The sequence below is a fragment of the Mesorhizobium loti genome, from assembly GCF_013170705.1.
Classification (GTDB): Bacteria; Pseudomonadota; Alphaproteobacteria; order Rhizobiales; family Rhizobiaceae; genus Mesorhizobium; species Mesorhizobium loti_D.
Genome location: NZ_CP033334.1, coordinates 3587625 through 3700131, shown reverse-complemented (window position 1 = coordinate 3700131; position 112507 = coordinate 3587625). Strand labels below are relative to the sequence as shown.

The 112507-nt window shown below is 63.9% G+C and carries 112 protein-coding genes and 1 riboswitch (1 of these 113 running past the window's edge); of the genes, 34 read left to right on the top strand and 78 right to left on the bottom strand.

From position 1 onward, the window contains the following. The first annotated feature begins 24 nt into the window (after window positions 1-24). From EB815_RS18040 to EB815_RS18010, 7 genes are all read left to right on the top strand, one after another. Entirely contained in the window at window positions 25-5523 is a 5499-nt protein-coding gene (locus tag EB815_RS18040) for an alpha-2-macroglobulin family protein (RefSeq protein ID WP_065005356.1), read from the top strand. 213 nt (window positions 5524-5736) lie between these two features. Then, complete coding sequence (pbpC, locus tag EB815_RS18035; protein WP_171883300.1) at window positions 5737-7827, top strand: penicillin-binding protein 1C; 2091 nt, start codon at window positions 5737-5739, stop codon at window positions 7825-7827. A gap of 18 nt (window positions 7828-7845) precedes the next feature. Continuing rightward, window positions 7846-8568, top strand: coding sequence for a M15 family metallopeptidase (locus EB815_RS18030; RefSeq protein ID WP_056571866.1), 723 nt, complete (start codon window positions 7846-7848; stop codon window positions 8566-8568). 211 nt (window positions 8569-8779) lie between these two features. After that, window positions 8780-9808 carry a sulfate ABC transporter substrate-binding protein gene (locus EB815_RS18025; protein ID WP_056571863.1) on the top strand — a complete coding sequence of 343 codons (1029 nt, stop codon included), beginning with the start codon at window positions 8780-8782 and terminating at the stop codon, window positions 9806-9808. Window positions 9809-9891: 83 nt separating this feature from the next. Beyond that, window positions 9892-10743 carry a sulfate ABC transporter permease subunit CysT gene (cysT, locus tag EB815_RS18020; RefSeq protein ID WP_056571860.1) on the top strand — a complete coding sequence of 284 codons (852 nt, stop codon included), beginning with the start codon at window positions 9892-9894 and terminating at the stop codon, window positions 10741-10743. Continuing rightward, window positions 10736-11620: a sulfate ABC transporter permease subunit CysW gene (gene cysW, locus EB815_RS18015; RefSeq protein WP_056571857.1), complete on the top strand. Its 885-nt coding sequence runs from the start codon at window positions 10736-10738 to the stop codon at window positions 11618-11620. Before cysT ends, cysW begins: the two co-directional genes overlap by 8 nt. Before the next feature lie 13 nt (window positions 11621-11633). Continuing rightward, window positions 11634-12674 carry a sulfate/molybdate ABC transporter ATP-binding protein gene (locus tag EB815_RS18010; protein ID WP_056571856.1) on the top strand — a complete coding sequence of 347 codons (1041 nt, stop codon included), beginning with the start codon at window positions 11634-11636 and terminating at the stop codon, window positions 12672-12674. 16 nt (window positions 12675-12690) lie between these two features. On the opposite strand, the gene EB815_RS18005 is transcribed toward EB815_RS18010, so the two are convergent. Both EB815_RS18005 and EB815_RS18000 read right to left on the bottom strand, forming a co-directional pair. Continuing rightward, window positions 12691-13089 carry a type II toxin-antitoxin system VapC family toxin gene (locus tag EB815_RS18005; RefSeq protein WP_056571852.1) on the bottom strand — a complete coding sequence of 133 codons (399 nt, stop codon included), beginning with the start codon at window positions 13087-13089 and terminating at the stop codon, window positions 12691-12693. Beyond that, complete coding sequence (locus EB815_RS18000) at window positions 13089-13364, bottom strand: antitoxin (RefSeq protein ID WP_056571849.1); 276 nt, start codon at window positions 13362-13364, stop codon at window positions 13089-13091. Before EB815_RS18000 ends, EB815_RS18005 begins: the two co-directional genes overlap by 1 nt. Window positions 13365-13588: 224 nt before the next feature. Between EB815_RS18000 and EB815_RS17995 the strand changes: the two genes are divergently transcribed. From EB815_RS17995 to EB815_RS17985, 3 genes are all read left to right on the top strand, one after another. Next, window positions 13589-14575, top strand: a complete 987-nt coding sequence (locus EB815_RS17995) for a sulfate ABC transporter substrate-binding protein (RefSeq protein ID WP_056571846.1) — start codon at window positions 13589-13591, stop codon at window positions 14573-14575. A 238-nt stretch (window positions 14576-14813) separates the two neighbouring features. Beyond that, window positions 14814-15263 carry an RrF2 family transcriptional regulator gene (locus EB815_RS17990; RefSeq protein ID WP_027029809.1) on the top strand — a complete coding sequence of 150 codons (450 nt, stop codon included), beginning with the start codon at window positions 14814-14816 and terminating at the stop codon, window positions 15261-15263. A gap of 192 nt (window positions 15264-15455) precedes the next feature. Beyond that, window positions 15456-16499 carry a hypothetical protein gene (locus tag EB815_RS17985; protein WP_320412012.1) on the top strand — a complete coding sequence of 348 codons (1044 nt, stop codon included), beginning with the start codon at window positions 15456-15458 and terminating at the stop codon, window positions 16497-16499. Here the strand turns inward: EB815_RS17985 and EB815_RS17980 are convergent. From EB815_RS17980 to EB815_RS17950, 7 genes are all read right to left on the bottom strand, one after another. After that, on the bottom strand, window positions 16494-17042 hold the full coding sequence (locus tag EB815_RS17980; protein WP_056571843.1) for a gluconokinase: 549 nt from the start codon (window positions 17040-17042) through the stop codon (window positions 16494-16496). The two genes, EB815_RS17985 and EB815_RS17980, sit on opposite strands and share 6 nt — an antisense overlap. 116 nt (window positions 17043-17158) lie before the next feature. Continuing rightward, window positions 17159-18145, bottom strand: coding sequence for an ABC transporter permease (locus tag EB815_RS17975; RefSeq protein WP_155772460.1), 987 nt, complete (start codon window positions 18143-18145; stop codon window positions 17159-17161). Window positions 18146-18159: 14 nt separating this feature from the next. Then, entirely contained in the window at window positions 18160-19140 is a 981-nt protein-coding gene (locus EB815_RS17970) for an ABC transporter permease (protein ID WP_056571838.1), read from the bottom strand. After that, on the bottom strand, window positions 19137-20684 hold the full coding sequence (locus EB815_RS17965; RefSeq protein ID WP_056571835.1) for a sugar ABC transporter ATP-binding protein: 1548 nt from the start codon (window positions 20682-20684) through the stop codon (window positions 19137-19139). Before EB815_RS17965 ends, EB815_RS17970 begins: the two co-directional genes overlap by 4 nt. A gap of 75 nt (window positions 20685-20759) precedes the next feature. Then, on the bottom strand, window positions 20760-21887 hold the full coding sequence (locus tag EB815_RS17960) for a sugar ABC transporter substrate-binding protein (RefSeq protein ID WP_056571832.1): 1128 nt from the start codon (window positions 21885-21887) through the stop codon (window positions 20760-20762). Between the two features lie 308 nt (window positions 21888-22195). Continuing rightward, window positions 22196-23224 (bottom strand): LacI family DNA-binding transcriptional regulator, encoded by a 1029-nt coding sequence (locus EB815_RS17955; protein ID WP_065005355.1) that lies wholly within the window; start codon window positions 23222-23224, stop codon window positions 22196-22198. Between the two features lie 134 nt (window positions 23225-23358). Next, window positions 23359-24588, bottom strand: a complete 1230-nt coding sequence (locus tag EB815_RS17950; protein WP_056571826.1) for an MFS transporter — start codon at window positions 24586-24588, stop codon at window positions 23359-23361. A gap of 178 nt (window positions 24589-24766) precedes the next feature. Here EB815_RS17950 and EB815_RS17945 point away from each other — a divergent pair, with 178 nt between their 5' ends. Continuing rightward, window positions 24767-25057 carry a DUF3175 domain-containing protein gene (locus EB815_RS17945; RefSeq protein ID WP_056571823.1) on the top strand — a complete coding sequence of 97 codons (291 nt, stop codon included), beginning with the start codon at window positions 24767-24769 and terminating at the stop codon, window positions 25055-25057. Window positions 25058-25166: 109 nt separating this feature from the next. On the opposite strand, the gene EB815_RS17940 is transcribed toward EB815_RS17945, so the two are convergent. Beyond that, the gene (locus tag EB815_RS17940) at window positions 25167-25943 is read right to left on the bottom strand and encodes a FadR/GntR family transcriptional regulator (protein WP_056572158.1); all 777 of its coding nucleotides are present in this window, start codon (window positions 25941-25943) and stop codon (window positions 25167-25169) included. A gap of 102 nt (window positions 25944-26045) precedes the next feature. Further along, window positions 26046-26942, bottom strand: coding sequence for an NAD-dependent epimerase/dehydratase family protein (locus EB815_RS17935; protein ID WP_056572156.1), 897 nt, complete (start codon window positions 26940-26942; stop codon window positions 26046-26048). A 119-nt stretch (window positions 26943-27061) separates the two neighbouring features. On the opposite strand from EB815_RS17935, the gene EB815_RS17930 reads away from it, so the two are divergent. Then, a complete protein-coding gene (locus EB815_RS17930) occupies window positions 27062-28000 on the top strand; it encodes an NAD(P)-dependent oxidoreductase (RefSeq protein WP_056571819.1) in 939 nt (312 codons plus the stop codon). Window positions 28001-28020: 20 nt separating this feature from the next. Here the strand turns inward: EB815_RS17930 and EB815_RS17925 are convergent, their stop codons facing one another. Beyond that, on the bottom strand, window positions 28021-28803 hold the full coding sequence (locus EB815_RS17925) for a FadR/GntR family transcriptional regulator (RefSeq protein WP_056571817.1): 783 nt from the start codon (window positions 28801-28803) through the stop codon (window positions 28021-28023). A 181-nt stretch (window positions 28804-28984) separates the two neighbouring features. After that, window positions 28985-29974 carry a sugar-binding protein gene (locus EB815_RS17920; RefSeq protein ID WP_056571814.1) on the bottom strand — a complete coding sequence of 330 codons (990 nt, stop codon included), beginning with the start codon at window positions 29972-29974 and terminating at the stop codon, window positions 28985-28987. Between the two features lie 451 nt (window positions 29975-30425). Here EB815_RS17920 and EB815_RS17915 point away from each other — a divergent pair, with 451 nt between their 5' ends. The 11 genes from EB815_RS17915 to EB815_RS17865 all read left to right on the top strand — a co-directional run bounded on the left by EB815_RS17915 (window position 30426) and on the right by EB815_RS17865 (window position 40437). Then, on the top strand, window positions 30426-31169 hold the full coding sequence (locus EB815_RS17915) for an ATP-binding cassette domain-containing protein (RefSeq protein WP_056571811.1): 744 nt from the start codon (window positions 30426-30428) through the stop codon (window positions 31167-31169). A gap of 61 nt (window positions 31170-31230) precedes the next feature. Beyond that, window positions 31231-32229 carry an ABC transporter permease gene (locus EB815_RS17910; protein WP_056571808.1) on the top strand — a complete coding sequence of 333 codons (999 nt, stop codon included), beginning with the start codon at window positions 31231-31233 and terminating at the stop codon, window positions 32227-32229. Between the two features lie 177 nt (window positions 32230-32406). Next, complete coding sequence (locus tag EB815_RS17905; RefSeq protein WP_056571805.1) at window positions 32407-33234, top strand: AraC family transcriptional regulator; 828 nt, start codon at window positions 32407-32409, stop codon at window positions 33232-33234. 114 nt (window positions 33235-33348) lie between these two features. Continuing rightward, entirely contained in the window at window positions 33349-33792 is a 444-nt protein-coding gene (locus EB815_RS17900) for an SRPBCC family protein (protein WP_056571803.1), read from the top strand. A gap of 25 nt (window positions 33793-33817) precedes the next feature. Then, window positions 33818-34612, top strand: a complete 795-nt coding sequence (locus EB815_RS17895; RefSeq protein ID WP_065005354.1) for an FAD binding domain-containing protein — start codon at window positions 33818-33820, stop codon at window positions 34610-34612. A gap of 61 nt (window positions 34613-34673) precedes the next feature. Beyond that, window positions 34674-35156 carry a (2Fe-2S)-binding protein gene (locus EB815_RS17890; protein ID WP_065005353.1) on the top strand — a complete coding sequence of 161 codons (483 nt, stop codon included), beginning with the start codon at window positions 34674-34676 and terminating at the stop codon, window positions 35154-35156. A gap of 13 nt (window positions 35157-35169) precedes the next feature. Next, a complete protein-coding gene (locus EB815_RS33985) occupies window positions 35170-36537 on the top strand; it encodes a xanthine dehydrogenase family protein molybdopterin-binding subunit (protein WP_065005352.1) in 1368 nt (455 codons plus the stop codon). Between the two features lies 1 nt (window position 36538). Then, on the top strand, window positions 36539-37543 hold the full coding sequence (locus EB815_RS33980; protein ID WP_023779827.1) for a xanthine dehydrogenase family protein molybdopterin-binding subunit: 1005 nt from the start codon (window positions 36539-36541) through the stop codon (window positions 37541-37543). A gap of 1 nt (window position 37544) precedes the next feature. Continuing rightward, window positions 37545-38426 carry an AAA family ATPase gene (locus EB815_RS17875; RefSeq protein WP_065005351.1) on the top strand — a complete coding sequence of 294 codons (882 nt, stop codon included), beginning with the start codon at window positions 37545-37547 and terminating at the stop codon, window positions 38424-38426. Next, a complete protein-coding gene (locus EB815_RS17870) occupies window positions 38423-39550 on the top strand; it encodes a vWA domain-containing protein (RefSeq protein ID WP_065005350.1) in 1128 nt (375 codons plus the stop codon). The genes EB815_RS17875 and EB815_RS17870 overlap by 4 nt, the downstream gene beginning before the upstream one ends. Beyond that, on the top strand, window positions 39550-40437 hold the full coding sequence (locus EB815_RS17865; RefSeq protein WP_065005349.1) for an amidohydrolase family protein: 888 nt from the start codon (window positions 39550-39552) through the stop codon (window positions 40435-40437). Before EB815_RS17870 ends, EB815_RS17865 begins: the two co-directional genes overlap by 1 nt. A 176-nt stretch (window positions 40438-40613) precedes the next feature. Here EB815_RS17865 and EB815_RS17860 read toward each other — a convergent pair whose 3' ends face one another. From EB815_RS17860 to EB815_RS17805, 12 genes are all read right to left on the bottom strand, one after another. After that, window positions 40614-41879 (bottom strand): ABC transporter substrate-binding protein, encoded by a 1266-nt coding sequence (locus EB815_RS17860; RefSeq protein WP_056571783.1) that lies wholly within the window; start codon window positions 41877-41879, stop codon window positions 40614-40616. A 40-nt stretch (window positions 41880-41919) separates the two neighbouring features. After that, entirely contained in the window at window positions 41920-42750 is an 831-nt protein-coding gene (locus EB815_RS17855) for a carbohydrate ABC transporter permease (RefSeq protein WP_056571780.1), read from the bottom strand. Beyond that, complete coding sequence (locus EB815_RS17850; protein ID WP_056571777.1) at window positions 42747-43670, bottom strand: carbohydrate ABC transporter permease; 924 nt, start codon at window positions 43668-43670, stop codon at window positions 42747-42749. The genes EB815_RS17855 and EB815_RS17850 overlap by 4 nt, the downstream gene beginning before the upstream one ends. Next, on the bottom strand, window positions 43663-44814 hold the full coding sequence (locus EB815_RS17845; protein WP_056571774.1) for an ABC transporter ATP-binding protein: 1152 nt from the start codon (window positions 44812-44814) through the stop codon (window positions 43663-43665). Before EB815_RS17845 ends, EB815_RS17850 begins: the two co-directional genes overlap by 8 nt. Further along, complete coding sequence (locus tag EB815_RS17840) at window positions 44811-45647, bottom strand: metallophosphoesterase family protein (RefSeq protein ID WP_056572154.1); 837 nt, start codon at window positions 45645-45647, stop codon at window positions 44811-44813. The genes EB815_RS17845 and EB815_RS17840 overlap by 4 nt, the downstream gene beginning before the upstream one ends. 247 nt (window positions 45648-45894) lie before the next feature. After that, window positions 45895-46302: a carboxymuconolactone decarboxylase family protein gene (locus EB815_RS17835; RefSeq protein WP_056571771.1), complete on the bottom strand. Its 408-nt coding sequence runs from the start codon at window positions 46300-46302 to the stop codon at window positions 45895-45897. A gap of 200 nt (window positions 46303-46502) precedes the next feature. Beyond that, entirely contained in the window at window positions 46503-47999 is a 1497-nt protein-coding gene (locus EB815_RS17830; protein WP_056571768.1) for a sugar ABC transporter ATP-binding protein, read from the bottom strand. Next, window positions 47999-49048 (bottom strand): hypothetical protein, encoded by a 1050-nt coding sequence (locus EB815_RS17825; protein ID WP_056571764.1) that lies wholly within the window; start codon window positions 49046-49048, stop codon window positions 47999-48001. Before EB815_RS17825 ends, EB815_RS17830 begins: the two co-directional genes overlap by 1 nt. Next, window positions 49045-51168: an ABC transporter permease gene (locus EB815_RS17820; protein ID WP_056571761.1), complete on the bottom strand. Its 2124-nt coding sequence runs from the start codon at window positions 51166-51168 to the stop codon at window positions 49045-49047. The genes EB815_RS17825 and EB815_RS17820 overlap by 4 nt, the downstream gene beginning before the upstream one ends. A 75-nt stretch (window positions 51169-51243) precedes the next feature. Beyond that, a complete protein-coding gene (locus EB815_RS17815) occupies window positions 51244-52269 on the bottom strand; it encodes a sugar ABC transporter substrate-binding protein (protein ID WP_056571758.1) in 1026 nt (341 codons plus the stop codon). A 60-nt stretch (window positions 52270-52329) separates the two neighbouring features. Continuing rightward, complete coding sequence (locus EB815_RS17810) at window positions 52330-53316, bottom strand: ABC transporter permease (RefSeq protein ID WP_065005348.1); 987 nt, start codon at window positions 53314-53316, stop codon at window positions 52330-52332. A gap of 269 nt (window positions 53317-53585) precedes the next feature. After that, on the bottom strand, window positions 53586-55019 hold the full coding sequence (locus EB815_RS17805; RefSeq protein WP_056571752.1) for a DHA2 family efflux MFS transporter permease subunit: 1434 nt from the start codon (window positions 55017-55019) through the stop codon (window positions 53586-53588). A 120-nt stretch (window positions 55020-55139) separates the two neighbouring features. Between EB815_RS17805 and EB815_RS17800 the strand changes: the two genes are divergently transcribed. Together EB815_RS17800 and EB815_RS17795 are read left to right on the top strand one after the other, a co-directional pair. Further along, on the top strand, window positions 55140-56141 hold the full coding sequence (locus EB815_RS17800; RefSeq protein ID WP_065005347.1) for an ornithine cyclodeaminase family protein: 1002 nt from the start codon (window positions 55140-55142) through the stop codon (window positions 56139-56141). After that, window positions 56138-57646, top strand: a complete 1509-nt coding sequence (locus EB815_RS17795; protein WP_056571745.1) for an HAL/PAL/TAL family ammonia-lyase — start codon at window positions 56138-56140, stop codon at window positions 57644-57646. Before EB815_RS17800 ends, EB815_RS17795 begins: the two co-directional genes overlap by 4 nt. On the opposite strand, the gene EB815_RS17790 is transcribed toward EB815_RS17795, so the two are convergent. The 14 genes from EB815_RS17790 to EB815_RS17725 all read right to left on the bottom strand — a co-directional run bounded on the left by EB815_RS17790 (window position 57647) and on the right by EB815_RS17725 (window position 71880). Beyond that, entirely contained in the window at window positions 57647-58450 is an 804-nt protein-coding gene (locus tag EB815_RS17790; RefSeq protein WP_056571743.1) for a 3-methyl-2-oxobutanoate hydroxymethyltransferase, read from the bottom strand. A 49-nt stretch (window positions 58451-58499) separates the two neighbouring features. Then, the gene (locus EB815_RS17785; RefSeq protein WP_056571740.1) at window positions 58500-58811 is read right to left on the bottom strand and encodes a MocE family 2Fe-2S type ferredoxin; all 312 of its coding nucleotides are present in this window, start codon (window positions 58809-58811) and stop codon (window positions 58500-58502) included. Between the two features lie 30 nt (window positions 58812-58841). Then, window positions 58842-59924, bottom strand: coding sequence for a fatty acid desaturase family protein (locus EB815_RS17780; protein WP_056572152.1), 1083 nt, complete (start codon window positions 59922-59924; stop codon window positions 58842-58844). Window positions 59925-60009: 85 nt separating this feature from the next. Beyond that, the gene (locus EB815_RS17775; RefSeq protein ID WP_056571737.1) at window positions 60010-61191 is read right to left on the bottom strand and encodes an aldose 1-epimerase family protein; all 1182 of its coding nucleotides are present in this window, start codon (window positions 61189-61191) and stop codon (window positions 60010-60012) included. Between the two features lie 10 nt (window positions 61192-61201). Beyond that, complete coding sequence (locus EB815_RS17770; protein WP_162258925.1) at window positions 61202-61984, bottom strand: ATP-binding cassette domain-containing protein; 783 nt, start codon at window positions 61982-61984, stop codon at window positions 61202-61204. Then, complete coding sequence (locus tag EB815_RS17765) at window positions 61981-62985, bottom strand: ABC transporter permease (RefSeq protein WP_244494088.1); 1005 nt, start codon at window positions 62983-62985, stop codon at window positions 61981-61983. The genes EB815_RS17770 and EB815_RS17765 overlap by 4 nt, the downstream gene beginning before the upstream one ends. Window positions 62986-63043: 58 nt before the next feature. Then, window positions 63044-63988, bottom strand: a complete 945-nt coding sequence (locus EB815_RS17760; RefSeq protein WP_056572147.1) for a sugar ABC transporter substrate-binding protein — start codon at window positions 63986-63988, stop codon at window positions 63044-63046. A gap of 56 nt (window positions 63989-64044) precedes the next feature. Next, window positions 64045-64959: a sugar phosphate isomerase/epimerase family protein gene (locus tag EB815_RS17755; RefSeq protein ID WP_056571731.1), complete on the bottom strand. Its 915-nt coding sequence runs from the start codon at window positions 64957-64959 to the stop codon at window positions 64045-64047. A 56-nt stretch (window positions 64960-65015) separates the two neighbouring features. Beyond that, the gene (locus tag EB815_RS17750) at window positions 65016-66101 is read right to left on the bottom strand and encodes a Gfo/Idh/MocA family protein (protein WP_056571727.1); all 1086 of its coding nucleotides are present in this window, start codon (window positions 66099-66101) and stop codon (window positions 65016-65018) included. Between the two features lie 35 nt (window positions 66102-66136). Next, window positions 66137-67198 (bottom strand): ABC transporter ATP-binding protein, encoded by a 1062-nt coding sequence (locus tag EB815_RS17745; protein ID WP_056571724.1) that lies wholly within the window; start codon window positions 67196-67198, stop codon window positions 66137-66139. 3 nt (window positions 67199-67201) lie between these two features. Further along, a complete protein-coding gene (locus EB815_RS17740; protein ID WP_056571721.1) occupies window positions 67202-68293 on the bottom strand; it encodes an ABC transporter ATP-binding protein in 1092 nt (363 codons plus the stop codon). Then, window positions 68290-69249 (bottom strand): carbohydrate ABC transporter permease, encoded by a 960-nt coding sequence (locus EB815_RS17735; RefSeq protein WP_056571718.1) that lies wholly within the window; start codon window positions 69247-69249, stop codon window positions 68290-68292. Before EB815_RS17735 ends, EB815_RS17740 begins: the two co-directional genes overlap by 4 nt. Continuing rightward, on the bottom strand, window positions 69246-70106 hold the full coding sequence (locus EB815_RS17730) for a carbohydrate ABC transporter permease (RefSeq protein ID WP_056571715.1): 861 nt from the start codon (window positions 70104-70106) through the stop codon (window positions 69246-69248). Before EB815_RS17730 ends, EB815_RS17735 begins: the two co-directional genes overlap by 4 nt. 160 nt (window positions 70107-70266) lie before the next feature. Further along, the gene (locus EB815_RS17725) at window positions 70267-71880 is read right to left on the bottom strand and encodes an extracellular solute-binding protein (protein ID WP_056571712.1); all 1614 of its coding nucleotides are present in this window, start codon (window positions 71878-71880) and stop codon (window positions 70267-70269) included. A 357-nt stretch (window positions 71881-72237) separates the two neighbouring features. On the opposite strand from EB815_RS17725, the gene EB815_RS17720 reads away from it, so the two are divergent. Further along, window positions 72238-73266: a LacI family DNA-binding transcriptional regulator gene (locus EB815_RS17720; RefSeq protein WP_056571709.1), complete on the top strand. Its 1029-nt coding sequence runs from the start codon at window positions 72238-72240 to the stop codon at window positions 73264-73266. Window positions 73267-73308: 42 nt separating this feature from the next. Here the strand turns inward: EB815_RS17720 and EB815_RS17715 are convergent, their stop codons facing one another. From EB815_RS17715 to EB815_RS17685, 7 genes are all read right to left on the bottom strand, one after another. Next, window positions 73309-74328 carry an aliphatic sulfonate ABC transporter substrate-binding protein gene (locus EB815_RS17715; RefSeq protein ID WP_056571706.1) on the bottom strand — a complete coding sequence of 340 codons (1020 nt, stop codon included), beginning with the start codon at window positions 74326-74328 and terminating at the stop codon, window positions 73309-73311. A gap of 31 nt (window positions 74329-74359) precedes the next feature. After that, a complete protein-coding gene (locus EB815_RS17710) occupies window positions 74360-75232 on the bottom strand; it encodes an ABC transporter permease (protein ID WP_081294887.1) in 873 nt (290 codons plus the stop codon). Window positions 75233-75242: 10 nt separating this feature from the next. Beyond that, complete coding sequence (locus EB815_RS17705) at window positions 75243-76079, bottom strand: ABC transporter ATP-binding protein (RefSeq protein WP_056571703.1); 837 nt, start codon at window positions 76077-76079, stop codon at window positions 75243-75245. A 14-nt stretch (window positions 76080-76093) separates the two neighbouring features. Next, entirely contained in the window at window positions 76094-76420 is a 327-nt protein-coding gene (locus EB815_RS17700) for a 4Fe-4S dicluster domain-containing protein (RefSeq protein WP_056571701.1), read from the bottom strand. Continuing rightward, window positions 76417-78042 (bottom strand): FAD-dependent oxidoreductase, encoded by a 1626-nt coding sequence (locus EB815_RS17695; RefSeq protein WP_056571698.1) that lies wholly within the window; start codon window positions 78040-78042, stop codon window positions 76417-76419. Before EB815_RS17695 ends, EB815_RS17700 begins: the two co-directional genes overlap by 4 nt. Window positions 78043-78081: 39 nt before the next feature. Further along, window positions 78082-78678, bottom strand: a complete 597-nt coding sequence (locus EB815_RS17690; RefSeq protein WP_056571695.1) for a thioredoxin family protein — start codon at window positions 78676-78678, stop codon at window positions 78082-78084. A 238-nt stretch (window positions 78679-78916) separates the two neighbouring features. Next, the gene (locus EB815_RS17685; RefSeq protein WP_056572144.1) at window positions 78917-79858 is read right to left on the bottom strand and encodes a heme/hemin ABC transporter substrate-binding protein; all 942 of its coding nucleotides are present in this window, start codon (window positions 79856-79858) and stop codon (window positions 78917-78919) included. 182 nt (window positions 79859-80040) lie between these two features. Here EB815_RS17685 and EB815_RS17680 point away from each other — a divergent pair, with 182 nt between their 5' ends. Further along, window positions 80041-82167, top strand: coding sequence for a TonB-dependent hemoglobin/transferrin/lactoferrin family receptor (locus EB815_RS17680; RefSeq protein WP_056571692.1), 2127 nt, complete (start codon window positions 80041-80043; stop codon window positions 82165-82167). Window positions 82168-82169: 2 nt separating this feature from the next. Continuing rightward, entirely contained in the window at window positions 82170-83255 is a 1086-nt protein-coding gene (locus EB815_RS17675; RefSeq protein WP_056571689.1) for a siderophore-interacting protein, read from the top strand. 92 nt (window positions 83256-83347) lie between these two features. On the opposite strand, the gene EB815_RS17670 is transcribed toward EB815_RS17675, so the two are convergent. From EB815_RS17670 to EB815_RS17630, 9 genes are all read right to left on the bottom strand, one after another. Next, the gene (locus EB815_RS17670) at window positions 83348-83788 is read right to left on the bottom strand and encodes an aconitase X swivel domain-containing protein (RefSeq protein ID WP_056571686.1); all 441 of its coding nucleotides are present in this window, start codon (window positions 83786-83788) and stop codon (window positions 83348-83350) included. Continuing rightward, entirely contained in the window at window positions 83785-85035 is a 1251-nt protein-coding gene (locus EB815_RS17665) for an aconitase X (RefSeq protein WP_056571683.1), read from the bottom strand. The genes EB815_RS17670 and EB815_RS17665 overlap by 4 nt, the downstream gene beginning before the upstream one ends. Before the next feature lie 73 nt (window positions 85036-85108). Beyond that, on the bottom strand, window positions 85109-86176 hold the full coding sequence (locus tag EB815_RS17660) for an ABC transporter ATP-binding protein (protein ID WP_056571680.1): 1068 nt from the start codon (window positions 86174-86176) through the stop codon (window positions 85109-85111). Next, a complete protein-coding gene (locus tag EB815_RS17655) occupies window positions 86176-86964 on the bottom strand; it encodes an ABC transporter permease (RefSeq protein ID WP_056571677.1) in 789 nt (262 codons plus the stop codon). The genes EB815_RS17660 and EB815_RS17655 overlap by 1 nt, the downstream gene beginning before the upstream one ends. Beyond that, window positions 86964-87827: an ABC transporter permease gene (locus tag EB815_RS17650; protein WP_056571674.1), complete on the bottom strand. Its 864-nt coding sequence runs from the start codon at window positions 87825-87827 to the stop codon at window positions 86964-86966. Before EB815_RS17650 ends, EB815_RS17655 begins: the two co-directional genes overlap by 1 nt. A 66-nt stretch (window positions 87828-87893) precedes the next feature. Continuing rightward, complete coding sequence (locus EB815_RS17645; RefSeq protein ID WP_056571672.1) at window positions 87894-88955, bottom strand: ABC transporter substrate-binding protein; 1062 nt, start codon at window positions 88953-88955, stop codon at window positions 87894-87896. Between the two features lie 39 nt (window positions 88956-88994). Then, window positions 88995-89972 carry a PfkB family carbohydrate kinase gene (locus tag EB815_RS17640; protein WP_056571669.1) on the bottom strand — a complete coding sequence of 326 codons (978 nt, stop codon included), beginning with the start codon at window positions 89970-89972 and terminating at the stop codon, window positions 88995-88997. Then, entirely contained in the window at window positions 89969-91018 is a 1050-nt protein-coding gene (locus EB815_RS17635) for an ADP-ribosylglycohydrolase family protein (RefSeq protein ID WP_056571666.1), read from the bottom strand. The genes EB815_RS17640 and EB815_RS17635 overlap by 4 nt, the downstream gene beginning before the upstream one ends. Before the next feature lie 3 nt (window positions 91019-91021). Then, entirely contained in the window at window positions 91022-91747 is a 726-nt protein-coding gene (locus tag EB815_RS17630; protein WP_056572142.1) for a GntR family transcriptional regulator, read from the bottom strand. 185 nt (window positions 91748-91932) lie between these two features. Between EB815_RS17630 and EB815_RS17625 the strand changes: the two genes are divergently transcribed. The 3 genes from EB815_RS17625 (at window position 91933) to EB815_RS17615 (ending at window position 93876) form a co-directional block, all read left to right on the top strand. Further along, on the top strand, window positions 91933-92190 hold the full coding sequence (locus EB815_RS17625) for a hypothetical protein (protein ID WP_056571663.1): 258 nt from the start codon (window positions 91933-91935) through the stop codon (window positions 92188-92190). Between the two features lie 136 nt (window positions 92191-92326). Then, a complete protein-coding gene (locus EB815_RS17620; RefSeq protein WP_056571660.1) occupies window positions 92327-92620 on the top strand; it encodes a hypothetical protein in 294 nt (97 codons plus the stop codon). 185 nt (window positions 92621-92805) lie between these two features. After that, window positions 92806-93876: a sensor histidine kinase gene (locus EB815_RS17615; RefSeq protein WP_056571657.1), complete on the top strand. Its 1071-nt coding sequence runs from the start codon at window positions 92806-92808 to the stop codon at window positions 93874-93876. 6 nt (window positions 93877-93882) lie between these two features. On the opposite strand, the gene EB815_RS17610 is transcribed toward EB815_RS17615, so the two are convergent. The 9 genes from EB815_RS17610 to EB815_RS17570 all read right to left on the bottom strand — a co-directional run bounded on the left by EB815_RS17610 (window position 93883) and on the right by EB815_RS17570 (window position 100367). Continuing rightward, window positions 93883-94368 carry a pyridoxamine 5'-phosphate oxidase family protein gene (locus EB815_RS17610; RefSeq protein ID WP_056571655.1) on the bottom strand — a complete coding sequence of 162 codons (486 nt, stop codon included), beginning with the start codon at window positions 94366-94368 and terminating at the stop codon, window positions 93883-93885. After that, window positions 94365-94556, bottom strand: coding sequence for a hypothetical protein (locus EB815_RS17605; RefSeq protein ID WP_155772452.1), 192 nt, complete (start codon window positions 94554-94556; stop codon window positions 94365-94367). Before EB815_RS17605 ends, EB815_RS17610 begins: the two co-directional genes overlap by 4 nt. A 272-nt stretch (window positions 94557-94828) precedes the next feature. Then, window positions 94829-94993, bottom strand: coding sequence for a DUF3309 family protein (locus EB815_RS17600; RefSeq protein WP_064983672.1), 165 nt, complete (start codon window positions 94991-94993; stop codon window positions 94829-94831). Between the two features lie 298 nt (window positions 94994-95291). Then, the gene (locus EB815_RS17595) at window positions 95292-95894 is read right to left on the bottom strand and encodes a hypothetical protein (protein WP_056571646.1); all 603 of its coding nucleotides are present in this window, start codon (window positions 95892-95894) and stop codon (window positions 95292-95294) included. Window positions 95895-96275: 381 nt separating this feature from the next. Further along, entirely contained in the window at window positions 96276-96902 is a 627-nt protein-coding gene (locus tag EB815_RS17590) for a methyltransferase family protein (RefSeq protein ID WP_244494092.1), read from the bottom strand. A 230-nt stretch (window positions 96903-97132) separates the two neighbouring features. Beyond that, window positions 97133-98149, bottom strand: coding sequence for an ABC transporter substrate-binding protein (locus EB815_RS17585; protein ID WP_065005383.1), 1017 nt, complete (start codon window positions 98147-98149; stop codon window positions 97133-97135). Next, complete coding sequence (locus EB815_RS17580) at window positions 98142-98909, bottom strand: ABC transporter ATP-binding protein (RefSeq protein WP_056571640.1); 768 nt, start codon at window positions 98907-98909, stop codon at window positions 98142-98144. Before EB815_RS17580 ends, EB815_RS17585 begins: the two co-directional genes overlap by 8 nt. After that, a complete protein-coding gene (locus EB815_RS17575) occupies window positions 98906-99724 on the bottom strand; it encodes an ABC transporter permease (protein WP_065005346.1) in 819 nt (272 codons plus the stop codon). The genes EB815_RS17580 and EB815_RS17575 overlap by 4 nt, the downstream gene beginning before the upstream one ends. Before the next feature lie 34 nt (window positions 99725-99758). After that, window positions 99759-100367 carry a YkoF family thiamine/hydroxymethylpyrimidine-binding protein gene (locus tag EB815_RS17570; protein WP_056571635.1) on the bottom strand — a complete coding sequence of 203 codons (609 nt, stop codon included), beginning with the start codon at window positions 100365-100367 and terminating at the stop codon, window positions 99759-99761. Continuing rightward, window positions 100358-100471, bottom strand: a riboswitch (TPP riboswitch). It overlaps the preceding gene by 10 nt. A 193-nt stretch (window positions 100472-100664) precedes the next feature. On the opposite strand from EB815_RS17570, the gene EB815_RS17565 reads away from it, so the two are divergent. After that, window positions 100665-100973, top strand: coding sequence for a hypothetical protein (locus EB815_RS17565; protein ID WP_056571631.1), 309 nt, complete (start codon window positions 100665-100667; stop codon window positions 100971-100973). A gap of 104 nt (window positions 100974-101077) precedes the next feature. Here EB815_RS17565 and EB815_RS17560 read toward each other — a convergent pair whose 3' ends face one another. The 3 genes from EB815_RS17560 to EB815_RS17550 form a co-directional block, all read right to left on the bottom strand. After that, the gene (locus EB815_RS17560; RefSeq protein WP_056571628.1) at window positions 101078-101866 is read right to left on the bottom strand and encodes a formyltransferase family protein; all 789 of its coding nucleotides are present in this window, start codon (window positions 101864-101866) and stop codon (window positions 101078-101080) included. Window positions 101867-102384: 518 nt separating this feature from the next. Then, on the bottom strand, window positions 102385-102903 hold the full coding sequence (gene msrA, locus EB815_RS17555; protein ID WP_056571625.1) for a peptide-methionine (S)-S-oxide reductase MsrA: 519 nt from the start codon (window positions 102901-102903) through the stop codon (window positions 102385-102387). Between the two features lie 209 nt (window positions 102904-103112). Next, window positions 103113-104681, bottom strand: coding sequence for a glycosyltransferase family 39 protein (locus EB815_RS17550; RefSeq protein WP_056571623.1), 1569 nt, complete (start codon window positions 104679-104681; stop codon window positions 103113-103115). Window positions 104682-104857: 176 nt separating this feature from the next. On the opposite strand from EB815_RS17550, the gene EB815_RS17545 reads away from it, so the two are divergent. Next, window positions 104858-105565: a hypothetical protein gene (locus EB815_RS17545; protein ID WP_056571620.1), complete on the top strand. Its 708-nt coding sequence runs from the start codon at window positions 104858-104860 to the stop codon at window positions 105563-105565. Window positions 105566-105769: 204 nt separating this feature from the next. Here the strand turns inward: EB815_RS17545 and EB815_RS17540 are convergent, their stop codons facing one another. The 6 genes from EB815_RS17540 to EB815_RS17515 all read right to left on the bottom strand — a co-directional run bounded on the left by EB815_RS17540 (window position 105770) and on the right by EB815_RS17515 (window position 108143). Further along, a complete protein-coding gene (locus EB815_RS17540) occupies window positions 105770-106168 on the bottom strand; it encodes a GNAT family N-acetyltransferase (RefSeq protein WP_244494086.1) in 399 nt (132 codons plus the stop codon). Window positions 106169-106384: 216 nt separating this feature from the next. Beyond that, window positions 106385-106702: a hypothetical protein gene (locus EB815_RS17535; protein WP_065005382.1), complete on the bottom strand. Its 318-nt coding sequence runs from the start codon at window positions 106700-106702 to the stop codon at window positions 106385-106387. Window positions 106703-106805: 103 nt separating this feature from the next. Then, window positions 106806-107000 (bottom strand): hypothetical protein, encoded by a 195-nt coding sequence (locus tag EB815_RS17530; RefSeq protein ID WP_065005345.1) that lies wholly within the window; start codon window positions 106998-107000, stop codon window positions 106806-106808. Then, window positions 106985-107224 (bottom strand): ABC transporter permease, encoded by a 240-nt coding sequence (locus EB815_RS17525; protein WP_065005344.1) that lies wholly within the window; start codon window positions 107222-107224, stop codon window positions 106985-106987. Before EB815_RS17525 ends, EB815_RS17530 begins: the two co-directional genes overlap by 16 nt. Then, window positions 107221-107421: a hypothetical protein gene (locus EB815_RS17520; protein ID WP_065005343.1), complete on the bottom strand. Its 201-nt coding sequence runs from the start codon at window positions 107419-107421 to the stop codon at window positions 107221-107223. The genes EB815_RS17525 and EB815_RS17520 overlap by 4 nt, the downstream gene beginning before the upstream one ends. Window positions 107422-107423: 2 nt before the next feature. Continuing rightward, entirely contained in the window at window positions 107424-108143 is a 720-nt protein-coding gene (locus EB815_RS17515; protein WP_081294884.1) for a glycoside hydrolase family 108 protein, read from the bottom strand. A gap of 214 nt (window positions 108144-108357) precedes the next feature. Between EB815_RS17515 and EB815_RS17510 the strand changes: the two genes are divergently transcribed. Beyond that, window positions 108358-108573 (top strand): hypothetical protein, encoded by a 216-nt coding sequence (locus EB815_RS17510; RefSeq protein ID WP_155772450.1) that lies wholly within the window; start codon window positions 108358-108360, stop codon window positions 108571-108573. A 3-nt stretch (window positions 108574-108576) separates the two neighbouring features. Here EB815_RS17510 and EB815_RS17505 read toward each other — a convergent pair whose 3' ends face one another. From EB815_RS17505 to EB815_RS17485, 5 genes are all read right to left on the bottom strand, one after another. Then, window positions 108577-109095 (bottom strand): hypothetical protein, encoded by a 519-nt coding sequence (locus tag EB815_RS17505; protein WP_155772449.1) that lies wholly within the window; start codon window positions 109093-109095, stop codon window positions 108577-108579. A 5-nt stretch (window positions 109096-109100) separates the two neighbouring features. Beyond that, window positions 109101-109880: a LamG-like jellyroll fold domain-containing protein gene (locus EB815_RS17500; protein ID WP_065005340.1), complete on the bottom strand. Its 780-nt coding sequence runs from the start codon at window positions 109878-109880 to the stop codon at window positions 109101-109103. Continuing rightward, window positions 109880-111607 carry a hypothetical protein gene (locus EB815_RS17495; RefSeq protein WP_065005339.1) on the bottom strand — a complete coding sequence of 576 codons (1728 nt, stop codon included), beginning with the start codon at window positions 111605-111607 and terminating at the stop codon, window positions 109880-109882. Before EB815_RS17495 ends, EB815_RS17500 begins: the two co-directional genes overlap by 1 nt. A 220-nt stretch (window positions 111608-111827) precedes the next feature. Beyond that, window positions 111828-112445 carry a hypothetical protein gene (locus EB815_RS17490; RefSeq protein WP_155772448.1) on the bottom strand — a complete coding sequence of 206 codons (618 nt, stop codon included), beginning with the start codon at window positions 112443-112445 and terminating at the stop codon, window positions 111828-111830. After that, window positions 112442-112507, bottom strand: the 3' portion of a protein-coding gene (locus EB815_RS17485; protein ID WP_155772447.1) for a hypothetical protein. 141 nt of this gene lie beyond the right edge of the window; the window shows 66 of its 207 coding nt (coding positions 142-207); its start codon lies off the right edge, out of view; the stop codon is at window positions 112442-112444. The genes EB815_RS17490 and EB815_RS17485 overlap by 4 nt, the downstream gene beginning before the upstream one ends.

Genomic DNA, 112507 nt, shown 5'->3' with positions numbered 1-112507 from the left:
GTCTGCACTTGTCTGGAGGGTGTTATGGCAATGCGCACGGCTCGTGGTCTGTCGATTCTGATCCTTCTTTTCTTCGCCTGGGCCAATGCCTTGGCCTGGAACGACGTCGCGCAAGCGGCCGAGGCCCGGCGAATCGCAACGACCGACAATTCCGATTATTTCGGCTTCGACCTGCGATCCGACCAGAATGTCACCCTCGACCAGTGCAAGACAACATGCCTTGGCGACCCTGCCTGCCGCGCCTTCACTTACAACACCAAGGCCAAATGGTGCTTCCTCAAATCCGACTACAACCAGCTGAAGCCGTTCAACGGAGCAGTTGCCGGCAAGATCGTCAACATTGACGGCGATCCGGATATCGGCGCGCCGCCGGAACTCGCCTTCTTCCCCAACTGGATGGCCGATCAGGCGCAGCAATACCGCAACAGGCTGCTTGGCCCGGCCTATGACAAGCCGACCGAAGGCATGGCGGCCCTGATCAGCTCCGCCGAGCAGGCCGTGCAGACCGGCGACCATCGCTCCGCCATGCAGAAATACGAGGCCGCTGTCTCGGTGATGCCCGATGATGGCCAGCTCTGGCTCAATCTGGCGCGCGAAACGCTGGCCGTGCAGCCCGCCGCCAACACCTCCGAAACGTCTACCTTGCCGATGAACGCCACTTCGGCCGCCTTCAACGCCTACAAGCTCTTGCGCACCACCAAGACCCGCGCCGACGTGCTGGCACAGCTCGGCGCCGGCCTCGACAAGCGCGATCTCTACCGGCCGGCGCTGCAGGCCTATGAGGCGAGCCTTGCGCTGGTGACGTCGCCGGCCGTCCAGGCCGACTATGCCGATCTGAAGGCCCGCAAGGGTTTCCGCGTGATCGACCACAGCGTCGATGCCGACACAAGCGCGCCGCGCATCTGCGCGCAATTCTCCGAGGAACTGGTCAAGACCGGTGTCGACTACGCGCAGTTCGTGACCGTCGACAACGCTCCGCCGAAGGGCGTCGAGGCCAAGGACAAGCAGATCTGCATCGAAGGGCTCGAACACGGCCAGCACTACGACGTTACCTTCCGCGCCGGCCTGCCGGCGGCAATTGGCGAAGTGACCGCCGCACCCGTGGTGCTGTCGATCTATGTGCAGGATCGCGCTCCGTCCGCCCGCTTCACCGGCGACAGCTTCGTGCTGCCGGCCGGCGCGCGCCGTGGCATTCCGGTCGTCACCGTCAACATGAACGCCGCCGAAATGAAGCTCTACCGCATCGGCGACCGGTCGCTCGCGCAGCTTCTGTCGGGCTACCAGTTCCTGCACCAGCTCGACGGCTATGACATCTCCAACATTTCCGAGCAGATGGGCGCGCCGGTCTGGCAAGGTCAGCTCGACATCGTCAACGACCTCAACAAGGAGGTCACCACCTCCTTTCCGGTCGACGAAGCGCTGCCGCAACGCAAGCCCGGCGTCTATGTGCTGACCGCCCAGGCCGTCAACGGCAAGAGCGACGACTACAATTCGATGGCCACGCAGTGGTTCGTCGTCTCCGACATCGGCCTGTCGACCTATACCGGCCAGGACGGGCTCAACGTCTTTGCCCGTTCGCTGGGTTCCGCCAAGCCGATCGCCGGCGCCGAACTGACGCTGGTTGCCCGCAACAACGAGGTTCTCGGCACCGCGACGTCGGATGCCGACGGTCACGCCGTCTTCAATCCCGGCCTCACCCGCGGCGACGGCGGCATGGTGCCGGCCGTGCTGATGGCCAAGCAGGGCGACAATGATTTCGTCTTCCTCGACATGTCCAAGGCCGGCTTCGACCTGTCCGACCGCGGCGTCACCGGGCGCGCGGCGCCCGGTGCGCTGGACGTCTACGCCTGGACCGAGCGCGGCATCTACCGCGCCGGCGAGGATGTCCATGTCGCGGCCCTTGCCCGCGACGGCGCCGCCAAGGCGGTCGAGAACCTGCCGCTCACCTTCATCTTCTCGCGCCCCGACGGCGTCGAGGATCGCCGCATCGTCAGCGACGGCGCCTCGGCCGGCGGCCATGCCGTCGACCTGCCGCTTGAACCCAACGCCATGCGCGGCACCTGGTCGGTATCGATCCACACCGACCCGAAGCAGACGGCGGTCGCCAGCCAGATGTTCCTGGTCGAGGATTTCGTGCCGGATCGCATCGAATTCGACATGAAGGCCGACAAGCAGGAAATCGCGCGGGGAGAAACCGCCAACATCAACATTGACGGCCGCTTCCTCTATGGCGCGCCGGCGGCGGGCCTGGCGCTGGAAGGCGAGTTGACGCTGTCGACGTCGCGCGACTGGGACCGCTTCCCCAACTTTTCCTTCGGCCTCGCCGACGAGCAGTCGGCGGAGCCGACGGTAACGCCGCTCACCAACCTGCCCGTGGTTGGCGATGACGGCAAGGCGACCTTCCCGATCTCCGTCGATCAATTGCCCTCGACCACCAAGCTGGTCGACGGCAAGGTGGCGGTGCGCATGCGCGAAACCGGTGGCCGCGCCATCGAACGCTCGCTCAACATCGGCATCCGTCCGCAAGGCCATATGATCGGCATCAGACCGGACTTCGCCGATGGTGAAGTGCCGCAGGGCGGCACGGCCAAGTTCAGCCTGATCGCCGTCGACCCTGATGGCAAGCGCGAGGCGCTGAAGGGCGCGCAGTGGACGCTGGTCAAGGTCGAACGCAATTACCAATGGTACCGCTCCAACAATTCGTGGAACTACGAGCCGGTTACCTTCACCAAGTCGATCGCCAACGGCCAGGTCGACCTCAACGCCGATGGCGACGCCACCGTCTCCGTGCCGGTCGACTGGGGCCAGTACCGGCTCGAGGTCGAGACCTCGGACCCCGAGGGGCCGGCGACCAGCTATGAATTCGACGCCGGCTGGTATGTCGCCTCGACGACCACCGAAACGCCTGACGGACTGGAGATCGCCCTCGACAAGGACAACTATGCCGCGGGCGAAGTGGCCAAGCTGAAAGTCTCGCCGCATTTTGCCGGCGAACTTCTGGTCAATATCGGTTCCGACAAGCTCTTGAAGACCATCACGGCGACCGTTCCGGCCGGCGGCGGTACCGTCGACATTCCGGTTGGCGACGATTGGGGCGCCGGCGCCTATGTCACGGCGACCCTGTTCCGGCCGGGCGATGCGCAGGAGACGCGCATGCCGGCCCGCGCCATCGGCGTGAAATGGCTGACGGTCGATCCGGGCTCGAAGAAGCTCGCCGTCACCCTGACACCGCCGGACAAGACGATGCCGCGCCAGCAACTGTCGATCCCGGTTTCCGTGGCCGGCGTGCAGCCGGGCACCAACGCCTATGTCATGGTTGCCGCCGTCGATGTCGGCATCCTCAACCTGACCAACTACAAGGCGCCGGATCCGGAGAACTGGTTCTTCGGCCAGCGCATGCTGGGCATGGAGATCCGCGACATCTATGGCCGCCTGATCGATGGGTCGCTCGGCACCACCGGCAAGCTCAGGACCGGCGGTGACGGCGCCAACATGCAGGCGCAAGGCAGCCCGCCGACCGAAAAGCTGGTCGCCTTCTTCTCCGGCCCGGTCGAGCTCGACGCCGACGGCAAGGCACGGATCGACTTCGATATCCCGCAGTTCAACGGCACCGTGCGCGTCATGGCCGTCGCCTGGACCAAGGAAGCGGTCGGCCATGCCCAGTCGGACGTGATCGTGCGGGACCCCGTGGTCATCACCGCCGGCCTGCCACGCTTCCTGGCGCCTGGCGACAACGCCGTCATGCGGCTCGACGTGGCCGACACCGACGGTCCGGCCGGCGACTATGCCTTCTCGATCGACACGACCGGCGACCTGTCGACCGGCGACAAGCCCCTGCCCCAGAAGCTGACGCTCGCCCAGGGCAAGCGCCAGACGCTGACCGTGCCGCTGATCGCGAAGACGGCGGGCAATGCCTCGCTCACCATCAGGCTTGCGCACGCCGACGGCACCAAGGTCGAGCAGACGCTTTATGTGCCGGTACGTCCGGCGCAATTGCCGGTCACCACGCGGCTTGTGGTCGACCTCAAGGGCAATGGCGGCGCGCTGCGTGTCGACAAGGAACTGCTTGCGGCAAGCCTGCTCGACGGCGCTTCCGTCAGCGTCGGCGTATCGCAGGCGGCAGCCTTCGACGTGCCCTCGCTCCTGATGACGCTCGACCGCTACCCCTATGGTTGCGCCGAGCAGACCACCAGCCGCGCCATGCCGCTTCTCTATGTCAACGAGCTGGCCTCGGGCATCGGCATGGAAAGCGACCCCGACCTTCACGGCCGCATCCAGGATGCCATCTACAAGGTGCTGAGCTATCAGTCCTCGAGCGGCAGCTTCGGCCTGTGGGGCCCGGGCTCCGGCGATCTGTGGCTGGACGCCTATGTCAGCGAGTTCCTGACCAGGGCGCGCGAGCAGAAATACGACGTGCCGGCTCTGGCCATGAACCAGGCGCTGAGCAATCTGCAGAACTCGCTCGGCTATGACCAGAGCGTACAGGACCGCGGCAGCGAGATCGCCTACGCCCTCTACGTTCTGGCCCGCAACAAGAAGGCCTCGATCGGCGACCTGCGCTACTATGCCGACACCCAGCTCGAGGCCTTCTCGAGCCCGATGGCCGTTGCCCAGCTGGCGGCGAGCCTTGCGCTCTATGGCGACACGCAGCGCTCGGAAGCGACGTTCAAGACCGCGCTGCAGCTCGCCAAGTCGAGCAGCGACTACGACTGGTACCGCTCCGACTACGGCTCGGCGCTGCGTGACGGCGCGGCGATGCTGTCGCTGGCGGCGGAATCGAAGCCCGTGTCGACGATCGTGCCGGAGCTGGTCAAGCTGGTGACCAGGGAACGCGCCGAAGCCCGCTGGACCAGCACCCAGGACGATTCCTGGATGCTGCTGGCGGCCCGCGCGCTGAAGGAAGGCAATGATTCGATCACCCTGACCGTCAACGGCGCGCCGCATTCAGGCGGCTATTCCAACCAGGTCAACGGCTCCGAGCTGGTGGACAGCCCGCTCGAAATCGCCAACACCGGCAAGACCCCGCTGCAGGCCGTCGTCACCAGCGTGGCGTCGCCGATCCAGCCCTTGCCGGCCGGCGGCGACGGCTTCACCATCAGCCGTACCTACTACAAGCTCGATGGCACGGAAGCCAATGTGACGGAGGCAACCCAGAACGAGCGCTATGTCGTCGTGCTCAAGGTCACCGAGCAGAACAGCTGGCCGTCGCGCCTGCTGGTCACCGACCTCTTGCCGGCCGGCTTCGAGATCGACAATCCCGGCCTGGTCTCCAGCGCCCAATTGATGAACTTCTCCTGGCTGGCACAGACCGACGCCGCTCACCTCGAATTCCGCGACGACCGTTTCGTCGCGGCATTCAACCCGGCCGACGGCGACCATGACCACAATCTGACGCTCGCCTATGTCGTGCGCGCCGTGACCCCGGGTACCTACGCCCATCCGGCGGCGACGGTGGAAGACATGTACCGGCCGCGATATTCGGCCCGCACCGCCACCGGCATGATGGAGATCAAGGCGCCGTAAGATGTTGCCGACGAACATGAACAGGACGATGGCGCTGCCCCTCATCCGCCTGCCGGCACCTTCTCCCCGTATAGTGACGGGGAGAAGGGAACTGTCCCGATCGTCGGCAACTGTTCTGCAACTTTGGAAATTGGCGAAAACCTCCGCGCAGGCCTCTTTCTCCCCGTCTCTATACGGGGAGAAATGCCCGGCAGGGCAATGAGGGGCAGCGCCATGCTTTCAAGAAAACTTCTCCGCCGTGCCGCCATAACCGTAGCAACCGTCACCGGCATTCTCGCCCTTTCCGTCGCCTCTCTCTGGGAACTCGACCGCGCTTTCCCGCCGCCATTGCCCGCGACGCTGACTGTCTCCACCGAAGTCCAGGATCGTGACGGCCAACTGTTGCGCGCCTTCGCCACGCCGGACGGCTACTGGCGGCTCGAAACCCGTCTCGACCAGGTCGACAAGCAGTTCGTCGACATGCTGGTCACCTATGAGGACAAGCGCTTCTGGGACCATGAGGGTGTCGACGTGCTGGCGCTTTGCAGAGCCGCCGGCCAGTTCGCAACCAGCGGCCACATCGTCTCCGGCGGCTCGACCCTGTCGATGCAGCTTGCGCGCCTGATCGAGCCGCGCGAAAGCCGCAGCCTCGGCTCCAAGGTCAAGCAGATGCTGCGCGCCATCCAGATCGAGCGGCGGCTGTCCAAGCGCGAGATCCTCGAACGCTATCTCACGCTGGCGCCCTATGGCGGCAATCTCGAAGGCGTGCGCGCCGCTTCGCTCGCCTATTTCGGCAAGGAGCCAAAGCGGCTCACCGTCTCCGAAGCCGCCTTGCTCGTCGCGCTGCCGCAATTGCCGGAAAGGCGGCGGCCCGACCGCAATCTCGAAATCGCTCACGCCGCCCGCGACCGGGTGCTGACCCGCATGGTTTCGTCAGGCCTGATCGGCGAACGCGAGGCGGCACGCGCCGCCCTCGACGACGTGTCGGGCCTGCGCCGGACTCTGCCGGCACTCGCCGCGCACGCCGCCTATGCGATGCTGCCCCGGGCCGTTCCCGGCCAGCCGCTCAAGCTGACGATCCGCAAAAGCGTCCAGCAAGGACTGGAGCAGGTGGCACGCGACGCCGCCGCCAAGCTCGGGCCGCGCCTCTCCGTCGCCATGGTGCTGGCCGATTCCCGAACCGGCGACATCCTCGGCGAAGTCGGCTCGGCCAATTTCTTCGATTCCAGCCGCTCCGGCTGGATCGACATGACCAAGATCGTGCGTTCGCCCGGCTCGACGCTGAAGCCGTTCATCTATGGCCTCGCCTTCGAGCAGGGACTGGTGGCGCAGGAAATGTTGATCGAGGACAGCCCGGTCGATTTCGGCGGCTACAGGCCCAAGAACTTCGACATGGGCTACCAAGGCGATGTCTCGATCCGCCAGGCGCTGCAACTGTCGCTCAACGTGCCGGCGATCCGCGTGCTCGACGCGGTCGGCCCGGCCCGGCTGACAGCACGCTTCCGCCAGGCCGGGGTCAACCCGATCCTGCCGATCAACGAGGCGCCCGGCCTGGCCATCGGCCTTGGCGGCGTTGGCGTGACGCTGCGCGATCTCGTCCAGCTTTATACGGGCCTCGCCAATGGCGGCAAGACGCACACGCTGCATGACGGCACCGAGCCGGCCAATGCCGAACGCACCACTGCCACCATCCTCAACGAGCAGGCGAACTGGCAGATCATCGACATATTGTCGGGCGTGAAACCGCCGGAAGGCGCCTTGCAGCGCGGTATCGCCTACAAGACCGGCACATCCTACGGCTACCGCGACGCATGGTCGGTCGGCTTCGACGGCCGCTATGTGCTGGGCGTCTGGGTCGGCCGCCCCGATGCCAGCGCCGTGCCGGGCCTCTCCGGCTATGTCTCGGCCGCCCCGATCCTGTTCGAGGGCTTTGTCCGTTCCGGCCTCGCCACCGTGCCGCTGCCGGGCAAGCCGCCCGGTGCCTTCACCCCCAAGCGCGAGGATCTGCCGGTGACGCTCGCCCGCTTTGGCGCCGGTGCCGACGGGCTGGTGCAGGCCACGCCCACCGAGCCCGCCCCAACCATCATCTTCCCGCCGGACGGCGCCCGCGTCGATCTCGCCACGAATTCGGCAGATGCCTCGCCGCTTGTGCTGAAACTGCAAGGCGGCCGTGCGCCATTCCGCTGGCTGGCCAACGGCAAGCCGCTCACTGGCATCGACCGCCGCCGCACCGCGACCTGGCTGCCCGACGGCGCGGGCTATTCGACGCTGACTGTCATCGACGCCGTGGGGCGGGCGGCCAGCGTAAAGGTGTTCGTCGAGTGAACGCACTCCTTGAATAGAATGCGCCAGGCGATTCAGCGCGTTGGCTTTTGCGCACTGGCGCTTGGGGCTTCAGTTCCCCAGGCACATGCCGATACCCTTTCCGCCGGCTTCGTTCGGCTCGCCGATATCGATCCGTCCATCCGCCAGGACATCCGTTACGCCGGACCCGACGATTTCCTTCACCGCAAGGTGAATGGCTACGAGGCGCCGGTCTGCATTCTCACCTTGCAGGCGGCGCAAGCTCTTGCCGGTATCCAGCAGGCGATGGCCGCGAAAGGCCTGACCCTGGTCGTGTTCGATTGCTACCGCCCTGCCCGCGCCGTCGCCGACATGGGCGAATGGACGCGCGCGGGCGGTCCGCCCGATCCGCAATGGTATCCGAAGGTCAAGCGCGGCGACCTCATCGCCAAGGGCTATGTCGGTGAGCTGTCGACCCATTCGCGCGGCTCAACCGTCGATGTCGCGATTGCGCGGGCCGGCGGTCCGGCGGTCTCCAAACCGGCCTGTGGCGCCACCGATGCCCATACGCTCGATTTCGGCACCGGTTTCGACTGTTTCGACCCAATGAGCGAGACCGCGCACCGTCCGCTCGGCAATGAAGCGGCGGCAAACCGCAAGATGCTCGTCGATGCCATGCGCACCGGCGGCTTCAAGAACTACGCCCGCGAATGGTGGCATTTTACGCTCGGGCACGAGCCCTTTCCAAACCAGCGTTTCGATTTTCCGGTAAGCGCCGAATAACCCGCGGGATCGAACCGAATGCGGCCTTGCCTCGGCATCGGGCATCCCTAGATAGGACGTCGAGTCCGCGCGGAGTGTCGGCGAGGAAAATATTTCCCGACATGGCGGAAGACCGTCGAATATTTTCTTCAGGAGGGCAAAAAAGGGAACATTCGGTGCATCTAATTTCTATCAATTCGCTAGATTTGGCGCGGGTTCAACGGAGGCAGAAATGACCAAACCTCATTTCAGGAAACTGCTCGGCGCACTGGTCGCCACATCTGTCCAGTTCGGCACGCTCGGTTTCGCGTTCGCCGACACCACCATCCTCAACGTGTCCTACGATCCGACACGCGAGCTCTACAAGGCCTATGACGAGGCTTTCGTCGCCCATTGGAAAGCCGAGACCGGCGAAACGGTGACGATCCAGCAGTCGCATGGCGGATCGGGCGCCCAGGCCCGCGCCGTGATCGACGGCCTCGATGCCGATGTGGTCACGCTGGCGCTCGAGGGCGACATCAACGCGATCGTCTCGAAGTCGAAGAAGATCAATCCCGACTGGCGCAAGAAATTCGAAAACAATTCAGCGCCTTACACCTCGACCATCATCTTCCTCGTTCGCAAGGGCAATCCCAAGGGGATCCACGACTGGAATGACCTCGTCAAGGACGGCACCCAGGTGATCACCCCCAACCCCAAGACCTCGGGTGGCGCACGCTGGAACTACCTGGCCGCCTGGGCCTACGCCAACGCCCATGACGGCGGCGACGAGGCCAAGACCAAGGAATTCGTCGGCAAGCTCTACGCCAATGCCCCGGTTCTCGACACCGGTGCGCGCGGCTCGACCGTCACCTTCGCGCAAAAGGGCATCGGCGACGTGCTGATCGGCTGGGAAAACGATGCCTATCTGGCGCTCGACGAATTCGGCGCCGACAATTTCGAGATCGTCTATCCGCCGACGTCGATCCTAGCCGAGCCGCCGGTGGCGATCGTCGACGCCAATGTCGATGCCAAGGGCACGCGCAAGGTGGCCGAAGCCTATCTCGGCTGGCTCTATTCCAAGGAAGGCCAGACGATCATCGCAAAGAACCATTATCGTCCGGCCAAGCCAGAACTCGTCGCACCGGCGGATCTGCCCAAGACCCCCGATATCAAGCTGATCTCGATCGACGATCCGCTTTTCGGCGGCTGGAAGAAGGCGCAGCCTTATCATTTCGGCGACGGTGGTATATTCGACCAGATCTACAAGCCGGCCCAGTAAGGTTCGGTTGTGCTGAGGAAGCTCGCCAATGGGCTTTCTTCAGGCAGAGTCCGGTTGAATAAGAAGGGACAATCCAGAGCTTCATGACGACAGCACCCGCGCAGGCGGGGTGGCGGTTCAAGCAGCCGAGTGTCATTCCGGGTTTCGGATTGACGCTCGGCTTCTCGCTTGCCTACCTCACCCTCATCATCCTCATTCCGCTGTCCGGGCTGATCTGGCGCTCGGCCTCTCTCGGCTGGGTTGAATTCTGGGCGATCGCGAGCGATCGGCGCACCATCAATGCGCTGGAAATCAGCTTCGGCACCGCCTTTCTGGCGGCCGCCGTCAATGTCGTCTTCGGCACGCTCGTCGCCTGGGTGCTGGTGCGCTACCGCTTCCCCGGCCGCCGCATCGTCGACGCCATGGTCGACCTGCCCTTCGCGCTGCCGACCGCGGTCGCCGGTATCGCGCTGACCACGCTCTACGCGCCGAACGGCTGGATCGGCAAACTGCTGATGCCGCTCGGCATCAAGGTCGCCTACACGCCGCTCGGCATCGTCATCGCATTGGTCTTCATCGGCCTGCCCTTCGTCGTGCGCACCGTGCAGCCGATCATGGAAGAAATCGACAAGGAGGTGGAGGAGGCCGCCGCGACGCTTGGCGCCAACCGCTTCCAGATCATCACCCGCGTGCTGTTCCCGGGCCTGGCGCCGGCCATCATCACCGGCTTTTCGCTGGCCTTCGCGCGCGGCGTCGGTGAATACGGCTCGGTCATCTTCATCGCCGGCAACTTGCCCTACAGATCCGAGATCGCTCCGCTTTTGATCGTCATCCGGCTGGAGGAGTACAATTATCCGGCGGCGACCGCGATCGCGGCGATCATGCTCGCTCTGTCGTTCGTCATGCTTCTGGTCGTCAATCTCGTGCAGACATGGAGCCGCAAGCGCTATGGCTGATCCCGAAATCAAATCCTACGAGCCCTACCATGAGAGCCGCTCGGCGGCGGTGACCGAAAGCCGGCCGGCACAGGCCGTGCTGATGGCGATCGTTTTTGCCTTCCTCGGCGTCTTTCTGCTCCTGCCGCTGATCATTGTCTTCCATGAGGCGCTGGCGAAAGGCATCGGTGCCTATACGCAAGCGCTGGGCGAACCGGATGCGCGTTCGGCCATTCACCTGACACTGCTCGTCGCGGCTATCTCGGTGCCGCTCAACGTCGTCTTCGGCATCTCCGCCGCCTGGGCCATCGCCAAGTTCGAGTTCAAGGGCAAGGCCTTCCTGACCACGCTGATCGACCTGCCCTTCTCGGTCTCGCCGGTCATCTCGGGTCTGGTCTACGTGCTTCTGTTCGGCGCCCAGGGGCTGCTCGGAGAGTGGCTGAAGGCACATGGCATCCAGATCCTGTTCGCCGTGCCCGGCATCGTGCTGGCCACCGTGTTCGTCACCTTCCCCTTCGTCGCCCGCGAACTGATCCCGCTGATGCAGGAGCAAGGCAATGGCGATGAGGAAGCGGCGCTCTCGCTCGGCGCCAATGGCTGGCAGACCTTCTGGTACGTCACGCTGCCCAACGTCAAATGGGGGCTGCTCTACGGCGTCTTGCTTTGCAACGCCCGTGCCATGGGCGAATTCGGCGCGGTTTCGGTGGTTTCGGGTCACATACGCGGCCTGACCAACACCATGCCGCTGCATGTCGAAATCCTCTACAACGAGTACAATGCCGTCGGCGCCTTCGCCGTCGCCTCACTGCTTGCCGGGCTGGCGCTCGTCACGCTGGTCTTGAAAACACTGCTCGAGATGCGCTACGGCGCCGAACTCGCCGCGACGCGCGGACACTGACAGAGGGATTTGTATGGAAGTTCGCGTTGCCAACGTGCGCAAGGAGTTTGAGCGGTTTCCAGCGCTCCATGACGTATCGCTCGACATCAAGTCGGGTGAACTGATCGCGCTGCTGGGCCCGTCCGGCTCCGGCAAGACGACGCTGCTCAGGCTGATCGCAGGGCTGGAACGGCCGACGCGCGGCAAGATCTTCTTCGGCGACGAGGACGCTTCGCAGAAGTCGATCCAGGAGCGCAATGTCGGCTTCGTGTTCCAGCACTATGCACTGTTCCGACACATGACGGTGGCCGACAATATCGGCTTCGGGCTCAAGGTCCGGCATGGCTCCTCGCGGCCGCCGGCGCAGGAAATCCGCCGCCGCGCCTCCGAGCTTCTCGATCTCGTTCAGCTTTCCGGCCTCGAAAAGCGTTATCCGGCCCAATTGTCCGGCGGCCAGCGCCAGCGTGTCGCGCTTGCCCGCGCCATGGCGATCGAGCCCAAGGTGCTGCTGCTCGACGAGCCGTTCGGCGCACTCGATGCGCAGGTCCGCCGGGAACTGCGCCGCTGGCTGCGCGAGATCCACGATCGCACCGGCCACACCACCGTCTTCGTCACCCACGACCAGGAAGAGGCGCTGGAGCTTGCCGACCGCGTCGTGGTGATGAGCCAGGGCCGCATCGAGCAGGTCGGCACGGCGGACGATATCTACGACACGCCGAACTCGCCCTTCGTCTACGGCTTCATTGGTGAATCGAGTTCGCTTCCCGTCAAGGTCGAGAATGGCGAGATCTGGCTCGCTGATCGCCCCATCGGGCTTGCGGCGCCGCACGCGCCCGAGGGTGATGCAACGCTCTATTTTCGCCCGCACGACGTCGAGTTGCTGGACGGCTGCAGCGGCTGCATCGCCGGCACGGTCGCCGCCAGCCGCCGCGTCGCCGGCACGCGCCGGGTGGAGCTCGAGATCGGCGGCGACCGCCAGCGGGTCGAGATCGAACTGCCCGTCGATCACCCGGCGGCACAGAAAAGCCGGGTGGCGTTCCGTCCGGGGCGCTGGAAGCTGTTTCCGGCGGCCTGATCTTTCGGGTCAGGCGCTATTCCAGCCAGTTCTCGACCTTCAGCTTCCGTATCCGGGCGAACTTCCCCACATTGGCCGTCACCAATGTAGTGCCCAACACGCAGGCGTGAGCGGCAATAAAAAGGTCATTGTGGCCAATGGGTTGGTCAGCGGCCTCCAACTCGGCGCGAAGCGCGCCGTATTCAGCGTCCACCGATACGTCGAGCGGCAATACAGGGATCTCGGCCAGCAGATCCTCGACCTTCTTGAGCAGCTTGGCCGATCCCTTCCTGGCGCACCCATATCGCAATTCAGAGGCGACGACGATGCTGGTGCAAACAGCGGCGTCACCTTCGCGCACCATTGCACTGGCAGCCTTGCCGGCCGGGTTTCGGATCATGTCGCTAATGACGTTTGTATCCAACATGAACCGCATCAGAAAATGTCCTCGGCTTCAACAGGCGCATCCCTGATCCCGGGAAAGTCGTCCTCAGGACCAAGCGGTGGCTCTTTCGCCCATTGGGCGAGCAGCGCGGCAAGGCCTGGTTTGCGGAGCGGCTCGATGACAAGGCGGTCGCCTTCGCGGCTGATCAGAACCTTGTCACCGGGGAGCTCGAATTCGACGGGAATACGCACCGCCTGGCTGCGGTTGTTGCGGAAGAGCTTGGCCTCCTTCGGAGGCGACGCGGTTGTATGCCGGTGCTGTGGCACGGTTGCCTCCGTTTGTATATGCCATATGTATATGCCAAATGATCGCCCTGCACAAGGAATACAGACCGAAACAATTGTCACCTGAAATAAAATTCTAAGGACTCGTTCTGTCGATCATATCTTTTCTCGAAGTAAGGGCGCGGAACCCTGATGCATGCCTCGCCGTGCCCCATGCGCCACGGCTATGGTTGCGCGATTAACACATTGCATCCGGAGCCCTTTTCATGAAGCGATTTTTCCTCGGCATTGCCACGGTCGCCGGCCTGTTCCTCGCGTCCTCCCAAGCCTGGTCGGCCGACAAGCTGCTCAATGCCTCCTATGACGTCGGCCGCGAACTGTTCGTTCAGGTCAACAAGGCCTTCATATCAGGGCATCCGGGCGTGACCGTCGACCAGTCGCATGCGGGCACCTCGGCGCAAGCGCGCGCCATCGCCGAGGGCCTTGGCGCCGATGTCGTCACCTTCAACCAGGTCACCGACATCGATTTCCTGGTCAAGAAGGGGTTCGTATCCGCCGACTGGCAGAAGGATTTTCCCGACAACGCCTCGCCCTTCTACTCGCTGCCCTCGTTCCTTGTCCGCGCGGGCAACCCCAAGCACATCAAGGACTGGAACGATCTGGTGCGCGACGACGTGCAGGTGATCTTCCCCAACCCGAAGACCTCCGGCAATGCGCGCTACACCTATCTGGCGGCCACGGCCTACGCCAAGGAAGCCTTCAAGGGCGACGACGCCAAGGTGAAGGAGTTCATCACCAAGCTGTTCAACAATGTTCCGATCTTCGACACGGGCGGTCGCGCCGCGACCACCACTTTCGTGCAGCGCGAAATCGGCGACGTGCTGATCACCTTCGAATCCGAGACGCGCGGCATCCGCAAGGAGTATGGCGACGACAAGTTCGAGCAGGTCACGCCTTCGGTCAGCCTGCTGGCCGAATTCCCGGTGGCGATCGTCGACAAGGTCGCCGACGAACACGGCACGCGCGACCTGGCCAAGACCTATCTCAACTTCCTCTACACGCCCGAAGGCCAGGACATCCTCGCACAGAACGGCAACCGCGTGCGCGACGCGACCGTCGCCGCCAAATACAAGGCCGACTTCCCCGAGGTGCGCCTGCTGACCGTGGAAGACGTCTTCGGCGGCTGGGACAAGATCCAGAAAGAGCATTTCGCCGCCGGCGGCCTGCTCGACCAGGCCTATGGCAGCCGCTGAAGGCTCGCGGCACATATTGAGCAGACAAAGACAGCCGGCAATGAGCCGGCTTTCTTCGTTTTTGCCTTCGCCGGCGCCAACCCTGCGAAACGTTACAAAGAATCAACGCGTTCGTGCCTAACGTGCCATTTGGCGTCTCGTTTTCGCAAAATACCACTGCGCGGCAGAACCGTCATTATTTGCACACAAACAGCCGCCAGATGCGGGGTGGTTGGGGTTTCAACGGGTTGACTCGGGCATGCTGACAAAAAAAGGCAAATACGGCCTCAAGGCCCTCGTGCATCTTTCCAGTCTCCCGATTGGCCAATTGGCCTTCGTCAACGACATCGCCGTCGCCAACAACATCCCGAAGAAATTCCTGGATGCCATTCTGGGCGAACTGCGCAATGCCGGCTTCGTCCAGAGCCGCAAGGGCAAGGAAGGCGGCTATCGCCTCGCCCGCCCCGCCTCGGAGATCAAGATCGGCCACGTCGTGCGCGTGCTCGACGGGCCGCTGGCGCCCATTCCCTGCGCCAGCCGCACGCAGTACCAGCGCTGCGAGGATTGCGACGAAGCGACCTGCCAGGTCCGGCACATGATGCTGGAAGTGCGCCAGGCGATCGCCGAGGTGCTCGACAACAGAAGCCTCGCCGCCATGCGCGATGCCGATAACGACGATTTCCCGGTCGAACTGTCCTCGCAGATCTAGACCGACGGCTGGCGAACACCGTTCATCCCCGTGAGATTGCGCGATGCGCGCAGGCGCATTAAAGCGGTCCTGCAACAGGAACAGATGGACGCCCGCAGGATGAGGCTGTCGACGTTCGCGAAATCCCGAAACGCTGCCCGCGGACCGACCCCCACGGCCAGGTTCCAGACTGAAATCATCGCCGATGTCCCCGTGCCGGAAAGGGCTGAGGACGTGCGCTTCTTCAGCCGCAGGATCGTCCGCCCCGGCAAGGTGCGCCGGTTCTCGAACCAGGATCTGCGCGAAACCCTCCTGGCCGCCTTTTATCTCATGGTCGCGGCCTCAGTGCCGGTGCGCTGGTGGGCACCGATTTGCGATCGGATGTCCAGGCTTCGCCTCAAACGCCACATGCGCAAGCAATTTCCAGGCTACGCGGCCGCGACGCGCGCGGTGCTTGGCGGCGGCATCGACGCACGCAAGCTGTTCGAGGCATTGCTCGTGGCACGCCACCGCCGCCGGCTGCAGCTTGCAGCGCACATCGCCGGTTTCCGGTGGTCCCCGATTGTCCGGCTGGAGGGACAGGAAGGACTGCAGGCGGCACTGCGGCGCGGCCACGGCGCCATCATCTGGTGCGATCAGTTCACCTCCCAGACCATCTTCGGCAAGCGCGCCCTGCACGAGGCGGGCATCGAGGCGCATCAGGTGAGTGTCAATTCACATGGTGTCTCGGAATCGAGGTTCGGTCTGCGTTTCCTGAACCCGCCGATGGTCAAGGTCGAGAACCGCTACCTCAAGAGCCGTATCGTCTTCGAGCGCGACGATGCCTATCAGGTCACCATCCGCATCCAGAAGATCCTGAAGCGCAATGGCGTGGTGCTGATGACCAACACCATCCATGCGGGCTCGACCTTCACCGAGGTCGCGATCGGCGAAGGCGGCTGGACGCACCTTGCTTCCGCGCCGGCGAACTTCGCCGCAAGAGGCAAGGCGGCGCTGTTTGCCATGTCGACCTTCGAGACCCTTCCCTTCCGCGAATACCGGGCCGTCATCAGCCCGGAGTTGTTGCCGGCTGAAGCGGAAACGGGACGGGACGGAGCCAAGGACATGGTGCTGCAGGCACGCTATATCCTGCTCAAGCGCGACCGGCTGCTGGAAGCGCTGAAACAGTTTCCCGAACAGATGCTGATCTGGTCCAGCAGCCGAAGGCTGACGGATGCCCCGGACGATGCCATGACAACCGACGATGCCGGCTCATGACTTGGCCAGCAGCCGGATCGCTTCGGCAACGACATCGGCGACGGGTCTCGTCGCGTCGATCGTCAGGGCCCGCTCATCCCTGCCCGGCGGCTCCAGTATGGCGAACTGGCTGCCGACCAGGCTGGCCGGCATGAAATGCCCCTTCCGGCTGGCGACCCGCGCGCTCGCCGTCGCCGGGTCGATCTCCAGGTAGAGGAAGGTGATATCACGGCAAAAACCGCGCAGACGTTCGCGATAGCCGCGCTTCAGCGCCGAGCAGGCCGCGACCACGCCCTCCCCTTTGCTGGCCGATGCCGCGATGTGCTCGCCGATCGCATCGAGCCAGCCTTCGCGCAGTTGATCGGTGAGCGGCTCGCCGCTTGCCATGCGGGCGACATTCTCGGGCGGGTGCAGCCTGTCGCCCTCGATGAAGATGGCGCCCAGCGCGGCCGCCAGCGCGGTGCCGACGGCCGACTTGCCGCAGCCGGCGACGCCCATCACCACGATGGCCGGAGGCACTGAGACGGGGGGGCGCGTCGGCGCCTGCGCTGTTTCTTGGTCCATGGCTAGAGCATGATGCCGAAAAGTGTGAAGCGGTTTTCGGACGACATCATGCTCTATCTCCTTGATCTGGAGGCGGTTTCAGATTTCAGGTCAATTCGACCTGAAATCATCCGGCCCTAGCGGCTTGCCGGCGCGCGGCCGTAGAGCAACAGCATGGCGACGATGACGACGCCATAGATGATCTGCCGCCCCGCCTCCGGCATCTGCATGACCGACAGGATGGATTGCAGGAGCGTGATCAGGATGACGCCGGCAACGGTGCCGAGATAGGACCCGCGCCCGCCGAGGATCGAAGTGCCGCCAAGCACGACCGCGGCGATCGACGGCAAGAGATAGGCATCGCCCATCGACTGCGCCGCCTTGGAGGCATAACCGGCCAGAAGCACGCCGCCGAAAGCGGAGAGCCCGCCGGAGACGGCGAAGGCGATCATCACCACGCGCCTTGTGTCGATGCCCGAGAGATAGGCGGCGCGCTCGCGGTTACCGATGCCGTAGACGGTGCGGCCGAAGCCGGTGCGGGTCAGCACGAATACCATCGCGGCCCCGATCAGCGCCCAGATGATGACCGCGTTGGGGACGCCGGGAATGGCGAAGCCGGTGGCGAGGTAACGCATGGCGCCGGTGGCCGAATCCTGCGGCGAGAAGCCGCCGGTGTAGACCACCATCAGCCCTTGCGCGACGGCGTTGGTGGCAAGCGTGATGATCATCGAGGGGATGCGCAGATAGGCAACGCCGATGCCGTTGACGACGCCGATCAGCACGCCGCAGAAGATGCCGAACGGGATGGCCAGCGCGACGCCGACCGGACCGTAGGCGGCGGCCGCGCATGCCATCATGGCGCCCGCCGCCACCGCCCAGGGCACCGAAAGGTCGATCTGGCCCAGCAGGATGACCAGCATCATGCCGGTGGCGATGACACCGAGGAACGAGGCCACCTTGAGCTGCTGCAGCAGATATTCAGGCGACAGGAAGCTGCGCGAATAGAGGCTGCCCAGCAATAGCAGCACCACGATGCAGGCAAAAGCCGTCAGCACCGCCGGATCGGCGCGGCGGATGAATTTAGGCATGCGGCCGGCAATGCCGCCGTCGCTCTTCCCAACCATCGGCGTCGTTTCGCTCACAGGAACCACTCCAGCCGGTTGCGGACCCGAAACAGGGCGAAGGCGCCGAGGCTGACGGCGACCAGCAGGATAACGCCCTGGAACAAAGGCTGCCAGAGCGGATCGAAATCGAACACGAACAACAGATCGCCAATGGTGCGGAAAGCGAGTGCCCCGAAGATGGCGCCAATGGCGCTGCCCTTGCCGCCGAACAGCGAGACGCCGCCAAGCACCACGGCGGCGATCGAGAACAGCGTGTAGGAATTGCCGCTGGCATAGGCCGCCTCGCCCGTATAGGTGAAGAAGGTCAGGAACAGGCCGCCGATCGATGCCAGCAGCCCGGCCAGCGTGTAGGCGGCGAACTTGCCGCGCCGGATCGGCACGCCCGACATGTAGGCCGCCGTCTCCGACGATCCCGCCGCGTAGGCCGCCCGGCCAAGCACCGAGCGGCTGAACGGCACCCAGACCACCAGCACGATGGCGAGCAGCACGACGAGGCTCGCCGGCACCACGCCGAACACGCGGCCGGTCAGCGCATCGGCAAGATCCTCATTGACCGAGCCGCCCGGGAATGGCCGTAGCAAAAGACCGATGCCGTAATAGACGGCGCCCGTGGCGATAGTGGCAACGATCGGCTGCAGTCGTCCATAGATGACAATCGCGCCGTTGATGGCGCCGCACAGAAGGCCGACAGCCAGCACGGCGATGACGCCGAGCGCCGTCTGCGCCGGCGTGCCTACCACCAGCCAGGAAGCCAGGCAGTTGGTGAGCAGGAAGATCATGCCGACGGACAGGTCGATGCCGGCGGTGATCACCACCAGCGTCTGCGCCATGGCGACGAAGGCGAGCAGCACGCCCTTGTTGGCCGCCGTCTGCACCACATTGGCTGTGAATCCGGCCGGATGGTTCGAGGTGTAGATGACGAACATGACGATGAAGATGCCGAGCGCAAGCAGCGTTCCGCGCTGCTCGGCCAGCCAGTAGCGCCAATCTTTCACACGCTTGCTCCCAGGCCCACCGGGCTCTCCTCGCCATGGATGTTGAGCGCGCTCGATATCAGCGCCCGCTCGGTGATCTCGGCGCCGACCAGTTCGCGCTTGACCGCGCCATCGTAAAGCACCAGCACACGGTCGCAGCACCCGATCAGCTCGTCATAGTCGGTCGAATAGAACAGGATCGCCGCACCGGCATCCGCCAGCTTGCGCATCAGCTGGTAGATCTCCTGCTTGGTGCCGACATCGATGCCGCGCGTCGGATCGTTGAGCAGGATGATGCGCGGCTGGCGCATCAGCCATTTGGCGATAACCACCTTCTGCTGGTTGCCGCCCGACAGCGCGCCGACCGGAATGTCGAGACCCGCCGTCTTGATCGCCAGCAGACCAACCATGTCGTCGATCAGCCGCTGCTCGGCCGCGCGGTCGATGATGCCGCTCCTGGACAACCGGTCGAGCGCGGCAAAGGACAGGTTCTCGCGCACCGTCATTGGCAGCATCAAGCCTTCCGTCTTGCGGTCCTCCGGGATGAGCGCCATGCCGACGCCGTCCTGTCGGGCCACGGCGGGACTGCTGATGGCCACCGGCTTGCCGTCGATCAACACCTCGCCGGCAAGGCCGCGCAGCACACCGAAGAAGGCAAGCAGCAATTCGCGCTGGCCCTGGCCGTCAAGACCGCCGAGGCCGACCACCTCGCCCGCCCTGACGGTCAGCGAAATATCGTGCAGCCGGTCGGCCCAGGAGAGCTTGCGCGCTTCGAGCCTGGGGGCGGCGCTGGCCGCTGCCGCCACCGGTTTGGGCGGAAAGATGTGGCTGTATTCGCGGCCGATCATCAGTTCGACCACCTCATTGTCGCTCTTCGAGCCAGCCTTGTAGCTGGCGACGTTGCGGCCGTTGCGGAACACCGTGCACTGATCGGCAAGTTCGGCGATCTCGTTCATGCGGTGCGAGATGTAGAGCAGCGCCAGCCCTTCCGAGCGCAGCCGCTTCAAGACGCCGAATATCTTCGAGACATCCGCCGCCGTCAGCGCCGAGGTTGCCTCGTCGAGGATCAGGATGCGCGGTTTTCTGGCCAACGCCTTGGCGATCTCGACCATCTGCCGGCGCGACAACGGCAGGTCCTTGACCAGCGCCAGCGGATGGATGTCGGCCGCGCCGGCGCGGGCAAGGGCTTCCTCCGCGATGCGGCGCTGCGCCTTGCGGTCGATCATGCCGAAGCGTTTGGGCGGATCGGAAATGACGATATTGTCGGCAACGCTGAGTTCGGGGATCAGCGACAGTTCCTGGAAGATACAGACGATGCCGGCCTTGTTCGCCGCGCCGGGCGAAGCGAAGGCCACTTCGCGGCCATCCAGCATCATGCGGCCCTCGTCGGGCGCCACGACACCGGCCATGACCTTGATCAGCGTCGATTTGCCGGCGCCGTTTTCACCGAGAATGGCGTGGATGCTGCCGGCTTCGACCGCAAGCTCGGCCTTTTCCAGCGCCCGCACGCCGCCATAGCGCTTGGATATGCCTTCCATGCGAAAGAGAGGAGCCGCACCGTCCATCAACCCTCCAGGGCCATTAAGGGATTGCAGGCTGGCGCCGCAGGGTAAGCCGCGGCGCCAGCCATTGGCCAGCGATTACTGGTTTTCCTTGGTCTGCCCCATGATTTCCTGGGCACTGAAATTGATGCCGCAGGTCGGGAAGGAATTGCCGACGAAGAAATTGTCGGATTCCTTCGGGAAGTAATCGGTACCTTCCTTCATGTCAGGATCCGTGGCGACAGCCAGCGGCAGCTTCACTTCCTGTGGCACCACCTCGCCTTCGAGTGCCGCGATCGCGGTCTTGATGGCGACGGCAACCTGGGCCGGACCGGAGCCGGCGGAGGTGCATTTCAGACCATCGGCGGAATGGGCCGCGCAGAACTTGCGGAAGCCGTTTTCGGTTTCGCCGCCGAACGGCACGAACGGGTGCTTGGCATCGATCATCGCCTGAACGATGCCGGTATCGCCGCCCTGGCCGGTGATGCCGTCGAACGGACCGTTGGTGGCGATGGCGTCGGCCGTCACCTTCTGCGCCACGCCGTCATCCCATTTGCCGGCGACTTCGGTGACGTCCCATTTTTTGCCGGAGGCGTCGAACACCTCATGGATGCCATTGTGGCGATCGGTATCGACGGAGGTACCGGCCACGCCGCGCACCTCGAGGATCTTGCCGCCATTCGGCACCTTCTCGACCAGCCACTTGGCCCACAATTCGCCAAGACCCTTCTGGTCGACATTGACGTTGATGGCATCCTTGGTGTCGAGGATGTTGTCGAAGGCGACCAGCACGATGCCGGCTTCCTTGGCGCGCTTGATGACCGGACCGAAAGCGGTCGGGTTCTGCGCGTCGGTGACGATGGCGTCATAGCCGGAATCGATGAAATTGTTGATCGCCGAGATCTGCGCCGGCACGTCCTCGCCGGTCGAGACGACCTTGAATTCCTTGATCTTGGCCTTGACGTCGGGCTGGGCCGCATAGGCCTTGGCCGTCTGCACCATCTGGATGCGCCAGGTATTGGCGATATAGCCATTGGCGAAGGCGATGCGGAACGGGCCTTCCTTCTTCGGATATTTGAAGAATTTCGTGTCCGCGCCCCACGGCGCGAAGCAGTCGGCCTGGGCGGCGGGTCCGGATACGATTTCCGGGCCGGCGGCCATGGCGGCCGAGTTGAGCATGACGAATGCGCTGGCGGCAACAATGCCACCGACAAGTGACTTGATCATCGATAATCCTCCCGATTGCAGTTCTGATTTGTCGGTTCAGTTTATGGAATTTTGGCGTTTCCGGCTGGCCCCTCCGCCTTGCCCAGTCACGCCTGCCAGGTGCCGAAGACCTCCGCGATCCCTCCCCTTGCCGTCCCCATCGATCGGGGGGAAATTTATCATATTATACATAATAAACAAGCATGAGCTGTTGCTTATATATAATAAACAGGTTCAACGCCTTTGCTGGCAATGCCCGTTCAGAGAAAATGGTAGCGCTACCATGATGTTGTGTAAAGCGCCATTTGCGGTCGTTCTCGAAAGTGTGTTCAGCGGGCCGTGCTCTCGCGGCGCTTGAGCTCGAAGCCGAGGTTGACGATGCGTTGCTCCGGCCGGTCGCCGGCGATCGCGGCCAGCGCCATGGCCACCGCGCGCCTGCCGATTTCGTAGCGATGGGTGCGGATGCTGGTGATCGAGGGAAAGGCCACCTGCATCATATCGAGATCGTTGAAGCCGACGATGCCTATCGTCTTCGGCACATCGATCGCGGCGCGATGGCATTCGAACAGCACGCCGAGCGCGATATCGTCATTGTTGCAGAACACGCCGTCGAGCGTCGGCATCTTGGCCAGGGCATCGCGAAACATTTCGCGGCCGAGCGATACGCTGGACAGCACCGGCGTGGTGGTGATCAGGCGCGGGTCGAACAGGCCGGCCTTCTCCATCGCGGCGCGATAACCGGCCAGGCGCCGCTGCGAGCGCGGATCCATGCGCGCGCCGATGAAGCCGATGCGGCGATAACCCACCTCGATCAGGTGCTCGGTCGCCGTCCTGCCGCCGTCGAGATGCGAGAAGCCGACCATCATGTCGACGGGGTCCGGCCCGGTCTCCATCACTTGCACCACCGGGCAACCGGCATTTTCCAGCAGTTTTCGCGAGGTTGGCGTCTGGTCGATGCCGGCCACGATCAGTGCCGCCGGCCGCTGCGAGCCGAACACCTGCAGGAGCCGCTCCTCCTCCAGTCCCGAATAATGCGTGTTGCCCATTTGGATGCGGAACGGGCTGTCCGATAGGCTGTCATAGATGCCGCGCACCACCTCGGCGAAGACGTTGTTGGTGAGCGAGGGCACCAGCACGCCGAACACTTCGGCGCGCGCCGAGGCCAGAGCCCGCGCATTGGGGTCCGGCACATAGCCAAGCTCGTCGACGGCGGCCTGGATCTGGCGGCGCAAATCCAGGCTGACACGCTCTGGCTCGCGCAGCGCGCGCGACACCGTGATGGCGCCGACGCCGGCCTTGCGCGCGACATCCGATATGGTCGGGCGGCCTCCGCCCCGGCGCGAGCGTGGCTTGATCATGGCCACGGCCCATGCGCGCCATCACCGGAACGCGCCCGCAACATGATCATCTGAGCTGTCGCCATTTCACCGGCCTTACCGCACCCTTCGGCTCTGGGGTCGCGCAGTGCCCGCCTGTTGTCAAGCCGAGGTGCTCAGGCCGCTATGGCGGTCCTTTGCCTTGCCTTCCACATGAACAGCCCGATCGCCACTATGTTCAGCAGATTCCACGCGATGCCGTTGAGGAAGGCGGCGGCGTAGGAACCGGTCAGGTCGTAGATCCAACCCGACATCCAGCCGCCGATCGCCATGCCGAAGATCGTCGCCATCATGACGATGCCGATACGCTGGCCGGCCTCCTTGGCGGGCAGGTACTCGCGCACGATGATCGCATAGCAAGGCACGATGCCGCCTTGCGACAGGCCGAACACCAGCGACACGACATAGAGCGAGGCGAGCCCGTCGAACGGAATGTAGAACAGCAGCGACAGGCACTGCAGCACCGAACCGATCAGCAGGGTTTTCGCACCGCCGATGCGATCGGCGATGAAGCCTGAGGCAAGCCGGCTGACGACGCCCGCCGCCATCATGATCGACAGCATGTCGGCGCCATGCGCCATGCCGTAGCCAAGATCCATGCAATAGGCGACGATGTGCACCTGTGGCATCGACATCGCCACGCAACAGCCGAGGCCGGCAACAACCAGCAGCGTCTGCAGCGCCGCCGGCGACATGGGAATCGGCTGCACCGGCCGGCTCCCGGGCGAGCCGGCGGCGGCCGCGTCAGGAGCACCGCGTCGCAGCAACAGCACCAGGGGCACCATGGTGACAAGGCAGAAGACACCGATCGCCGCGTAGGTGAAGCGCCAGCCTTCCGCCTTGATCAGCGTCGGCATGATGGTTGGCCAGAGCGCGCCGGCGAGATAGTTGCCGGCCGCAGCCGCTGTCACAGCGACGCCGCGCCGGCGGTTGAACCAGTGCGAGATGTCGGCGATCAGCGGCCCGAAGATCACCGACGTGCCGACACCGATCAGCACCCCCTGGGCAAGGGTGAATTGCAGGATCGAGGTCGAAAACGCGGCGAGCAGCAGGCCAGCGGAGAGCGCCACGGAAGAGAACAGCGCCGGGATCCAATAGCCCATGCGATCGATGGCGCGGCCGACCAGGACATTGCCGGCGGCAAAGCCAATCATGGTCGCGGTGTAGGGCATCGAAGCATCTGCACGGTCGACGCCGAACTCGGCCTGCACGGCGGGCAGCACCACGACCACCGCCCACATGCCGACAGCGCCGATCGTCGCCAGCAGCATCGAGATGGCCAGCCGCATCCACGCGTAGGAACTGTCGATGCCGGGACTGGGCCGGTTCAAGTCGGTTCGGGTCAAAGGCGTTTCCTGTCGGCGGTCTCGAAATCGGCTGCCGTTTTGGCCACTATCGGCACATTCCCAGCCCACAGCAGCGCCACGGCGGGCAAATCCGTGGCTCCAGAGCGGGCACGAAGGCGGGAACCGAGGCCAATGTCTGGAGTTTTCCGATCAGCGAACCCGCAAAGGAGTCCCAGCCATGACCACCGCCAGGAAGAAATGGTCGGCCGAGGTGACCGAGCACAGCGACGCGATGGATCTTGAGGATCACGTCTTCGAATCCGACGACGCCAAAAAGATCGCCGCCTCGCTCAAGCGGTCGGCCGAGCACAGCCATCGCCGCAAGGCCGAACCCTTCCAGTCAGCCATGTCGATGCTGAATTTTTACATCAACCGCGCCGGCAAGAACCTGCCGGCCGCGCGCAGACAAGTGCTTGAGCACGCCAAGGACGAACTGCGCCTGGCCTTCGGCCGCGAGAAGGAAGACTAGCGCCGGCCCATGTTGAGATTCAGGTCAGGCCGAGCCGATGGCTTTTTGAGAACCGGAGCGGGCCATAAAGTGCCGTGCGCAGGGCCGGATCGCCTGAAGCTCAGCATCCCTAGCGCGACTTGATCACGTGGTCGGTGTTGGCCAGCAGCTTGCGAACCGCGGCGCGCGCCGCGTCCGGACGTTGCAGCCGGATGTTCTTCTCGATCGCCTCATGCAGCTTTTGCACGTGGTTGAGATCATCGACTTCCCGGGTGGTGAAGGTGAACAGGTGATCGAAGGCGGATTCGATCAGCACGCCGAGCGGCACCAGAAGATCGTTGCCGGAGGCGCGCAAAATGGCAAGGTGGAATCGTGTGTCGGCGCGGGTGCGCTCCTGCAGGCTCGCGGCCTCCCCCATCTCGCGGCAGGCCTGGCTGATCTCGGCCATCTGTTCGTCGGTCCGCCGCATCGCCGCGAAAGCGGTCGCTTCGGGCTCGATGATGTGGCGGAACTCCTGCACAGTCTTCAGGAACACCTCGCGGTCCGGCGACGTCGCGTACCAGGCGAGCACATCGCGGTCGAGCAGGTTCCAGCGTTCTTTCGGCTCCACCCAGCTGCCGATCTTGGGGCGGGAGGCAAGCAGGCTCTTGGCCATCAGCATCTTGATCGCCTCGCGCACCGCCGAGCGGCTGACGCTGAAGGTCTCCGACCATTTGGCTTCGTTGGGCAGGATGGTGCCGGGCGGATAGTCGCCGCGCACGATCCGCAGACCGATCTCGCTGGCCAGCGACGTGTGCACGCTGGCGCCGGGAATACGTGCCGCGTCGGGCCGTCGAACACCGGTCGAGCGCTCGACGGCGGCCGCCTTGTCCGGCGATTTTTCCTTGTTCGGCTTCGCGTCCCGCATACGCTTCAGAAAGGCCGGTTTGCGGAAGCTGTCAAGCACCACGGAACGGTTGCGCCGCAAAGCGCCCCGCTATGCACAGCCCAACCGCATTTGCCCGCTCGCTCAGGCCGTTTTGACGTATTTGCGCCAGCTGTGTTCCGGGCGGAAGCCGAGCATGTCGCGCGCCTTGCGGTTCGACAGCAGCGTCTCGTATTCACCGAGTTCGGCCTTGACCGGCACGCCCGGATAGAAGCGCTTCAAGAGTTCCGCCGTCGGCAGGTCGGACGAAGTATCGTCGTTGGCCGCGTTGAACACCTGGTAGCCGAGGCCGTCCTTCTCGATGGCGCGTAGCGTGATCTGGCCGAGATCGCGCGCGTCAACATAGCTCCAGGCAATGCGCTTGCGAAAACCGGGGTCGGCGAACCATTTCGGAAACAGCGAATATTCGTGCGGCTCGATGACATTGCCGATGCGCAAGGCATAGATGTCGGTGCCGTTGCGTTGCGCGAAGGCCCGCGCGGTCTTCTCGTTGACGACCTTCGACAGCGCGTAGCTGTCCATCGGATCGACATCATACGCCTCGTCGAGCGGGAAATATCTGGGATCGCGCGGCTCGTTGGCGAACACCAGGCCATAGGTTGTCTCCGAGGACGCGATGATGACCTTGCGGATGCCGAGCTTCACCGCCGCCTCGATGACATTGTAGGTGCCCATCGCATTGATGCGGAACACCTCGTTGTCGGGCGTGATCATGATGCGCGGGATGGCGGCGAAATGCACCACCGCATCCACCGGCTGCGGGCGCAGCGACGGATCGAATTCGTGCAGGCCCATATAGCTCGACAGTGCGTTGAACACCTGCCCGCTGTCGGTGATGTCGGTGATCAGCGTACGCACCTTGGGATTGTCGAGCGGCTTGGTGTCGATGTTGAGCACCTGGCAGCCGTGCTCGACAAGATATTGCACGACATGGCGCCCAGCCTTGCCGCTGCCGCCGGTGAACATGATCCGCTTCGTCATTCTGGTCTCCATGACAGGCTCTGGAATTCCCGTCTATTGTCAGACAATATTGCATTCCGCAACCACATAGGGCTAAAACGGCGGCGCAATTATCGATAATCCTGGATAGGACAGACGACATGAACACCTCCGCCGCGCGCGAGACGATCGGCTTCATCGGCCTTGGCCTGATGGGGCACGGCATTGCCAAGAACATCGTCGACAAGGGCTATCCCCTGACATTCCTTGGCCGCAAGAACCGCAAGCCGGCGGAGGACCTCCTTGGCCGAGGCGCCAGGGAAGCATCGACCTCGCGCGATGTCGCGGCGGCATCTGACATTGTCTTCATCTGCGTCACCGGGTCGCGCGAAGTGGAAGCCATCATCCGCGGCCCCGATGGCCTCAAGGAAGGCTTGAAGAAAGGTTCGGTCGTCGTCGACTGCTCGACCTCGGACCCGGTCTCGACCGTCGCGCTCGCGGCCGAACTCAACGCGCTTGGCATCGACTATGTCGACGCGCCATTGAGCCGCACGCCGAAGGAGGCCTGGGAAGGCACGCTCGATGCCATGGTCGGCGCGCCGGACGCCGTCTTTGCCAGGGTGAAACCGGTGATCGAGACCTGGGCCGGCCGCATCGTCCACATCGGCGACACCGGCGACGGCCACCGCATGAAGCTGCTCAACAACTTCATCTCGCTGGGCTATGCCGCCATCTATTCCGAAGCACTGGCCCTGGCTCAAAAGGTCGGCATCTCGCCGCCGCGTTTCGACAGCGTCATCCGTAACGGCCGCATGGATTGCGGCTTCTACCAGACCTTCATGCGCTGGACGCTGGAAGGCGACCGCGACGCCCACAAATTCACCATCGCCAACGCCTTCAAGGACCTGACCTATCTGGAGTCCATGGCGGGTGCGGCCGGCATCGCCAACCCGCTCGGCAACGCCACCAAGAATTCCTTTGCCGGCGCCCATGCCACCGGTCCGGCCGAGCAGTTCGTACCGATGCTGGCGACCCATATCGCCAAGGTCAACGGCGTCGACCTGATGCCGATGAAGGATGGCAAGAAGCAGACGATTTGAGGTTCAAACGGCCGCACGGCTCACCGCCGCCTGCTTCCAATCCCTTCATCGGTGTCGGCGAGCAGCTTGTGTACGGCATTGCGGGCCGCCGCCGGCCGTTGCAGGCGGATGTTCTTCTCGATCGCCTCATGCAGTTTCTGCGCTCGCCGCTGGTCGCCGACCTGCCGCGTGGTGAAGACGAAGAGATGGTCGAGCGCGGACTCGATCAGCACGCCGAGCGGCACCAGAAGGTCATTGCCAGAGGCCCGCAGGATGGCGAGGTGAAAGCGTGTGTCGGCGCGGATGCGTTCCGGCAGGTTGGCCGCCTCGCCCATTTCGCGGCAGGCGAGGCTGATCTCGGCCATCTGCTCGTCGCTGCGCCGCATGGCGGCAAAGGCCGACGCTTCCGGTTCGATGATATGGCGGAACTCTTGCACGGTGCGCAGGAAGGCCTCGCGGTCGGGCGCGGTCGCGTACCAGGCAAGCACGTCGCGGTCGAGCAGGTTCCAGCGCTCCTTCGGCTCGACCCAGCTGCCGATCTTGGGGCGTGACGCCAAAAGGCTCTTGGCCATAAGCATCTTGATCGCCTCGCGCACCGCCGAGCGGCTGACATTGAAGGTTTCGGCCCATTTGGCCTCGTTGGGCAGGATGCTGCCGGGCGGATAATCGCCGCGCACGATCCGCAGACCGATCTCGCTGGCGAGCGAGGCATGAACACTGGATCCGGGAAAGTGCGCCGCGTCGGCCCTGCGCATGGCCGCCGGATCGCGGCTGGCTTTCGCCTTGGCCCGGCTGGCTTTTCTTTCTGCCTTCTCGTGCGGCATCCACGTTCCAGTAGGTCGGCTGCCTGTCGCCCGGATGGATCCGTATCTGCGTGGCGCGCCGATCCCGTTGCCGAAAATCCAAACCATGGACGCGACAAGGCCGGAGCCTGTTGCCCCTCGCCACGGCGTCTCGCTCAGGAATTGACGGGGCGCCCGTTGGCCGAGCGCCCCGGATCGAAAACTACTTTTGGATACAGGTGTCGACCGTATCCTTGGTGCATTCGTCGAGGCCGGTGAAGACCGGATCGGCGACCTTCTTGCCCGTGATCAGGTCGATCATCACCGACGGCGCCTTGTAGCCCATTTCAAACGGCCGCTGGCCGACCAGCGCGGTGACAAGGCCATCCCTGGCGATCGCCACCTCGTCGCCGATCGTGTCGGCGGCGCCGATGACAAAGTCGTTCTTGGCCAGCCGGTCCTTCAACGGTCCAACCAGGTCGCGATAAGGCTGCGGCGCGCCGAACAGCGGCCAGCCGCCCATGATGCCGAAAGCATCGAGCTTGGGGTTGGCGGCAAGGATATCGGTCATTGCCTGCACGCCCTTGGCACCGTCGTCATTGGTGAAGACCGGGCAGCCGGCGACTTCGGTCCAGCCGCCTTCACCGGCTAGTGCCGCAAGCCCTTCCTTGCCCGTCAGGGCGTCGCGCATGCCTTGCGCGCGGCGCAGGATGTTATCGGCTGCCGGGTTGCCCTCGATGGTGCAGATCGTGCCGCCATTCGGCTTGGCCTTCTTGATGTATTCGCCGATCTTCTTGCCCATCAGGTAGTTGTCGGTACCGAGATAGGTCTTGCGAAGGGCTGCGTCCTCCTTGGCCAGGTCGGCGTCGACAGTCATGATCGGGACCGTCGGATTGGCGGTCTTGAGCGTCTGCGCGATCAGCGGCGCGTTGGACGGCGAGATCGCCACCGCCGCCGTGTCAGGCTTGCTCAGTATATCCTGAAGGATCTGGGCCTCGCCGGCCTCGTCGGAAGTCGACGCCGGACCCGTGTAGAAGCATTCATATTCCGAGCTGGCGTTTTCCTTGTTCCATTTCTCGCAGCCCTGGTGGATGGCCTCGAAGAACGGATTGTCGAGACCTTTCACCACGATGACGAGCTGCTTCTTGGCCAAGGCCGGCCCGGCGCCCAACGCCATGGCGGCGACGGCGGCGAGCAAAACTGTTTTCCTCATATCAGTCCTCCCTTGAAAAACAGACGGACACGGCGTGCCCGCCACACAGATCGGCCCCAACGCGAGATGGCAGGGCGAATGCCCATGCCGCCTGGCAAGACCGATAAGCATTTCCAGATGCGACCGGACCGGCATTGCCGGCACGATCGATGATCTCCCGCCGACCCCGCCGTCGATCATGGCCCGGGACCGGCAAATCTTCCTCCGACCCTCAGCTAATAACGGCAAGCCGCCAACGTCAATTGCTATTTGTCCTACAAAACGGATTTTTCGGAACCGCCATCCACTATTCGTCTGACAAATGGTCTATTTCCTATTCATCGGACAATTGACGCCCGCACGGGCATTTGCGTAAATGACTGATATCGCTGTTTCCGGGAGGAGCTGGGAGAGCGACGCGAAAGCCGCCCCTGTCCCGGGGCATGCGGCAAGCACAGGGAGGCAAAGGCTGGTGGCGGTTCTCGAACTCACCAACATCTCGAAGCATTTCGGCGCCATCCAGGCGGTCAACGACGTGTCGCTGTCGATCGAGCCCGGCCAGGTCGTCGGCCTGATGGGCGATAACGGCGCCGGCAAGTCGACGCTGGTCAAGATGATCGCCGGCAATTTCCGGCCGAGCCATGGCGCGATGCGCATGGACGACAAGGAGCTGATCCTGCACAAGCCGGTCGAGGCGCGCCAGCACGGAATCGAGATCGTCCACCAGGACCTGGCGCTCTGCAACAATCTGACCGCGGCGGCGAACGTCTATCTCGGGCGCGAGTTGCGGCGCGGCGTCGGTCCGTTCCGCATTCTCGACTATGCGGCGATGTACAAGCGCGCCGGCCAGATCTTCGCCGAGCTCAAGTCCGAGACCCGGCCGCGCGACCTGGTCAAGCAGATGTCGGGTGGCCAACGCCAGGCGGTGGCCATCGCCCGCACCATGCTGTCGCAGGCCAAGATCGTGCTGATGGACGAACCGACGGCGGCGATCTCGGTCAGGCAGGTCGCCGAAGTGCTCAACCTGATCCGCAATCTGCGCAACCAGGGCATAGCGGTGGTGCTGATCAGCCACCGCATGCCCGACGTCTTCGACGTCGCCGATCGCGTCATCGTCATGCGGCGCGGCAGGAAGGTCGCCGACAAGACGATCGCATCGAGTTCGCCCGAGGAAGTAACCGGGCTGATCACTGGCGCCATCGAGCAGGCGGCATGAGGGCGCAAAACCCGTATTTCACCACGCTGGCGCGCATCGCCGCCGGCAGGAAAGGTCGATAATGGCAGTCACCCTTGACCAGACGATCGCGCAGAAGCAGCACACTTTCCTGTCGCGGATATTCTCCAGCCAGACGTTCTGGGTGGTGATCGCCGTCATCCTCGCCTGCATTTTCCTGTCGTTTGCCACCGACGCCTTCGCCACCTCGAAGAACCTCTACAACATCACCCGCAACGTCACCTTCGTCGCCATCGTCGCGCTCGGCATGACCTTCGTCATCATCACCGGCGGTATCGACCTGTCGGTCGGCTCGGTGCTGTGCCTGTCGTCGATGGTGCTGGCCGTCACCATGCATGCCGGCTATTCGATCGAAATCGGCATCCTGGCTTCGATCGCCACCGCGCTTGCCATCGGCGCCTTCAACGGGGTCATGATCGCCTATCTCGGATTCCCGCCCTTCGTGGTGACGCTCGGCATGCTGTCGATTGCCCGCAGCCTGGCCATGGTCGCCTCCAACAACACCGTCGTCTTCCAGTTCGGGCCGGACCACAACAAGCTGCTGGCGTTGGGCGGCGGCGCCTGGCTGTTCGGCATCGCCAATCCGGTGCTCTACATGATCCTGCTGGCGCTTATCACCGGCTTCGTCCTGCGCTGGACCAAGTTCGGCCGCCACATCTTCGCCATCGGCGGCAACGAGCACGCTGCAACGCTGACCGGCGTGCCGGTGCGCCAGATCAAGGTCGCCGTCTACATGATCTCGGCGCTGTCGGCCGGCATTGCCGGCATCATCCAGACCGGATGGCTGGGCGCCGTCACCACCAATCTCGGCACCGGCATGGAACTGCAGGTCATCGCGGCCACCGTCATCGGCGGCGCCAACCTGGCCGGCGGCGTCGGCACCGCCTTCGGCGCCATCGTCGGCGCCGCCCTCATCGAGGTGATCCGCAACAGCCTTGGCCTGCTCGGCATCAACGCCTTCTGGCAGGGCACCTTCATCGGCGGCGCCATCCTGCTGGCGGTGCTGTTCGACCGCATCCGCAACTTCCGCCGCAGCGATTGAGAGCCGCCGCCGTCGAAGCGCTATTCGTTCCGGTTCCTATCGCTCAGTCTGAAAATCGGCCGGGGCGACCCGCCATCGGCACCGGCCGCGAGCCGATGCCTTGACGGAAACCGGAAACCGGCCGCACAATCCCGGTGCAGGCGAAGGGAGGCCAGTCGCCTGCGGGAGGATATACCCATGACGGAAGCGATCAGGCTCTACTGGGGCCGGTTCGGACATGTTTCTATCCTGAATGTCGCAAGCGACTTCGTCACCCATGCCCATGTCGAGGCACACCTGATCATCTGGCTGGAAGGCACGGCCGGCGAAATGACGATCGGCCGCGAGACGGTCAGGCTGGGACCACACACCGCCGCCGGCATCAATTCGCTGCAGCCGCACAGCCACGTCCTGTCGCAGGATGGCAGGCCGGGCCTGTTCCTGGCCTTCTACATCGATCCCGACTGGGCGCGCAGGCGCCGCGACCTGCCCTCCTCCGCGCCATTGTTTGCCCAGGCGGCGATCACGCTGGAGCCCTGGCTGCATCAGGCCGCCGCAAGCCTGCTCGACCATCTGACCGACAATGAAAGCGTCGACGACGTCGCCAATTACGAGATCGAGCGCTTCATCGACAGCGTGCTCGATGCCGCCGACGCCTCGGCGCCGCAGGACACCCGCATCCGCATCAGCACGATGCAGGACTTCCGCGTCCGCAAGGCGATCCAGTTGATGAAGGCCAATGTCTGCGAACGCATCTCGTTCGATGACGTGGCGCGCAGCGTCGGGCTGTCGCGGCCGCATTTCTTTGCCTTGTTCAAGGAACAGACCAATCTGACGCCCAACGTCTACTGGAACACGCTGCGCATGGAAGAAGCGGTGCGCCAGCTGCAGTGGTCGCAGGAGCCGCTGATCTCTGTCGCCTGCAATCTCGGCTTCACCACGCAGGGCAATTTCTCGCGCTTCTTCCGCGACCATGTCGGCGTGCCGCCGACACTCTACCGTGAGGCGGCGCGGGCAACGGCCTGAGCTCCAGCCGCTTGTTTTTCAGACTCCTTGATACGCGCTCAAGACGCATTGATAAGCGTCACCCGGGTCAGCCCCCTACCCTTGCCGCAACGCTCATTCGCAAGGGAACATCATATGGCCAAGGTCACCATCTCCAGCGTCATCGACGCGCCGGTCGAAAAAGTCTGGGCGCGCATACGCGACTTCAACGACCTGCCGGGCTGGCACCCGCGCATGGTCGAAAGCCATATCGAGGATGGCAAGGACGCCGCCGCGATCGGCTGCGTGCGCAACTTCCAGCTCGCCAGCGGCGCGCGCATCCGTGAAAAACTGCTCGACTTCTCCGACGACAATTTCCTCGTCAGCTATTCCATCCTGGAAACGCCGCAGCCGCTCACCAACCACAAGGCGACGCTGCAGCTTCGGCGCGTCACCGATGGCGACCGCACCTATGCCGAGTGGACAGCCAGCTTCGACGCCGCCCCGGAGGATGCGGACAAGCTGGCCGAGGGCATGGGCGCCAATGTCTTCCAGGGCGGCTTCAACGCCCTGAAGAGCCACTTTGCCGGCCAGAGCTGAATCGGGCTGAGAACAGGAGTGTTCCATGGCGCTTGCCCTCCAGACATTCCCGACCGTGAAGGACGCCAATGCGGCGCTGAAGACGGCCGGTACCCGCTATCTCGGTGGCGGCACACTCGTGGTCCGCGCGGCCAATGAAGGCGATGTCTCGGTCTCCGGCCTTGTCAGGTCGACCGACCCGACCCTGTCGGCCATCACGGTCGCCGATGGCAAGATCCGCATCGGCGCCTCGGTGACCATGGCGGCGATCGCGCGACATCCGGAACTCGGCACGCTCGCCAAGGCCGCGCGCGCCGTCGGCGGCCCGGCGGTGCGCAACATGGCGAGCGTCGGCGGCAATCTGTTCGCGCCCGCGCCCTACGGCGATTTCACCGTCGCCTTGCTGGCGCTCGACGCCACGGTCGGCACCGATGACGGCGAATTGCCGATCGAGACCTTCCTGGCCGGGCGGGACGGCAGCCGCGCCATCGTCACGTCGGTCGGCTTCACGCTGCCGAAGGCCGACGGCTTCCGCTTCCTGAAAGTGTCGCGGATCAAGCCCAAGGGCGTCTCGGTGCTGAGCATCGCCATCGTTCTGGAGCGGGCCGCGGACGGCACCGTCTCTTCGGCACGGATCGCGCTCGGCTGCATGGCCGATCGGCCCGTGCGTGCCAAGGCGGCGGAAGAGGCGCTCGAGGGAAAGACGCTTGACCAGGAAGGCATCGCACTGGCGCTGGCCGCCGCCGCCGAAGGCACCACGCCCATCACCGATCCGATCGCCAGCGCCTGGTATCGCGCCGAAGTGCTGCCGGTCCATCTCGGCCGGCTGCTGCTGAGTTGAAATCACGAGTTGGGGGGCGCGCGTCTGTCCGATCCTTCGGGCGGACGCGCAAGGAGGAAACATGGCGAAGGTCCCGGTTCAATTCACGCTCAACGGCTCAGAAAAAGCCGAATTCATCGACAGTGGCACGACGCTGCTCAACGCCTTGCGCGACAAGATCGGCGACACTTCGCCGAAAGGCGGCTGCCACCAGGGCACCTGCGGCGCCTGCTCCGTCATCATCGACGGCGAGCTCCGGCTGTCTTGCCTGACCTTGGCTGAAACTTGCAACGGAACAGCCATCACCACGACATCGGGCCTCGCCGAGGGCGGCGTCCTGCATCCGCTGCAGCGCGCATTCCTCGACACGTTCGCCACGCAATGCGGCTTCTGCACGCCGGGCATGATCATGGCGGCCAAGGTGCTGCTCGACCACACGCCCAACCCCACCCGCGACGACGTGGTCGAGGCGCTGTCGGGCAACATCTGCCGCTGCACTGGCTACGAGCCGATCATCCAGGCGGTGCTGACGGCCGCGCGCTCCAATTCGCAGAACGCCGCCTGAGGGGATCAAGAGAATGGAACTGCGCAAGAACTACTTCGCCGATGTCCGCAAGGACGATCTGCATGAGATCGGCCAGCCCCGGCCCCGTTCGGATTCGCCCGGCCATGTCACCGGCAAGACAGCCTTTTTCGCCGACCGCAACTTTCCCGGCATGCTGCACCTGAAGATGGTGCGCAGCCCGCACCACCACGCCCGCATCCGCTCGATCGACACGTCCGAGGCTGAGAAACATCCAGGTGTGGTCAAGGTGCTGACCGCCAAGGACGTGCCGCACAATGTCTACACCATCCTGATCCTGATCCAGATCGGCCCCGAGGACGAGACCGTGCTGGCCGACGGCAAGGTGCGCTGGAAGGGCGAGGCCGTGGTTGCGGTGCTGGCCGAGACGGAGCGCGCCGCGCAGGAAGCCGCGGCGAAGGTCAAGGTCGACTATGACGTGCTGCCGGCCGTCTTCGACATGGAGGAAGCGCTGAAGCCCGGCGCGCCTTTGGTCAACGAATATCACGGCCAGAACTACTATCTCTATGACAGTGGCGAGTGCCGCAAGGTTCGCTTCGGCGATGTCGAGGCCGGCTTCGCCGGCGCCGACCACATCTTGGAACAGAGCTATCAGTCCTCGCCGATCGAGCATGCGCCGACCGAGACCACCGGCTGCGTGGTGGCGCCCGAGGGCAATGACCGCTTTACCTGCTACACCAACACGCAGGCAATGTTCTTCACCCTCGACAACACGTCGATCATCCTGCAGATGCCGGGCTCGAAGCTGCATTTCGTCGGCGGCACGGTCGGCGGCGGCTTTGGCGGCAAGGTCGACGTCATCGTCGAGCCGATCGCCATCCTCGGCGCCAAGCTGACCGGGCGACCGGTCTGTTTCATCTACAGCCGCGAGGAAGAGATGCAGATCTCGTCACCTCGCGCGGCCGAAAAGGTGGTCATCAAGGACGGCGTGATGAAGGACGGCCGCATCGTCGCGCGCAAGGTCACCGGCTACACCGACGCCGGCGCCTATTCGCGCCACTCGCCCTATGGCGCGCAGAAGGGTGCCGGCCACTATCCCGGTCCCTACACGATCCCGAACGTCTGGATCGACACCTACTGCGTCTACACCAACCGCACGCCGTCGTCGGCCATGCGCGGCTTCGGCGTCACCATCGGCGACTTCGCGCTGGAGGTGCAGATGGACAAGCTGGCGCGGCTGATCGGCATGGACCCGCTCGAATTCCGCTTCATCAACGCCTATCGCGACGGCGACATGAAGGCGCATCGCCAGCCGACGGAAGGGGCAGCGCTCATCGAGTGCATGCAGGAAGCCTCGCGCGCCGCCAACTGGCCGGTGGCGGAGAAATACATGGCGATGTCGTCCTACGTGAAAGGAGCTTGAGATGGCGATCAGGCGCGGACGCGGCGTCGCCGCGATCAACTATCCCACCGGCATGAATCTCGGCGGCGATCCGACTCAGGCGCTGGTCCACTCGACACCGACCGGCAATTTCATGGTGACGCTGTCCTCGGTCGACCTCGGCCAGGGCATGAAGCAGATCATGGCGCAGATCTGTGCCGAAACCATCGGCGTGCCGACCGACCGCGTCGTCGTCGACACCGCCGACACCGACACCGGCCCGCATTGCATGGGCACCTTCGCCTCGCGCGGCACGCATCGCGCCGGCAATGCCGTCATCCAGGCCGCCAAGGAAGCCCGCCAGGTGATGCTGGAAGTGGCGGCGGAAGAACTGGAGGTCAACGCTTCCGACCTCGAGACCGACGGCCAGGGCAACATACTGGTCAAGGGCGCGCCGCAGAAATCGATCTCGATCTTCGACGTCGCGCTGTCGGCACATTTCAAGCGCGGGCGCTCGATCTCGGGCCGCGGCATGTTCCTGATCCCGCGCTCCTATCCCGAGAAGGAAACCGGCGCGATGAAACCGTCGACCTGCTACGCGCATGCCTGCACGGTGGCAGAGGTCGAAGTCGACGACGAGACCGGCGAGGTCACCGTGCTGACGGTCAAGAACGTCTTCGAGATCGGCCGGGCGCTGAACCCGAAAATGGTCGAGCAGCAGCTGGTCGGCGGCTCCTGGATGGGCATCAGCCACGCGCTCTACGAGACGACAGAACCCTACTACCCCAACCGCGATCATGGCGGCACCGACTTCAACCAGTATCTGATGCCGGGGCCAGGCGACCTCGCCGAGACCGAGATCATCGTTCTGGAGCGGCCCTCGGCGGACGGGCCCTACGGCGCCAAGGGGCCGGGCGAAATGTGCGCCAATCCGCAGATACCGGCGGTCGCCAATGCCGTCTTCGACGCCGTCGGCGTGCGCATCGACACGCTGCCGATCACGCCGGAGCGCATCCTGCGCGCGCTCAAGGCGCAAGCGGCGAACTGAAATGCCCGAGGTGAACGCCGAGACTGTCGCGACCTCGCCGGAGGCGGTGGCGTCGCATCTCGCCACCTCGCGCTATCTGGCCGACGACAGCCTGGCCACCGCCATCTTCCTGGCGATCCGGCTCGGCAAGCCGCTGCTGCTGGAAGGCGCGCCGGGCGTCGGCAAGACCGAGGCCGCGAAGGCTGTCGCCGAGCTGCTCGGCCGCGATCTGGTGCGCCTGCAATGCTATGAAGGCATCGACGCCGCGCATGCGCTCTACGAATGGAACTACCAGCGCCAGTTGCTCGCTATCCGCCATGCCGGCGAACACGAAATCGACATTTACGACGACCGCTTCCTGATCGCCCGACCGCTGCTGCAGGTGTTGCGGGCACCGGAGCAGCGCGTGCTTTTGGTCGACGAGATCGACCGTTCGGATCATGAATTCGAGGCGCTGCTGCTGGAATTCCTCTCCGATTTCCAGATCAGCATCCCCGAGCGCGGCACCATCCGTGCCACCGCGCAACCGATCGTCATCCTGACCTCCAACCGCACCCGCGAACTTGCCGAAGCCCTGCGCCGGCGTTGCGTCTATCACTGGATCGGTTATCCCGATGCCGAGCGCGAGGCCGCCATAATCATGCTACGCGCCGGCGATGTCGCTGAAGGCACCGCACGCGCCGTTGCGGCAGCCGTGCAGACCATCCGCGCCCGCCCGCTGGCCAAGCCGCCCGGCATCGCCGAGGCCGTCGAATGGGCCAATGCGGCCACCATCCTTGAAAAAGGTGGCAGCCCATGGCCCGAAGCCTTCCGCCGCGCCATCGGCGTGCTGATCAAGGACGAGGAGGACCTGTCCTACATCGCGCCTGAGCTTGGCCGGATTGTCGAGGAGGCGCTTGCATGAGCGCGTTGCCCAACGCCGCTTCGCCCTTCCTCGGCTTCGGCCGCCTGCTGCGCCGCTACGGCTTCGCCATCGCCCCCGAACAAGTCTCCGGCTTCATGCAGGCGGTCACACTGCTCGGACCACGCTCGATGGCCGACATCCGCGAGGCCGCCCTTGCCACGCTGGCGCCGCCGCCCGATCGCCGCGACGAATTCGAAGCGCATTTCCAGAGCCATTTCTACGGCAGCACGTCAGCCGTGGTCGAAGGTGACGCGGACGAGGAAACCCGCATCAAGGATGATGGCGGCGCTGACGACCAGCGGATCGAAGCCGAGCACAGCCAGGAAGGCGGCGAACTGTCCTCGGCCCTGGAGCAGTTGAGCACTCGCGATTTCCAGCGCGACGACGACAGGCTGACCGCCTTTCAACGCAAGCTACCGTCCGCCCTGCCCGCCCGCCGTTCCTTCCGCACCGTGCGCACCCCTTCGCGCGGCAAGCTCGACCTGCGCCGTTCGCTGCGCGAAATCGTCAGCGCCGACGGCGACGTCCCCTCACCGCTGCTGCGCCGCCGCCAGACCGTGCCACGCAAGCTGCTGCTCTTGATAGACGTCTCCGGCTCGATGAAGCTGCACACGGCGGACTATCTCAAGCTCGCGCACGCCATCGTGCAAGGCGCCGACCGCGCCGAGATCTTCACCTTCGGCACGCGGCTCACCCGCATCACCACGGCATTGCGCATCCGCGACCGCGACCAGGCGCTGGCGCGCGCGGCGGCCCAGGTCGACGACTGGGACGGCGGCACCCGCATGGGACCGACACTGCTCGCCTTCCTCTCCGTTCCGCGCTTTTCGTCCTTTGCCCGCGGTGCGGCGGTCGTTGTCCTGTCGGACGCTCTGGAACGTGGCGACCATGCCGAGCTGGAGACGGCCATACGCAGGCTGAGCGCCCGTGCCTTCCGGCTGTCGCTGGCAACACCCTTGGCCGGCGACCCGCGCTTCCGCCCGGTGACGGCGGCACTGCGCGCCATCCTGCCTGACCTCGACGACCTCATCGACGGCTCGTCGTTGACCAGCCTCATCGATTTCATCCTGTCGCTCGCCCGTCCCGCCCCCGCGGCATCGACAATCTGGAAGAGGGTTTCCTGATGCAAAAAGCCATCGACGCGCATTTCCACATTTGGCGCCAGAAGGACCAACCCTGGCTGGTCGGGCCGATGGTGCCGCGCATCTTCGGCCCTTACGAGCCGATCCGCCGCGACTATCCGATCGGCGAATTCCTCGACGACCAGAAGGGATCAGGCGTCGAGAAGGCCGTCTATGTCCAGACCAACTGGGCGAAGGAGGATTTCGAGAAAGAGGTCGCCTTCCTGCAGAAGACAGCGGGTGAAACCGGCTGGCCGCACGCCATCGTCGGCTATGCCGACATGACGGTGGATGACGTCAGGCCCCAGATCGACCGGCTGATGAAGTACAAACTGCTGCGCGGCGTGCGCATGCAACTGCACTGGCACGAAACGCCGGCCTTCCGCTTCGCCGCTTCGGCCGACCAGGTCATCGATCCCAAGGTGCGCGCCAACGTCGCGAGGCTGAGGGACTATGGCCTGTCCTTCGACCTGCAGCTTTTCCCCGCCCAGATGAAGGACGGGCTGACGCTGGTCGGTGAGAATCCCGATACCAGCTTCATCCTCACCCATGCCGGCATGCTGACCGGCACGGATCAGGAAACCACCGAGGCCTGGAAGGCGGGGCTGCGCACGCTCTCGGCGGCACCCAATCTCTACGCCAAGCTCTCCGGCCTCGGCACCTTCGTCCACCGCAACGATCCGGCGCTGATCGCCTATATCGTCGACAACGCGATCGATATCCTGGGCTCCGATCATCTGATGTTCGGTTCCAACTTCCCGATCGAGAAGCTCTGGACCAGCCACGCCGAGCTGATCAAGGCGCACCGTGACGCGGTGGCGAAGCACGGCGCGACCGCCGAGGCCGATATCTTCTGGAACACGGCGGAGCGGGTTTACCGGCCAGTGTAGCACTCTCTTCCTTCCCCCCTTGTGGGGGAAGGTGGATCGGCGCGCAGCGCCGAGACGGATGAGGGGTGTTCCAGCGAAGTGAGACGTTGGCGTTCCCTGGAGCACCCCTCATCCGACCTCGCTTCGCGAGGCCACCTTCTCCCACAAGGGGAGAAGGTAAGTCCCCGCCTAAGCCCTTACTGCGTCGGCAGCATGCCTTCGACGTCGCTGGCCGCGTCCGTGAGCGCTTCCTTGGGCGAGGCCGACTGGTCGACGATGCGCGACAGATTGTCGACGATCGTCTGCGTGACCTTCACCCCGTTGGTGCCCGGGAAGGCGTACCACGGAACCATCAGCGGCATCTGGCTGAGCCCGGCCTGGAACAGCGGGTTCTTCTTGTAGAAATCGCCGAGATAGTCTGAAGATTTCGCCGCCAGCTCGTTGTTGGGGACATAGCCGGTGCCCGGCACGACGACGGAAGCGCCATAGGGGCCGGCGGCGAATTTCGCGAACTTCCAGGCAGCCTCCTGCTTGGCCGTATCCTTGGTCAGGATGACCACGGCGTTGCCGCCGGTCGGCAGACGGCCGTTGACCGGATCGATCAGCGGGATCTTGGCGGTGCGCAGCGTGAACTTGTCGCCCACATTCTTGATGGTGTTGACCAGCGCACCGGTGGTCTGGAATTCGAAGCCGACCTTGCCGGCCGCGAAAGCCTGCTCGCCCGCCGGCTTGGTGAAGACCGGCATGCCGCCCTCCTTCACCATCCGTTCCAGGATCTCCACCGCCTTCTCGCCTTCGGGTCCGTTGAAGGCGACCTTGCTTTCGTCCTCGTTCAGCATCTTGCCACCGGCGCCGAACAGCAGCGCCGAGAACATCCAGTCATCGCCCTGCCAGCGGAAGTCGATGCCGTCGACACCATTGCCGAGCGCCTTGATCTTGCCGCCGAGCGCGATCACCTCGTCCCAGGTCTTGGGCGGATTGTCCGGATCGCCGCCGGCCGCCTTCACCAGGTCGGCGTTGTAATACATGATCGGGTTGGAGGTGGCGAAGGCCAGGCCGACCTGCTTGCCGTTGACCTGCGCCAGCTTCAGGATCGTGTCGGAGAAGCCGAGCTCCGCCATGTTGCCTTCCTTCTTGACCAACGGGCCGAGATCGACGGCAACGTCGCGTTCGTTCAGCATGCGCAGGCGGTTGAGGCCGATGAAGGTGATGTCGGGCATCTCGTCGGTGCCGGCCTGGCGAAGAATGGTCTGGATGCCTTCTTCATAGGTCGCCGACGGGCTGGCGAACTGGATCTTGATATCGGGGTTTTCCTCCATGAACTTCTTCGAGATCGTGTCCATCACGTTCTTGAAGAAGCCGGGCATCGGGTAGTGAACCGTCAGCGTCGTCTCGGCATAGGCCGGAATGGCCGTCGCCAGCGACACCGCCGCCGCGGCGAAAATCCTGGAAAAATGCTTCATTGCTCGTGCTCCTTGTTGGCCCAGTCAGTTGTTGGCAAGCTCAGCCTTTGAGACCGGTCATGGTGATGCCCTCGACGAAACGCTTCTGCGCCAGCAGGAACGCGGCGACGAGAGGAAGGGTGATGATCAGCGTGGCGGCCATCAGCGCGCCGTAGTCGTCGCCGGCCTCGGCGGCGCGGAAATACATCAGGCCGAGCGGCGGCGTCGCGTAAGCCTGCTTGCTGACGACGATCAGCGGCCAGTAGAGATCGTTCCAGTGCGCGACGACGGAAAAGATCGCAAAGGCCGTGACCGCCGGCCACGCATTGGGGACGATGACGCGGGCGACGATGCCGAGTTCGGACATGCCGTCGAGCCGTGCGGCGTGCAGCAGGTCGTCGGGCATGGCGCGGAAGAACTGCAGGAACATGAAGATCGCGAACACCGATATGGTGAAAGGCGCGACCAGCGAGGTGTAGCTGTTGAGCAGCGACATCCTGTCGAAGGCGACATAGAGCGGCAGCGCCGTCGCGTGGATCGGGACCAGCAGGCCGAGCATGACCAGCACCATCATCAGCCGCGCGGCCCGGAACTTCAGCTTGGCCATCGCATAGGCGCACGGAATCGCCACCACGACCTGGAAGAAGAAGATCACGCCGCACACGACAACGCCGTTCCACAGCAGTGTCGCCATCGGCACCTTGGCAAACGCCTTGGCGAAATTCTCGGCGAAGTAGAAATGCCGCGGAACGAGCGACAGCGACGAGGTGAAGATATCGCTCTGCGTCTTGCCCGCTGTCGAGATCATGAAGATGTAGGGCGCAAGGATCATCAGCGCGCCGAGCGAAAGCAGCGCGAAGCGGATGACGCGGCCGGCCGGAACGCTGCTCATGTGTAGTGCACCCGCCGGTCGAGGACGCGGTATTGCAGCAGCATCAGCACGACCAGGATCGCGAGGAAGACGACCGTCATCGCCGAGGCGTAGCCGACGCGCAGATAGACGAAACCTTCCTGGTAAATAGTGAAAAGCAGCACTTCGGAGGCCTTGTTGGGGCCGCCATCGGTCAGCATCTTCACCGTTTCGAAAACCTTCACCGCATTGGTGATGCTGATGGTGACGACGAACAGCGTCGTCGGCCCGAGCATCGGCCAGGTGACGAGGAAGAACCGGTCGAGCGCCGATTTCGCGCCGTCGACGTGAGCGGCGGCATAGAGTTCGCGCGGGATCGCCGTCAGGCCCGCCAGGAACAGCACCATGTTGAAGCCGACCGACTGCCAGATGCCGATGATCGACAGGCTGTAAAGCACGGTGTTCGACGCGCCGAGCCAGTTCGGGCCGGGAATGCCGGCTAGCGAAAGCAGCGCGTTGAGCGGCCCGATCGTCGGGTGGAAGATGTATTGCCAGACGGTCGCCATGGCGACGATCAGCGAGGCGACCGGCAGGAAATAGACGGTGCGGAAAAAGCCGCGCGCCCGGCCCTCGCCTTCGATCAGCAGGGCAACGCCCAGGCCAAGCACGATCGAGACCGGCGCGACAATGGCCGTATAGACCGAGGTGTTCCACAACGACCGGCGGAAGGTGCGGTCGTTCAGGAGATGTGCGTAATTCTCGAAGCCGACGAAGCGGAACTTGCCGTAGCCGAGCTCGAAATCGGTGAAGCCGAGAAAGATGACGGCAGCCACCGGCAACAGCACGAACAGCAGCAACAGCACGATGGCCGGCGCCGCCAGCAGCCAGGCGGTCCGGTCCTCGCTGCGCGCGCGCAGCGCCGCCGCGCTCCGGACATTGCCGGCCAGCGCAACGCTAGACATAGGCCGGCTCCTGCCGCGCGCCCGCCGCGATGCGCAGCCGCTTTCCCTCCGGCCCGAAGACCATCGCCTGTTCAGGGGCCAGAAGGATGCCCACCTTCATTCCGGCAATCAGGTCCCTCGCCTCGTGCGGCGCCAGCTTGGCGACGATGATGTCGCCGGAGGCGTCGAGGCGGCAATGGGCAATGACTTCCGAGCCGAGGAATTCGAGGCGCTCGATCCGTCCGGCAAGGCCGCTCCTGCCGCTGGGGGAAAGTCTTACGAATTCGGGCCGGATGCCGAGACTGACCGGCCCGGTCGCAACCTTTTCCAGCAGGGCCAGCCGGATGCCCTCGAAGCCGACACGGCCGCTTTCGGCCTGTGCTTGGATGATGTTGATCCTCGGTTGGCCGACGAAGCGCGCGACCTCGATATGGGCGGGATCGTTGTAGATCACGTCGGGCGCGGCGAGTTGCAGCAGATTGCCGCCGATCATCACCGCCACACGGTCAGCCATCGAAAGCGCCTCGGCCTGGTCGTGCGTCACATAGAGCGTCGGCACGCCGGCGCGGCGGTGCAGTTCGACGATCTCGCCGCGGGCATGGACGCGCAGATTGGCATCGAGATTGGAGAGCGGCTCGTCCATCAGAAAGATGCTGGGATGGCGCACCATCGCACGCGCCAAGGCGACACGCTGCCGCTGGCCGCCGGACATCTGCCCCGGCTTGCGGTCAAGCAGATGATCGATCTTCAGCAGACCCGCCATCTCGCGCACATCGCGCGCAATGCCGGTGCGGATCTCTTTCTGGCCGGGCAGCAGCGAGCCAACGAGCGGCAGGCGCTGCGACCGGCTCAGCCGCTTCATGGCAAGCGGCACGGCGATATTCTGGCCGGCCGTCAGATGCGGATAGAGCGCGTAGGACTGGAACACCATGGCGATGTTGCGGTCGGCCGCGGCAACCGGCGACATGTCCCTGTCGCCGACGAAGATCTCGCCGCTGTCCGCATGGTCGAGCCCCGCCAGGATGCGCAGCAAGGTGCTCTTGCCGCATCCGGAGGGACCGACAAGCGCGATGAGCTCGCCGGGCTCCACATCAAGGCTGATGCCGTTCAGAATGGCATTGCCGCCAAACGACTTTTTGACGCCGCGAAGCGAAAGCGCGCTCATGACGCGACCTTCTTGCGAACCTTGTGCGCCTCGTGCGGATAGACCTCCTCGACTACGTCATCCAGGACATGGGCCGTCATGCCCGGGATGGCGACGATCTCGCTGGCGACCGTGTCGCCGAATTGATGCACAACGGCGCCAAGCAGCCGCTCGCCCGGCATATCACGCTCCATGTCGCCGACGACGAAGGCCGCCGACGGACCCCATACAAGCGACGTGTTTTCATATTCGCCCTGCCATGCCCGGTGCAGGTGACCACTGGCGAACAGCGCGACATCGTGGGCGCCGATCAGGTCATAGAGACGCTGCCGCTGCGCCGGCCTGACACTCCAGTAACCCGTGTCGCCCTCGCCGGGCTCGTCGATGAAGAGCGGCTTGTGGGCAAAGAGCGCGACGCGCCGGCCGGCGCGGCTTTCCAGCGCGCTCCGCAGCCATTCGAACTGCGCCTCTTCCTCGGCATCGTCAAAACCCATCAGCAGGCTGTCGAGCCCGATGAGACGCCAGGTGCCGGTGTCCTCCATCCAGTAGTCGGGGCCAACCAGCCGGCGCCAGCGCTCGAGGCGTCCGGCATTGACCGGCTGCAGCGAGCCGGGCAGATGGCCGACATCGTGATTGCCGGGCACCAGCAGCATCGGCTTCGGGATCTCCCGCATCAGATCCATGCAGAAGGCGATGTCGTCGTCCCGGTCGGCACCGTCGACGCTGAGGTCGCCCGTGTGGATGACAAGGTCGGCGCCGCTCTGCTCGATCCAGGCGGCCAGCGGCTGCCAATTGCCGTTGAAGTGCGGTTTGGTCGGGCTGAAATGGGTGTCTGTGATCTGAACGATTTTCATGTCGGCTCCAGCATGCGAGCCGAGCCCCCCGGCGAGCGGCATCGCATGGGGCTTCCTTAGTGCCGTTCCATGTCACTTCCTTAACAGCCGCTGGGATAAACCGCGCAATTGCGGGCAGCGGCTGGCGAAGGGTAGCCGGCGGCAACCGGCGCAGCGTGGAAAGCGACCGGATTTCAGCCACTTACCACTGCTAGGCTACAGAACAGCCGCGCTCACGATCTTGCGGCGGCGCGGCGGGAAATCACGCTCACCTCACCTCGAATTGCGGGTCGACCGGGATCTGCATCGCCGTGACCAGATGGTTGGTCTGCCCCGCCAGCCCGATGATCGACACCAGCTCGCCATGCTGCGCATCGGTCATCCCCTTGGCCCGCGCCGCCGCCGTGTGCGAATGGACGCAGTAGGAGCAGCCATTGGCGGTCGAGACGGCGATATAGATCATCTCCTTGGTCAGTGGATCGATGGCGCTGTCGGCCACCATCACCACCTTGAGCTGCTCCCAAACCCGCTTCAGCGACACCGGATCATTGGCCAGCCCACGCCAGAAATTGTTGACGAAGTCGGATTTGCGCGTCGCCCGGATATCGTCGAACACGGCCTTCACATCAGGGATTTTTTCGACCTCGGCATCGCTGAGGAGTCTTGTCGTTGCCATGGTGTGGTCCTTCCGTTTCGATCGATGAATTAGGTCGTTGAATCAAGTGATGCGCATAGACGGCTAACCGGTTTGTCCGATTCAGTTTTTGGCTCGGAACAGCACGGACGCCGAGGTTGGCAGAGCAACCCAGCGTCGCCCGTGGATGACGAAGGGAGAGACGCCTCGGCCAATTGTCGACGCACACACCAGCCAGAACCCTAATGCACCGCCGCGTACATGATCTTCTCCTCCGTCGCCTCCGCCGGCGAAAACTCCTCGACGATACGGCCCTGGCGGCAGACCAAGATCCGGTCGGACAGGTTCATGATCTCCGGCAGGTAGGACGAGATCACCACGACGGCCAGTCCCTCGTCGGCCAGCCGGTTGATGATCTGGTGGATCTCGGCGATGGCGCCGACATCGACGCCCCGCGTCGGCTCGTCGAAGATGACAATGCGCGGCTTTTGCACCAGCCCCTTGCCGATCACCACCTTCTGCTGGTTGCCGCCGGAAAGCTCGACCACGCGCGCATTGTCGTTGATCGCCTTGATGTTCAGCGTCTTCGTCCATTCCGCCGACAGCTGCCGCATCTCCTGCGCATTGATCACCCAGGCCTTTTCGCGGCCCGCCGCCAGCAGCCCGCCGAAAAGGTTCTCGGCAATGCCCATCGTCTCGAAAATGCCTTCGCTCTTGCGGTCTTCGGTTACGTACACGATCCCGTCGGCCACCGCTTCGCTCGGCACGAGATAGCGCACCGGTCTGTCATCGAGCTCGATCGCCCCACCCCGCAAGAAATCCCGCTTGTAGATACCGGACACGATCTTGAAGGTCTCGGTGCGGCCGGAGCCGATGAGACCGAACACACCGGTGATCTGGCCCTCGAAGATCGAGAAGGAATTGTTGCGCACGACATTGCTCATCGAAATGTCCTGCACCGACAACACCTTCTTGCCCGCCTTGCGCAGCCTGGCTTCGTCGCGCTGTCGGTAGATCTGGCCCGACAAGGTGCGCCCGACCATGGCGGCAACGATCTTGTCGCGGTCGAAGGCGGATGTATCGTCGGTGACGACCAGTTCGCCGTCGCGCAAAATGGTGATGCGGTCCGCGATGGCAAGCGCCTCTTCCAGCGCATGGCTGATGAAGACGATCGAGACCCCATTCGCTTTCAGCCGGCGGATCAGCGCGAAGAAATGCCGCTTCTCCTCCGGCGTCAGCGTTGCCGTCGGCTCGTCGAAGATGATGATCTCGGCATTGTGGTGCACTGCACGCGCGATCTCCACCATTTGCCTCTTGGCCGCGCCCAGCGTCGCCACCATCGCGTTCGGATCGACCGGGAAATTCAGCGACTGCAGGAACTGTTGTGCTGAAATATACGTGCCGCGCAGCCGGTTGAGGAATTTTTCAGTACCGAGATAAAGATTTTGTGCCACCGTCATCGACGGCACCAGGCTGGTCTCCTGGAACACCATGGCGATACCGGCCTCGAGTGCCGCATGCGGCGAGGCGTAGGCGATCTCGCGCCCCTTGTGGAACATCTTGCCGGAGGTGGCGTCGACGACGCCGGCGATGATCTTGGTCAGCGTCGATTTCCCGGCACCATTCTCGCCGAGCAGCGCGTGGATCTCGCCCTTGCGCAGGTCGAAGCTGACATTTTTCACCGCCGGCACGCCGCGATAATTCTTGGTGACATTCTCCAGGCGAACGATCGGTTCCATCAGAAACCTCCCGTATCGACGGCAAGCACACAGTCGCCGCCCCTGGAGGCGATGAACAACTTGCCGTCCTTTTCCACCACGCTGCAGATGCCGTGGCGCGTGCCATTGGCGCGGCTGTGCAGGCTGAACTGCGGCTGCATGTTCTGATCCAGTCTGACCACCAGCCCGTAGGAGCGGCTCGGCGACCATGGCTTGTGGATGCCCATGGTGCGGATGCCGCCGCATTGCAGTGGTTCGAGGAAGCTGCGGTTGGAGGCCAGCGCCGGCGCGATCCAGTAGGCCGGCGGGACCTGGTCAATCATGTCCTGCCGGTAATGCGTCTCCTGCAAGACGAACTCGATCAGCCGGTTGCGCGGCGCGAACAAGGTCAGCCACGCCCCGCCATCGCGCGCCGGCGCGAGTCGCGCGGGATAGCCGGGCAGATGTGTCAGCACCGTCGAACGATTACGTGTCGCGCTGCTGAAACGGATGAGCTGGTGGCGCCAGCTTTCGCTCACCAGAACGCCCTCGCCCGCCGGATGCAGACCGTTGGGGAACGCGATGTCGCCGGCAACTTTCTGGAAGCCGATCGCTCCCGGGCCACATCGCCACAGCGAACCGGACGCCCCCTTCTTCATCAGGTCGGCGGCCCATTGCGATGGCGCATGCTCAGCCGAACCATTGGCCAGCCAGAGCGTGCCGTCATCGGCATAGGCAAGTGCCGTGATGCAACGCACATCCGTCGGCAGCGATACCTCCTTGCCCGATATCAGCAGCTTGCCGCTCTCGAGCGCCACCGTCAGTTCACCCGACGGCGACAGCGCCAGTGCCGAGACGGGGGACGCAAAGGTCTCGACAACCTTGGGCTCGGCTCCGGCGCCAAGCGAACAGACGGCGTTGCCGCTTGAGGCGAGCAACCTCTCACCGGAGGCCAGCAGATTGTCCGGCTCGGTCAGTTCGGCAAACGCAGGCTCGTCATCGAGCCGCGTGTTGGGCCGGAAGGCGCCGTCGAGCGGCGGGATGGTGACCGCCTTGCCGCGAAACATATCCAGGATCGGATCGAGGATCATGGCTTTGCTCCCCAATAGGAAGCGGGGCTGGTCCAGTTCGGGTCGGCACCCGAAATCCTGTAGCGGCCGATGCGGTTGTTGAGGATGCCGCCGACGAAAAGATATCCCTTGTGCTCGCGCATCGAGGTGACCATCGGATGCGCATCGCCGGTGAGGTCGCCGAGTGCCTCCACGATCCCGCCCTTCTCGTTGAATTTCACCACGCCGCCGGTGTTGATGTTGGGGAACAGCCACTCGTCCTGCGGCAGCCGCCGCGTCATGCGCTTGCGCATGTCGGGATGGCGCAGCGACAGGTCGAAGCTTGGCGTGCGCATGCCCAGCCACGCCATCCAGTAATTGCCGTCCGACGCCCGGTTGATGTTGTCGGGATAGCCCGGCATGTCGCGGATGACGCATTCGGCGGTGCCGGCCTTCGGCCCTTCCAGCCAATAGCGATGCACGCGGCAGGCCCAGCTTTCGGCGAAGAACAGCGACTTGCCGTCATGAGCCATGCACACACCATTGGTGTAGCGATAGCCGTCGAGCAGCGTCTTCGTCGAACCGTCCTTGGGGTCGTAGACCAGCAGGCGCCCGGTGGCGCGGTTCTCGATCGAGTCCAGCGCCCAGTCATGCGCGTCGTAGCGCTTCGTTGAATCCGTGAAATAGATGCGGCCATCCGGCGCGATGTCGCAATCATTGGGATCGCGCAGCCGTGCATCGTCGACGATCGAGGTCCAGGAGCGTGACGTCTCGGCCGAAAGGCGTTTCACCTCCCGGTCCGGCGAAACGGAATAAAGCCCCATGGCACCGACGCAGCTGATCAGATTGCCCGATTTGTCGAAGGCGAGCCCCAGCGGAAAGCCGCCAATATGGGCAAACACTTCAGATTTCACATAGTCCGGCGCGAAGAAGCGGACGATCTCGCCATGGCGGGTGCCGCAATAGAGATTGTCGTCACGGTCGAGGATGACATCCTCGGGCCCTTCCAGCTCACCGAGCCCGATATGATCGGCCGCGGACAGGCGGTTGTCGAGCTCGTAAGGCGTGCCGGAGCCCGGCACCGCGGACTGTGTCTCGCCCATCTTGAGATAGACCGGCGCGACATAGACTTCGTTGAGCACCTTGTGGCGGTTCTTCAGCCAGCGGATATCGATGGTCACCGCCACCGCCAGCATGATGCCGAGCACCATCTGGTTGGTGCCGGTGCCGTAGCCCAGCCGGATCAGCCCGTTGGTCATGGTCAAGACGATGATGGCGCCCATCAGTCCCTTGATCACCGAGCCGCGCCCGCCGCCGAGGCTGACGCCGCCGACCACCGCCGCCGTCAGCGCCATGATCTCGAGGTTGAGGCCGGTGCCCGGCCCTGCACCGCTCAAGCGGCAGGCAATGAGGAAACCGCCGATCGAGGCGCAGAAACCCGAGAAGACATAGGTCATGAACACGGTGCGGCGCACGCGGATGCCGGCATTGTGCGCCGAGCGCCGGGAGCCGCCGACAGCCAGCACATGCCATCCCGGCCGCGAGCGCGTCAGCGCGATATGGGTGACGACGGCGAGGATGATCGCCAGCCAGACCGAGACCGAGAGGCCCCAGAAGGTGCTGTCGCCGATGAAATCCAGCACATCCGACGTGGCGGTCGAAAGCTGCACGTCGGCGGCGTAGGTGGTGACGAGGATGTCGAACAATGCCCGACCGAAGATGAAGGTGACCAGCGTGGTGAGGAAGGCGCGAAGCCTGAGATATCCGACGAGGTAGCCGTTGATGGCGCCGAAGACGAGCCCGGTGGCGAGCGAAGCGGCCAGCGCCAGCCAGATCGACTGTTCGAGGATGAAGAACACGTAGACAGCCGAGAAGCAGGACAGCGCGAAGATCGAGCCGACCGAGAGATCGATGCCGCCGCCCAGCATCACCACCGTCATGCCGGTGACCACCATGGAGAATTCGCCGAGCTGGCGGGTCGATTCCTGCAGCGACGTCAGTTTGAAGAAACCCGGAATGATCGAGCCGAACACGCCGAGCGTTGCCACCAGCGCCAGGAACGGAATGGCATTGTCGGTCCAGCGTTTGGTCAGGATCTCGCCGACCAGATGGTCGGGCACGAGATTGTAGCGCCAGGACTGAAGGCGTTCGCGAAAGGACATCGGCTCACTGCGGTACGAGAAAGAGGTGGCCGGGCAATCCGGCCACCTCATTGATATCTGTCGGGAACGTGCGGTTTATTTCGCCGCCGCTTCGGCCTGCAGCGCCTTCAGGTCCCAGCAGCTGTCGGGCTTGAGATCGGCCTTGGTCGTCGCCTTCTCGAGCGTATAGATATAGGTGTGCGAGGTGCCGGCTGGCTGGCCGCTCTGCAGCAGGAACTTGATGATGGCGTTCATGTCGCCCGACTGGCGGGCGAGATCGGTCATCACCACGGCGCCATAGGTGCCGTCCTGCAGCTTGTCGCAATCGGCCGCCTTCTCGCCGCCGCCGGTGGTGACGAGGAACACCTTGCCGTCGAGCTTGGCGTCTCGGATCGCGGCCGATGCGCCGGTGGCGTCACCGTCCCAGAAATCGATGATCGAGCAGATGTCCGGGTTCTGCTGCAGCATCGTCGTCGTCACGTTGCGCGAGGTCGTCGCGTCCCAGTTGGAGTCGGGCTTGGCCACCACCTTGAAGTCAGGATGCTTGTCCAGCACCTTCATGATGCCGGCATACTGATAGAGGCTGGAAGAGTTCGCCTGGTCGCCCTGCACAAGTCCGATCTTCTTCGACGAGTTTTCGCCGCAGCCCTTGATCGCCGCTTCGGCCTCGAGCTGGCCGAGCCTGTCCCAGTCGCTGCCGACGAAGGCATCGGCCGGGAAGTTGGCGGGGTTGTCGACCAGAAGCACATAGGTGCCGGCGGCCTGCGCCTTCTTCATCAGCTTGGAATAGGAGTTGAGGTCCGGCGCATGGATGATCAGCACGTCGGGCCTGGTGTCGGACGAGATAGCGTCGGTGATAGCCTGCGCGCCCGCATCGACCACCCAGTTCGGATCGCGAGTCTCGAACACGCCGCCCCAGGCCTCGACTTCCTTCTTCAGGTAATGCGCCCAGCCCTGCGCCAGGTCGAAGCCCATCGCCAGCGGCACCAGCATGACGCGCTTGCCCTTGAGCGCCTGCGCATAGGCGGCCGGACCCGGATCATCGGCGGCGAAGGTCGGCGCCACGAAGGCGGTAACGGCCAGCGCCGTGGCGGCGGCCATCAGTGTTCTGATCAGTTTCATGTCACGTCCTCTGTTTCGACTGTCATTGCCGGCCGATCGTCGCGATCGTTCCGGGTACCCCTAAATGTCGCCTTGTTGCGCGGTCTGTTCGTCGCGTGGATTGATGATGCCGTCGACGATGATGGCGCCGAGCAGGATCGCTGCCTTGATCAGGTTCTGGTAGAGCAGCGGAATGTCGATGATGGTCATGGCGTTGAGAAGGATGCCGATCAGCGCCGCTCCAACCAGCACGTTGCGCACCCCGCCCCGCCCGCCCGAGAGGCCGATCCCGCCGATCACAGCCACCAGCACGATGTCGTAGAGCAGCGTCGAATTGACGACACGCGTGTTGATCGAATGCAGGCTGGCCGCCGTCAGCAGGCCGGCGATCAGGGCAACGAAGGCAGACAGCACGTAGCGCAGCACCAGCATCGGCCGCACCGGGATGCCGATGTTGCGGGCCGCGACCGGGTTGTCGCCGGCAAAATAGATGTAGCGCCCCCATTTGGTGTAACGCAGGAAGAGGAAGAACAGGAAGGCGAGGCCCGCGAAGACGAACACCTCGATCGGGATATCGAGGAAGCGCAGGCCGCCGAGCAGTTCGACCCAATGTCCCTGCGGCACCGGCACCGCATCCTGCGTGATCAGTTGCGAGCGCACATAGCCGAAGACGAAGGAGCCGGTGGCCAGCGTCACGAAAATCGCCGGCACGTCGGCATAGGCGACGAGAAAGCCGTTGAGCAGCCCGATGGCGAGCACGCCGGCCAGCACATAGGCGAAGGCCAGCCCGTCCGACGTCCCCGTGTTGAGCAGCTGCAGATACCAGGCGACCGACATCGCCATGATCGCCACCGCGGACAGGTCGATACCGCGGCCGATGATGACGACAGCCATGCCGAGCGCCAATATGCCCAGCACCGACACCGAGCGGACAATGGCGACGAGGTTGTTGGGATCGATAAAGCCCGGCAGCCCCATTGCCGCCGCAACGAACAGCACCACGGCAATGGCAAAGACAATGCCTTCCTGATTCAGGCTCCTGGGATTTAGCCAGCCGGTCGTGTTCATGTCTGCATTTGCCCCGATGGCAGCGCTGCCATCCCGAAAGCAAAAGCTAATCGGCTCAGCGCCGGTTCGTCAAATGAATCCGCGCTTGGAACACCGGCGGATGTCGATATTCACCGGGTGGACACATTGATTGCCGAAACTGGCGCAATGCGCGGAAACTCCTGCATTTTTGGCAACCGATTGCGCCATCGCCGTCATTTACGAAAGCGCTGCATCAAGGCGAAGGGATGGGGCGGAATTTATCTCCGCATCGGGCGAAAAATTGGAGTTCATTTCGCCGGCGCGTGGCCGGAAACCTCGGCTCCCGCGGCGGGCGGCAGCACGAGAAAACGCAATGCCGCGACCAGGCCGATGACACCGATCGCCAGGAAGGCGATTCGAAAATCGACGAGATCGAGCGCCGGCCGGTCCCTGGCGATCTGCGACAGGTTCAGGATCGCCGCCGCCACCGCGACGCCGAACAGCATCGCCACCTGCTGCAGCATGGACGACAGCGTCGCCGCCGAACTGCGCTGCGCCGCATCGATATCGGCGAAGGCCAGGGTGTTGAGCGCGGTGAACTGCATCGACCGCGACAGGCCGGCGATCAGCATCAGGACCACGACCAGCGCCTGCGGCGTCTGCGGCGAGATCGCTCCGCAAGCCATGATCGAGGCCGAGGCGATGATGCCGTTGACGACCATCACCGGGCGGAAACCGAAACGCCGCAGCGTTGGCGTCGTTATCGTCTTCATGCCGAGATTGCCGAGGAAATAGGCCAGGATCATCAAGCCGGCATCGACGGGCGAGAGGCCGAAGCCAACCTGGAACAAAAGCGGCAGCAGGAACGGCGTGGCGTTGATCGCCATCCGGAATATGGTGCCCGCGGCGAGTGTCGAGATGGCGAAGGTCAGCACCTTGAACGAGGAGAGATCGAGCAGCGGATGAGTCGCGCGCCGCAGATGCCGCACCGCCAGCCAGCCGATGACGATGCCCGCCGCGATCAGCAGCACCGTCGGCCGCGGGCCGTCCTCGGGATGCGCGATGCGCTCGAGGCCGTAGAGCAGGCAGGCGAGCCCGAGCGACGTCAGGAAAAACCCCGGCCAGTCGAGCGGCTTGGGATCGGCTTCCCGGTCGCCCGGAATGAAGCGGGCGACCAGCGCCAGCCCGATCAGCCCAAGCGGCACGTTGATGAAGAAATTCCAGTGCCAGGACAGGTAGGTGGTGATGAAGCCGCCGAGCACCGGCCCGACCACGGGCGCGAACAGCGCCGGCCAGGTGATCAGCGCGGTGGCGTTGAGCAGCTCGGACTTCGACGCATTGCGCAGGACAAGAATGCGGCCGACCGGCGTCATCAGCGCGCTGCCCAGCCCCTGCACGGCGCGAGCAGCGACAAATTGGGGCAGGTTTTCCGAAAAGCCGCAGGCAAGCGAGGCCAGCGTGAACAGCGCGATCGCCACGAGAAAAATGTTGCGCGCGCCGAACCGGTCGGCAAGCCAGCCGGACAGCGGCACGAAAACAGCCATGGTCAGCATGTAGACCGTGATGCCGATGCTCATCACCACCGCCGGCACGCCGAAGGAGGCACCCATCTGCGGCAACGAGGTCGAGATGATCGTCGAATCCAGCAATTGCATGAAGAAGGCGATGGCGACGATCAGCGCCACGCGCCGCGCACTGGTGGCCGTTGCCGGCAAGGCTTCAGTTTCGGGAATGGCAGTCATGTCGGAACCGGGTTGAACAGCATTTGGCCGACTGCGTCCATAGCCAGCGCAACAAACTTTCGTGTCGCCTCGCGGCCTGCTATGGGATGGGCGGGGCGACCGAGGAAAGGGCGCGCATAAATGAAGCCCATCTACATCGACTATCTCAATGCTCTAGACATCGATGCGCTTGCCATGACCGACGGCGAAATCATTGCCGCCGTCGAGGCCGGTCTGGTCGCTCAGGGCAAGGGCCAGACCGTGATCGAACCGCGTGTTCACCTGGAACCGGACCCATCCTTCCACGGCCATTTCAATGTGCTGCGCGGCTATGTGGCGCCACTCGACGCGGCGGGCGTGAAGATCGTCGGCGACTACGTCGACAACTATCTGCATGGCCTGCCCTCTGAATTCGGCATTCTGAACCTGTTCGATCCGCGCACCGGCACGCCGCGTGCCATCCTCGATGCCACCGTCATCACCGACATGCGCACCGGCGCCGTCACAGCGATCGGCGCGAAGCATCTGGCACGCAAGAACTCCAAGGTGCTCGCCCATATCGGCGCGCGCGGCACCGCCTATTGGAACGTGCGCCTGCTTGACCATCTCTTCGACTTCGACGAGATCCGCGTCCATTCGCGCCGCCCGGAAAGCCGGGACGGCTTTGCCGCCAAGCTCTCCGGCGACCTCGGCAAGAAAGTGACGGCGGTCGCCGACTGGAAGAGCTGCATCGAAGGCGCCGACATCGTTGTCGAGGCCTCGCGGCTGCCGGAGCCTCAGCCGCTGCTCAAGACCGAATGGATCAAGCCCGGCGCCCTGGTCGTACCCTATGGCACGATGAGCGCGGTGGAGCTGTCGCTGACCGACATCATGCAGAAGATGGTGGTCGACGACTGGGGCCAGTGCAAGGGCGGCAAGTTCGGTTCGCTGCGCGCCCATGTCGAGACCGGACGGCTCAGCGAAAAGACGCTGCATGCCGAGCTTGGCCAGATCGCCGCCGGCCTCAAGCCGGGCCGGCAAAGCGACGACGAGACCATCCTGTTCTGGCATCGCGGCCTGTCGCTGTCCGACATTGCGCTCGGCAAGGCGATGCTGGCCAAGGCAGGAGAAAAAGGCATCGGCCAGAGGCTGCGTTTCGCATGAGCGCGCTCGTCCTCACCGGAGCCGCCGTCAGTGTCGGCGATATCGCCACCGTCGCCCGCGGAGCCCGCAAGGTGGAGATCGGCCCCGATGTCCTCGGCAGGCTGGACAAGGCACGCAAAGTGCTCGACCAGGCCGCTGCCTCCGGCCAGCCCATATACGGGCTGAACACCGGGCTCGGCGCCAATCTCGGCACGGCGGTCGAGGGCGACGCCAGTGCCTTCCAGCGGCAATTGCTGGAAGGGCGCAGCGGCGCGGTCGGAGAGGCGCTGCCGGTTGAGGCGGTGCGGGCAACAATGGTCGCTCGCCTGGCGATGCTGTCGGCCGGCGGCTCCGGCCTCTCTCCCGCTGTCTTCGTCGCTCTGGTCGACGTGCTCAATGCCGGTGTCCATCCGGTCATGCCGTCACTCGGCTCGATCGGCGCCGGCGACCTCGTGCTGATGACCGCGCTTGCCCGTGTGCTGATCGGCGAAGGCGAAGTCGACTATCAGGGCCGTCGCATGCCGGCGGCCAAGGCGCTGATGATGGGCCGCCTCGCGCCCATCAGCCTGGCACCCAAGGACGGGCTGTCGCTGATCAACGCATCGGCGGTGTCCTCCGGCTGCGGCGCGCTTGCGGTAACTGACGCGCTGTCGGCGCTTGCCCAGCAGCAGCAGGCCGGCGCGCTGACCATGGAAGGTTTTGGCGCCAACCGCACCATCCTCGATCCGCGCCTGCACATGGCACGCCCGGCGGCCGGCCAACAGGAAGCCGCCAAGATATTGCATGATCTGCTGGCCCGCGACGAGCCGCCGGCGCCGACCACCCTGCAGGATCCGCTGTCGATCCGCTGCATGCCGTCGATCCACGGCGCGCTGATCGAGGCGATCGGCCAGGCTAAACGTGCCGTCGAGATCGAGCTTAATGCCGCCGCCGACAACCCGCTGGTGCTGGGCGATGACGAACTGGTGCTGTCGACCGGCAATTTCCACACGGCCGCCCTTTCGCTCGCTTTCGAGACACTCAGCCTGGCGATCGCGCAATGCGCCGCCGCGAGCGTCGCCCGCTTCATTCAGCTCACCGGCTCGGGACGCAACGGCCTGGCGAAATATCTGTCGCCGGTCGGCGGCGCGTCGGCCGGCTTCGTGCCCCTGCAGAAGACGGCGACATCGATCCTGGCCGCCATTCGCCACAAGGCCAATCCTGTGATGCTCGACTTCCTGCCGGTATCGGAAGGTGTCGAGGACCATGCGACCCAGTCCCCCCTCGCCGTTGCGAAATGCGCCGGGATGATCGCGCTATGGCGGCGGCTGATAGCCTTCGAGCTGATGGCTGCCGCCCAGGCCGTCGACCTGCGTGAAGGGTCGACGCTGGGGCCACGCACTGGCTCGATCTATGCGGCGGTGCGCGCGCATGTATCGATGCTGAAAGACGACCGGCCGCTGGGAACCGACGCCGAGCTGCTCCACGCCATGCTCGCCGATGGAGCGTGGCAAGGCGCGGCAATGGTCAGCCAGGAAGCCGAATAATCAGCTCCTTGCGTCTACCTTTTTCATGAACAGGCTGAGCTCGGCCGGGTCCATGTGCACGATGTGCCTGTCCTCCGGATAGGCGCCACTGTTGACGTCGGCGACATATTCGGAGAATGCCGCCACCCGCTCCGCCTGCAGCCGGTCATATTCGGCGGCGAAATTGCGATAGACCTTGGAGTGGCGCGGCATGTGACCCCGGTTCTGGCCAAGGATATCCTCGGCGAACAGATATTGCGCATCGCAGCCGGTGCCCGCCCCCATCGACAGCATGATCAGCGAGGTCCGCTCCGAGATTGCCTTGGCAACCTCCACCGGCACCACCTCGATCTCCGCGCCGATGGCGCCGGCGGCCTCCAGTTGCTTCACCGCTTCGAAGACCTGAAGAGCGGTATCGGCGGTCTTGCCGACCGCCTTGAAGCCGCCGGTCCAGGTGGCGCGGGATGGAATGAGGCCGACATGACCGATGACGGGAATGGCATCGTCGGCCATCCGTTTGATCGTGGCATGGCCGGCGCTGCAATAGACGGCGTCGGCACCGGCCTTGTAGAGCCGGAACGCCCAGCGCAGGAAATCATCCGCCGTGCCGATCTCGAAGAAATTCTCGCCCGGCATGGTGAACAGGCTGGGCGCGGCATCGCGATATTGCGGGTTAAGCACCAGTTCGGGCGGCACCGAGACGATGTCGACCCCTGCCCGTTCGGCGGCCTCCGCCTCGTCGAGCGTCAGCACCCGCAGCATGGTCAGTTGGCGCTTGCCCTTCATGGCGCGCAGATCGGCGACGGTCGGTCTCTTTCGGCTCATTAAAACATCCCCTCTGTTGCTTGCCACGTGCTGGGTCGGTTGCCGCGCGTCAAATCTGGATCATCACCTTACCGGCCTCGACCTTCACCGGATAGGTCGCGAGATTGACGCAGACCGGCGCGCCCTTGGCCTGGCCGGTCTTGTAGTTGAAGCGGCCATTATGCTTGGGGCATTCGATGATGTCGTCCATCACCAGCCCCTCGGCCAGATGCGCCTTCTCATGCGTGCAATAGCCGTCGGTGGCGAAGAACTGATCATCCGGCGAGCGGTAGACCGCGAAGGTGCGGCCGCCATGGTCGAAGCGGATGACATCCTCCTCCTCGACGTCGTCCACCGCGCACGCTTCAACCCAATCGGCCATCTTTCAGTCTCCTGCCAACACTCGCGATCGTTATTCGGCGGCCGCCGACATATCGACCTCGTGGAACTCGCCGCGATAGGGCCTGGCCGTCGGCGGCAATTCGCGCTTGAGGTAGAAATCCTCGTATTTCAGCTGCCTGAGCAGGACCGGCCAGACCTCGCGATAGGCATGCCACATCGACGGGTTCGGCTCAGGCAGATCGTGCTTGATCAGCTCGTGCAGCCTGGGCAGCGCGTGATACGGCACCATGGGGAACATGTGGTGCTCGACATGGTAATTCATGTTCCAGTAGATGAACCGGCTGATTGGGTTCATGTAGACGGTGCGCGTGTTGAGCCGGTGGTCGACGACATTGTCGGCAAGGCCGATATGCTGCAGCAGGCCGGTCGTCACCATGTGCCAGGTGCCGTAAAGGCGCGGCAGGCCGATCAGCACCAGCGGTATCCATGACCTCAGCGCGATCGCAAGAACGATCGTCGCGAGATATATGGCCACGTGCCATCGGGCGGCGACCACGGCCTTGTGCTGTTCCATTTCGGGGATGTAGCTCTTCTCCTCCGCGGACAGCGTGCCGAAGGCCTGGCGCACCAGCGTCGGCAGCGAATAGCGGAAATCGAGAATGCCGGTGAAGGCGAGCGCCGCCTTCAACAAATCCGGCGGACGCATCACGGCGATCTCGGCGTCGCGGCCGACAATGATGGTGTCGGTATGGTGGCGGGCATGGCTCCAGCGCCATTGCACGGGATTGCGCATCAGCATGAAGGAGGCGATGTGGTAGACGACATCGTTCATCCAGCGCGTGCGGAAGGCCGTGCCGTGGCCGCATTCGTGCCAGCGCGAATCGCTCGACGAGCCGTAGAGCACGCCATAGACGAACAGGAACGGCACCACCCACCAAGTGCCCCAGAACCAGACGATGCCGGCGGCCGAACCCAGGATCGCGGCGAGCCAGATCACCGTGTCGCGGATCGCCGGGCCATCGGAGCGCTGCATCAGTTCCTTCATCGCCTTGCGCGGCACGTCGGTGTGGTACCACTCGGCCGAGGCCAGGCCGGTCTCGATCGCCCTGCGTGTGCTTTCGCCGACCAGGCTGTAATCGCGCTTTTTTGCCATCGTCGTCACATCGACCTCCAATCGTCATGCACCGCTGGCAATCCGGTCCGCCGGCCGGAAGGCTCGCTTTGGATAAATGTAGCGCTCATGCCCTGCCCGCCAGTCTTGGGAAATTGCCGGAAGGCTGCGGGTAATCCTGCTCCGGCTGCCGGGCGATGGCCGCGATCCGGTTTTCGGCGGCCGCGATCTCACCCGCACCGTCGAGCACCCGGAACACCGCATCGTAGGCCCGGCTTTCCCCATGCTCCAGCCAGATCATCTCGCCGCGGTCGCGCGCGGCGAGATCGCCGAGCACATGATGGGTCGAAGGCTCCATGCCCAACGCATACTGCCCGGCCTGGAAATTCTGCCATTGATAGGCACAAGGCAGCTGGTCCTTGCGCGTCACCACTTCGAAACCGAGTCCGAGGCGGTCGTTGACCACCGCCACCGGAACCTCGCCCTTTGCGTCGGCGCCCATCTCATGCTGCCAGACCTGCTCGCTGAACCCCATTCGCGGTTCCGGCGCTGTGCGATATCCGACCTTCTGCGCCTTGTAGCGCTCGCCGGCATGACCGGCCCACACCACGTCGCGGATCGGCGCGAGATAGCGCGAACCCTGGTCGAGCAGGGGATGGCTGACATTGATGTGGTAGAAATACATATGCGGCGTGCGGTTGAAGCCGTGATTGACGACACGGTCTGAAAGCCGGATCTCGTTGCCGCCGACATCGGCTTCGATGCGACGGATGAGATGCAGATCCTCGCCGAACACCGCCGACTGCTGAACGATGCCTTCGGCCCACAGCACGCAGCGGTCGCCCTCCCAGCGCTCGCCATGGCCGGTCAGCCGTGCCGGAATGGTGCCGACGCGGCCGTGCAGCGAATGGGTGACGGTACTCTTGCCGGGGTAGTTGTAGTTTTCGGCCGGCACCTCTTCTCGGCCCAATATGTGGTCGAGGCCGCAAGTGACGAGCAGCCCGGAAAAGGAGCGTGCCCAGGCGAGTCCGCTCTCTCCCTCATAGTCGTGCAGACCCGGATGGCGGAAGCCGCTCGGCGAATGCCAGCCGATCGCCTGGCCCTTGAACTCGCAATCGGCGATATCAAGCGCCCGGTCGACCAGCGCCGTGAAGCGCAGGCCCGAGCCGGTGCGGAACTCCAGCATGCGGATGCCGCGCTCCACGCCGTCGCCAAGCGTCATCAGCCGCACGCCGGCGAATTGCGACAGCATGCCGGATCGCTCCGCCACTTGCCTCCGCGACAGCGTCTTGCCGTAAAGCTCTACCATGCGACGCCCTTCACTTTGCCCTCGCCTCTTTGAGCAAGGCCGACATGTCGGCGCCGGTGATGATGCTTTCCACGGTCAAGAGGTCGGTGTCGGCGACGATCTGTTCGGCGACGATTTCGCCGCGCCGCATGACGATGATGCGGTCGGCGACCTGGAACACGTGGTGGATGTTGTGGGTGATCAAAAGCACCGAATGGCCGGCGTCGCGCACTTCCTTGACGAAGCGCAGCACGCCATGGGTCTCCTCGACGCCGAGATTGTTGGTCGGCTCGTCGAGGATGATCACCTTGGCGGCGAACTGCATGGCGCGCGATATGGCGATCGACTGGCGTTCGCCGCCCGACAGCGTCGAAACCAGCGCATCGGCGTCGAGTTTCTTCGAGATGCCGACGCGCTTGAGCAGTTCGGAAGCGGCCTTGCGCAGCTTGGCGAGATCGAGCGGCGCGAACACGCCGAGCCAGCCGAAATTGACCGGCTCGCGACCGAGGAAAAGATTGCGCGCGATGCTGAGATCCGGCGCCAGCGACGTGTCCTGATGGATGGTCTCGATGCCGAGGTCCATCGCATCGCGGGTCGAGCGGATCGAGACCTTTTCGCCGCGCACATAGATGTCGCCTCGGTCGACGGGGAACACGCCCGAGATCGCCTTGATCAGCGTCGATTTGCCGGCGCCATTGTCGCCGAGCAGCGCCACCACTTCGCCTTCCCTGAGCGTCAGCGAGGCATTCTTCAGCGCACGCACGCTGCCGAAGGATTTCTGCAAATTCTGCAGCCGAAGCACGTCCATTATCAGCTCCTTGCGGCGTTCTTCTGCAGCAAAGCGTGCAGGATCAGCATGGCGAGGATGATGAGGCCGACGAAGATGTTGTAGGCCAGCCCCGGCACGCCGATCAGCACGATGCCGTTGCGGATGGCGCGCAGCATCAGCGCGCCGACGATGGTACCGAGGATGGTGCCGCGCCCGCCGGTCAGCGCCGTGCCGCCGACCACCACCATGGCAATGACTTCCAGTTCGTAGCCGGTACCGGCCACCGGCGAAGCGGCGGAGATGCGGAAGGCGCTGATCATGCCGGCAAGACCGGCCAGCACCGAGGTCGCGATGAACAGCCAGATCTTGACGGCGTCCGCCGGCACGCCGCGCGCCACCGCCGCGTTGCGGTTGGAGCCGATGGCGCTGATCCAATTGCCGAGCTTGGCGTAGCGCAGGATGTAGATGGCAAACAGCGACAGGCCGATGAACCACCACAGCGAGGTATAGAAGCGGAACGAACCGACATTGAAGCTGCCCGCCAGCAGGGTCACGAAAAAGCCGGGCTGGTCCCAGGATTTCAGCGGGAACCCTTGCGTGATGTAGAGGGCCGCGCCGCGTACGACGAGCAGCATCGACAGCGTCACCAGGAAAGACGAAATGCCGATCTTGGTGACGATCAGCCCGTTGATGGCGCCGATCGCGATGCACAGGAGAAGGCCGGCCAGAAGGGCGATGCCGATATCCAATCCCCCGTTCTGCACCAGCAGCATCACCACCACCGGCGCCAGTCCGAACACCGCGCCGACGGACAGGTCGAATTCGCCCGCCGTCAGAAGCAGCGTCATGCCGAGCGCGATGATGCCGAGCTCGGGCAGGAACGCCATCATGTTGGAGATGTTGAGCGGCGACAGGAAGTTGCGGTCGGCGATGGCGAACACCGCCAGCAGGACAATGAGGATGACGAGCGAGGAAAATTGCGGCGAGCGTATCAGGCTCGATCTGCGTTTCCCGACAGGCATCTCGTCTTCTGCGGCGATCGTCATGACTGTTTGAACCATGCTTGAAAGACGCCCGCCGCTTTCGCAGCGGGCGCTGCTTTTATCATTTCTTGTCGTAGAGCTTCAGGATCGGGTCGACGCTGGAGGCGTCGTAGAGACCGAAAGTGTGGATGTCGTAGCCGATCGGCTCACCCGATGCGGCCAGCCCGAGCAACGCCACCGGCATGAAGCCTTGCGCCGACGGGTACTGCCAGGCGGCAGCGTTGACGAAGCCGTCCTTGACGGCCTGCGCCGTCTCCTTGGAATTGCCCCAGCCGACGACCGGGATCTTGCCGGCCGGCACGCCGGCACCGTCGAACACCCGCTTCACGCTGGCCGCCACGGAATCGCCGAGCGCGATGATCGCCGGCGGATTGTTGGCCACCATATAGTCGGTCATCTTGGCGATGATGCCGGCCGGATCGGTGCCGCAATCGACGACGTCGTATTTGATCCCCAACGGATCGAAAACGCTTGCGATGCCTTCCGTCTCCAACTGCTGATAACTGGCGCCGGGAACTTCCACCGGCAGGAACACCTTGTCGCCCTGCTTCACCATCTTGTGGTCGACCAGGTACTTGGCCCAGACCGCGCCGGCTTCCTTGAGGTCGGCGCCGACATAGGCCTGGCGGCCCGTCGCCGGATCGTCGGTGTTGAAGAACACGATCGGGATGCCGGCAGCCTTTGCAGCCTTGACCTCCTCTGTCCAAAGCCCCGGCTGCGCCGAGGTTGTGGCGATACCGTCGGGCTTGGCGGCGAGCGCCGAGTTGAACGCCTCTTTCTGCGCCGCCATGTCGCCACCGCTGAAAGAGATCTTGCAGGTCACCTTGAGCTGGTCGCAGGCCTTGGTCGCGCCGGCGTTCCAGTCGATCCAGAACGCATCCGAGGGGCCGCCATGCGACAGCAGATAAAAGGTCTTCTGGCCCTCCGCCGCCTGCGCCGTCGTGCCGAGGGCCACGCCGGCGAGCACCGTCGCCGCGGCCGCCAATTTCCAAGCGAATTTCAACATTCTTTCCTCCCTTGTTTGGAGCCGAGCGGCCGCGAACCGGCAGCGCGAAACAATCATCAAAGGCCGTTGGCGCGGAATTTCCCGTCGAGGAATTTCTTGGCGCGCGGCACGTCGTCCTCCGACAGATGCTCGATGATCACCGGGATGTTCGGATGCTTCTCAGCCAGCCGCTTGAGATAGAGATCATAGTTCAGCGAGCCGAGGCCCGGCGCCGGCAGTTCGATCTCGCCGACGCCGCGGAACGTATGGCTTTCCATCGCATCGGCGTCGCCGATATCGGCGTGCTTCTCCGACTTGTCATCGCCCGAGCGCTTGACGTCCTTGGCGTGCGCGATCTTGATCTTGTCGGTCAGCGTGTCGAACACCTGGTTCAGGATCTGGTCCATCCTGTCGATGTTGTGCGTCTCGAAATAATTGGTGGGGTCCATCAGCAAGCCAAGGCCGGGGTGGTCGACCTGCGCGAACATCCTCACCGTCTCCTCGACCGAGCCGACGACGTTGTTGACATAGGTTTCGAGCAGGAAGACCGCGCCGTGGTCATAAGCCGTCTGCGCGAGGTCCGCGATCACCTTGCGGCATTCCTCGAAACCTTCCTCGGTCTTGTTCTTGGGATGATGGACCCAGTCGGATTCGGTGTTGTAGGTGCCGGTCTCCGAGATCACGTAAGGCGAACCGAAATGACGGGCGTTGCGGATGATCTCCTTGAGATAGCCGACGCGCTTGTCACGCTCGGCCTTGTCCGGATGGATGATGTTGGTGTAGCCCGACACGCAGCAGACCGGCAGGTTGTGGTCGCGGAAGACGTCGCGGACCTTCTTCGCCTTGTCCTGCGTGATCTGTCCGGCCGACAGGTCGACATCCTTGAAGTGGAGATCGAGCTGCACCGTGTTGAAACCGAGGCCGCGGATCTTCTTCGCCGTCTCTTCGAGGCCGTACGGGAAATAGCCCGTGAAAATACCTGCCTGCATCATGATCTTGAATTCCTCCCTGTAAGCGATTCAGTTGTCTGGTGTTTCGGTTGCGGTGATCAGATAGCGATTTCGGAAAGCTTGACCGTTCGGCCCGATGCCATCGAGCGGTATCCCGCCTCGACCAGCGCCATGGTCTTGACATTGTCAGCGACGGAGAGCGCGGGCGGCGTGCCGGTCTTCACCGCGTGCTGCAGCTGCTCCATCACGCCGATGAAGGCATGCGGGAACCACATCGTGTCCCAGCCTGGGCTGACCCATTCGCCGCCGGTGGTTTCCGCGGAGGCATAGGTCAGCGTCGAGGCCGCACCCGTCGGCCAGCCGATCGTGCCCTTGGCGACACCCTTCGTGCCGTCGACGCGCCAGTTGATGTGCTGGTCGTCCTTGTATCCCTCCTGGCGCGGGCCGGACCAGACATCCTCGAGCGAAACCGCGAGCACGCCGGACGGGAAACGCAACGTCGAGACGGTGATACCGTCCAGATGGTCGAATGTCGTGCGCGGATCCTTGCGCGTCAGCGTCGTGATCTCGTCGGGATCGCCGAACAGGAAGCGCAGCACGTCGAGATGATGCACGCTCATATTGGCGAGCGTCAGCCGGTCGTAATCCTCGAGGAAGGTCTGCCAGTGCGGGATGGCGTGCATGTCGATCTGCGCGAAGACAATGTCGCCGAGCGCGCCGCTGTCCATGATCTGCTTCAAGACGCGCATCGACTGGTCGTAGCGCATGTTCTGGTTGACCGAGAGGATCTTGCCGGCCTTCGCCGCTTCATCGCGCAGCTTGACGGCTTCCTCGACCGACAGCGCCAGCGGCTTCTGCGCCAGGATTGCCTTGATGTGCTTCTGCTTCAGCGCGTGGCGGATCAGCGCCGGCTGCAGATCGGGCGGGAAGGCAAGGTCGATGATCTCGACATTCGTGTCCTCGATCAGCCGTTCCGGCGTGTCGTGCACGGTCGGGATGCCCCAGCGCGTGGCGACCTTCTGCGCATTCGCCCGCGTGCGCGACGCAATCGCCACGACTGGAAAGCCGGCCTCCTTGTAGGCGGCGAGATGGCACTCCGCCATGATCATGCCGGCACCGACGCAACCGATCCTGTATTCCTTTGTGCGGACCTTCACGTCCGGTTCGAAGCCTTTGGCTGCCATGTCTTCCTCCCGAAATTCTGTCCTTGCGGCCGCAATCATCTCGACAACGCGCCTCCGCTCTGTCCGAAATAATGCACGCGGGTGGCCTCGCAGGATATCGCCACCATGGCGTCAGGCCTGATGTCGGGCTGGCCGCGCAACAGCGCCTTCAGCCGCGCTTGCCCGGCAGCGAGTGTCACGACGGTGTAGCCGCCGAGCGGCTCGACTTCGAACACCCGCGCCGGGCGGCCCGAGCCCCCGTCCGCCCAGGGTCTGACCTTGATGTCTTCCGGCCTCAACCCGATCTCGACGGCATCAGCAGGAGCAGTCTTGTCGGCAATCCGGATCGTGCCTTCAGCCGCCTCGACACCGCCCTCGCCGCGCGCCGATTTCAGGATGTTCATGACAGGCGAGCCGAGCAGCCGCGCCACATAGGTGCTGGCCGGCCGGTCATAGATCTCGGCCGGCGCACCGATCTGCCGGATCTTGCCATTCTCCAGTATGGCGATGCGGTCGGCGATCGACATCGCCTCTTCCTGGTCGTGGGTGACATAGATCAGCGTCTTGCCGAGTTCGCGCTGGATCCGCTTCAGCTCGACACGCGTCTCCTCGCGAAGCCTGGCATCAAGCGCCGAGATCGGATCGTCCATCAGATAGGCGTTGGGATCGCGCACCAGCGCACGCGCGATCGCCACGCGCTGCCGCTCGCCACCCGAAAGCTGCGCCGGCGGCTTGTGCAGGATGTGGCCGATATGCAGCTTGGCCGCGACGTCGGCGACGCGCTTTTTGATCTGGAGCTCGGCGACGCCGCGTTCGACCAGCGGAAAGCGCACATTGTCGAGCGCGCTCATATGCGGGAACAGCGCCAGGTTCTGGAACACCATCGCCACATTGCGCTCGGCCGGCGATACCGTGTTGACCGGTCTGCCGCCGATCAGGATTTCTCCGGCGTCCGGGCTCTCCAGCCCGAGCACCAGGCGCAGCATCGTCGACTTGCCCGATAGCGGCGGCCCGAAGAAGCAGAAGAACTCGTTGTCGTTGACGGTGAACGACGCATCGTCCACGGCGAGCGTTGCACCGTATCGTTTCGTCACGTTGCGGAAGACGATGTCGGCCATGGCTCAATCCACCCTCATCGCAAGGCCGCTGGCGGCATCGAAGATGCGCACCGACGCCGCCGTGGGCGCGACAACCGCTGTTTGTCCGATCGAGAGCCCGACATCATTGTCGAAGACCGCCTTCACGGCGCCCTCGCCCTGGCCGAGATGGACGATTGTGCGCGCGCCGATGCGCTCGACGAAGGTGACAGGCATGGCAAGACCGCGGCCGTCCTGCGCCAGGGCCACCTGCTCCGGCCGGAAGCCGTAGAGCACGTCACCACTGGCACCGCGCAAGGTGGCCGCCAACTCGTCCGGCAGCGGCGGCGTGATGCCCAGCGGCCCGAGATCGACGACAAGCCCGCGATCACTCTCCGCCGGCTTGCCCTTGAGCAGGTTCATGCCCGGCGCACCGATGAAGCGGGCGACGAAGACATTGACCGGATTGTTGTAGACTTCGAGCGGCGTGCCGACCTGCTGCAGAACGCCGTGGTCCATGACGGCGATGCGGTCGGCCATGGTCATGGCTTCGAGCTGGTCGTGGGTGACATAGACCATGGTCTGCCTGAACTGGCGCTGCAGCTGCTTCAGCTCGGTGCGCATGACGGCCCGGAAGGCGGCATCGACATTGGACAGCGGCTCGTCGAGCAGGAAGATCGCCGGCTCCATGATCGCCGAGCGGCCGATCGCCACGCGCTGCAAGATGTTGACCGACAGCCGGTCGGCCTTGCGGTCGAGCAGCGGCGTCAGCTGCAGCAGCTCGGCAATGGCGCCGACGCGTCGGTCGATCTCGGTTTTCGCCGCACCGCGCATTCTTGGCCCGTAGGCCAGGTTCTGGCGCACCGTCATATGGGTGAAGATGGCATAATTCTGGAAGACGAAGCCGACGCCGCGCCGGCCCATCGGCACGCCGGCCATGTCGCGCTCGCCAAACAGGATCTTGCCGCTGGTCGGCTCTTCCATGCCGGCGATCATGTTCATCGTGGTCGACTTGCCGCAGCCGGATGGCCCGAGCAGCGCCATGAACTCGCCATCCGCTATGTCGAGGTCCATCGTCTTCAGCGCGGTGAAGTCGCCGAATGTCTTGGTGAGATTGCGCAGCTGGATCGCGCTCATGCCGCCACCTGCCCTGCCCGCGCCATGCGCTTCATGGCGAACACGGCGACGACGGAGAGGACGATCAGGATGGCCAGCGCGATCGCCGCCACATAACCCCAGATCAGGTCCTGCGTCGTGACCTTGTAGATGTAGACCGAGATCGTTTCCGTGGCGACGCCGGGACCACCGCCGGTCATGATGTAGAGCGTGTCGAAGATCTTGAAGTTCTCGATCACGCGGATCGCCAGCGCGATGATGATGATGGTCTTCATCTTCGGCAGCACGATGGTGACGAAGCGCTGCCAAGGATTGGCGCCGAGCAAGGTAGCCGCCTTGATCTGGTCCTCCGGCACGCCGACCAGGCCGGCAAGCAGGATCAGGAACATCAGCGGCGTCCATTGCCAGATATCAGCGATCATCACCGCGATCAGCGCCAGCGTCGGGTCCGACAGCCAGGCGATGGTGACCTGTGTACCTGATATGGCGGACAGGATGTCGTTCACCGGGCCGCCGGACTGGAACAGCATGAAGAACATGTAGCCGGCCACCGCCGGCACCACCATCATCGGCGTCAGCAGGATCGAATAGAAGATGCGCTTGCCCGGAAAATCGTCCGCGAACAGCGTCGCCAGCGCCAGGCCCAGCAGGAATTCGGCCGGCACGCAGACGATCATGACGATCGCCGTGCGCTTCAGCGCGCTCCAGAAGCGCGCATCGGCGGCAAGGTCCGTATAGTTGGCAAAGCTGTTCCACATCTCCCAGGCATTCCACCAGCCGAGGCCCGAAAGCGGCGACCAGTCGGTGACGCTGATGTAGAGCTGCATGAGCAGCGGAAAGACCGAGATGAACAGCACCAGGATCTGCGCCGGCAGCGTCAGCCGGAAGCCCAGCTTTGCTCCTTCATCGCGCGGCGCCGGCTTTGCCTGGACGGCCTTCATCGCGTCCTCCGAAATCGTGGCAATCACCGCGCTCATTGCTTGAGCGCTCCAAAAGTCAGCCCGCGCACCAGATGGCGCTGGATGGCGATGCCCATGATGACCGGCGGCACGGCGGCGATGAGCCCCAGCGCTGCCTTGGCACCATAGAGCTGGCCGGTCATCGAGGACGACAGCGAGGCCATGTAGACGGGGATCGTCACCCATTCGCGCGTCGTCAGAAGCAGCGCGATCAGATAGTCCGACCAGTTGAGGATGAAGACGAAGAGGGCAGCACTCGCGAGCGGCGCGCGCATCATCGGCAGCGTGATGCGGGTGAAGACGCGCAGCCGCGAGCAGCCTTCGACCAGGGCGGCTTCCTCGATCTCGCGCGGCATGTCGTCGAAGAAGGTCTTCATCAGCCAGAAGGCGAACGGCAAGGTGACGATGCCGTAGATCAGGGCCAGCCCCCACCAGCTGTCGGTGAAGTTCAGGAACGACCACATGATCATGACAGGGATCATCACCGCCATCGGCGGAAACAGCCTGAGCTGGATCAGCGCCAGCGGCAGATTCTGTCCGGAGCCGAAGCGCGACAGGCCGTAGGCAGCGGCCGTGCCCGCCGACATGGCGATCGCGGTGCCGAACACCGCCGAGAGCAGCGACGACAGGATCGGCTTCAGCGCGGTGCGGTCGAGCGCCACGATCAAATTGTTGGTGGATTCGCCGAAGACGAACTGGAAATTGCTGAGTGTCGGGTTCTTCGGCCACCAGGTCAGGTCGACACCGGTCGCCGACCATTCGGCGATCGGCTTGAAGGCCATCGACACCATCCACAGGATCGGCACCAGCGTCACCGCCATCGCCGCGAGGATCGCAGCGTAGCGGAATATCTCGAAAGGAACGGAACGCTTCATCTGGCTGCTTTTGCTGGTGGCGTTAGAGGGAGCATGATCTCTGGACAAACGGAAAACCGTTTGTCCGAGAAAACCGGGTCCCACTTTTTCGGGATCATGCTCTGGTGCGGAGGGGAAGAGCTTTCGCCCCTCCCCTCCGGCTCTGATCCAGGGAGACGGATCAGCTGATCGGATCGAGAACGGTCGGCCAGGCCTCCTTGTTGGTTCTGATGGCTTCGAGCAATTTGTCCTCGCCGATCCGCCGGGCGATCTTCTTCCACTCGGCTTCGGTGTCGGCCATCGCCTGTTCAGCGGTCTTGGCCTTGGTCAGCGAGGCCATGAGGTTTTCGTCCAGGGCGTTGTGGAAGGCGGTGGCGCCGGGATAGTTGATGGTCGGCACCGTGCGGGCGACGGTCTCGCGCACCACATCCATGTGGTAGGCATGATAGGTCTGGCGCACCAGCGGATCGGAGAAATCCGAAAGCCGGAACGGATCGAGATAGCCGCCGGGATTGGCGCTCATCCAGGCATAGATGCGGGCCGAGCCCAGCCATTGCAGCAGGAGGTAGGCGACTTCCTGGTTTTTCGACTGCGACGAGACCATGCCGGTCAGCGAGAACCACAGCACCGAGCGGCTGATCAGTTTGCCGTCGATCTCGCGTCCCGGCGGCAGCATCGTGCCGATCTTGCCGGTGACGGCCGAATCCTTGTTGCCGGCATTGTCGAGGAATTTCGGCAGATTGGAGAAGGCGCAGGTCATTGCGGCACCCCCCTTGGCGAAATTGCCATACTGCTCCGGCCAGCCCCATGAGATCGCATCCGGTGAATGATGGACGAGCGATTCCACATATTCGTTGGTGGCGGCGATGCCGTGTTCGGAATTGATCAGCGGCTTGCCGTCGTCGCCGAACAGGAACTGGTTGGGCGAGGCCATCGAGACATAGCGCTGGTACCAGTTGGTGTAGCCCCAACCCTGGTTGCGCAGGTCGGTCGAGCCGAACAGGCCCTTGTCGGGGCGCTGGAAGAAGGCGGCGATGTCGCTGTGCTGCTTCCAGGTCTTCGGCGGCGCCAGGTCGTAGCCGTATTTGTCCTTGAAGGCCTTCTGCTCGGCGGCGCCGCCGAACAGGTCGGTGCGGTAGACCCAGGTCTGGAAGTCGCCGTCGAGCGACACGCCATAGTTCGAGCCGCGATATTTGTTGAGCAGCGACACGCCCTTGGCGCCGTCGACATAGCCGGTCTTGGGATCGTCCCACTCGGGCTTGTACTGGGCGACGAAGTCGTCCAGCTTGGCGATGCCGCCGGTCTCGGCGAGGTCGCCGAGGCGGTTCCATTCGGTTGAATAGATGTCGTAGGCCCCACCCTTGGTGGAGATATCCTGCATCGTCTTGGTGAATTCCTGGCCGTTCGGCAGGCCGACGATCTCGATCGGAATGCCGGTTTCCTTTTCCCACAGCTCCTTGATCGATGGCGCGCCGGCCGGGAAAGGCTGCGTCAGCTGGCCGATCGAGCCGTCCGACAGGCCGAGCACGATTCTAGCCGGCGCCTTGCCTGCGCCCTTCAGCGCCTTGGCGGCCTCGATGGCGCGGCCTTCCGGTGTGTCCGCGCCGTATTGATAACGCTCGGCGCCCTCGAAACCGGTCGGGCCGCCGATCATGCCAGGCGCCAGCGCGTCGGCCGCAAAGGCGCGGCCGGGACGAATGAATTGCGGTGCGATGCCGGCCGCGGCCACGAACGCCGCCGCCTTTCCTCCGGACGCCAGCAATCGGCGTCGCGATATGCGGATCAGATCAGACATTGGAATTCCTCCCTCAGGGCTCAATGTTTCCTCCACGAGCCCATGAGGGATATTGACGGCAGTATCGGAAGGCTGTCAACATCATAAATAATCAAAACACCTCACAACATCGCAATAAGGCGAGGAAATGCGTCATACCAAGGTCCATGCATCGCTCCTGATGCCTCGAATTGATGGGAAATGTGCTTTCCCATCCCGGCTCCGAACCGTCAGGCGACCTGATTTAGCCCGGCGGCTTGCGCTTCGGCCAAGGCCGGATACATCATTTCCCATCAGAATCGCGGATAGCGGGTGCCGTCGCCATCATGCCGGCGGCCGGCATTGCACGATCTTGATGCATTGAGGAGATGAAAGACGGTGCGTTCCACCCTGACTGACATAGCCCGGGAAGCTGGCGTTTCCGCAGCCACCGTCGACCGCGTGCTCAACAACCGTCCCGGCGTGCGGGCGCGCACGCGCGACATCGTGCTCGAAATGGCGCAGCGCCTCGGCTACATCGCCGAAAGTCCGAACGGGGCACCGCCGAGGCCCTCATCCGGCGAGGTCATGAGGCTCGACTTCGCGCTGCCGGCCGGCACCAACTCCTTCATCAAGATGCTGCACCGCCACATCGAGGCACAGGCCCTGGCGCGCCCCGATCTCGACGTGCACATCGCCACGATTGAAGGCTTCAATCCAGACCGGCTTGCCCGTCTGCTGCAGGATCTGCGCGGCCAGACGCAAGGCGTCGGCGTCATCGCGCTAGACCATCCAACGGTACGCGAGGCGATCCGCTCGCTGTCGGCCAATGACGTCAAGGTGGTGACCATCGCCTCCGACATCCTGCATGTGCCGAGGGTCGCCTATATCGGCATCGACAACCGTGCCGCGGGTCGCCTGGCCGGCTATCTGCTCAAGCGTTTCATGGGCCCGGAACGTCCCGGCAAGGTGGCGCTGTTCGCCGGCTCGCTGTCTTATCGCGGCCATGAGGAACGCGAGATGGGGTTCCGGCACATATTGACCGAGGAATCCCCCAATCTCGAGATCGTCGAGATGCGCGAGATGCTCGACGACCGCGAAAAGGCCTATTCGGAGGCATCGGCGCTTCTGGAGCGGCACCCCGACCTTGCCGCGATCTACAATGTCGGCGCCGGCAACACCGGCATCGCACGCGCGCTCAAGGAGCGCGGCCGTGCGCAATCCATGGTCTTTCTCGGCCATGAGGTGACGGACGGCACCAAGGACCTGCTGCTCGACGGCACGCTCGACGCGGTCATCGACCAGAACCCGCGCGTCGAGGCCCGCGAAGCACTCAACACCTTGACCCATGCGGTCCGGGGGCTCCCCTATGAATTGCACCAGCCCAGGCTGCAGGTGATCTTCAAGGAGAACATCCCGGAAATCTGACGGATCGGGACGAGCGGCGCAGCGCCGCCCGACGCTTCTGACTTACTGGACGGCGGCGACCTGCGCGGCGGCGGCGTCGACGAAACTCTTGTCGACCCATTTGCCGTAGTCGATCGAACCCTTCAAAAGCCCGGCGCCAGCCATGAATTTCTCCTCGCCCTTCAAGGCGTCGATGGCGTCGTCGGTGAGTTTGGGATCCTGGTGGAACACGCCGTCGGCATAGGTCTTGCGCACTGACTTCTCCGACGATTTGGTCGCCTCGACAAAGGTCTTGATCGTCTCGTCGGGATGCGCGTCGGCCCAGCGCGAAATCTCGATATCGACCTTCAGCAGCCGCTTGACCAGGTCGGGATATTTCGCCGCGAAAGCGCCGTTGACCGAGATGACGTTGGGCACGTTCCACTCCGGATGCGTGCTTGTGTCGAACAGCACCCGCGCCTCGCCGGTGTCGACCAGCTTGGCCGCTGTCGAGTCCGTCTCGACGATGGCGTCGATGTCGCCGCGCAATAGCGCGGGGCCGGAGGCCTCGAAAGGCAGGTTCAGCCCCTCGACGTCATTCGTGGTCAGGCCGACGCTGTTCAGCGCCTTGCTGAAATTCGAATGCCTCACCGTGCCGGTGAGATAGGCGACCTTCTTGCCCTTGAGGTCCTGCAGGGTCGTGAGCGGCGAGTTGGCCTTGACGACGACGTAGGAGCCGCCCGCCCTGACATAGCTCGACAGGCCGATCAGCTTGACATCGGCGCCGGACGCGGCGACGCGCAGCGCCGGGTTGTTGCCGGTATAGGTCACCTCGATGGCGCCGGTGGCCAACGCCGTCGTCGCCTCCGAGCCGCCATTGAAGGTCACCAATTCAACCTTGATGCCGTCCTTGGCGAATTCCTTGTCCCACCAGCCATCCTTCTGGGCGAGGATGAATTTGAGATGCCCGGGCGCGGTGCTGCCGATGCGGATCACATCGGGCTTGTCCTGCGCGAAGGCGGGCATGCCGCCAAGGCCAATGACGACGGCAATGGCGCCCTTCAGGAGCAGCCGGCGAAATCCATCGAATGCGATGCTGGTCATGGGAAAATCCTTCCTGATTGGAATGAATGGCTTAAATGAGCGAAGACTCGGACTGGCCTTTCCAGGCGGTCGCCCAGCGCTCGAACCAGACGAGCAGGTAGTTGACGGTCAGCCCGATGACGGTGAGCGTCAGGATGCCGGCATACATGTCGCCCGTCTCCATCATCAGCTGCGAGTTCTGGATGAGGAAGCCGAGGCCGGATTTGGCCGCCAGCATCTCGGCGCCGATGACAGCGAACAGCGAGGATTTGACCGCCAGCCGCGCGCCGGCGACGATCGAGGGAATGCTGGCCGGCAGGATGACTTTGCGGAACAGGTCGAAGTCGGACGTGCCCATCGAGCGTGCCGCCTTGATCAGCAGCGGATCGACCGATTTGACGCCGCTGATCGTGTTGACCAGCAGGAAGAACACCGAGGAGTAGAAGGTGATGGCCACCTTCGATTCCTCGCCAATGCCGAGCAAAAGAATGAACACCGGCAGCAGCGCGAATTGCGAGGTGTTGCGCAGCGTCTGCACCAGGAGGTCGCTGACCTTCTCGAACAGCGCATAGCGTCCCATCAAGAGGCCGAGCGGAATGGCCACCACCACGCCGAGCGCGAAACCGATCGCGGCGCGCTGCAGGCTGATGCCGATATGTTCGATCAGCACGCCCGAGGCGAGCAGGTTCCACCACGCCACCATCACCTCGCTCAGCGGCGGAAAGAAGATGCGGTTGAGCCAGCCGAGCCGCGGCGCGATCTCCCACAGCAGGAAGAACAGGCCGAGCAGCGGCAAGCCGTAGACGAAAGTGCCGAAATGCGCGCTCTTCCTTCGGGCCTTGGCGGCGCGGCCAGCCCTTGGCGCCGCCCCGGCAACGCCGCGAAAACCGATGGCGGGGCCAAGCTTTTCGGTCAGGTAGGCCATGGCTAGCTCCTCAATGGCTGAAGGCTGGCGACAGCGTCCAGTCCTTCTGTGCCTTGTTGACCTCGTCGCGCAGCACGTCCCAGACGCGGGCGCGGTAATCGTTGAAGGCGGTGCTGGCGCGGATGTCGCCGTCGCGTGGCCTCGGCAGGTCGATGTCGATGATCTCCTTGACCGCGCCTGGCCGCGCGGTCATCACCACCACCCGGTCGGCGAGGAAGATCGCCTCGTCGATGGAGTGGGTGACGAAAATGATCGTCGTCTTGATCTTGCCCCAGATCCTGAGCAGTTCGCCCTGCAGCAGTTCGCGCGTCTGCTGGTCGAGAGCGGCGAAGGGCTCATCCATCAACAGCACTTCAGGGTTGCTGGCCAGCGCCCGCGCGATTGCCACGCGTTGCTGCATGCCGCCGGAGAGCTGGTTAGGGAAACGGTCCTCGAAGCCGGCAAGGCCGAATAGCGACAGCAGGTGACGGGCGGTGGCCGTACGCTCGGCCTTGGCGACGCCGCGCACCTCCAGCGCGTATTCGATGTTGGCCAGCGCCGTGCGCCAGGGGAACAGCGCATACTGCTGGAAGACATAGCCGGTCTTGGGATCAGGCCTGGTGATCCGCCTTCCGTCGAGCTGGACGTCCCCGCCGGTCGCCTGCGTCAATCCGCCGATGATGTCGAGCAGCACCGATTTGCCGGAGCCGCTCGGCCCGACCAGCGTGATGAACTCGCCCTTGCGGATGGACAGATCGACGCCGTCGAGCACGGTGACGCGATCGGTCGCCTCGCCGTCGACGGTGACGAACTGCCCCGGCTTGAGCTGGAAGGTTTTCTTGATGTCGCTGACGACGATGCGGTCCATGATCTTGTCCCCTCCTATTGCGCCACGCGGATGTGGTGCGTCGGGTCGAATTCCGAGCCGCCGGCCTTGCCCCGCTTCCAGCCGAGCGCGCGAGCATAGGAGCCGAACAGAAGCCGCCCCTCGACTTCCGCCTCGCTGATGCCGGTCGGCCCTTCGGCGAATTCGGCCACGTAAAGCGCGTCGGTCGGGCAATAGATCTCACACAGGAAGCAGGTCTGGCAGTCGTCCTGTCGCGCGATAATGGGGGCACCGTTGTCGGTCGCGTCGAAGACATTGGTCGGGCATACCTTGACGCAGATGTCGCACTCGATGCAGCGCGTGGCGGAGACGATCTCGATCATGACGCCAGCTCCGCGAGCCGCTCGGGCGCGCCGGCAATGCGGAACGCGTCCACGCCGGTGATCACCAGCCGGTGCGCCAGATCAGGGCTCTTGCCCGGCACGTCGGTGCGGCGGTGCATGCCGCGGCTTTCGGTGCGATGCAGCGCGGCAGCCACCGACCAGCGCCCGGCCGCGGCGATCGATGCCGCCTCGCGTGTGCGGACCCGATCCAGCCCCTCGCCCTGCAGATGGTCTCGCACATCGCGCCAGAGGCTCTCCAGCCGCTCCCGGCTCTTATCGAGACCGGCACCGCTGCGGAAGAAATTCCCCTCGAGCGGCGTCACCTCGTTGCGCACGGCGTCGATGACCTCGCCCGCCGCAATGTCGGCGCGCGGCGATGCTGCCGGCCTCAAGCCGGCCTGGCCGAGCGATTGCACGGTGCCGCGAAACGCCTTGCCGCCGCGACGCTTGGCATGGATCGAGGCGCCCTTGCCCGCCCACCAGCCGCTGGCCAGCGCCCAGGATGAGTTGACGGCGCCGCCGCCGGAAACCGCGCCGGTCATGATTTCGCGGCTGGCCGCGTCACCGGCTACATAGAGGCCGGGCACGCCGGTGGCGCAATCGTCGGAGACGATGTCGACGCCGCCCGTGCCGCGCACCGTGCCTTCGGCGCGCAAGGTGATACGGAACAGCTCGGTGAACGGGTCGATGCCGGCGCGGTCGTAGGGCACGAAGCAATTCGGCTGGCCCTGGCGCAGCCAGCCCTGCAGCGCCGGCTCGGCCTGGTCGAGCCGCGCATAGACCGGACCATCGATCAGCGCGCGCGCCACTTCTTCCTCGCGGTCGCCAATGCCGTTGCGCAACGGCTCGCCTGTCGGCCCGAGGATCGGCGAACCATCCTCGCGATGGAACGAGGCCCAGCGGAACGGCAACCCCTTGTTGAGCGAGGAGCCGTACGGTGCCAGCGTGTATTTGCCGGTGAACTCCATGCCCGACAGGCTGGCTCCTGCCTCCGCCGCCATCAGATAGCCGTCACCGGTCAGGCCGGTGCCGCCGAGGATGCGCTCGCGGAAAGCGCAGCCGCCGGTCGCCAGTACCACTGCATTGGCATCGACGCGCCAGTCATGGCCCGCCTGCCGGGCAACGCCGGCGGCACCGACGATGGCATCGCCGTCCGAAAGCAGTTCGAGTGCCGGGTGATGGTCGAGCACGGTGACACCGGCCAGAAGCACGCGGCGGCGCATGAAGCGCATGTAATCGGGACCGCGCAGATTGGCGATGTAGAGCCGGCCGTCCTCCTCGCTGGGGAAGGGATAACCCCATTCGGAAAGCCTGAGCAGGTTGCGGTAGGCAGTGTCGACGCAGCGCAGCATCCAGCGCTGGTCGGCGAGCTCGCCGGTGCGCTGCCAGCGCCGCTCGACCACGGCATGCCTGTTGTCGCCCGGCGGCACGCACCATGTGCCTGTGTTGGACGGCGCGGTGGCGCCGCTGGTGCCGAGATAGCCCTTGTCGGCCAACACAACCTTGGCGCCGCTCTCAGCCGCCGCGACCGCCGCCCAGGCCGCGGACGGCCCGCCGCCGAGCACCAGCACATCGGCCTGCAGATGCAAGCTGTCGGACACGGATCGTTGTGGCTGGGGCATGGCTACTCGGATATCGATTCAAGGCAGGCCGCGGCCGCTTCAGGCGGCACGGGCCGCGCCCGCGAACCACACCGGCTCATTGCCGGCGCTCCATTTGATGTTGCAGCCGATCGACGGCACCTGATCGGCCGCAGGCCTGCCGCCCTCCAGCACCGTATCGACCGCGACGCGCAGATCCGCACCCGTTACCGGCTTGCCATTGCCCGGCCGCGCATCGTCGAACTGGCCGTGATAGGCCAGCCGGCGATCGGCGCCGAACAGGAAGAAGTCGGGCGTGCAGGCCGCGCCATAGGCCTTGGCCGCCTGCTGCGAGGCGTCCTTGAGATAGGGGAAGGAATAACCGAATTTATCGACTTCCTCACCTATGCGGGCGAGCGTCTCCTCGGGGTGCGCCTCATGGTCGTTGGCGTTGATCGCCACCACCTGCAGCCCCTTGGCCGCATAATCCCTGGCGAAGGCGGCGAGTTGCTCGCGGATCAGCACGACGAAAGGGCAGCGGTTGGAGATGAAGGCGACGAGCAGGGCCGGCCTGGCGTCGAAATCGGCCAGCCGGTGCAATACGCCCTGCGCGTCGGGCAACAGGAAGTCCGCCGCCTTGGTGCCAAGCTCGATCGGATTGGATTCTGTCTTCGGCATCGATGCGCTCCCTTTTCCACCTGTTTCACGGGCCATGCCACAGGCGCGCTGGGCGCCCACAGTTAGTCTATGAATTTAGTAGAATTATAGGCTGGAGAACGCGTTTACGGTCAACCGCAAGGACTAGAATATCGTGCCAATGTTCCAGGCCGGACCGGCAAGTTTGTGCGGGAAGCAGCCAATCCGGAGAAATTCGGCGAATGAGGCGTCATCTGCGGATCAAGGGTTGGTGCCGGCATCACCCTTCCGGATAAAGCGCCTTCGCCAGGTCGCGGATCGCATCCGATGTACGCGGGCCAAAGCCGATCATGTAGGCGCCGTCGAGCACGATCAGCGCCTTGTTGGCCGCCGCTGGCGTAGCCGCCAGCGCGCGGTTTGAGAAGACCTGCTCCGGCGTCGGCCCGCCCTTGCCGTCGCTCATCATCAGGATCACATCGGGCGCCATCTCCACCAGTTTCTCTTCCGAGGCGGCCTTGTAGCCTTGCACGACATCCATCGGATTGAGGCCGCCGGCATAGCGGATGATGGCGTCGGCCGAGGTGCCGGCGCCGGCGGCGCTCAACTTCACCAGCCCATGGAAGAACACCACTTTCTTGCGCCGCTCCAGCGGGATTTTCTCGGACAGCTCGGCGGCGGCCTTGAAGGCGGCGAGCACCTCGGAGGAAACCGCCCTGCCCTTGTCCTCGAGCCCGAGCGCGGCGGCAATCAGCGTGATCTTGCGTTCGATGCCTTCTGGCGTGTTGTCCTGCGGGACGAAGACGATCGGGATCGCCAGCGACTTCAGCACCTCCACCGCTTCCGGCGGTCCGCTGTCCTCGGCCGCCAGGATCAGATCGGGACGCAGGCCCGCCAGCCCTTCCACCGAAAGCTGGCGGCGATAGCCGACATTGGGCTTCTCGGTCACCTCGGGCGGATATTTGCTACCTCGGTCGACCGCGATGATGCGCTCGCCGGCGCCAAGCACATGGACGATCTCGGTGACATCGGAGCCAAGCGTCAGGATTCTCGTTGCCGGCCCCGGCGCGACAGTTCGTCCCAGCGCATCGACAACGCTCTCGGCGGCCAGCGCCTTGAAGCCGCAGGACGGTGCCAGCACCGACAGCGCCAGAAACAGCATCGCCAGGGTCCTGCCCCGCTGGAACCATGGACCCCGCCTGCCCTCGCCTACGCTGCCCTGCATCGTTTCACTCCTGTCCATTTGCCTTTTCGATGACTGGCTTGGCCTATAAATTTAAAGTTGACTCTTGTCATCATGTTTTAATATGTGACCTCTGCCCGGACCGTTTGGGTCGAGGGATTCCAATCATGCCAGCCAGGGCCGTTCAGCCACCGCCAGCAGTTTGCATTTGCTTGGGGGCTTGCATGACAACGACAACAAACACGACCTTGATGGCCAGCACCGCGCTCGCCTTCGTGCTCGGCCTCTGCGCCGTGCCTTTCGCCAACGCGCAGGAACAGGAACAGGAGAAAAAGGCCGCCGCCAAGAGCGACCGCCTGGCGCCGGCCACTGCCAGGCAGAGCCAGCCCGCGACCATGCTCGACGTGATCACCATCTCGGCGACGATGATCAAGACCGCCGTCATCGAATCGATGGCCGCCATCAGCGCCGTCGACCAGGATGAGCTTGACCGCATTCAACCCGACACCGCCGCCGACATTTTCCGCACCACGCCCGGCGTCGCCGCCTCGATGAATGGCGACGACCCGGCGACCGCCATCAACATTCGCGGCCTGGAACAGTATGGCCGCGTTGTCGTCACGCTGGATGGCGCCCGCCAGGATTACTGGCGCGTCGGCCATGGCTCCGGCTCGTTCTATGTCGAACCCGACCTGATCAAGGAAGCCACCGTCATTCGCGGCCCGGTGTCGAACGCCTATGGTTCGGGCGGCATCGGTGGCGTCGTCTCCTTCGAGACCAAGGACGCCGGCGATTTTCTCAAGCCGCAGGAGAGTTGGGCCCTGAGCGAGAAGCTCGGCTATGAAGACAATGGCGACGGCTTCACCACCAGCACCACCGGCGCTTACCGATTCAGCGATGATGCCGACATCATCGGCAACCTCATCTATCGCGACCGCGACAGCTACACCGACGGCAATGGCGACACCGTGCCATGGACCGGCGAGCGCGTGACAAGCGGTTATCTGAAGACGACGCTGCGTCCGGCCGACGGCCATGAGCTGAAGCTCGGCGCCATCCTGCAGCGCTATAACGACCAGATAACCGGTTCGAGCGGCTCGACCTCGCCGACACTGAGCCGCTACGACACCAACACGACCAACCAGACCTACACCGCCGCCTACACCTGGAAGCCTGACGACAACGACCTGATCGACCTCAGCGCCAACGCCTATCACAACCGCACCCGCGCCGAGCAGACGCAGGCCTGGCCCACCTCGGCGATCGGCAATTTCCGCTTCTACGATGTCGCGACATCAGGCTTCAACGTGAAGAACTCCTCGCGCTTCGACGCCTGGGGCATAGCCCACACGCTGACCTATGGGCTCGACTATTACTATCTCGAGGCCTCCTCGGAAGCCGCGCATTTCGGCGCCGGCGAACAGCAGGGTTATGGCGGCTTCCTGCAATGGCAGGGCGAATACGAGAGCTGGCTGCAGGTGATCACGGCCCTGCGCTATGACGGCTACCAGCTCGACGGCGAGACCCGCTCCGTGCCGCCGGAACAGGCGTCGATCTCCGGAGACCGCTGGTCGCCGCGCCTGACCGTAGGTGTCACGCCGTTCGAAGGCCTCCAGCTGTACGGCACCTACTCCGAAGGCTACCGGGCACCGGGCCTGCAGGATGTCTTCCGGGGCGGCGGCGCGCATGGCGGCGCCGACAGCTACCGGCCCAATCTCCTGCTGCAGCCCGAAACGGCGAAGAACTGGGAGGCCGGTATCAACGTGAAGTACGATGATGTGCTGACGGCGGGCGACCGGCTGCGCGCCAAGGTCAACGTCTTCCGCACCGATGTCGAGGACTACATCGACGTCGACCTCACCGTCCTGCCGCGCACGGCAATCAACATTGGCGACGCGCGCCTCAGGGGTGTCGAGGCCGAGATGGTCTACGACTACAACTGGGGTTTCGTGAACCTCGCCGGCGCGCTGATCGACGCCAAGGTCGTCAGCGGGGTCTATTCCGGCCAGGCCTTGAACAACACGCCGCTCGACCGCTTCTCGGCCACGATCGGCTTGCGCATGCTGGAGGACCAGCTCACCGTTGGCGCGCAATATCTCAGCGTCGGCAAGATTACGCGCACCAGCCGCACCAATCCCAACGCCGTGCCGGTGGTCGACGACGGTTTCGACCTCGTCAATGTCTTCGCCAACTGGACCATCAACGACAATCTCAAGCTCGATTTCGGCGTCGATAACGTCTTCAACACCGCCTACACCGACCCGCAAAGCGCATGGTCGACCACGGCTGCAACGGAACAGGGCAAGGGCCGCACCTTCAAGCTGGCCCTCACCGGCAGGATCGGAGGATGACAATGAGCGAAGCATCGGTGCGTGAACTTGCCTGCGAGGCGCGGCTCAACCTGCGGCGCCTGCCGGACTACATGGACAGCATCAGCGACAGGCTGCGGAGCTTCGAGGCCGATGCCTTGCATCATGGCCGGCGCATCGATTTCCGCTTTGCCTTTGGCGGTGCCTCCATCGACATGGAGCAGTTGGTGATGCGGGCCAACGCGCCCGACCGCGACGGGCTCGCCCGCATCAAGGACCTGCTCGCCACGGCGGTCCAGGTCTACGCCAGGGAGGAAAACCCGGAGATCGTCTGGACCGGCGATCTCTCTGGCGAAACCTGCCTCGCCCAGTTCCGCGAGATGACGGTAAGAGAGGTTCGTGACCTCACCCCGCATATGCGCCGCATCCGTCTTGCAGGCCAGGACCTCGGTCGTTTCGCCAAGTTCGGCGGCATGCATATCCGCATGCTGTTCCCAACCAGGGAAGTGCCCGATCCGCTGTGGCCGATGCTCGGTGACAATGGCCTGCCGGTCTGGCCCGCTGACGACCGGCGCCCGGTGGCGCGCGTCTACACCATCCGCGCCCTCGACGTCGCCAGGGGCATCATGGATGTCGATTTCCTCGTCCATCCCGGTGACAGCGTCGGCTCCGCCTGGGCCATGCAGGCGGCGGCCGGGATGAAGGTCGGCATCATGGGACCGGTCGGCCGTCCGGTGCGGCAGGCTCAGTGGTATATCATGGGATCAGACGAAACCGGTCTTCCCGCGCTGGCGCGGCTGCTGGAAACGCTGCCGGCGCAAACCAGGGGCGTCGCCTTTGTCGAAATCGCCGACGAGCACGAGAAGCAGAAGATCGACAACGCCACGGGGATCGAACTGCACTGGCTGACAAGGGACGGCGTGCCGGCGGGCGAGGACAAGCTGCTGGCCGAGGCCGTTCGCTCGGTGGCATGGCCACAGGACGGCTCGACCTTCGGCTGGTTCGCGGCGGAAGCCGGTGCCGCCAGGATCGTGCGCGAATATTGGCGCGACACGCTGGGGTTGGGCCGGGACCGGACGCTGGCAGCGGCCTATTGGCGGCGCGGGGCCGCAGGGTTGATGGCCGGGTGAGATTTGAGATCCGTTTGATGGCAGTAAGCTGACAAGCGTTGGCGCTGCCCCTCATCTGCGATGAGGGGCAGTGCTGACTTTCAACGATTTTCTCAGACCCTGCTGACGATCGCCTCGCCATCCGGCCCGATAGCGATAGCAATCCCGTCACCAGAAACAATCTCAGCTATTTCACACACCACCAGCGGCATATGGATATCGTAGAGAAACTCCGCCACGATCGCGCCAACCGCCAGGATCGGGTCCGGCCGCTCCAGAACAATGCCGGCCGGCGCCGTGCCACGACGGATCGCTTCGGCTAGCACCGAGGAGGAGGACGACGACCCCCGCCCGCCCGGCATGACCAGGATCTTGCCGGCCACGTTCTGGCCAAGGCCAGGATGCGAGTGATCGATGATCTCGCCGGTCTCGGCGTCGATGCCGCCCCAGAAACTGAGCGCCTGCGAAAACACCAAAGCCAGGCCTTCGGCCTCGCCGGCGAGTTGGAAAGCGCCCGGCCATTCGGCAACTCCACTTGCAGCCGATCGCGTCATGAACCACTCCTCACGACATGCCCGACCGCGGCGGAGCGGATGCAATCCCTCATGTCGGCGAAGGCGACGGTTACGCCGATATTGCCCGGCGCGTAATGCGCCCATTTGCCGGAGTTGGTCATCACCACACCGTCGAGCCGCTCGAGAATCGCGGTCACATAGGTGCAGGTGTCGGCGACCGGGATCAGGCCGAACGCTTCCATGCCGGCAAGCGCGCCTTCCGCCTGCAGCCGCGTCAGCGTCGCGCGCCCGGTGTTGACGTAGATCGGAATGCCCTTGCCGGGTGCTGCCTCGCGCAGCACCGGCAACAGGCGCATCCATTCCTCATGCGAGAAATGCGGCGTGCCCAGAGACACCGCCGCCAGCGGCGCTCCGTCCGGCACCGTCGACAGCCTGGCCAGCGCATCATCGATATCGGCGCGGGTGACGATGTTCGTCTCTTCCGGCGCCTGGCCGTGCAACGCTTCGTCGAGCGTCCCCGCTTCCGGCGTGATGCCGACCGCATGGAACAGCGCCACGGCGCCCGTCGTCGCGGCGGCCGCGCCCAGCGCCTTCAACTGATCCTCGTCGCGTGGCTTCGGCAGCCCCGATATGACCGGAATGCGGTCGCCACTGGCCTGACCGATGACCAGCCCGACGCCGACGAACAGGCCGTCGCCTGGTTCGGTCTCGGCGATGTTCAACTTGAACAGGATGCGGCCACGCCGGTTCTCGCTCAGATGCAGGCCCCAGGCTGGCGCGCGCCCGGTCATGGCGCAGCACAGATCGATGAAATCGCCATAGCGGTTGGTGCGCGCGCCGATCACCGAATTGGCGAAAACGATGGCGTTGGATTCGCCCCAGGCGATCTGCTGGCCGAATTCGGGCCGGAAGCGCGTCTGATAGGGCGCACAGGTGAAGGTCGCCTGGCAGCCGAGTTCCAGATGCGCCTTCATCAGCCGCCGCGCCGGCACCTCCTCGGCCGCCGGCATCTTCACCATGCCCGGATGGATGAGATCGAACGAGCCGACATTGAGCGTCGTCGGCACCTGCACGCGCCCGCCGCCCTCGACCAGCCGTTCGACGAAGTCGAGCCCGGCCTTGCCGTGATAGAGGCAGCCATCGATATGGGCACCCGAAATGTCGAGCAGGCCACGCGCGCCGATCGCGTTGGAAAAGGCGACGAGGATTTTCATGGCGGCGGCCGCGGATGGGCCTTGCTCGCCGTCGAGCATGGATCGGTCCTGCGCGGTCAGTTCAAGCGTCATCGGAATGCTCCGGACTTATGCCGGGCTATGCTGTTCCTTATTGCCCGCTGTCTGGCAAGAGCCAGAACGAGGATCAGCTCGCCGCGATCAGCACCGTGCTTTCCGGCGACCAGCGCAGCACCACATCCTGACCCTCCGCCAGCCTCTCAGCGCCGGTGTTCTGCACGATGACCTTCAACGTCTGGCCGGCGCGCTCGACAAAGTAGGTGCTGTTGTTGCCGGCGAAGATGCGCTTGGAGACCTGACCCTTCAGCATGTTCGCATTGGCCGCATCGGACGCCCCGCCATCCGTGGCAATGCGAATTCGCTCGGGCCGCACGGCGCAGCTCGCCTTGGCGCCGGCGGCAAGCGTTGCGCCCACGCCGGCGGCGATCGCCGTGCCGTCCGGCAGCCGGATGCCGTTGCCGGTCGAGTCGCCGCGAAAGATGTTTGCGTCGCCGAGGAAGGTGGCGGCGAACTCGCTTTTCGGCCGGTCGTAGATTTCCTCCGGCGGCCCCTCCTGTACCAGGCGGCCGTCGCGCAATATGCCGATGCGGTCGCTCATTGTCAGCGCTTCTTCCTGGTCGTGGGTGACGAAGATGGTGGTGATGCCGATCTCGCGCTGGATACGCTTCAGCTCAATCTGCATGTCGACGCGCAGCGCCTTGTCGAGCGCGCCCAATGGCTCGTCCAGCAGAAGCACACGCGGCTTGGTGACGATGGCGCGGGCAAGCGCGACACGCTGGCGCTGGCCGCCGGAAAGCTGGTGCGGGCGGCGGCCGCCGAGCTTGCCGAGTTGCACGAGGTCGAGCGCGCGCTGCACTTCGGTGGCAATCACCGCCTTGGCCTCACCGCGCACCGACAGGCCGAAGGCGACATTGTCGGCGACGCTCATATTGGGAAACAGCGCGTAGTTCTGGAACACCATGCCGATGCGGCGCTTTTCGACCGGCACGCGCTCGACGCTCTCGCCGCCGATGGAAATACGGCCGCTGTCGGGAAAATCGAAACCGGCGATTTGCCTGAGCAGCGTGGTCTTGCCGCTGCCCGATGGTCCGAGCAGCGCGTAGAAGCCGCCATCGGCGAAATCGATGGAGACATTGTCCAGCGCCTTGTGCGCGCCGAAGCTGCGGGAGACGTTCGCGACCTGGACGCCAGCCATTATTTCTCTCCGCCGAATTTGAAGAAGCGCGCCGTGAGCAGCATGAGCGCCATGGACACGACAATGATGATGGTCGAGACCGCGTTGATCTCAGGCGTGAAACCTTTGCGGATCGCGGCGTAGATTTCGACCGGCAGCGTCGTCTGGCCGGGTGTCGAGAGGAAGTAGGAAACGACGAACTGGTCGAACGACACGGCAAATGCAAACAGCCCACCGGCGATGACGCCCGGCATGATCCAGGGCAGCGTGACGCGATTGGTCACCTGCCACTGGTTGGCGCCGAGCGAGCGTGCCGCCTCTTCCAGTTCCGGCGCGAAAGTCTGCAGCCGGGCCGAGACGACGACGATGACATAGGGCAGCGCCAGCGCGACATGGCCGAGCAGGATGGCGAACAGGCCCCGCCCGATGCCGACGCCGAAGAAGAAGATCAGCATCGCCGTGCCGGTGATCAGCCACGGAATGGCGATCGGTGGAAACAGCAGCGCCTGCAGCACCTTCTTGCCGCGGAAATCATAGCGAAAAAGCGCCAGCGACGCCGCCGAGCCGAGCACGACGCTGATGAGCGTGGTGATGATTGCGATCTCCAGGCTGTTCCACGTGGCCGCGATCAGCTGGTCGTTCTGCCACAGCGAGGCATACCATTCCGTCGTCCACTCGAACGGCAGTTGGTAAAAGGGCGAGACGTTGAACGACATCAACGCCATGATGATGATCGGCAGATAGAGGAAGGCGAGCAGCAGGAAGATATAGATCCGGCCGAACCATTCGAGGATGCGGGTCGTCATCATCAAGCGGCCCTCCGCAACACAGGCGAGGCGATCGCCAGGATGACCAGCACGACCGCCAGCAGGATGAAGGACAGCGCGGCACCCAGCGGCCAGTTGAACACGGCGACGAACTGGTCCTCGATCACCGTGCCGTAGAAGGTGCCGGTGCGCCCGCCAAGGATGCGCGGCTCCATGAACGAGCCGACGACGGGAACGAAGATGAGCGCGGCCCCCGCCACCAGACCGGGCATCGACAGCGGGATGATCACGCGCTTGAGCACCTGCAGCCGCGAGGCGCCGAGCGAACGACCGGCCTCGATCAGCGAATCGTCGATCGCCTGCAAGGTGAGATAACAGGTCAGCACCATGTAGGGCACGTAGGAGTGCACAAGGCCGATGATGACGGCGGGATAGGAATACATCAGATCGATGTTGATCTTGAACGGCAGGACGGCGTTGAGCGCCGTATCGAGGATGCCACCCTCGCGCAGCACCATCGCCCAGGAGAATATCCGCACCAGCCCGTTCGACCAGAACGGCAGGATGACCAGCAGGAAGATCGCCTCGCGGCTGCGGCCTTTCAGCACCTTGGCCAGCACATAGGCGGCGGGATAGCCGATGAGGATGCACCATAGCGTCACTTCCAGGCCGAGCCTGAGCGAAGCGAGCAGCAGCGTCAGATAGAGGCTCTGCGAGAAGAAGGCGGCATAGTTGCCAAGCGTGAAAGCCCAAGGCTTCCCCGTCAGCGGCAGGTCGGTCATGAAGGAGAAGAAGACCATGGCAGAGAGCGGCAGGAAGATCGCCACCGTCAGCCAGAGATAGGCCGGCGCCAGCAGCGGCAGGGCCGATCTCAGCCCGCTGCGCGGCGCACCCTGCGCTGCCATGATAAGCCTCCTCCCCAGGATTGAGGGACCAGCCGGCGCGAACCGACGGCTGGTCCGGACGTAGACCTACTTCACGTCGACCTTGAGCTGCTGCCAGAGCGCCAGGTAAGCCTCGCGCTGCGCGTCGGTGATCGGCGCCTGGAACTGGATGCGCTTGGCGACCTCTGGATCGCCCATCACCTTGCGGTTGAAGGCATCCTCGGGCAGAGCGTCCACCGCCTTGGTGTTGGCGGAGACCGGGGCGCCGACCTTGGTGACCCATTCGACATAGAATTTCGGGTCGATCATCCAGTTGATGAAGGCCTGCGCACCCTCGACGTTCTTGGAGCCGACGGGAATGGAGAAGGCATCCAGCCAGGCGACGGCGCCCTCCTGCGGAATGACCAGGGAAACCGGCAGCTTGAAGTGCGTCTTGGCGCGGTCGGCCGAGCCGCTCCAGTAGGTGCCGATGTCGATCTGGTTGGAGGCGACCATCTGGTTCCAGTCGTTCTCCGAGCTCCAGAAGGTCTTGATCTGCGGCATCAGCGAGGTGAGCTTCGTCTTGACCGCATCCATATCCTTGATGTCGTTGATGTTCTGGCCGGTGGCGATGGCGCCGAACTGCACCGCCTCGACGGCGTCGTCGCGAATGACGACGCGGCCCTTGTGCGCGGGATCCCACATTTCGGCGATCGACGTCGGCGGCTTGTCGAAGGACTTTTCGTTGATGGCGAGCGCGGTCAGGCCCCACACCCACGGCACGCCATAGACCTTGCCGTCATGGTCGAGCATCGGCGAACCGGCCTTGTCCTTGCTGATGTCGGCATAGTTCGGCAGCTTCGACACATCGATCGGCTGGATCAGCTTTTCCGCCATCGCCTGGTCGTTGAAGGCAGCGTTGATCATGACGACGTCGTAGAGGCCGGGATTGGTCCGGATCTTGGTCAGCATTTCCTGTTCGGAATTGAAGAAGTCGTTGACGACCTTGTTGCCGGTCGCCTTCTCGAAGGCCGCGACGGCCCATGGCTCGTCGGCGCCGTAGCCTTTCCAGTTGAGCACATGCACTTCGGCGGCACTGGCGGCCAGCGTGAGCGCGGTGGTGAAGACGGCCGTCGCCGTCAAGAGAGCAGTCAGTCTTGGCATGCGCATGTTGGTTCCTCTCTTTGTTTGCCCGCTTGGCGGGGCTTGTCAGGCTGTCTGATGGGCCTTCTGGTTCTGGCCCGGCGCGCCGGTCGCGGCGGCCTGGCTCAGGAAAGTCTGGATTTCGGCATCGTTCGGCGCCGATGAGCCGCCATGACGGGTCACCGAAATGGCCGCCGCCGCATTGGCGTAGCGCGCCGCCTCGAAAGGATGTGCACCCCGCGCCAGCGCGCTGACGAAAGCGCCGATATGGGCATCGCCGGCGCCATTGGTGTCGACGGCATCGACCTTGAAACCGGCAACGGTTTGCGCCGAACCGCCGGCCAGCCTGACATGGCAGCCCTTGGCGCCGGAGCGGATCACGACACCGGCCGCCCTTGGACAATGATCGGCGAGAAGCCGCGCCGCGAGGGTCTCGACATCGCCCTGGCCGGCGATCTCGGCGGCTTCCGCCATGTTGCAGCTCAGCCATGCCGAGCGGGCCAGCACACGCGCCAGGATCGGGCGTGGAATGTCTGAAATGACGGGCGTCGGGTCGAAGACAAAGGGAATGTTTTCCGGCAGCGCCTCGATCCAGTCGGCGAGTGCTTTGCGGCTGCCCGGGTAGCTCAGCGTATAGCCCGAGGTGAACACCCAGTCTCCCGGCGCTACTGATACCGGCGCCATCATGTCGAGGTTGAGAATGCTCTCCGCACCGGGCCATGACACGAAAGTGCGTTCGGCATCGCTCGAGATCATGGCGACGCAATTGCCGCTGTCCATCACAGGCGATGGCGGCGTCAGTGTTTCGATGCCCTCGGCGGCGAAGGCGGCGCGCAGGAAATCGCCATTCGGCCCGCTGCCGAGTTGGCCGCCAAACACCACTGTCATCCCGGTGCGGGTGGCCGCGACCATCATGTTGAAGCCGCCGCCTGCGACCTGCGCGTAGCTGGATGCCGTCTTCTCAGTGCCTGGCGCCGGCAAGGCGTCGATGCGGTAGACATAGTCGACCACCGCGCTACCGATATGGACGAGACGCCCGCTCATGCCGCGGCGTCCTTGCCGGAACCGGCTTTTGGTGCAAGGCCTTTGGACGTCCGCGCAGCGACAAGATCGGCGGCAAGCGCGCGAACATCCGTCATGTCGATCCCCCTGAGGCCGGCGACGCGTTCCCTTGGCAGCCGTGAAAAGCCGGTGCAGGCGCCGGCCATGCCGGCCGCGATGGCGCCGATCGTGTCGGTGTCGCCGCCGAGATTGGCGCTGATGACCGCCGCTTGCCATGGGTCACCATCGGCGACTTCCAGCACAGCGAAGGCCGCGGGAACGGATTCCTGGCTGGCAACGCCGGTGCCGACCAGATCGGTGATCAGCCGGATCGCATCCCTCATCACCTTGCCGCGCACCAGATCCTGCGCCCAGACGATACGCGCCGCGATGTCGCCGCCGGTCACCCAATGGCCAAGCGTCGCCCCTCGCCTCGCCGCCGCGACGCCGCTGTCGGATGCGGCGCGCCAGTCGCCGCCGGAAACGCCGTGGCTGACGGCGGCCGCGACGGCGGCAGCCGACGCTATGGCTATCGAGGTGTTGTGCGTCGCCCGGCAGGTCTCGGCCACCTTGGCGACGAATGCATCGAGCGGTTCCAGCGGCATCATGATGCCGACCGGCGCGATGCGCATCGCCGCCCCATTGGTGTCGCCGCTACGTCCCGCCTCCTCGGCCGGCACGCCATTGTTGATGGCGTCGATGGCGCGCTTGGTCGATGGTCCCAGGAGATCGTAGCTGCCGCGCGCCTTGACCTCGCGCTCCCAGTCGAGCAGCGCGTTGACCCAGCGCGCATGGTCGAAGCGCTCGCCTGAAACAACCAGGATGCGGCCAAGCAGCAGCGCCTGTTCCGTATCGTCGGTGATGGTGCCGGCCGCGAGCCCCTTCGATACCGGATGATCGGCGAAGGGCGCGATGAAATCCTCGACATGGCCGTAGAGTTCGGCAATGCGCGCCGGCGACAAAAGCTGCGTCGGCATGCCGAGCGCGTCTCCCAGCGCTCCGCCGACAAGCGCGCCCATGGCGCGATCAAGTGTGGTGTCGTCCGGCATCGCTCAGAACCTCATATGCAGCGCGAAATGCGCGGGATTGAGCAGGCTGGTGACATATTCGATCGGCCGGTCGTCGGCCGCACGCGTCAGCCGGCGGCCGCGCAGGAAGGGTGTACCTTGGGGGCAGCCCAGAATGGCGGCGTCCTCGGCGTTGAGCATCTCGATACCCACCCATTCCTCGCCATGGTCGGGGATCAGGCCGGCGCCGCGCAACGTCTGGTGCAGCGATCCCTCACGCAGGCCGCGCAGCGGCACGTCCTCAAGCTCCGGCGACAGCGGCAGGCGGCTGCGCTCGATGGAAATCGCATGGCCATCGCTGGCGTTGGTACGCACCCGGTCGACAGCGATGAAGAACGGGCTTTCGATGCCAAGCAAGGCTGCCAGATCCACGTCTTCGATGACTTCCAGCCGCAGCGTCCTGGTCTCGGCATTGGCGCCAGCATTGGCCAGCGCCCGCGACCAGCCGATGGCGTCGTCGACCGGCTTGCCGTCGAAGGTGACGAAGGAGCCGATGCCGACCTTGGTGGTGATCAGCCCGCGGCTGGACAGTTCCTCGAGGCCCTTGCGGACCGTGTTGCGACTGACGGAGAAGCGCTGGACGAGTTCGTTTTCGCTTTGCAGGCGGTCGCCGAAGCCGAGCAGGCCGGAACGGATTTCATGTTCCAGAACGGTCGCGATCTGCTCGGGCTTGCCCGTGCCGGGAGACAGTTGAACCGCGCGCCGCTTCATATTCATACCTGTTCAGTGAACCTGTATAATCCTGTTCAATATATGGTCACAAAACGCGTGTCAATGCGGTGCCGAGGGCAGATGGAGAAGGCAGCGAGTTCCCGGCCCCGGAAAATGTGGTGGAGAGCCGGACAACCGACCACTGGGCCCGACACTGTGATAGGTTCGCGCGTCGAAGGAGCACCATGTCCCATTCAACAGAGCATAAGAATCCCAAGCTGATCGTCGTGATTGCGTTCGATCGCGGCGAGGACGGGGACCTGTTTCCAGCCTTCGGCCCCGCCGACCAGCAAAGCGAAGACCGCGCCATACGCACGGCCAGGGCTTTGGCGGTTAAACACGCCGGCGTGATCGCCTGGAGCCGGGATGCCGACCCGACCCTTGGGGACTACGGCCCGCCGACCACGCTGTTTGCCAGCGGCGACGTCCCGGACATGGAATAATCCGGTAGCGCCCAGGCAGCCCAGAAGGAATAAAATCTGATTTTAATATTCGTTCACCTCAAGGAACTGTTTTCTCTCAATCCCGTTTGTCTTCAGGTCGTTTATTCCAATGACCTCGACAGAGAGGAATTCCCAGATGAACTTCAAGATGCTCACGATGGGCGCGATGGCGCTTGCTATGATGACTGGCTCGGCGTTGGCCGCTTCGGGGGGCAACACCTCCGCGCTCGACAATCCGGAGAAGATGGCACCCTTCTACACGGACTCAGGCATGAAGACGATGAAATCCGAAAAGGAATTCAAGGCCGCCTGGATGGCCATGAAGGAAGAAGACCGCGCAGGCATGATGAAGGAATGCAGCGACAAGGCCATTGCCAAGTCGCATGACAATTTCTGCAAGATGACCAAGCAACTCGGCGGCGCAAACTGACCAGTCACGATTTGGGCGCATGCCGAAATCGAACAGCCGGAAGAAGGCGGGCCGAGTGTCCGCCTTTTCAGCGATACGTGGGACATCACGTCATCGTGGCTGGTGATTTACTTCGCGACAATGGCCGGGCAAAGGTGTAAGGCCCTTGCCTGGAGAGGCAAAACGCCGCTCGTCTGGCTTGCCCCATGTTTCAACCCATTGCGAACATCGAAGACGCGCAGACGCTGGCGCAGGCGATCGTCAACACCATCACCGAACCATTCCTGGTGCTGGACGAGCAGTTTCGCGTGCTGGCCGCCAGCCGCTCCTTCTACAAGACATTCGAGGTCGACCCCGCGCAGACCCAGGGCTCGCTGCTCTATGCGCTAGGCGATGGTCAGTGGGACATTCCGGCACTTCGCTTGCTGCTGGAGACGATCATTCCCGAGAAAGTCGCCATGGACGGCTTCGAGGTGGAGCATGATTTCCCGCGGATCGGCCGCCGCACCATGCTGCTCAACGCCCGCAAGGTGCTTTACGACCACAGCCCGGCCGTAACCATCCTTCTCGCCTTCAATGACATTACCGCCCGCCGTGTCATCGAACGGGAAAAGGAAGAATTGCTGCGCCGCACCGAGGATCTTCTTCACCAGAAGGACGTGCTGCTGCGCGAGATGGAGCACCGGGTTGCCAACAGCCTGCAGATCATCGCCAGCATCCTGTTGCTGAAGGCACGCTCGGTCACGTCGGAAGAGACGCGTCAGCATCTCAAGGATGCCCACCAGCGCGTGTTGTCCGTGGCAGAGGTGCAACGCCATCTTCATACCTCGGTTGGCGTCGACGAGATCGATGTTGGCTCCTACCTTCCGAAATTGTGCAGCAGCCTCGCCTCGTCGATGATCGGCGAAGCCCAGCCCATCACGGTCGCTGTCATGGCCGAAGGCGGCAGAATGGATTCACAAAAGGCGGTCAGCCTTGGGTTGATCATCACTGAACTGGTGCTCAACGCCATCAAATATGCCTTCCCCAAGGAAAAGTCCGGCGCCCTTATCCAGGTGACCTTCGAGACCGCGGGCAACGATTGGAAACTGACCGTTTCGGACAACGGTGTCGGCAAGGTCGCCAACGACTTGCCGAGTACTGGACTTGGAACAGCGATCGTCGAGGCACTGGTGAAACAGCTGGAGGCCAAGGTGGAAACCGTCAGCGACACCAACGGCACAAGCGTCTCGGTCACCCGGGCAACGTTCACTTCACGAGTGCCGCGCGCGGCGTAGGAACCGCTACCACGAGGCCTGCCTTCCCGACATCGCCTCGATCCTGATCCGATAGAATAGATGGCTGCCCGAGAGCGCCAGAGTATCGCCGGGCTTCAGCGCTCCAGGCTCCCACCAATTCCCATGCTTGGCAAGAAGCGACCAGGCAAGCCGGCGATCGCTATCGACCGGAGCGATCATCCTTTCAACGCCGGTCATGCAGCCATCTGGATCAGGCGCTTTGGACAACTCCTCGAACAGGCCTTCCACCACGACACTCCTCCAGCCATCGACACCGCCGACATCGTCGACCTGAAGGCAGACATGGGGATTGGCCCGCATCCAGTCGACTTTCCTGCCGGGAAGCGAGAAACTGAAAATGGAATTCTCGCCAAAGGCGAAATGGACCGGCACCACATAAGGTTTCTGGTCACGCACGCATGCCAGGCGACCGATGCGTTGCGTCTTCAAAAGGGCGACGCACTCCTGCCGCGTCATCTCCTTGATGTTCATCCAATCCTTCTTCCTGTTCGGGCCGCGCGCTCGATGCGGCGTACGACCTTGATCGCCTCTGCTTCCGCTATGCCGATCAACCCATCGATCTCCTGGATGGTCTCGACATGCTTGCCAGCGCCGCCATCCGCCGGGACATGAAGATCATCGCGAATTTCGCAGAGTGCGGTTCTGAGTGCTGCGGGCATCGGGCTGCCTTCCGCAAGCTCAACAGTCTCGACGCAAGCCGGTTCCTTCGGCTTCAATGCAAAAGCCCGCTCCGGGATGCCGGGGCGGGCCTTGGAGGAGGATGAAGGGGTGGGACCCTCTCCTCTTGTTTCCACGGGGGGTGTGGACCGAATTCACAATACGATAGTCGCGAAAAATTTGGGATCACAAGCCGGCTTGCTTCCATCACAATCCGGTGCGCTCCGACCTGGGCTTGGTCACAAGATCGCGATTATCCGAAGCTTGCGGGCCTCTAGATCCGCCCTAGCACGACAAGGATGATAATGATTAGCAGCACGAGCCCGAGCCCGCCGCCACCATAGTAGCCAGTCCCATAGAACGGTCCGCCGCCGAGCCCGCTGAAACCGCCAAGCAGCGCGATGACAAGGATGATGATGAGTATGGTGCCTAAGCTCATGGTTTCCCGCTCCTGTAGGCGCTGCCACGCCGGTTTTAACATCGCCACATGCGACGTTTCGAAGACGTGAACGTTCGAGCAGCCTTACCGTTCCGCGCTATAGTGGGCACGGCATCCGCACGGAGATGATTTCCGCCGGCGAATGCAATCTCGGGCAATAAAGCGCCGGTGGAAATTGAAAGCGCTCGACATGCAGGAAGCCCGCCTGAGTGACGGGCTTCCGACCGGCCGAAGGCCAGGAGAGTGCTGTCAAAGCCTCACGGCTGGTTTCGCACGTCCGACCCTGGCGCTCTTTGCCTCAACGACGGGCGATCAGCAGGCAGAGTTGACGCAGATCGCGGTCATAGGTGCCTGCGCTGCTGAGCACGTCGACGCAGCGCTTCTTCATGCGCGCTACCTGGCCGCCGGACATCTGCGCTACGACACCCGGGAGGCTCGGGTTCGACGGGTTGCTCGGGTTGGACGGATTGCTCGGGTTGGACGGAGTTGTCGGATTGGTTCCACCGATGCCGATGCCGACCCCGACGCCGCTCGCGCCGCCAACATTGGCGCCGAGCCCGGCGGTAACGCCACCCGTCCCGCCGACATTCGCACTGGTCCCCGCATTGATGCCGTTGCTTCCACCGACCGAGGCCCCCAATCCGGCGCTGACGCCGTTCGAGCCGCCGACATTGGCACCGGCACCAGCATTGACGCCGCCGCTCCCGCCAACCGAAGCGCCGACGCCGGCGTTGACGCCACCGCCGCCACCGACGGAGGCACCGACACCGGCATTGACGCCGCCGCTACCACCCACCGAGGCCCCGACACCTAGCCCTGCCGCATTCGCTGGCAAGGAAAGAACGAGGACGATTGCACTACCGGCCAACACACTGGCGACTGTCTTGATGGTAAAAGCCATAACACTCTCCTGTTGTCGTTGCGCTAAGGCAGTCGGCGTACAGCCGATTGCAGATTTAACTACGTGACAAAGGAGAGCAGGTTTCAAACCATCACATACTTGCGATGATGATGGTGTTTATTGCAAGAATGCAGAAATTATAAGAGGAATAAAAATATAATACACGTGTAAAAAACATTCTACGTCAAAGAGCGCGAATTATCGATATAGCAGCTGATCTTGGAATAAAAACGATTTTTCATGGAAGCGTCGCTCCGTGTCAAACCGGAAGATCGGACATCACTCAGCGATCAGGACAGAAACAAGGAACCGCTCCGGGCAAGCGCTGCCAGCCATCCCCAGTCCTGGCAGGATCGGCTCTCTTCAGCGACAGTCCTGCTCTCAGAATATCCGGTAGAACAGCCTGTAGTGCACCCGTTCCATGTAGGCGCGATATTCCGGCTCGGCCGCCAGCAGGGCCTCCTCGCGCAGGATGCGATACAGTTGCAAATAGGTGATGACCGCATAGACCGCGAGGTTGTGGAAGGAGAAGGCCGACAGCAAGTAGAGCACGTGGCCGGCAAGGTAGCCGGCATAGATCGGGTGCCGCACGATACGGTAGGCGCCGCCCGTCATCACGCCACGGTTGCCGGGCAGGATGGCAAAGGAACGGCCCAGCGATATCTTGCCCCAGATGACGAATAACAGCGCCGCGAACTGCAGCGGCGCGGCGATATAGACTGGAATGAGCGCCGTGCCTGGTTCAAGGCTGATCAATGCAACCCCGAAACTGGCGCTCACCGAGACGATGACCGTAAGTGGATTCCAGTCGCGCGTCACCGGACGCCGCGACACGAGCAGCCAGGTGAAGGTGAGTATCTCGGAAATCGCCACCAAGGCGGCGTTGAGCCGAGTCGGATCCTCCACGACCTGGTAGAGGCCGCGATAGACGAACAGCCCCGCGCAGGCCAGGGCGCAGGCACGAAAGAAGCCTTCGCGCAGGTCGGCAAGGATCTCGCGCTTGCGCACGTCGGACAAGATCCCGTTCCGGCCTGCGCTTGAAAGCGTTTCACTTTTTGACGTGAGCAAGCCAAGCACCCCGATGATCCCTCGAAGGGACCATTGCATGCAACCATTGCCGGGCGGTTAACCGGCAAGATCGGATCGGGATTGTCGGGATCGACCAGAAGGCTGGAGAAAGACGCGCCCCGACGCCAACCAATAGCGCACCGAGTGCACCGGCTGACGCGCATCCAGCCTCAACCCAGATATGAATTTGCGAAATACCTGGCGAAATCCGGACGTTGCGTCAGAACCTTGCCATCGACGTCTCGCAAAATGCCCGCGGTGAAGAGATAGCCGCCGATCGCGCCCATCTTCACCGGGTCCATCGTGCCGATGGCACCGTTTTCCGCGCGCAGATAGTGTCCGTTGATCAGCACTTTCAGCGACGCCTCGATCAACGACGGATTGGTCAGGGCATCCTTGTTGGCGGCGATCAGCAGCGCGGCGGCTTCTTCCGGATGATCGACGGCGAACTGATAGCCGCGCCGCGTTGCCTGGACGAAGGCCGATGCCAGTGCCGGGTTTGCTTGGAGATATGCTTCGCTCGACGAGATCAGCGTCGTGTGCTCGTCGGGCACGCCATAATCGGCATAGACGAAGCTGCGCTGCTTGACGCCTTTGAGTTCGGCCTCGACGCCCTCCCAGGTCGCGACCTCCAGCGTGAAGTCGACCGAGCCATTGGCCAGCGCCTCATAGGCGGAGGTGCCGAGCGTCACCGTCTCGAACTTGCCCTTGCCACCGTCGTGGCGGATGATGGTCGAGATCAGCGCATTTTCCCAGGCGCTGCCGAAACCGCCATAGGTCAGGCCGTCTAGGTCCCTCGGGCTTTTGATCTCGCTGCGCGCCGCATTGAAGACCACGCGGCCGGTTTCGGCCTGCACCACCGCATAGACCGCCTTCAAGTCGGCACCGGCGGTCCTCTGGGTGAAAAGGCTGATGGTGCCGTTGATGCCGAAATCGGCAACGCGGTTGGCGACCAGCGTGCCGGCGCCGGTGTCGCTGTAGGGCAGGATGTCGGCCGCGAGGCCGGCCTCGCGGTAAAATCCCTTGTCGCGGGCGACGAACAGCCCGATGTGGTTGGTGTTGACGGTCCAGTCCAGCGCGACAGATACTTTTTGCGTTGCCGCAAGCGAGCGGCTCGATCCCCCAACCAGCGGAAGACCGCTGGCAAGGGTGAGCAGCAAAGCCTGCCGGCGCGTCAAGTCAGTCATGGTCATGTCCTTTGGATGGTTGAGGGTTGAGCAAGATGTCGAGGATCTCGGCCTCGAGTGCGCCGGCCTGTCGCGCGGCGGCGCCGGTCGGATCGCGCGGGCGCGGCAGCGGCACCCTGATTTCACGCAGCACACGGGCCGGGCGCGCCGACAGCACATAGATGCGGTCGGACAGGAACACGGCCTCGCGCACATCGTGCGTGATCAGCAACGCCGTCCAGCGATGGTGACGCCACATCTGCTCGAGCCAGCGCTGCATGGCCGCGCGGGTCAGCGCGTCGAGCGCGCCGAACGGCTCGTCGAGCAGAAGCATGTCGCGCTCCTGCACCACCGTGCGCAAAAGCGCCGCGCGCTGGCGCATGCCGCCCGAAAGCTGTGCCGGAAAATGCCGCTCGAAGCCGGCAAGCCCGAACTCGGCAAACAGCGGCGCGACGCGAGCCCGCGCCACCTTGCGCCTGGTGCCTTGCACTTCCAGGCCGAGCGTCGTGTTGTCGATGATACGCCGCCACGGCATCAGCGCGTCGCGCTGCGGCATGAAAGCAAAATGCCTGCCATGGTCGTCGAGCGGCGCGCCATCGAACAACATCTCGCCCCCGCCATGCTCGGCACCTGTCAGGAGTTGGAACAGCGTCGACTTGCCGGCACCCGAAGGCCCAAGGATGGAGACGAATTCGCCGGCGCCAACGCTGAGCGAAATATCGGCGAGCACGTCGAGCTCGTCGAATGCCTTGCGCACATGCCGCAATTCGAGCCGGCTCATCTCCGCGCCCCCTTCCCCGCCGGCTGCCGGCCGGCCCGTTCCCACGGCATGGCAAGGCGCTGCAGGAGCGCCGTCAGCCCGAACAGGACAAGCGTCAGCGCGGCGCTGACACCGACGGCGGCCAGCACCAGGTCGGGGCGGAAATTGTTCTTGGCGTTGAGCATGTAGATGCCCAGCCCTTTCGCCGCACCCGCATATTCGGCGAAGATGGCGCCGACCACCGCATAGGTGATGGAGATCCGCAGGCCCGCGAAGAAATAGGGCAGCGCCGAAGGCAGCCGCGCCAGCACGAAGACGCGCCAGCGCCCTGCCCCCATGGCGCGCAGCATCTGGCCGATCTCTGCCTCGGTCGCCTCGTAGCCCTGCACCAGAGCCACCAGCATGGGAAAGAAGGTGACCAGCGCGACCAGCATGATCTTCGGGGTCAGCCCGAAGCCGAACCACAGCACCACCAGCGGCGCGATCGCCACCAGCGGCAAGGTCTGGCTGATGATGAAGACAGGAAACAGCGCGCGCCGCAGCGGCTGGAAGAAATCGACCAGCATGGACAGCAGAAAGGCGGTACTGAGCGAGCAGGCAAAGCCGATCAGCGTGGCGCGGATGGTGGGGATAGCGTTGTCGACCAGCGCCTCGCGATTGAGCAGCGCCTGTTCGAAGACGCGTGACGGCGCGGGCAGGATCGTCGGCTTGATGCCGGAATAGGTGGCGTAGAGCTCCCACGCAACGAGCAGCAACCCGACCGAGATGACGGCGGGTATAGCCTTGGCAAGGGAAGCCGCGATCGGGCGCGGCACTGATGATGAGACCACGAGCATAACCTTTGACGGGTCGCGCGGAAGCGCGGCCGGCCTAGACAGCCGACGGGCTGTTGGCCGAAACCGTGACGTCGAGGGTTACGTGGCCGGCCCCCGGCCCGAAGCGGCAGAAGGCCTCGTTCAGCGCCGAAAAGATCGCGCCAGTGTCGCCGCGCAGTTTGGTGCAGAAGTTCTTGGAGCGATCGTAGACGCCGGACTGCTTCAGGAAATCGATGCAGCCATAGATCTCGTCCATGTGGTCGCCTGTGCCCATCACATAGAGTGAGAATTGCGCCGCCGCCGGCTGGCCGGTGGCAGCAGCATTGCGCACCGCGGTGATGGCGGCTTCCTTGCGTGGGCCAAGCGGCCCGACAGGTCCGCCAAACGCGTCTGAGCGGCAGATCGGATCATCCGGCTCGCCCGGGCAGCCGCGCGAAATGGCCGCCGACAGCACGCAATGCTTGCCGCTCCGCGCCGCCGCCACGAACAGATCGCGCAGCGCCGGGAACAACACTTCGGGCGGCCCGACCAGCAAGGTCGAGATGTCGTCGGTCTCGATCCTGAGCCTGTCCCGGTAGGGATCGAGCGCGCCGAGCGCACCGAGGATGACGCCGACGAAATCGTCGGCCATGGGATATAGGGAAATCTGTGCGCCTGAAAACATCGCCCGCCTCGCTCCGCTGGTATTACCCAGATCAGCTTCTAGGGTCTGTGGGCTTGCCGCCCCCGTCTCAGCCCCGACCGTACGGAGCACCCCTGTGGATGGACGCCTTAAAGCACCATTCGAACCGAAGGGGAAGCCGTTTTTTCGGCGCACCGGGCCAAAAGCATTGCACCAGATCTGATCACAGGATGGGCGCCGGAGGTCCTCCCCGCGCGAATTTATCGGGAACCTTCGCCACGCCGCGAGGTTGACCCACCAGTCGCAACGCGACGAGTTCACAGAAATGGAGACAGAACCATGTTCATGAAAATCCTCGCAGCTTCGGCGTTCACCGTTGCCCTTGCAACATCCGCGATGGCGCAAAGCAATAGCGCAAATGGCACGGACGGGTCGAGCGGCAGCGGCCAGTCGATCACCGTGGACCCCAGCACGCCGGCGTCACCCAACACGGTCGATCCGGCGGCGACCAACAGCACCACCACCGCCCCGGGCGACATGAATTCCAATGCGGACAAGAACTGCCCGACCAATCCCCAAGGTGCGCAGAGCGATGCCAACGGCAACGCAACCGCACCGACGGTGAACGACAACAACTGCGGCAAGTAATTTCGATCGCAACCAGGGAGATCGCGGAGCGCGAGCGCCGCGATCTCCCTGTGTAACCGGTCTCAATGACCGGGCTCCGGCAAGCCGCTTTTCTCGCTGAAACGCTATTTCAGGACACGGCTTCTGACTTGAGGGCGCGCAAAAGCGGCGCGCAATTTCAAGAGCCGTTTGAGCAGGCGGCCATGGGTTAGATAGCGGACCCTGCCATCGGCGAGATCGAACTCGGCGGTGCCCCATCGTGCGACCGGCGCTTGTCCGGTCGGCGGGCCAAGTCGTCCGATCTGGAACGCCAGTCTGACCTTGCGGCCGGCGACATCCAGATAAATCCCTGGAATATTGCCCAGCACATGCCATAACCGCGCGACATGCTCGATCGACATGGCCGGCGAGATCATCGTGTGGGCCGGTTCAAGCCGCGCCCAGATGAAATCCCCCGCCGGCTGTCGTGTCCCCGAAAGGTTGCCTTTGCAGTAGGCGGGCGCCACCTCGCTCACCAGCGTGTGCATTGCGCTTGCCAGGCCGTCGATCAGGGCCCGCCGCGACGCCCAGTCTGTCTCCGAAAACGACACCTGCCCGAGGATGTCGCCGTCGTCGAAGGCGGCGGACATCTTGTGCAGCGTCACACCGCCATGAACGGCATGCTGGCCGTCCACCGCCAGGCGGTGGAGAGGATGCGGCCCCCGATAGTTGGGCAGCAGCGCTGGGTGAAGATTGAGCCCGCCCTTGGGAAAAATGCTCAGCAATTGCGGTGGGACCAATGTGGGGAAAGCATAGCAGATCAACACAGCGGCGTTGACCTGCGACAATTGATTGCCGAGCGTGTCCCAATCATAAGGCCGCCCAAATTCGATCAGCCTTGCCGGCGTGTCGCCGACATAGCGCCTGAGCAACAATCTGCGTTTCAGTCTTCGGCGTAGATTGCCGGTGCTGAAGTGCTTTGGGCGCCGACACAACCCAGGCACAACGATCGCCCCGATGCTATGGCCTGCTTCAAGCCACCCTGCCAGCAGCGGCCCGGTAAAGTGGTTGACGTCGAGTATGAACACGGCCGAAAGCCGGTCTTGCCCGGTCTGCGGGCTCAAAAGCAGCACCCTCTCAAAGCGCCCGTCAAGCCGATCACCTCATTCAAACGACGATCGAGCCAGGCCTTTTCGGGCGGGCCGACCGCTTGCCAATGAAGGCCGTCGATCAGGTCTTGATTTGCGAAGACGGTATCAAGGCGGTGACGTCCGAAAGGCGGCCCCCTTTCGTCAGGACTGGCTTCTGATAAATCTTCTTCATGCTTCCCCCGTCGGATCATCCGCGCAATTTCGGCAATGCCACCGCCCGTCAACCGTCATGCGATGGCTGGCCGAGCGGCAATCGGTGAGGCGATTATAGTCCCATGCCGTGCGAAAGCCTATCCGTAAACTTATGAGACGGCTTTCTCACGAACCGGCAGCTTCCAGCCTGGCCTGACGAAATGGCAGGTATAGCCGTTGGGATATTTCTCCAGATAATCCTGATGCTCGGGCTCGGCCTCCCAGAAAGCACCTGCCGGTGCGACTTCAGTAACGACCTTGCCCGGCCACAGGCCGGAGGCATCGACGTCTTCAATGGTGTCTTCGGCGACGCGCTTTTGTTCGTCGCTCGTATAGTAGATCGCGGAGCGGTAGCTCATCCCGACATCGTTGCCTTGGCGGTTGCGCGTCGTCGGATCATGGATCTGGAAAAAGCGCTCCAACAATGTGCGATAGCTGATCACGGCCGGATCGAAATTGATCTCGATGGCTTCGGCATGGGTGCCGTGGTTGCGATAAGTGGCATTGGGTACGTCGCCGCCGCTATAGCCGACACGAGTGGAGATGACGCCGGGGTAGCGCCGTATCAGATCCTGCATGCCCCAGAAACAGCCGCCGGCAAGCACCGCGCGTTCGGTCGAAGTCGCCATGTCACGTCTCCTCAAGAAAGCAATTCAGGGGAAACGCTAGCTGTTTCCAGCCTGAATTGCACAACAACAAATTGGATTTCCCACAAATGGGCATTGTCGGCGGCTTCGTCCAGTCGACTGGAAGTGAACGCGGCGCCTACAGGGTGCGTGCGACCCATGCACGAACGAAAATATCACGATGCGGAACGGAATCGACCGCTCGACAGGCTTCAGTTGCGCGGATGCCGGGTCCGGCTGTCGGCGGCAAGCGGCAAATACCGCGTGCCGGGCGGAATGGCGGCAAAATTGATCGTCACTGGCGGCGCCCCGCGCGACCAGTTGAAAAGAACGGTCTTGACCGGGATGTCGTCCAGCCATGCCCGCAGTTGCGGCGGCACATCACGCCCCGACCAAATCATCAGCATGCCGTGGTCGCGCAGCCGCTGTGTTGTGATCCAGGGCGCGAACCGCGTATTGAGGTCGGTGAAGATCGAAGGCTTGTCATAGGCGTTGAGGCCCGCCAGCATGGCCAGATTGGTATCGCCGCCGACAATGTCGAGCCGGCCGGGCACCGCTGCGTGCCAGACCGCCTCGGCCTCGTCCGAGATCGGTTGCGCCGGCCAGCAGACGGCGTCCATGCGCCCCCGCACATTGCAATCCGTCCAGCGGATCGCCGCATAGGCGGCCGACATGGTGACGATGCAGGTGAATGCGCAGATCGCCAGCCTTCGCATCTCGAAGGCACCAAGCCGGTGGCCGAGGAAGGCGAGCGCCACGACGCCGACAAGATTGTACATCGGCGCGCCCCAGGATTCACCGGTGCCGGTGAACAACGAGGCCAACATGATCAGGACCGCCGGGCCGAGCCCCATCCATACGAGATAGACCAGAATGCCGCGTTCGACGGGCGCTTCTGGGGCAGGCGAACGCCGCAGCAGCCCCGATATCGACAGGACCAGGAGAAAGCCGGAGAGCCCGGCCATCTGGACACCGATGTAATACAGGCGAGCACGGTGTTCCGTCACCCAGGCGTCGCGGTCGGCGAAATAGGTCAGCGGCAGGAAATCGATGCGGTAGAGTTCGATGGCCAACGGCGCGGCGACGGCGAGAAAAACCGCAAGGCCGAGCCATGGCCAAGGCGTTGCAAGCCGGCCGCGCGCGCGCGCGTCGGACAACAGCCAGAGAGCGCCGAAGGAAAGCAGCAGGCCGGTGGAGAACTTGGCATAGAGCCCGACGCCCGACACCAGTCCGAGCGCCAGCCACCAGCCAGGTCCACCACCGCGGCCGGCACGCCAAAGCAGCCAGCATATGGCCGCCCAGAACGGCATCTGCGCATAGTCATGATTGAATTGCGGGGTCGGCCAGCCGAAGAAATAGACCGACGGCATCAAGAGCACCGCGGCCAGCGCGCGGCTTTGCCCGAGCATGTCGCGGGCCAGCAGATAGACCAGGACGAAGGTCGACGAGATCGTCAACTGGGCGAGCAGATATTGCGGCCAGCGGAACGATCCGGTCAGAAGATGGCTCGTTTCAAGCAGCCAGCCGGGAAGCTGCGGATGCTTGTAGGTCAACAGCACCCATTCGCGGCCCCACATGAACCCTTCCACGACATCGCCAGGCGGCGCGGGGTCGATCAGCGCCGGCACCATCGTCCAGCACACGATCTGCACCAGGCACAAGAGCGCCAGCAAATACCAGGGATGACGAAGCAGGCCGGACCAGACCGACGAACGGTCGATGCCCGCGACAGGCAACCCGCCCGGCAGCCAACCATCTATGGAGTCGTCAATTCCCGTCATGCGGCGCTTAAATCACACCGACCGGTTCGCCGAACAGCCCCAACGTCGAAGCTTACGAAAAAGTATACTTGCAGGCCATTGCAGGACCAAGATTGAGCGGGAATTTCAGCGCTCCATTGCCCTCCCCGACAGAACAATCCGCATATCTGATCCTGTCTGAACCTCCCGGATACTCAATGCGTCACCAGCATGCCGTCATCCACCACCGCGCGTTCGATTTCTGGCTGGCGCGCGCGGCTGTCCTCGTCATCATCTGCCTGCAGCTTCTGGTCATCAACGATCTCTCGTTCGGTCCCCGCTGGCTGGCGCCGGCCCTCGAGGCGGCGCTGCTCGTGCCGCTGTCGGTCGCCACGGCCTGGACACAGGTCGCCACCCAGAAGGCGGTCGAGGAGGAGCACTGGTATCTGGTCGGCCGGTTCCGCGTCATGATCCGCAGGACGGCCCTGGTGATGACCGGGGTCGTCAGCATCATGAACTGCGGCTCGCTGGTGTTCCTGGTGCGCGCGCTGCTGGCGGGCCATGCCGGCTCCAGCGGCCAGACGCTGCTGATCGACGCGCTCAACATCTGGGTCACCAATGTCATCATTTTTGCCTTGTGGTTCTGGAGCACCGATCGCGGCGGGCCGCCGACCTGCGGCCTCGTCAACCGCGCCCATTCCGATTTCCTGTTCCCGCAAATGACCTTGAACGACCGCGAGATCCGCGACTGGCTGCCGGGCTTCGTCGACTATGTCTTCCTCGCCTTCACCAATGCGACAGCGTTTTCGCCGACCGACACCTTGCCGCTCTCCCAGCGCGCCAAGCTTTTGATGATGGCCGAGGCGATGATCTCCCTGCTGACGATCGCACTGGTCGCGGCCCGCGCCGTCAACATCCTGGCCTGATCCATGTCGTCCAAAAGTGACCTCGGCTTCGGGAAGACGACATGCGTAAAAAACAAAGCCCTGAAGCGCGCCGCATGAATCCACTTCGCCGCGGCGCGCTTTAGCCCAAAACGCAAAAAAGCCCGCTCCGGCGAACCGGAGCGGGCAGTTGGATTGTCCGCGACTGTCGTGAAGCCGGAGCGCGAGGTGGAGGATCCACCACCCTCAATCCGCGCCGAGGTCGCGTTCGAAGACCACCTGGTCGCGCAGCGGAATGCCGTTCACAGCCGAGCCTTCGGGGTAACCGGTCGATGGCCCGAAGGCGTCCTGCACGATACGGCACATGCGAAATCCCTGTCGCTGGTAGAAACGCAAATTGCCGATATCGGCCGTTGCGGTCGAGACGATCAGGCGCCTGCCGTTGCGCTCGCGGCAACGGGTGATTGCCGCCGCGACCAGGGCACGCCCCAACCCCTCGCTCTGCCTTGCCGGGCGGACCGCGAGGCTCTTGAGTTCGAACACACCGCCCTCACCTGTCTCGATGACCTGCGCATGGCCGACGATCCGACCGCCATCGCGCGCGACAAGCACCTCGCCCCGATCGATGTAACTGGAAATCTGCATGGGGGAATCGTCTGCCAGGGCAAACAGAGGCCGTAAAGCCTCACGGTTTCCGTCGTATCGTTCAATAAGCATTCGCAGGTCCGGAAGGGATCAACGCCACCGCGAGTTCGGCGGCCCTGCTCTGGATATAGCAGCGGCCGGTCAGAAGCCACAAATGCAAAAATCCCGCCCTTGCGCGAGCTGTCAGGTGGAGATTTCGGCACGCAAAGCCTGCGGCTATTCCTCCGGGGCCGGACTGAACTTGCGCACGATCACCTCGAACAAAATATCCGAAATCCACATGGCGCAGACGCCAATGAGAAAGGCGGCCGCCAGCGTTGTCGTGTCGTCATTTGCCAGCGGCAGGCCCGTGGCGCGGGAATATTGGACCAGGGGCAGCGTCAGATAGGCGGCGGCGAGCGCGCCGCAAATGGGTGACGCCACCATCTCGCGCAGCTTGTAGCGGTGCCGCGACAAGGCGCGCAGGACGCCGCCGGCCAGGCCGGCGACAACGACCGGTCCCTTGATGCCGAGCAGATCGAAAAAATCATGCATCATCTCATCGCCCTTGCGATCAGGAGACCAAGGACCGATCCGGCGCCGAAAATGACCAGCCGGCCGAGCATCATGGCTGCATCCGGGGTAAATGCCACGAGAGTCATGGCTGCCATCCGCACAGTTTTTCGCCCTTGCGATTGTGTGCCAACAACGCCTTGACCTCGGCGTCCGGCAATGTCTCGACCGTGGCCGCCGACAGGCGCAGCGGGTTCGACACCGCGCAGAACCCGCCCTTGACGGTTGTGCAGCCTGCCATCGCGGCCAGCACCGACAGCAGCATCAATCCCTTGCCCATGATTTGAGCTCCTTTCGCGCGGTGGCGGCTGGCAGCGCGCCGATATCGTTCTGGACCTGGTCCGCGATGTCGTGCGCAGCGGCTTCGGCGGCGGCTTGCCTGGCACGTTCGCCGCGTTCGCCGGCAAGCCGCTGGCGGACGCCCCAGCCGAGCGCCGCGAAGATGGCCGCACCCATGCCGAGAAGGGTCGGATTGCCGAGCAGGAAGGACAGCAGCGCGCTCATTGGTTCGCCTCATCCTTGACCAGATAGCCGACGGCAAAGACGGCGATCGGCAGAAGCGTCGCCCATGTCTCGGCGTCATACCAGGACGGCCAGAGGTTGCGCACGAAGACACCGCAGACCGACAGGACCGCGGCGGCGATGGTCGCGGCCGTCAGCTTGTTGGTCGGGCGGATGGTAGGTTGGATGACAGTGGCCATGATCAGAATATCCCTTGCAGGGCAACGGCAATGTGGTGCCAGGCGGCATAGGCAAGCAGCAGGCAGGCGGCGATGACCCCTCCAGCCTTGGCGGCAACCGGAATCCCTGAACCCGACGCAGCCTCGGCGGCCGACGTTTCAACATCGGGTGGCTGCGGGACCGGCCCAGGGACCAACGCTGGCGTTGCGGGCTGCGCGGGCACTGTCGCGGGGGCCGACATCAGCAAGGCTTGGGTCCGCACGGACTTGACCCGATCGGACCAGCCCCGCCCGAATGTCCCCCATGTCGGCAATCGCTTGAGAAACGCCAGACGGGCATCACAAAGCTGGTCGATGACGATGCCGGCGGGTCTTGCCCTGGCTGCCGCCAGCGTGGCCGGACCGATGCGCCCGTCCTGGGAGACGCCCACGGCTGCCTGCAGGTATTTTGCCGCCCTGCCCGGCCCGCTGTTCACAGCGAAATCGAACACGGCGTAGTCGACACCGTCAGGCAGCTCAGCGCCGAGCACGGCGTCCCAGTAGAACCGCCGATAGACGGTCGCGACCTGGTCGTCGCCGATCTTCTTCAGATCGGCCTTGCTGGCATCGGCCTTCACATAACGGCGAAAATTCGCCAGCGTCACGCCCTTCATGGTGGCGCCGCCAGGGTCGGCCGGATTGTCCGACCAGCCGCCCTCGGATTTCAGGACGAGCGCAAGCGCCCGCGCAAAGTTGCGGTCCATGGGGGTTCCTTTCGGGTGATAGTGGCTCGAGTTATCGATGCGGAGCTACAGTGGATTTGAAGCCCGTCATCGTGGGGCCGTCAGGTCGTTTGGATGGTTCGAATAACCGCCTTCACGTGCAAGCACGCGGGCAAGCGATTCCTTCTCACGGGAAAGAGCCATGACAGTTCCTTTTGAATGGTGATGGTCTATGATTGATGCGGGAGATCGAAAAATGTCCGACCAAACTGCAATCGTTTTAATGCCCAGCGAGTACTTGAACCCGGACTGGGACGTCGAATTGCCGCCAGATGCTATCGATTGGCGGCGTTACATCGGGGGCGACCTCATGGACGCCTGGCAGACGTTCACCCCCGAGCAGAGGAGACTTCTGGCCGAAAACTCCTATCGCATTCGCGAGGATGAGTTGAATGGCTGGCCCGAAGACTGAGGGTCAGATCCCGGAAGCGTAGAGCCAAATGGTGTCCAACTCGGCCGGCTCAAAGTTGAGTTCTGCCGAGAGAGAGACAACCAACGGATGATTCCTGCTAAAGCTTGTGGCCTTGCGCCACTCGACGGATGAGCGAGCCCTATCGGTCGCATCCGGGATGGCGTCGATCAGCCCTTCGATGTCAGCTTCAGAGAGGCCGACCACCGGCAGCATCATACAGAGTTGACGCGGGCTCAGCGGGGGAAGAGCGGCCCGGATTTCCTCTGCAGTTAGATCGGTGACGGTATACGTTTTCGTCGTCGAGCGGGCATCCTTCGGCCAGTCCGATACTGGATTTAGCGACAGCCTTTGGGTTGCCGGATTGTAGACTGGCGGCGCGTCAACAACGAGCAGACCGAAACCGATATCGACCAGTTCGTCGGCCGTGAGAAGACGCTCAGGCCCATCATCCCCCGACATCCAGCCAGGATGCCCGACCTCAGAAAATGAGCCGTGGCTGTCCGTGTGGAGAAATGTTTGCATGATGCTCACCTATCTTTGAAGGGGATAGTCGGGGGAGTGAAGGCTGCGGTATAGCGTCCAACACCCTTGGTGATGCGGATTTCTTCCGCCCAGCAATTCGAGTAGCTCAGCGAGCCAAGGTAGTCCCTGCCGAACCAGAAGCCATTCTGAAGAAAGCTCGTGGCCGACGCGCCGGTAGCAATCTGAACACCGTCAACGAAGACCTTCATGGTTCCCGACGTTCTGGAAACCGCAAAGTGATACCAGGTGGAAATGACCGGACTCCAGGAGAAGGCCAGTTCCGATGCCACGCCCGCTTTTGCAATCTGCCAGCTTCCCGCAGTTGGCGTCTGATAGATCGCAATGCCGCTATTGATATTCGTATGGACCATATTTGAGTTAACGGCCTGAAGCACATTGAAGCGGATGAAAAACTCCAGCGTGAAGTCGCCGGAGCCCAAGGCAAAATCTGTGCTTGGGGGGACCGTGATATAATCGCCGCTTCCATCGAGGCTGATGGATGAACCCCCAGCGAACACCGATTCCGCTGTGCTGATCTGGGCGTCGCCGAGAGCGGTCACCGTCTTCGGAGTGGGCGAGTTGTCGATGATGGTTTTGGACCCATTCGTGCCGTCCCCGTGCAGCAAGAGAACGACACTGGAGTAATTTGGATCAACCAGTATGGGCTTCCAAACGCCGGCATCTCTGGCGTAAAGCTCCCTCAGAGGCCTCCAGACGGCGGAGTTCCTGACACTCGGCTCATAGCTCGGCTTCCAAACGCCGGCATCTCTGGCATAAAGGGTCATCAGATTTTCGCCCAGAAATCGCCATCTGCCCCGCCCGAGGGCGACGCAGTGGATATTGTCACGGCTCGAGCGGCCATCGACCCGATATTCGCTGCCAGTGCATATCGAGCGTCCAAGAGGGTCGTGTAATTACCCATGTGGACAATCTCATAGGCGTTGGCGCCCATCGACCAACCGCCGACCTTCCATTTGTTGTCGGTGTCGATCCCGAGGTGGGCCGCGTAAGCTCCGTTCCGGTTGAACGACATGAACGCCGCATTGCCGACCCCGGTGATAGCGTTGATGATGAGGCCAGAGGTGCCGGCTGCGGGGCCACCGGTCACGCCTATAGCCTGGCCCGCGGTGGTATTGATGCCCTGGCCGGCTGTAAAAGCGTTGGCCGTGTTGAGCTTGGCGACATTGGACGCTGCAACGCCGCTGTCCTGCAGCGTTTTGCCTCCCGTTCCGTTGAAGCTTGGCAAGTTGCCAGAGACGGCAGATGCCGGACCAGTGGCGACGCTGGCCGCAGCAAGGCCACTATCCTTGCCGGCCTTGCCTGTCGTGTCATTGAAGCCAACGAGATTGCTCGTCGTCGATGAGGCAGGTCCGGTGAAGTCGCCGGTACCGCTACCATCCGCACCCTTGTCGCCAGTCCGATCGAACGTGAGCCAGCAGGCCATGCCATTCGTCATCGAGCCCGACCCGCTAACGTAGGCAAGTGCCACCTTTCGATAGCCCGACCCGTCGACAACGGAGCCGGACACATTGAACGCGTATTTGACCGCAGCCGAGGTCTTGGACCGTATCGTCAGCACCCCGCGAACGGTGTTGGTGCTGTCATCGAACGTATCGAGAAAAGCTGTCTGCAAAACGCCGTCGCTGTCCAGATTGTCGATATACGCGGCGGTCGCCGACGCGGCGGTGGCGTTGTTCAGCCGCAAGGTGCCGTTGCCAGGATCTGCATCGGTGGTTGTCGTCGAGAAGGTGTAGCTCAGCGCCGCCACCGAATTCGCCGCCGCCGTGGCCGATGCCGCGGCGTTGGTGGCGGAGGTTGCGGCATTGGTCGCCGAGGTCGACGCCGCCGTGGCCGAGCCCGAGGCAGCGCTCGCCGAGCCGGCCGCCGCGGTGGCCGAGTTGCCGGCATTGGTGGCGCTGGTCGCCGCCCCCGAGGCGGAGCCGGATGCCGCACTTGCCGAAGTGCCGGCGTTGGTGGCCGAGGTCGCGGCCGTGGAGGCGGAGCCGGCCGCCGCCGTGGCCGATCCGGACGCGGCGGTGGCCGAAGTGCCGGCATTGGTGGCGCTGGTGGCGGCCGCGTTCTTGGAGGTCAGGGCCGCCGCCGCGCTGTTGGCGGCGGCCGCCGCGGCCGCCGTGGCATCGCCCAGCGTGTCTTCCGAAAGGAAGAAGGCCAGCGTGATGGCATCGGTGCCGATCACCGGGTTCAGCGTTTCGAAGGCATAGACGAAATCGGCGGAGGCCGCACCCTGCTGCACGTGCACCGTCGTGCCCTTCTGCATCGTGCGCGCGGTGCGCGCATCGGCGGCGCGGAACCACTGGCCCTCGCTCGCCGTATAGATGCCGTTCTCGCTGGCATCGGTCTGGTTCTTCACCAGCACTCGGTCGCCCACATAGGTGGCCACGCCATCGATATTCTGCAGCCCATGCAGGGTTATGTTGGCCGTGGTCGCCAGGCGCACGGGTTCGCGTTCGCCGGTCAACAGGCGAACGGCGGCAGTTGCAGGTCGGGCCATGAGGCTTGCTCCATGAAAAAAGCCCCGCGAAAGCGAGGCTTGAGGATGTCGGGTCGGTTGACGGGCTGGCAATGGGTGGACGGAACGGTCGCGTCAACCTTGGCCAGCCGTTATTGTCTATTCCTGGATTTGTCTTCCTGAAGCGCTCACGCCTCGCCTGGCGTCTCGCCGGGCGCCATGGGTGATACTGGCGTCTCAGTTGCTACACGGTTCGCAGCAATTATTCATCTTCTGGATAATTGCGCGCCCAAGCTCGTAGTTCGGGGCTGCCTACATTTGGCGAGTCGCACTCTCGCAGATACTTGCGCAACGCCTTCTTGTCGATCAAAACATGCACCTTGCAGCCTGTTTTCTTTTCCCACGCAAGATCCTCTTGCGTAGACTGAGCCGCCAGCGCTTCGTATTCGGCTGGATCGCATGTCGCCAAGCGCCACTGCCAATTTATCTTCGCCGAGGATTGTTGGCTGACCAATGCCTCATGTTCGGTTTGGGCCGGTGGTCGGTCAGAAAATAGCTCGCCGATCTCAGGCCGGACCCGCGAAACCGCAAACGCCCATTGCGCTCCGGAAGATCTTTCAGAAATTCGCTTGGTGGTTTGATCATGCGTAATCCTGCCAGAAGGCGACGCAGCTAGGCGCTCACCAAGCTTACATATGACGCCATCTAGCCGATATCCAAGATATTCACCTTTGATAGCCGATACCCAGTTGTGAGATTCCAAATATCTTCGCGCATCACGGCGGGCATCCCGGAATTCCACGCTGCCACGCCGATGACCTGGCGGCAGAGGCTTCACGCTATTCAGATCAGGGCTGGCATCATCCACGCTTGTTGTCACGGCTTTGACCCTCTGTCACCTCTGCTCCAGCTGCCCCAAATCATCGCCTGGACCAAGGCCTT

What these genes read in the sequence shown, in the direction of transcription:
- EB815_RS17840 (WP_056572154.1), bottom strand. Translation starts at nt 45,647, where the DNA reads ATGAAAATCGTTCAGATCACAGACACCCATTTCAGCCCGACCAAACCG.
- EB815_RS18010 (WP_056571856.1), top strand. Translation starts at nt 11,634, where the DNA reads ATGGAAGTTCGCGTTGCCAACGTGCGCAAGGAGTTTGAGCGGTTTCCA.
- EB815_RS17910 (WP_056571808.1), top strand. Translation starts at nt 31,231, where the DNA reads ATGGCAGTCACCCTTGACCAGACGATCGCGCAGAAGCAGCACACTTTC.
- EB815_RS17755 (WP_056571731.1), bottom strand. Translation starts at nt 64,959, where the DNA reads ATGATGCAGGCAGGTATTTTCACGGGCTATTTCCCGTACGGCCTCGAA.
- EB815_RS17620 (WP_056571660.1), top strand. Translation starts at nt 92,327, where the DNA reads ATGAACTTCAAGATGCTCACGATGGGCGCGATGGCGCTTGCTATGATG.
- EB815_RS17715 (WP_056571706.1), bottom strand. Translation starts at nt 74,328, where the DNA reads ATGACCAGCATCGCATTCGATGGATTTCGCCGGCTGCTCCTGAAGGGC.
- EB815_RS17615 (WP_056571657.1), top strand. Translation starts at nt 92,806, where the DNA reads ATGTTTCAACCCATTGCGAACATCGAAGACGCGCAGACGCTGGCGCAG.
- EB815_RS17870 (WP_065005350.1), top strand. Translation starts at nt 38,423, where the DNA reads ATGAGCGCGTTGCCCAACGCCGCTTCGCCCTTCCTCGGCTTCGGCCGC.
- EB815_RS17630 (WP_056572142.1), bottom strand. Translation starts at nt 91,747, where the DNA reads ATGAAGCGGCGCGCGGTTCAACTGTCTCCCGGCACGGGCAAGCCCGAG.
- EB815_RS17535 (WP_065005382.1), bottom strand. Translation starts at nt 106,702, where the DNA reads ATGCATGATTTTTTCGATCTGCTCGGCATCAAGGGACCGGTCGTTGTC.
- EB815_RS17930 (WP_056571819.1), top strand. Translation starts at nt 27,062, where the DNA reads ATGAACACCTCCGCCGCGCGCGAGACGATCGGCTTCATCGGCCTTGGC.
- EB815_RS17505 (WP_155772449.1), bottom strand. Translation starts at nt 109,095, where the DNA reads ATGCAAACATTTCTCCACACGGACAGCCACGGCTCATTTTCTGAGGTC.
- EB815_RS17580 (WP_056571640.1), bottom strand. Translation starts at nt 98,909, where the DNA reads ATGAGCCGGCTCGAATTGCGGCATGTGCGCAAGGCATTCGACGAGCTC.
- EB815_RS17595 (WP_056571646.1), bottom strand. Translation starts at nt 95,894, where the DNA reads ATGGCTTTTACCATCAAGACAGTCGCCAGTGTGTTGGCCGGTAGTGCA.
- EB815_RS17520 (WP_065005343.1), bottom strand. Translation starts at nt 107,421, where the DNA reads ATGGCCACTGTCATCCAACCTACCATCCGCCCGACCAACAAGCTGACG.
- EB815_RS17860 (WP_056571783.1), bottom strand. Translation starts at nt 41,879, where the DNA reads ATGAAGCATTTTTCCAGGATTTTCGCCGCGGCGGCGGTGTCGCTGGCG.
- EB815_RS17785 (WP_056571740.1), bottom strand. Translation starts at nt 58,811, where the DNA reads ATGGCCGATTGGGTTGAAGCGTGCGCGGTGGACGACGTCGAGGAGGAG.
- EB815_RS17740 (WP_056571721.1), bottom strand. Translation starts at nt 68,293, where the DNA reads ATGAGCGCGATCCAGCTGCGCAATCTCACCAAGACATTCGGCGACTTC.
- cysT (WP_056571860.1), top strand. Translation starts at nt 9,892, where the DNA reads ATGACGACAGCACCCGCGCAGGCGGGGTGGCGGTTCAAGCAGCCGAGT.
- EB815_RS17745 (WP_056571724.1), bottom strand. Translation starts at nt 67,198, where the DNA reads ATGGCCGACATCGTCTTCCGCAACGTGACGAAACGATACGGTGCAACG.
- EB815_RS17695 (WP_056571698.1), bottom strand. Translation starts at nt 78,042, where the DNA reads ATGCCCCAGCCACAACGATCCGTGTCCGACAGCTTGCATCTGCAGGCC.
- msrA (WP_056571625.1), bottom strand. Translation starts at nt 102,903, where the DNA reads ATGGCGACTTCGACCGAACGCGCGGTGCTTGCCGGCGGCTGTTTCTGG.
- EB815_RS17565 (WP_056571631.1), top strand. Translation starts at nt 100,665, where the DNA reads ATGTTCATGAAAATCCTCGCAGCTTCGGCGTTCACCGTTGCCCTTGCA.
- EB815_RS17610 (WP_056571655.1), bottom strand. Translation starts at nt 94,368, where the DNA reads ATGAACATCAAGGAGATGACGCGGCAGGAGTGCGTCGCCCTTTTGAAG.
- EB815_RS17705 (WP_056571703.1), bottom strand. Translation starts at nt 76,079, where the DNA reads ATGGACCGCATCGTCGTCAGCGACATCAAGAAAACCTTCCAGCTCAAG.
- EB815_RS17940 (WP_056572158.1), bottom strand. Translation starts at nt 25,943, where the DNA reads ATGCGGGACGCGAAGCCGAACAAGGAAAAATCGCCGGACAAGGCGGCC.
- EB815_RS17640 (WP_056571669.1), bottom strand. Translation starts at nt 89,972, where the DNA reads ATGAGCGGGCGTCTCGTCCATATCGGTAGCGCGGTGGTCGACTATGTC.
- EB815_RS17965 (WP_056571835.1), bottom strand. Translation starts at nt 20,684, where the DNA reads ATGGACGGTGCGGCTCCTCTCTTTCGCATGGAAGGCATATCCAAGCGC.
- EB815_RS17925 (WP_056571817.1), bottom strand. Translation starts at nt 28,803, where the DNA reads ATGCCGCACGAGAAGGCAGAAAGAAAAGCCAGCCGGGCCAAGGCGAAA.
- EB815_RS17710 (WP_081294887.1), bottom strand. Translation starts at nt 75,232, where the DNA reads ATGGCCTACCTGACCGAAAAGCTTGGCCCCGCCATCGGTTTTCGCGGC.
- EB815_RS17795 (WP_056571745.1), top strand. Translation starts at nt 56,138, where the DNA reads ATGAGCGCGCTCGTCCTCACCGGAGCCGCCGTCAGTGTCGGCGATATC.
- EB815_RS17735 (WP_056571718.1), bottom strand. Translation starts at nt 69,249, where the DNA reads ATGAGCGCGGTGATTGCCACGATTTCGGAGGACGCGATGAAGGCCGTC.
- EB815_RS18030 (WP_056571866.1), top strand. Translation starts at nt 7,846, where the DNA reads ATGCGCCAGGCGATTCAGCGCGTTGGCTTTTGCGCACTGGCGCTTGGG.
- EB815_RS17800 (WP_065005347.1), top strand. Translation starts at nt 55,140, where the DNA reads ATGAAGCCCATCTACATCGACTATCTCAATGCTCTAGACATCGATGCG.
- EB815_RS17945 (WP_056571823.1), top strand. Translation starts at nt 24,767, where the DNA reads ATGACCACCGCCAGGAAGAAATGGTCGGCCGAGGTGACCGAGCACAGC.
- EB815_RS17540 (WP_244494086.1), bottom strand. Translation starts at nt 106,168, where the DNA reads ATGCAGATTTCCAGTTACATCGATCGGGGCGAGGTGCTTGTCGCGCGC.
- EB815_RS17625 (WP_056571663.1), top strand. Translation starts at nt 91,933, where the DNA reads ATGTCCCATTCAACAGAGCATAAGAATCCCAAGCTGATCGTCGTGATT.
- EB815_RS17650 (WP_056571674.1), bottom strand. Translation starts at nt 87,827, where the DNA reads ATGGCAGCGCAGGGTGCGCCGCGCAGCGGGCTGAGATCGGCCCTGCCG.
- EB815_RS17495 (WP_065005339.1), bottom strand. Translation starts at nt 111,607, where the DNA reads ATGGCCCGACCTGCAACTGCCGCCGTTCGCCTGTTGACCGGCGAACGC.
- EB815_RS17845 (WP_056571774.1), bottom strand. Translation starts at nt 44,814, where the DNA reads ATGAGCGCGCTTTCGCTTCGCGGCGTCAAAAAGTCGTTTGGCGGCAAT.
- EB815_RS17575 (WP_065005346.1), bottom strand. Translation starts at nt 99,724, where the DNA reads ATGCTCGTGGTCTCATCATCAGTGCCGCGCCCGATCGCGGCTTCCCTT.
- EB815_RS17660 (WP_056571680.1), bottom strand. Translation starts at nt 86,176, where the DNA reads ATGGCTGGCGTCCAGGTCGCGAACGTCTCCCGCAGCTTCGGCGCGCAC.
- EB815_RS17780 (WP_056572152.1), bottom strand. Translation starts at nt 59,924, where the DNA reads ATGGCAAAAAAGCGCGATTACAGCCTGGTCGGCGAAAGCACACGCAGG.
- EB815_RS17530 (WP_065005345.1), bottom strand. Translation starts at nt 107,000, where the DNA reads ATGGGCAAGGGATTGATGCTGCTGTCGGTGCTGGCCGCGATGGCAGGC.
- EB815_RS17585 (WP_065005383.1), bottom strand. Translation starts at nt 98,149, where the DNA reads ATGACTGACTTGACGCGCCGGCAGGCTTTGCTGCTCACCCTTGCCAGC.
- EB815_RS17810 (WP_065005348.1), bottom strand. Translation starts at nt 53,316, where the DNA reads ATGAACACGACCGGCTGGCTAAATCCCAGGAGCCTGAATCAGGAAGGC.
- EB815_RS17550 (WP_056571623.1), bottom strand. Translation starts at nt 104,681, where the DNA reads ATGACGGGAATTGACGACTCCATAGATGGTTGGCTGCCGGGCGGGTTG.
- EB815_RS17850 (WP_056571777.1), bottom strand. Translation starts at nt 43,670, where the DNA reads ATGTCTAGCGTTGCGCTGGCCGGCAATGTCCGGAGCGCGGCGGCGCTG.
- EB815_RS17525 (WP_065005344.1), bottom strand. Translation starts at nt 107,224, where the DNA reads ATGAGCGCGCTGCTGTCCTTCCTGCTCGGCAATCCGACCCTTCTCGGC.
- EB815_RS17765 (WP_244494088.1), bottom strand. Translation starts at nt 62,985, where the DNA reads ATGACGATCGCCGCAGAAGACGAGATGCCTGTCGGGAAACGCAGATCG.
- EB815_RS17995 (WP_056571846.1), top strand. Translation starts at nt 13,589, where the DNA reads ATGAAGCGATTTTTCCTCGGCATTGCCACGGTCGCCGGCCTGTTCCTC.
- EB815_RS17875 (WP_065005351.1), top strand. Translation starts at nt 37,545, where the DNA reads ATGCCCGAGGTGAACGCCGAGACTGTCGCGACCTCGCCGGAGGCGGTG.
- EB815_RS33980 (WP_023779827.1), top strand. Translation starts at nt 36,539, where the DNA reads ATGGCGATCAGGCGCGGACGCGGCGTCGCCGCGATCAACTATCCCACC.
- EB815_RS17685 (WP_056572144.1), bottom strand. Translation starts at nt 79,858, where the DNA reads ATGCAGGGCAGCGTAGGCGAGGGCAGGCGGGGTCCATGGTTCCAGCGG.
- EB815_RS17725 (WP_056571712.1), bottom strand. Translation starts at nt 71,880, where the DNA reads ATGTCTGATCTGATCCGCATATCGCGACGCCGATTGCTGGCGTCCGGA.
- EB815_RS17890 (WP_065005353.1), top strand. Translation starts at nt 34,674, where the DNA reads ATGGCGAAGGTCCCGGTTCAATTCACGCTCAACGGCTCAGAAAAAGCC.
- EB815_RS18040 (WP_065005356.1), top strand. Translation starts at nt 25, where the DNA reads ATGGCAATGCGCACGGCTCGTGGTCTGTCGATTCTGATCCTTCTTTTC.
- EB815_RS17935 (WP_056572156.1), bottom strand. Translation starts at nt 26,942, where the DNA reads ATGACGAAGCGGATCATGTTCACCGGCGGCAGCGGCAAGGCTGGGCGC.
- cysW (WP_056571857.1), top strand. Translation starts at nt 10,736, where the DNA reads ATGGCTGATCCCGAAATCAAATCCTACGAGCCCTACCATGAGAGCCGC.
- EB815_RS17855 (WP_056571780.1), bottom strand. Translation starts at nt 42,750, where the DNA reads ATGAGCAGCGTTCCGGCCGGCCGCGTCATCCGCTTCGCGCTGCTTTCG.
- EB815_RS17955 (WP_065005355.1), bottom strand. Translation starts at nt 23,224, where the DNA reads ATGATCAAGCCACGCTCGCGCCGGGGCGGAGGCCGCCCGACCATATCG.
- EB815_RS17600 (WP_064983672.1), bottom strand. Translation starts at nt 94,993, where the DNA reads ATGAGCTTAGGCACCATACTCATCATCATCCTTGTCATCGCGCTGCTT.
- EB815_RS17830 (WP_056571768.1), bottom strand. Translation starts at nt 47,999, where the DNA reads ATGGAACCGATCGTTCGCCTGGAGAATGTCACCAAGAATTATCGCGGC.
- EB815_RS17545 (WP_056571620.1), top strand. Translation starts at nt 104,858, where the DNA reads ATGCGTCACCAGCATGCCGTCATCCACCACCGCGCGTTCGATTTCTGG.
- EB815_RS17980 (WP_056571843.1), bottom strand. Translation starts at nt 17,042, where the DNA reads ATGGACCAAGAAACAGCGCAGGCGCCGACGCGCCCCCCCGTCTCAGTG.
- pbpC (WP_171883300.1), top strand. Translation starts at nt 5,737, where the DNA reads ATGCTTTCAAGAAAACTTCTCCGCCGTGCCGCCATAACCGTAGCAACC.
- EB815_RS17900 (WP_056571803.1), top strand. Translation starts at nt 33,349, where the DNA reads ATGGCCAAGGTCACCATCTCCAGCGTCATCGACGCGCCGGTCGAAAAA.
- EB815_RS17825 (WP_056571764.1), bottom strand. Translation starts at nt 49,048, where the DNA reads ATGATCCTCGATCCGATCCTGGATATGTTTCGCGGCAAGGCGGTCACC.
- EB815_RS17635 (WP_056571666.1), bottom strand. Translation starts at nt 91,018, where the DNA reads ATGCCGGACGACACCACACTTGATCGCGCCATGGGCGCGCTTGTCGGC.
- EB815_RS17510 (WP_155772450.1), top strand. Translation starts at nt 108,358, where the DNA reads ATGTCCGACCAAACTGCAATCGTTTTAATGCCCAGCGAGTACTTGAAC.
- EB815_RS17990 (WP_027029809.1), top strand. Translation starts at nt 14,814, where the DNA reads ATGCTGACAAAAAAAGGCAAATACGGCCTCAAGGCCCTCGTGCATCTT.
- EB815_RS17960 (WP_056571832.1), bottom strand. Translation starts at nt 21,887, where the DNA reads ATGATCAAGTCACTTGTCGGTGGCATTGTTGCCGCCAGCGCATTCGTC.
- EB815_RS17895 (WP_065005354.1), top strand. Translation starts at nt 33,818, where the DNA reads ATGGCGCTTGCCCTCCAGACATTCCCGACCGTGAAGGACGCCAATGCG.
- EB815_RS17515 (WP_081294884.1), bottom strand. Translation starts at nt 108,143, where the DNA reads ATGGACCGCAACTTTGCGCGGGCGCTTGCGCTCGTCCTGAAATCCGAG.
- EB815_RS17570 (WP_056571635.1), bottom strand. Translation starts at nt 100,367, where the DNA reads ATGTTTTCAGGCGCACAGATTTCCCTATATCCCATGGCCGACGATTTC.
- EB815_RS17920 (WP_056571814.1), bottom strand. Translation starts at nt 29,974, where the DNA reads ATGAGGAAAACAGTTTTGCTCGCCGCCGTCGCCGCCATGGCGTTGGGC.
- EB815_RS17675 (WP_056571689.1), top strand. Translation starts at nt 82,170, where the DNA reads ATGAGCGAAGCATCGGTGCGTGAACTTGCCTGCGAGGCGCGGCTCAAC.
- EB815_RS17975 (WP_155772460.1), bottom strand. Translation starts at nt 18,145, where the DNA reads ATGGTTGGGAAGAGCGACGGCGGCATTGCCGGCCGCATGCCTAAATTC.
- EB815_RS17655 (WP_056571677.1), bottom strand. Translation starts at nt 86,964, where the DNA reads ATGATGACGACCCGCATCCTCGAATGGTTCGGCCGGATCTATATCTTC.
- EB815_RS17670 (WP_056571686.1), bottom strand. Translation starts at nt 83,788, where the DNA reads ATGACGCGATCGGCTGCAAGTGGAGTTGCCGAATGGCCGGGCGCTTTC.
- EB815_RS33985 (WP_065005352.1), top strand. Translation starts at nt 35,170, where the DNA reads ATGGAACTGCGCAAGAACTACTTCGCCGATGTCCGCAAGGACGATCTG.
- EB815_RS17500 (WP_065005340.1), bottom strand. Translation starts at nt 109,880, where the DNA reads ATGACCCTTTATGCCAGAGATGCCGGCGTTTGGAAGCCGAGCTATGAG.
- EB815_RS17835 (WP_056571771.1), bottom strand. Translation starts at nt 46,302, where the DNA reads ATGGCAACGACAAGACTCCTCAGCGATGCCGAGGTCGAAAAAATCCCT.
- EB815_RS18025 (WP_056571863.1), top strand. Translation starts at nt 8,780, where the DNA reads ATGACCAAACCTCATTTCAGGAAACTGCTCGGCGCACTGGTCGCCACA.
- EB815_RS17700 (WP_056571701.1), bottom strand. Translation starts at nt 76,420, where the DNA reads ATGATCGAGATCGTCTCCGCCACGCGCTGCATCGAGTGCGACATCTGC.
- EB815_RS17865 (WP_065005349.1), top strand. Translation starts at nt 39,550, where the DNA reads ATGCAAAAAGCCATCGACGCGCATTTCCACATTTGGCGCCAGAAGGAC.
- EB815_RS17605 (WP_155772452.1), bottom strand. Translation starts at nt 94,556, where the DNA reads ATGCCCGCAGCACTCAGAACCGCACTCTGCGAAATTCGCGATGATCTT.
- EB815_RS17690 (WP_056571695.1), bottom strand. Translation starts at nt 78,678, where the DNA reads ATGCCGAAGACAGAATCCAATCCGATCGAGCTTGGCACCAAGGCGGCG.
- EB815_RS17760 (WP_056572147.1), bottom strand. Translation starts at nt 63,988, where the DNA reads ATGTTGAAATTCGCTTGGAAATTGGCGGCCGCGGCGACGGTGCTCGCC.
- EB815_RS18005 (WP_056571852.1), bottom strand. Translation starts at nt 13,089, where the DNA reads ATGCGGTTCATGTTGGATACAAACGTCATTAGCGACATGATCCGAAAC.
- EB815_RS17665 (WP_056571683.1), bottom strand. Translation starts at nt 85,035, where the DNA reads ATGACGCTTGAACTGACCGCGCAGGACCGATCCATGCTCGACGGCGAG.
- EB815_RS17790 (WP_056571743.1), bottom strand. Translation starts at nt 58,450, where the DNA reads ATGAGCCGAAAGAGACCGACCGTCGCCGATCTGCGCGCCATGAAGGGC.
- EB815_RS17750 (WP_056571727.1), bottom strand. Translation starts at nt 66,101, where the DNA reads ATGGCAGCCAAAGGCTTCGAACCGGACGTGAAGGTCCGCACAAAGGAA.
- EB815_RS17820 (WP_056571761.1), bottom strand. Translation starts at nt 51,168, where the DNA reads ATGTCCTTTCGCGAACGCCTTCAGTCCTGGCGCTACAATCTCGTGCCC.
- EB815_RS17730 (WP_056571715.1), bottom strand. Translation starts at nt 70,106, where the DNA reads ATGAAGCGTTCCGTTCCTTTCGAGATATTCCGCTACGCTGCGATCCTC.
- EB815_RS17905 (WP_056571805.1), top strand. Translation starts at nt 32,407, where the DNA reads ATGACGGAAGCGATCAGGCTCTACTGGGGCCGGTTCGGACATGTTTCT.
- EB815_RS17805 (WP_056571752.1), bottom strand. Translation starts at nt 55,019, where the DNA reads ATGACTGCCATTCCCGAAACTGAAGCCTTGCCGGCAACGGCCACCAGT.
- EB815_RS17815 (WP_056571758.1), bottom strand. Translation starts at nt 52,269, where the DNA reads ATGAAACTGATCAGAACACTGATGGCCGCCGCCACGGCGCTGGCCGTT.
- EB815_RS17645 (WP_056571672.1), bottom strand. Translation starts at nt 88,955, where the DNA reads ATGCGCATGCCAAGACTGACTGCTCTCTTGACGGCGACGGCCGTCTTC.
- EB815_RS17680 (WP_056571692.1), top strand. Translation starts at nt 80,041, where the DNA reads ATGACAACGACAACAAACACGACCTTGATGGCCAGCACCGCGCTCGCC.
- EB815_RS17775 (WP_056571737.1), bottom strand. Translation starts at nt 61,191, where the DNA reads ATGGTAGAGCTTTACGGCAAGACGCTGTCGCGGAGGCAAGTGGCGGAG.